The following is a 115343-nucleotide window of genomic DNA, read 5'->3' as shown; positions in this document are numbered from 1 at the left end:
ACGCCGACCCGGCAGCCATCACCGGGCCGGCCAGCACCGGTACGACGGCCAGCGCGAGCACCGCGACGAGCCCGGCACGGGCACGGTCCCGGTGGGCGGGGGAGGAGGAGGGGGAGGCGGAAGGGGCGTGTCCCGTAGTGGGGAACGGGGCGTGTCCCGTAGTGGGGGACGGGGTGTGCTTCGGGGTCACGGTCGGCTGCTCCACGTTCATGCGTCGAAGGGCGGCGCCGATTGGCGCCCTCACCCCTCACGACGCCCGGCGGACCCTGGGGTTGCCGCACCCACCCGGATTTCTTCCGCGCACCGCTTTCCGCCCCGGCTCCCGTAACGCCTCACGCCCGCCCCGCCGGCCCCCCCGCCGCCGGCTGGCCGGCTTGCCAGCCGTCCTCAGATCGTCGAAGCGTCGATCACGAACCGGTACCGCACATCGCTCGCCAGCACCCGCTCGTACGCCTCGTTGATCTGCTCCGCGCCGATCACCTCGATGTCCGCGCCCAGCCCGTGCTCACCACAGAAGTCGAGCATCTCCTGGGTCTCCGGGATGCCGCCGATCATCGACCCCGCGAGCGACTTCCGCCCCGGGATCAGCGCGAACGCCGCGACCGGCAGCGAGCGCTCCGGGGCACCGACCTGCACCAGCGTGCCGTCGGTGCGCAGCAGCCCGAGGTACGCGTTCAGGTCCAGGTTCGCCGAGACGGTGTTGACGATCAGGTCGAAGGTGCCCGCGAGCTGCTCGAACGTGGCCGGGTCGGAGGTCGCGTAGTAGTGGTCCGCGCCCAGCCGCAGGCCGTCGTCCTTCTTGCGCAGCGACTGGCTCAGCACGGTGACCTCCGCGCCCATCGCGTGCGCGATCTTCACGCCCATGTGCCCGAGACCGCCCAGACCGACCACGGCCACCTTCTTGCCGGGACCGGCCTTCCAGTGGGCGAGCGGGGAGTAGAGCGTGATGCCGGCGCAGAGCAGCGGGGCCGCGGCATCCAGCGGGAGGGCGTCGGGGATGCGCAGCGCGTAGTTCTCGTCCACCACCAGGTGCGTCGAGTAACCGCCGTACGTGGGCTCGCCGTCCCGGCCGGTCGCGTTGTACGTGCCGACGTTGCCGAGCTCGCCGGTGCAGTACTGCTGCAGGCCCGCCCGGCAGTTGTCGCACTCGCGGCAGGAGTCGACGAAACAGCCGACACCGACCCGGTCACCGGTCCGGTAACGGGTGACCTCGGCGCCGACCTCGGCCACCACACCGGCTATCTCATGGCCGGGAACGATCGGGAAGGTCCCGCCGTCGCCCCACTCGGCGCGCACGGTGTGGATGTCGGAATGGCAGATGCCGGCGTACTTGATCTCGATCAGGATGTCGTGGGCCCCCAGCTCGCGGCGCGGAATCGTGATCCGCTCCAGCGGTGCTTTCGGGGCGGGGGCGGCGTACGCGGAGACAGAGGTGTGGGTCATGCCACCGAGAATGCGTGGTTCCGCTTTCCGTAACCAGTGCACCGTTCAACATATGCACAGCAGGCCTAGTACTGGCGGAACCACCTTCGGGCGACGGGCCCACGACGCTACGGCCCGGACGGGCGCGGGCATGCGAGGGCCGTGGGCACCGGCATGTGCATGGTCGCGGGCACCGTCGTGGGCACGGTCGTCGGCATGGTCGTGGGCATGCCGTCAGGAGAAGACGACCGACCGGACCTTCAGACGCTCGGAGGCATGGCCGCCGTTCGGCCGAAGATTGAAGTAGTCGCCCGTGCAGTCGGCGCCGGCGAAGACCGTCGCCGTGGAGGCGGTGTAGTTCCTGGGCGTGTGCGCGGGCGGAACGGCCGGGTCGGCGACCTCCGGCAGCGTGATGCACTCCAAGCTGGGCGGATCGGCCAGCAGCCCCATGCGCGGACCGGTCCCGTCGTCGTAGACGTAGCTGAACGGGCCGGTGGCCGCCCCGGCCGAGGACGCCGGCAACGCCACGGCAAGCGCGAGTGCCCCGAGCACGGTGGCGACCGCGGTGACGGAACGACGCAAAGGCGCGGCCCGACCCACGGCTCCGCGCCCCGGCTCACGCACGGGCTCCTCACCGGGCTCACGCACGGCCGCCCCATCGCCGGGCTCACGTACGGGCCCATTACCGGGCCCAGGCACGGGCCCATAACCGGGCTCACGTGCGGGCACGCCCCCGGACAGGGCTACGGAGGGGCTGTGGGACCCGCTCTGGGGTCTTCTCTGGGGCGCGCTCTGGGACCCGCTCCGGGACGCCCTCTGGGACGCGTTCTCGGACAGACGCATGGGCAGCTTCCTTTCCTGCTTCTCCCGCGGGGGCTCGGCGCCCCGCGCGAAAAGCGAGCTGCCCATGCGCATGCCCGACGATGTGCCCGTCACACGAAGGAGTACTGCCGAATCGATCCGGCGGGCATCGTCGGGAGGCCATTCGCCGGCGGCTACACCCGCTCGACCTGCTCCACGGTGATCGCGGCCGCCGGGCAGATCGCCGCGGCCTCCCGCACCGCGTCATGCAGCTCGGCCGGCGGCGCAGCATCGAGCAGGACAACGATGCCGTCCTCCTCCCGCTGGTCGAACACCTCGGGCGCGGACAGCACACAGCTCCCGGCCCCACAGCACTTCTCCTGGTCGATCTGGACGCGCATGACTCTCTCCTCAGTGATGGCGAAAACGGTGGGGCCCGCACCTGGTACCGGCGGGGCCGAGGGCGGGGGCCCGCTGAGCGGGGGCCGAAGGCCCCAGGCGTCTGGGCCCCGGCCGACTGGGCCGTGGTCTCTAGGCGTGGTCCTAAGCTGTGGTCTCTAGGCCGTGGTCCCTGAGCTGTGGTCCCCAGGCCGTCGTCCGGGTCACCACGCGACCGGCAGCGCGTACACCCCGTAAACCCCCATGTCATGCCGGAAACGGATCTCCTCGAAGGGAACGTCGAGCCGCAGGTCCGGCAGCCGGCGGAGCAGCGTCTCCAGGGCGATCTGCAGCTCCACCCTGGCCAGCGGCTGCCCCAGGCACTGGTGGACGCCGAAGCCGAACGCGACATGACGGCGCGCGTCCCGGCCCACGTCGAGGACATCGCCGTCGGGAAAGACCTCGTCGTCGCGGTTGGCGCTGTTGAGCGTGCACAGCACCCCCTCGCCGGCACGGATGGTGACACCACCAAGGGTGACGTCCTCGGTGGCGAGCCGCGGCAGACCGTTGTGCACGATCGTCAGATAGCGCAGCAGCTCCTCCACGGCACCCTTGATCAGCGACGGATCGTTGCGCAGCCGGTCCAATTGGCCGGGGTTACGGAGCAGCGCGAGCGTGGAGAGGGCCGTCATATTGGCGGTCGTCTCATGCCCGGCGACCAGCAACAGCCGCCCCATCGACGCGATCTCGTGGTCATCGAGCTCGCCCCGGGCGACCAGCCGGCTGACGATGGCGTCGTCCGGCCGCTCACGCTTGGACCGGGCGAGCCGGACCAGATACTCGTGCAGTTCCTGCTGCGCGGTACGGATGTCCTCCGGCTCGGACCGGAGGCTGAGCAGAATGCCGCTGCGCCGCTGGAAGAACTCATGGTCCTCGTACGGCACACCGAGCAACAGACAAATCACCAACGAGGGCAGCGGCAACGCGAATTCGGCCACCAGATCCGCCGCACTCCGCCCGTCGGTCATCCGGTCGAGCAACTCGTCGGCGATGCGCTGCACCTCCGGACGCATCGCCTCCACCTTCTTGACCATGAAGTCGGCGGTGAGCATCCGGCGCAGCCGGGCGTGCTCGGGGTCGTCCTTGCGGATGAAGGTGGGGTTGTTGGCGACGATTTCCCGCCCACCGGCCGTGAGGAACGGAAACCCGGGCCGGGTCGCATCCGCACTGAACCTGGGGTCCCCGAGCACCGCTCGCACGTCCTGATGCCGCGTCACCAGCCAACACGACGACCCGTCCCACAGCGTCGCCCGCACCACCGGCTGCTCCCGCCGCACCCGCTCCACCCCCGCCGGCGGATCAAACGGACACCCGCTCTCCCGCCCCACCGGCACCATCAGCCCACTCTCATGGGCGAGAGGGGCGCTGCCGGGGTCGCTGAGGGCGTGGGCGGTTCCGGTTCCTGCGGTGCCGACGGCATCAACGCTGTCGGCGCCATCCTTCACGTCGATGGGCTCTACGGTCGTCATTCGGCTGGTCCTTCCACGATCGGGACACGGCTCTGCCGTGGCCAACGGTGCGGGGTGGCGCCACTCCTCGACGGGATGTTGCAAGCGCACGACACGACGTCACGGCGTCCGAATTCCGGTCCGACGCGCGCACAACTACTTACCTAAGTTAAGCAACTAACCGTTCACACGTTAACTCAGCGCCGGCAAGCGACGGAAGGAAAGATCCGAGCCTCCCCAAGGTTGGCTCAAAACCGAGGCCCCACCCGCCTCCCAGACCCCGCCCCGCGCGGCAGGCCCCGGTGAGGGAACCGGCACGGAGGGGATGCGGGCACCGCTCCGGCTGCGGTGCGAGAACCGTTCCGGCGCGGGTGGGGGAACCGTTTCGGCGCGGGTGCGGGAAGCGCTCCGGCTCGGGTACGGGAACCAGCGTGCAAACAGGTACTGAGCAGCGCTGATCCTGGTATGCGCTGGGGGTTCCGGAATCCCAACGGCCGCTAAAGTGCCTGCATGCCGGACCCCGGAAGAGACCAGGACCCCACCGCCGCGCTGCAAAGGGTGCTGGCCACGCTGTCCTATCTGCTCACCCGCTCACGGGCTCACGAGCGCCAGGCGACTCAGGCGGGCGTGACGGCGGCCCGCTCCGACCTCTGGTTGTTGATGGCCCTGGAGGACAGCGGCGGCATCTGCCGGGTGGGCGATCTCGCCGAGCTGCTGATGGTCGAGCCGCCCCATGTCACCCGGCAGATCGGTCAGTTGGAGGCGCAGGACCTGGTCGAACGTACCCAGGACTCGCTGGACCGGCGCGCCCGGAAGGTGGCCATCACTCCGCACGGCAAGGCCGTCCTCCAGCGCCTGCAGCAGACCAGTCAGGCCGGCCTGCGCGATGCACTCGCCGACTTCGACGACGCGGACATCGCCGCCACCGTCGCCGTCCTCAACCACCTGGTCGGCTACGCCCGGCACAAGCACGCCGAGCACGCTGAGGAGGAACGCCAGCGGCGCCGAGGAGCTTGAGGCCGTTCCCTGAGCCCCGGGCCCTGGTGAGTTCGGGCCCGGGGCTGGTCCCGGGGTTGGTCTCGGGGTGGGTCCCGAGACGGCGGCTATTCGATTTCCACGCGGCCGGACGGCGTGGGGTTCGAGGGGGAGTTGGAGGTGGAGGGGGAGGAGGGGGACTTGGTGGGGGATTGGTTGTCGGGGGTACCGAGGTTGCGGCGGACCGAGTCGAGGATGGTCAGGCCCTGGCCGACGAGGCCGGCGGCGATTTCGCCGAGGCCGTCGGTGCCGTTGAGGACGTTGACATTGGCGTTGGACAGGCCCGCGGAGGCTTCCTTGACGATCTGGGGAAGCTGGTCGATGAGCATCCGGTCCAGGGCCACGCGGTCGTACGAGGCGGCGGCCTCGGCCTGGATCTTCATCCGCTCGGCCTCGGCCGTGGCCAGCAGCTTGATGCGTTCCGCCTCGGCCTCGGCGGGCTTGACGACCTCGGCGACCAGTTCCTGCTGGCGCAGCTGGGCGCGGCGTCCGGCGAGCTCGGTCTGGGCGGCGAGGACCTCTTGCTGCGCGTGGGCCTGGGCGAGCGGACCGGCCTGGGCGGCACGGGCCTGGGCGCGGTCCACCTCGGCGGAGTACTCGGCCTGGACGACCGCGGTCTGCCGGTTGTACTCGGCCTGATTACGGGCGGCCTCCTGCTGCGCCTCGACCGCAGCCTGGGTGGCCTGGGCCTGGGCGATCTGGGCCTGGCGCTGGATGGCGGCCTTGTGCGGGGCGGACATCGCCTCGATGTAGCCGGTGTCGCCGTCGTCGATCGACTGGATCTGCAGCGAGTCCACGATCAGGCCGATCTTGGCCATCTCGGTCTTGGACGTCTCCAGCACCTCGGTGGCCAGCTTCTGGCGCTCGGTGACGATCTCCTCGACCGTCATCGAACCGATGATGGAGCGCAGGTGGCCGGCGAAGATCCGGCCGGTCAGGACCGACATCTGGTCCTGGTCGGACAGGAACCGCTGGCCGGCGTTGACCACGCTCTCGGTGTCGTTGCCCACCTTGAACGCGATCACGGCACGGACGGTGAGCGAGATGCCCTGCCGGGTCACACAGGTCTCGGCGACCTCTGCCTCGCACATCGCCAGGGTCAGGAAGCGCACCTTGCGGAACACCGGCAGCACGAACTTTCCGTGACCGGTCACCACCCGGAATGGCGCGCCGCCCTGTCCACGCCTGCCGCCCGAGATCAGCATGGCTTGATCTGGGGCGGGAACGCGGTAACCGAACATTTCGTCTCCTCAGCCGGCGTTGCCGGCGTCGCCGGTCAACGCGTCCAACGGATCGGTCCACTCCATGACGTCGACCTGGCGATTGCCACGGGACTCGATCACGAGCACGGTTGCCCCTACTGGAAGGGGCTCGGCGGACCAGGCGAGAAAGGCCTCGGAGCCACCCCTGACCCGCACCAGAACCTCACCGGGACCGGCAGCCCCACGAGTGCCGATCAGGAGCACTCCCGTGCAGCCGATCACCGCGTCGTCCTGCACCATCGGCGGCTGCCCTCCCCCGTTACGTTCCTGGAAATCCGACATTAGCGCCCTCGAACGCGGGGGGCCTATGGGGGGATGCCGGTGAGTTGGAACGTCGGCTCCGAGGGCCTTTCGGATCTTCCCCATCGGCGTCGGCAGGGGGCAGGGGCAGGGGGCCGGACGGCGGCAGGTCGGAAGGGTGGCAGGGCGGCAGGGCGGCAGAGTGATGGGGAGGGGATGGAGGGCTGACGGGGGTGGACGGCGCTGACGGGGGGGGGACGGCGCTGGGGCTTTCGGCCGGGGGTGCCCCTCAGTGTGGGTGCTCGGGGGTCGGAGGCGGGGGCGAGGCTGAGGATGTCGGAGGGCTTGGCGCGGGCGGTCGAGGTCCTCGACGGTCACCCCTTGGCCGCCCCCGTCCGTGACTCAGGATTCCAGTGGGATTCCAAAGTGCGGGATGGGCCGGTCGCCAGTGCCGGGTGGGCTGGTCGCCAGTGCCGGACGGCCGGTCGTCGTGTTTCCCGTCGAGGCCTGGGGAAGCTCGTGACGGCGGTGAAGACCGGGGCTGCGGTCAAGGCTGGGGCTGCGGTCAAGACCGGGGCTTGAGGGCCGTTGCCTTGAAGAAGGTGTAGTGGAAGGTGCCGTTGGGGTCGGTGGTGCGGTGGAGGTCGGTGATTCCGCGGTTCCAGGCGGCCGTGGTGGTGAGCCCGGCCGACAGCGCCTCATCGCGTACAGATTCGATCATGGCGATGAAGGTCTTGCGGGTGAAGCCGTCCACCAGGGCTGGGCGGGTGGCGTCGGCGTAGACCGTGCGGGGGCGCACCGTGATCGCGGCGAACTGGGCTTGTGCGAGCAGGGGGTGCAGTTCGCGGCCGATGAGGGCGTTGCCGCCGGCCGCGGACTGGAGGCGTACCTGGTGGTCGATCACGGCCTGTGCGTGGCGGCTGGCCGGGTGGAAGAGCGCCGAGCCGTGGTCGCCCTCGATGACGGTGAGGGTGCCGCCGGGGCGTAGGACGCGGCGCAGTTCGGCCAGCGCCTGTGCCGGGTCCTGGAGGTGTTCCAGGACGAAGCAGGTGAAGGCGTGGTCGAAGGAGGCGTCGGAGTAGGGGAGTTGGCGCAGGTCGGCGTGGTGCCAGGTGACGGGGGCGGCGGGGGCCTGAGCCGCCATGTGGGCGCGGGCCTGGGCGAGTGACTCCTCCGAGCGGTCGACGGCGACGATCTGCGCGCCGGGGCTGCTGCGTACGAGGTGAACGGTCTGCGCGCCCACCCCGCAGCCGGCCTCCAGTACGCGGCTGCCGGGCTCGTAGGCCGTACCGGCGTGCAGCAGTGCGGCCAGGGTCTCGGCCTGGTCACCGAGGCGGCGGGCCTCCCGGGGCGAATAGCCGTGGACATAGGGGGAGTTGGTGGAGCGGGCGTGGTTCTTGGTGGGCATGGGGACAGCGTGGCGCGGACAATGGATCGGTGAACAGGTCCAAAGGCGGGGCGGCTGAGGGGTCCATAAAGGCGGCGGGGACCTCTGACTTTCTTCAACTGGACATCCGGGAGGCAGCGGCCGGGGGACGGGCCGACTGGCTGGCGCGGCGACTGCGGGAGGCCATCGCAGACGGCCGGCTGCCGGTCGGGAGCAGATTGCCGGCGACCCGGGTGCTCGCCGCTGACCTGGGGGTTTCGCGGGGTGTGGTGACCGAGGCCTACCGACGGCTGGGGGAGGACGGGCAGCTCGCGGGGCGGGGGAGGGGCGGGACGGTGGTCGTGGCGGCGCCGGCGGTCATGGCGGAGCCGGCGGTCATGGCGGAGCCGGCGGTCATGGCGGCGCCGGTGACCGCGGCTGGGGTGTTCGGTTTTTCGGGTGAGCCGGTGACCGGGTCTGGAGTGGTCGGTTCTCCGGGGGTGTCCGGGACCGCGCCTATGGGTGTTCCTTCGGGCGGCTCGATGAACATCCCTGCGGATTGCCCTTCAGACAGCCGGGTGGCCAACCGCAACCGCCAACGGGGGGTGGCCGGTCCTTCGGTCGGCCCGCTGGCCACTTCTTCGGCCGACCCGATGGCTGCCCCAGTGGTCGACGCAATGGTCGATGCCGTGGCCGGACCAGTGGCCGATCTGGTGGGGGAGGCGGCGGGCGAGGCGGCGGGCGAGGCGGGCCCGCCGGAGCCGTTCGCTTCCCGGGCCGGGGCGGGCATCGGGGCAGGGATGAGGTCGGGCGGAGGGTCGGCGGGCGCGGGGATCGGGCCGGGCGCCGGGGCGTCGGGCGCGGGGCCGGGTGTTGTGGGGCTGGGCGCCGGAGCGGATAGGGGGCCCGACGCGGATATCGGGCCCGACGTTTTCGATGTGCTGCGGGCGGCGCCGGCGCGGATCGATCTGTCGCCGGGCGTACCGGATCTCGCTGCGTTTCCGCGGGCGGCCTGGCTGCGGGCCGAGCGGGAGGTGCTCGCCGGGTTGCCGGCCGCCGGGTTCGGCTACGGGGATCCGCGGGGTGCGCCCGCGCTGCGGCGGGCGGTCGCCGGCTGGCTGGCGCGTTATCGGGGGATCGCGGTGGATCCGGAGGAGGTGATCATCACCGCCGGTACGGCGCAGGCGCTCGGGCTGGTCGCGCAGGTGCTGCGGGGCGCGGGGATCCGCGAGATCGCGGTGGAGGAGCCGGGGTCGCTGGGGGCGCGGCAGCATCTGCGGTACTGGGGCGTGGCGACGCCGCCGGTGGGGGTGGACGACGAGGGGGTGCGGGTCGAGGAACTGCGGGCGAGCGGGGCGCGGGCGGTACTGCTCACGCCGGCGCACCAGTTCCCCACCGGCGTGGTGCTGGGCGGCGCGCGGCGGCGGGAGCTGATGCGCTGGGCGGCGGAGGACGGCGGGCTGATCATCGAGGACGACTACGACGCCGAGCACCGCTACGACCGCCCGCCGGTGGCCGCGTTGCGCTCGCTCCTCCCCGAGCAGGTCTGTTACGCGGGCAGCGTTTCCAAGCTGCTCGCGCCCGCGCTGCGGGTGGGCTGGCTGCTGGCACCGCCGGCGTACCGGGAGGCACTGGTCGACGCCCGGCGGTTCGCGGACCTCGGCAACGCCGTGCTGCCGCAGTTGGTACTGGCGCGGCTGATGGAGACGGGTGAACTGGAGCGCCGGCTGCGGTGGATGCGGCGGCGCCACCGTCAGCGCCGGGACGCCATGATCGCCGTGGTCCGACGCCACCTGCCCGGCGCGACCGTGCACGGCGCGGCGGCGGGGCTCCACCTGACGCTCACGTTCGGGGACGCGGCCGACGTGACCGAGGCGGCCGACTTGACCGATGTGGACGACGTGACCGACGCGGCCGGCTTGGTCGACGTGGCCGGCTTGGCTGGGGCCGCTGACTCGGCTGGTGTGACCGACGTGGGGTGGGCGGCGGCTGCGCTTGAACGGGGCGTCAAGGTGCAGCCGTTGGCCTGGCACCGGCAGCGGGCGGGTGCGCCGGGCCTGGTGCTCGGCTATGCGGCGCGTACGGCGGGGGAGATCGCGGAGGGGGTGGCTGTGCTGGGGGAGGTGGTGGCTCACGCCGCCGGTGGCCCACGCCCCACCCGGGCAGGGCCGCCCGGGTGGGGCGGGAACGGTGGTCCGGGGCGGCGCAGGGAGCGCGGGGCGGACGCGTAGCAGGGCGAACGCCATGACCGGGAGGGCGGAGCATCAAGAGGATGCACCGCACCGTGCTGCACCGCGTTGCGCCGTGACTTGTCGTGCCTGGCCTGCCTCCCTGCCTCGCCTCCTCTTATCCGGCAACGATTACGGAGCGTGATTAGTTCCGTCCTGAGGGTAGCAGAGAGTTAGGGGTGGGGGAGTTGGCTGGGGAAGGGGCGTGCGAGGGGGGCTGCGTTAGAGGGGCGGGGGCGGGGGCGGGGCGGGGGCGAGGTCAGGCGAAGGGGAGCTGGGTGCCTTTTTCGTGGTCTGGGCGGGGGCCGAAGATGCGGCGGGCGGAGGGCTGGATGGGGACGTCGTGGATGCCGGCCTCGCGGCGGCGCATCAGGCCGTGCTCGTCGAACTCCCACAGCTCGTTGCCGTAGCTGCGCCACCACTGGCCGTCGGTGTCGTGGCTCTCGTACTGGAAGCGGACCGCGATGCGGTTGCCGTGGAACGACCAGAGTTCCTTGCGTAGCGAGTAGTCCAGCTCGCGGGCCCACTTCTGGCGGAGGAAGGCGATGATCTCGTCGCGGCCGTGGAGGAAGGTGTCGCGGTTCCGCCAGATCGAGTCCTCGGTGTAGGCGAGGGCCACCCGCTCGGGGTCGCGGGTGTTCCAGGCGTCCTCGGCGGCCTGGACCTTCTGTAGGGCGCTCTGCTCGTCGAACGGGGGGAAGGGTGGGCGTGGTGATGTCATGGCGCACCTCTCTTGGGGGAGGGGGGAAGAGGGAGGGGGGTGGAGGAGAACGGGCGTTCTCTGGGTGAGTGTCGGTTAGTGTAGAGAACGATCGTTCTCTTCGCTACGGGACTCCCCGTACCGGAGTCTCCGCTACCGGATTTCTCGATCGGCCCCTAGCCGCCACGACCAGCCTGGACACCCATGCAGCCCATGCAGCCCATGCAACGGAAAGAAGCCCGTACGACTCACGGCGAAGCCCGTGCGGATCGGAAAGGCGTCCGTGCGGATCGGGAAGGTGGCCGTGCGGCTCGCGAGGGTGGCCGTACGGCTCAGGATGAAGCTCGGGAGCGGATACTCGATGCCGCGGAGGAGCTGTTCTACGGGCGCGGTGTCCAGGCCGTCGGAATGGATGAGCTGCGGGCCGCCGCGGGGGTTTCGCTCAAGCGGCTCTACCAGTGTTTTCCGGCCAAGCAGGATCTCGTCGAGGCGTATCTGCGGCGGCGGGATGTGCGGTGGCGGGCGGCGCTCGCGGAGTACGTGGACGCGCACGGTGAAGGGCCGGAGGGGCGGGTGCTGGCGGTCTTCGACCGGCTGGCGGAGTGGTTCGCGGAGCCGGGCTTCCGGGGGTGTGCCTTCCTCAACTCGTTCGGGGAGTTGGGGGCCACGTCGGAGGAGGTCGCGCGGGCCGCGCGGGAGCACAAGCAGGCGCTGGTGAGCTATCTCGGCGGTCTCGTGAGTGACCTGTCGAGTGATCCGTCGAGTGGGCTTCGGAGCGACCTGCCGGGTGGGCTTCCGGTGCAGCAACGCTCGCTGCTCGCCAATCAGTTGGCGCTGCTCGTCGACGGGGCGATCAGCGCGGCCGCCGTCGTGGGGGAGGCGGGGGCGGCACGACAGGCGCGGGCCGCCGCCGAAATTCTGCTGGCGGCGGCCCGATCGGATGGTTTGGTCGGATAGCCGGTTCGGATAGCCCGTTCGGAAAGCCCGTTCGGACAGCGGGGAGGCGGCTGCCCCGTAACGACGGCCGACGGTCCCGCAGTGACTGCCCCGTAGTGACTGCACCGTTAGTGCCGACCCCGCAGGCCGGCTCCCGAACGGGCGCTGAGCCGGCCCCCGCCCCAGCCTCGCTCCTAGCTCAACGCCCGTCCCAGCCCGGCCAGCGCCGATGCCAGCTCCCCCGCAGGCCGGCCCCCGACCAGGCGCCGAGCCGGCCCCGCCCCTAACCCAACGCCCGTCCCAGCCCCGCCAGCGCCGATGCCAGCTCCTCCTCGGTGATGGTCAACGGCGGGGCGAGGCGGATGGTGGAGCCGTGGGTGTCCTTGACCAGGATGCCTTCGGCCAGGAGGCGTTCGCTGATCTCGCGGCCGGTGCCGAGGGCCGGGTCGATGTCGACGCCGGCCCACAGGCCGCGGGCGCGGAAGCCGGTGACGCCCTTGCCGGTGAGGGCGGCCAGGCCGGTGCGCAGTTGTGCGCCGAGTTCGGCGGCGCGGCGCTGGAACTCGCCGGTGGCGAGCAGTTCGATGACGGCAGAGCCGACCGCGGCGGCGAGCGGGTTGCCGCCGAAGGTTGAGCCGTGCTGGCCGGGGCCGAGGACGCCGAGGACCTCGCGGCGGGCGACGACGGCGGAGACCGGGACGATGCCGCCGCCGAGTGCCTTGCCGAGCAGGAGGACGTCGGGGAGGACGGATTCGTGGTCGACGGCGAGGGTGGTGCCGGTGCGGCCGAGGCCGGACTGGATCTCGTCGGCGATGAAGAGGCAGCCGGTCCGCCGGGTCAGTTCGCGTACTCCGGTCAGATAGCCCTCGTCGGGGATGATGACGCCGGCCTCGCCCTGGATGGGCTCGATGAGGACGGCGGCCGTGGTGTCGTCGACGGCGGATTCGAGGGCGGCGAGGTCGTTGTAGGGGACGGTGCGGAAGCCCGGGGCGTAGGGGCCGAAGCCGGTGCGGGCGGTGGCGTCGTCGGAGAAGCCGACGATGGTGGTGGTCCGGCCGTGGAAGTTGCCGTCGGCCACGACGATGGTCGCGCGGTCGGCCGGGACGCCCTTGACGTCGTAGGCCCATTTGCGGGCGACCTTGATGCCGCTCTCCACCGCCTCGGCGCCGGTGTTCATCGGCAGGACCATGTCCAGGCCGGTCAGTTCGGCGAGGGCCTCGGCGAAGCCGGCGAGCCGGTCGTTGTGGAAGGCGCGGGAGGTGAGGGTGAGCTGGTCGAGCTGGCGGTGTGCGGCTTCGATGAGGGCCGGGTGCCGGTGGCCGAAGTTGAGGGCGGAGTAGCCGGCGAGCATGTCGAGGTAGCGGCGGCCCTCGACGTCCTCGACCCAACAGCCCTCGGCGCGCGCCACCACTACGGGCAGCGGGTGGTAGTTGTGGGCCAGGACCGGGCCCTCGGCGCGGATCAGCTCGGCGGACGAACGGGGCGCACGGGCCGGGGCCGTGGGGGTCGGGACGGTGCGGACGGGTGCGGTCATGAGCGGATCTCCTGGGTGCAGCACTTGATGCCGCCGCCGGCCTTGTGGAACTCGGAGAGGTCGACGGGGACGGGGACGTAGCCGCGGGCGGCGAGCTGGTCGATCAGGGCGGTGGCCGGCGGTGCGACGAAGACGTGCCGGCCGTCGGAGACGGAGTTGAGGCCGAACGTCATGGCGTCGTCCCGGGTGGCGAGCACGGCGCCGGGGAACAGTCGGCGCAGTACCTCGCGGCTGCCGGAGGAGAAGGCGCCGGGGTAGTAGGCGATCTCCGCGTCGCCCGTGGCGGGGTCCTCGGAGAGGACGAAGAGCGCGGTGTCGAGGTGGTAGAAGTACGGGTCGACCAGCTGCAGGCCGATGGTCGGGACGCCGAAGAACTCCTGCACCTCGTCGTGGGCGGCGCGGGCGGTGCGGAAGCCGGTGCCGGCGAGGACGTAGCGGCCGGCCGGGACGAGGTCGCCCTCGCCCTCACAGAGGGCCACGGGCCGGTAGACGTCGTAGCCGGCGGCCTTGAACCAGGTCTCGTACTCGGTGGCCTCGGGGCGGCGCTGCGGGGCGTGGAACTGCGAGCCGAAGACCCGGCCGTTCACGACGAGCGCGGAGTTCGCGGCGAAGACCATGTCGGGCAGGCCGGGTACCGGCGGCACGGTCTCGACGGTGTGGCCGTGCGCGCGGTAGGCGTCGACCAGCGCCGCCCACTGGCGGGCGGCGAGGGCGGTGTCGACCTGTGCGCCCTCGTGCATCCAGGGGTTGATGGCGTAGCGCACGTCGAAGTGGCGGGGCTCGCACATCAGGTAGCGGCGGGGGCGCGCCGTGCGGGCCGCGGCCGGCGGGATCGGGGTGCTGGCGCTGCTGGTGGCAGTACTCGTCGGCACAGAAGTATCCCTTCCTCTCCGGTGAGGCAGGTGGGTGGGCGGGATCGGTGAGGTGTGACAGAGGGTCACTGATCACCCACCCGGGGATTACCACGGTAAGGAGAGGTCGATTCCGGCCACAAGCGACGAATGCTGCGTGTGCGAGCAGGAATCCTGCGTGGTTTCGCTCAGGCGCGCTCGTTTGCTGCTTGGGCTCCGGCCTCCGGGGCGTCCGGGAGGAGGTGGGAGAGGACCATGTAGCTGATCGTCTTCCGGATGAACGGTTCGGTGCGGATCCGTTCCAGGACCTCCTCGAAGTGCTCGACGTCCGTGGCGCGCACGTGCAGCAGGGCGTCGGCGCCGCCGGTGACGGTCATGGCCGCGGCGATCTCCGGGTGGTTGCGGACGACCTCGGCCAGTCGGCGGGGCGGCGCGGCGCTGTCGCAGTAGACCTCGACGTACGCCTCGGTGAGCCAGCCCAGGGCAGCGGGGCGGACGGTGGCGGAGAAGCCGGTGATCACGTTGTGTTCGCGCAGCCGGTCCACCCGGCGTTTGACCGCGGTGGAGGACAGCCCGATGGCCGTCCCGATCTCCGCGAAGCTCGCCCGGCCGTTGTCGAGCAGCGCCGCGATGATCTTCCGGTCGAGGTCGTCGAAGGGCACGGCCTTGTGGGTCACTGCTGGACCTCCCTGTCCGTCCGGGGCCTGTGTGAGCACGTGCGCTGAGCTCGTGAGCACGCAGCACGTGAGCACGTGAGTGGGTGATCGCCGGACGCCGTGCGCGCGGGGGTGCCGGGCGGCCCGGCGCGCGTGCTCGCCGGGCGGTACGCACGGTGTGCGTGATCGCCTCACGGTAGCGGTCCGCGGGCGGCGGGCGGTGGCGCAGCCCCGGGCCCGTCGCGCAAACCGGCAGTTCAGGAATCTGTGCAGGTCAGGTGGGGCGGCGTAACCTCGCGGCAACACCGGTCGCCTAGCGTCGCGGGCGGCGGGAGGAGGGCTGCGGATGGCGGCGGAACAGGGCCGGCGGGCGGATCAGGCGCGCCGGGTGGCGCATGTGCTGCGGGGCCAGGTGCTGCGCGGGGCGTTCCCGGGCGGGGTGCTGCCGGACGAGCGGGCGCTGGTGGCCGAGTTCGGTACGTCCCGGAACACCGTGCGGGAGGCGCTGGGGCTGCTGCGGGACGAGGGTCTGGTGGAGCGGCGCCGGGGGGTCGGCACCGTGGTGGCCGGGCGGACGTACCAGCATCCTCTGGGGGAGCTGTCCGGGCTGGCGGAGGTGCTGCAGCGGCACGGTGCGGTCGTCAACGAGGTGCGGGAGGCGGGCAGTGTGCGGCCGCCGTTGGCGGTGGCGCGGCGGCTGGGGCTGGCGGAGGGGGCGGCGGCGGTCTATCTGGAGCGGTTGCGGCGGGTGGACGGGGCGCCGTTGTCGCTGGACTGCACGTATCTGATTCCGGAGGTCGGGGAGCCGCTGCTGGCGCGGGGGCGGGCGACGCTGGAGCGGCACGACGTCTTCGATCTGATCGAGCGGGTGGCGGGGGCGCCGCTGGGCCGGGCGGAGGTGTCGGTGCGGGCGGTGGTCGCGGATCCGGCGACGTGCGAGGTGCTGGCGATGCCGGAGGGCGGGGCGGTGCTCGCGGTGGAGCGGCTGACCCGGCTGGCCGACGGGCGGCCGGCCGACCTGGAGTTCATCCATCTGCGGGGGGACCGGCTGACGCTGCAGGCCACGCTGGACCGGGCGCGGGACGTCAACTCCGTTGTGGAGTGAGCGGGTGGCGGCCGCGCCGGGGCGGCGCGGGGCGCTGACCGCCGCGATGTGCCTGTGCGTCAGCCTGGTCGTGGGCATGGTGTCCGCGGTCAATCTGGCGCTGCCGGACCTGTCGGCGAGTGCGCTGCACCCGTCGGCGCAGGCGGTGGTCCGGGTCGTGGACGGCCATGTCGTGGTCTTCGCCGGTCTGCTGGTGCCTGCGGGCGCGCTCGCCGACCGGTGGGGGCGCAAGGGGACGCTGCTGTGCGGGCCGGTGGCCCCGGCCGCGGGCACCGCGCGGGGGAGTCCCGCGCCCGGGCCGGTCCTATGACTCGTACACCGGCTCCACCCGTTGGATCTTTGCGCGTTCGACGACCTGGGGGCCGAGTTCCGCGGCGCGGGTGACCAGGGCGTGGGCGTCCCAGTCGGTGGGCCGGCCGTGCCACAGGCGGAGGCGGCCGGCCACGACGACGGCGGCGATCTGGTCGCGGTTCGCGAGCCGGACGAGTTCCCAGCGCAGGTCGTAGGAGGGGGTGAGTTCGGGGACGTCGAGGTTCACGACGAGGTAGTCGGCGGCCTTGCCGGTGGCGATCTCGCCGGTGACCTTGCCGAGGCCGACGGCGTCGGCGCTGTGGGTGGTGGCGTGGTCCAGCCACATCCGGCCGGCGCCGCAGACCGAGTCGCCCGAGCCCAGGCCGTACGCGAGCCGCTGGGCGGTCTCGCCGGCGTCCACCAGGCGGAAGCCGTCGCCGCGGGTGCCGTCGGTGCCCATGCCGAAGCGGACGCCCAGGGCGGCCAGCATGGTGGCGTGGGTGACGCCGTTGCCCTTCCAGGCGCTGGCCACCGGGTTGTAGCTGATCGCCGCGCCGGAGTCGGCCAGCAGCCGCATCTCGGTGGGGGTGAGGAGGGTGGCGTGGGCGCCGAGGGTGTGCGGGCCCAGCGCGCCGATGTGGTGGAGGTGTTCGACCGGGCGCCGGCCGACGCTCTTCAACGAGCGTTCCACGGAGGCGAGGTGCTCGTTGACGTGGATCTGGAGGACCGCGCCGGCCTCGGCGCACAGCGCGGCGGTCTTCTTGAGGGTCTCGGCGGTGGCGTCCTCGGGTACGGCGATGGCCAGGGAGGGGTGGACGAGGGGGTGGCCGTCCCACCGTTCGAGGTGGGCGGGGCCGCCGGTGCCGTCGGAGACGATCTTGCCCAGTACGCAGCGGATGCCGGCTTCCTCGGTGCCCCGGGCGATCGCCCGGACGTCGACGGGGGCGCGGGTGCCGGCGTCGGCGACGGTGGTGAAGCCGCCGCGCAGCGCCTCCAGGGCGGCGAGTTTGGCGGAGACGTAGGCGCTCTCCTCGTCGAGGGCGTGTTCCAGCGGCTCCCAGACGGTTTTGAAGATCTCCGAGGGCTGGCCGAAGGACTGGGCCTTGCCGAAGCTCTGGGTCAGGTGGTGGTGCGCGTCCACGAAGCCGGGCATCAGCAAGTGGCCGTCCAGGCGGACGGGTTGGAGGTCGGGGTGGGCTTTGATGAGTTGTTCGGCCGGTCCGACGGCGCGGAAGGTGCCGCCGGAGACGAGGACCGCCCGGCCGCGCACCGGGCCCTCGGGCAGGAGCAGCAGCTCGGGGACGAGCAGTTGCCGGTGGCCGTGGAAGTCCTCGGGGCGCGGCCCGTGGTGGGGTGCGGCGGCCGCGGCCGGGCTCGCACCGCCGAGGCCCGATGTGCCGATGATGCCGCCCATGCCGGCCAGGAATCCCCGCCGGCCGAATCCGCTGTGCTGTTCGTTCGCCAAGCCGCTCGCCTGCTTCCCGTACTGCGGTACGTGGTGCGTACCGTCCGTCGATCCGTCCCCGGGGTGGCCCGACCCTAGGACCGCACCAGAAGCGGAACAAGGGTTCCGGCATGCGGGATTTGCGAGGTGGGGTGGGGGGTGGCGCTGGGCCCGGCGGGGCCGGTGGCGCGCCTGGTCAGGGCAGGGGTGCCGGGCGCCGAGGGTGGCGTAACCTCGCCGAAACATGGGGCGGGCGGGGATCCGTAGCGGCGCACGGGCCCTCACCGTCCCTGCCGGGCCCCGCGTGGGATCCTGATGCGTCATGGATCTGCCGGGCGGACGGTGGACGGACGCGCGGCGATGACGAGGATGCCCCGATGAGACTCTGCTTCCTGGTGGAGGAGCAGTACCGCTACGACGGCATGCCCAGGGACGTGATCCGCCAACTCGGCGCCTGGGGCCACCAGGTGGACGTCCTGTGGCCGGGCCGTTCGCTGATCCCGATATCCGAGTCGGTCCGCGCGGGCAGCCATGACGCCTGGGTCCTCAAGACCGTCTCGGGCGGGCCGGGGCTGACCCTGCTGGAGGCCGCCGCCGCGGTCGGGCTGACCACGGTCAACGACGCCCGGGCGATCCGCGGCGTCCGGGACAAGGCACTGGCCGCGGTGATCGCCCGCACCCACGGCCTGCCGGTGCCGGTGACGTACGCGGCGGCCCGGGCCGAGGAGTTCGCCCAGCTGCCCGAGAGCGCGTTCCCGCTCGTGGTGAAGCCCGCGGACGGCAGCTCGGGCCGCGCGGTGCGGCTGGTCGAGAGCCCCGGCCGGCTGACCGGGCCGGGTGCGCCGGAGAACCCGGGCGGGCTGCTGATCGCCCAGCCGTACGTCCCCAACTCCGGTACCGATCTGAAGGTCTACTGCGTCGCCGGTGAGCTGTACGCCACCGAGCGGTGCTCGCCGCTGCACCCCGGGGCCGAGGTACCGGAACGTCAGGTGCCGCTCACCGCCGAGGTCGCCGGGATCGCGGCGGAGATCGGGGCGGTCTTCGGGCTCGACCTCTACGGCGTGGACGTGCTGCTCGGCCCGGACGGGCCGGTGGTCGTCGACATCAACGACTTCCCGAGCTTCCGTCAGGTCCCGGACGCGGTGGCCCGGGTCTCGGCGGCGGTGCTGCGGCTCGCCGCCGGGGGCGGCGGGAACGGCGGGAACGGCAGGAACGGCGGGAACGGCACCGGCCGCGACCGGCGGATGCCGGCCGCCGCGGCGCCACCCGCCGCGGCGCCACCGGCCGCGGCGCCGCCCGCCGCGCCACCGGCCGCGGCGCCGCCCGCCGCGGCGCCGCCCGCACCCGAGACCGTCCCGCTGGCGGCGATCGGCGGCGACCGGTGAGGATCGGCCTGATCACGGCGGACCCGGCGCACCCGCTGCTGGCCGCGGCCACCCGTCTGCTGACCGGGGACGGCCACCGGGTCGCCCCCCTGCACCCGGACGGTGCGGCGCCCGGCCCGGACCGCGGTGCGCTCGCCGACGTGTACCTCCTCAAGGCACGGACCCCGCGGGCGCTGGCGCTGGCCGCCCGCCTGGAGTCGTACGGCGTCCCGGTCGTCAACTCGGCTGCGGCCACGGCGCGTTGTCAGGATCGGGTGGTGATGGCGGAGCTGGCGCGGACGGCGGGGCTGCCGTTCGCCGCGACCCGGCCGGTGGACACGGTCGGGGAACTGGCGGCGGCCGGGGAGCCGGCCGGGCCGCTGGTGGTCAAGAGCCGGTACAGCCGGCGCGGCGACCTGGTGGCCCGCGCCGACACCGCCGCACAGCTGCGGGAGCTGGCGGCCGCCTGGCCCGAAGAGCCGGTGGTCGTCCAGGACTTCACCGCGAACAGCGGCTGGGACCACAAGCTGTGGGTGGTCGACGGGCGGCTCTTCGCCGGGCTGCGCCGCTCGGAGCTGGCACCGGACGGGCGCGGGCCGACCCGGCCGCTGCCGCCCGGCGAACTGCCCGCCGGCTGGGCGGAGCTCGCGCTGCGCACCGGCGGGGTCTTCGGCCTGGACGTCTACGGCGTGGACGTGCTGCTCGGCCCGGACGGGCCGGTGGTCGTCGACGTCAACGCCTTCCCCGGCATACGGGGCCAGGCGGGCGCCCCGGAAGCCCTGGCGGAGCTCGCCCTGCGCACCGCCCGCACCGCCCTTACCACCCGTACCGTCTGTGCCGCCCCTACGGCCGGGGAAACGAAAGGGCGGCGTCGGAAGAGCGCCTGAAGTGGTCACCGATGTGGAGGCGAACGAGCAGAAAGCGGCGGACGCGGAAGCTCGAACTCCGCAACGTCTGAAGCGCCGGGCCTCGGGGTAGCGCTGGCCCCGTCAGGGGGCGTGGTCCGCCGCGCCCTCCTTCCGCACGTATGGGGAGAGGCCAGCCACGGTGACCCAGCCATTCGAATTGCCCCGCTTCTACACGCCCTACCCGGCGCGGCTGAACCCGCACCTGGAGGCGGCGCGCACACACTGCCGCCGATGGGCCCGCGCCATGGGGATGCTGGAGGGCTCGGGCATCTGGGAGCAGTCGGACCTCGACGCCCACGACTACGCCCTGCTGTGCGCGTACACCCACCCGGACTGCGACGCGGACGCGCTGTCGCTGGTGACGGACTGGTACGTCTGGGTCTTCTTCTTCGACGACCACTTCCTGGAGGAGTTCAAGCGCACCCTGGACCGGGAGGGCGGCAAGCAGTACCTCGACCGGCTGCCCGCCTTCATGCCGATGGACGACCACACGCCCGTACCGGAGCCGACCAACCCGGTCGAGGCGGGCCTCGCCGACCTGTGGGCCCGCACCGTGCCGCACATGTCGATGGACTGGCGCCGGCGGTTCGCCGAGAGCACCGAGCACCTGCTGAACGAGTCCCTCTGGGAACTGTCCAACATCAACATCAACCGGGTGCCCAACCCCGTCGAGTACATCGAGATGCGCCGCAAGGTCGGCGGCGCACCCTGGTCCGCGGGCCTGGTCGAGTACGCGGCCGGCGCCGAGGTCCCGGCCGCGGTCGCCGGCTCCCGGCCGCTGCGGGTGCTGCGCGACACCTTCTCCGACGGCGTCCACCTGCGCAACGACCTCTTCTCCTACCAGCGGGAGACCGAGGAGGAGGGCGAGCTGAGCAACGGCGTCCTGGTGCTGGAGACCTTCCTGGACTGCACCACCCAGGAGGCCGCGGACGCGGTCAACGACCTGATCACCTCCCGGCTCCAGCAGTTCGAGAACACCGTGGTCACCGAACTCCCCGCGCTGTTCCTGGAGACCGGCCTGGACGCGCGGTCCTGCGCGGACGTGCTGGCGTACGCCAAGGGGCTGCAGGACTGGCAGTCCGGCGGCCACGAGTGGCACATGCGCTCCAGCCGCTACATGAACGGCGGCGGGGCGGCGGCCGGATCCGCCCGGCCCTGGTCGCCGTTGTCCCTCACCGGCCCAGGCACCTCGGCGGCGGACCTGAGGGCCGCGCCGGCCACCGCCGGCGCCCACCGCTTCCGCAGCCACACCCACGTCCCCCACCAGAAGGTCGGCCCGGCGCGGATCCCCGAGATCACCATGCCGTTCCCGCTCACCCTGAGCCCCCACCTGGACGGCGCCCGCCGCCGGACCCTCGACTGGGCGCACCGGATGGGCATGCTGCGGCCGCAGCCCGGGGTGCCGCTCTCCGACGTCTGGGACGAGCCGGCGATGGTCCGCCACGACCTGGCGCTGTGCGCGGCCGGCATCCATCCGGACGCCACCCCGGACGAACTGGACCTCGACTCCCAGTGGCTGGCCTGGGGCACCTACGCCGACGACTACTACCCGCAGGTCTTCGGCCGGACCCGGGACCTCGCCTCGGCCAAGGCCTGCACCGCACGGCTGTCGGCGTTCATGCCGCTCGACGCCACCGCGCCCGTCCCGGAGCCGGTCAACGCCCTCGAACGCGGCCTCGCGGACCTGTGGCCCCGCACGGTGGTGTCGCTGACGCCGGAGGCGCGCCGCGACTTCCGGCAGGCCGTCGACGTCATGACGGCAAGCTGGCTGTGGGAGATCGACAACCAGATCCAGCACCGCATCCCCGACCCGGTCGACTACATCGAGATGCGGCGGGCGACGTTCGGGTCCGACCTCACCATGTCCCTGTGCCGGATCGGCCACGGCCGGCGGGTGCCGCCCGAGGTGTACCGCACCGGCACCCTGCGTGCGCTGGAGAACTCCGCCGCCGACTTCGCCTGCCTGGTGAACGACGTCTTCTCGTACCAGAAGGAGATCGAGTACGAGGGCGAGGTGCACAACGGGATCCTCGTCGTCCAGACCTTCTTCCAGTGCGACTACCCGAGCGCGCTGGCCATCATCAATGACCTCATGACCTCGCGCATCGAGGAGTTCCGTCACCTCGCCGCCAAGGAACTCCCGGTCGTCCAGGACGACTTCCATCTGTCCGCGGAGGCCCGTGCGGTGCTCGACGGCTACGTCCGCGAGCTGGAGAACTGGATGGCCGGCATCCTCCACTGGCACCGCAACTGCCGCCGTTACGTCGCGTCCGAACTCCGGCACCCGATGGGCGCGCCCGGCTGGCAGGGCGTCCCGGGCGGCCTCGGCACCTCGGCGTTCCGGCCCGCCCGGCGGCCGGTGCGAAGCGGCGGATAGCCGTGCGCGCGGCGGGCCCGTGGACCGCGGACCACGGGCCCGCACCGTGCCCCCGTGCCCCTCCTGTGCGCACTACCGCGTCATGTGCCACGGACCTATGGTTCATGGCCCCGTGGGACGCGGGGCGAGGTGAGGGGGCGCGGGATGACGTCAGGCGGGTCGGCGGCGGGAAGCGCGGCGGGCGGATCGGCGGCACGGCGGGCCCAGGAGGCCCGGCGCCAGGAGCGGCTGTTACGGGAACAGTGGCGGGCCGCCCGTCGGCGGGCGGAACGCTGGGAGGCGGCGGGCGAGGGGGAGCGGCGGATCGCCGCCCAGCTGCTGATGCTGACCGAGCGGGGCTGGCGGCTGCTGGTGGACCGGCGCTGGCCGGGCACCCGGGCGGCCAACGTGGACATGCTGCTGATCGGGCCCGGCGGGGTCTTCGTCATCGACGTCAAGAACTGGCGGGCCGCCCCGGAACCGTCCGGCGGGCGGCTGCGGGCCGGTGGGTTCTCCCGCGACGAGCACCGGCGCAAACTCCTCGCGGTCACCAAGGCCGCCGAGGGCGCGGTGGCCGCGCTGGGCATGTCACCGGTGGCGGTCCGCCCGCTGATGGCCTTCGCCGGCCACCGCGTCGACACCGAACTGGGCCGGCTGCGGCTGCTGGGCGAGCACGAGATCGGCCCGGCGCTGCTCTCGGAGCGCACCCGGCTGTCCGCCGGCTCGGTACGGGCGCTCGCCGAGCACCTGGGCCGGGTCTTCCCCGAGTACGAGGACCCGGCGGCGGCCGACCGGACCGACGCCCGGGCCGCGCAGACCCGGCCCCCCGCCACGCCGACCGTACCGTCGGCGCCCTCCCTGGAGGACGACGGCCTCTTCGACCTCGACGGGCTGCGCCGGGCCGCCCTGGACGAGGCCCGGCGGGCCCCCATCGAGCGGTGGATGACCTTCCTCGACCCCGACCAGCTCGCGCTGGTCCGGCGCAACTGGGCCGGCCCGGCCCGGATCAGCGGCCCGGCCGGCACCGGCAAGACGGTCGTCGCGCTGCACCGGGCCGCCTACCTCGCCCAGCGCACGGGCGGCCGCGTCCTGTACGTCACGTTCGCCAACAACCTGCCGCGGGTGCAGGCGACGTTCCTGGCCACCATGGCCCCCGCGGTGGCCGACCGGATCGAATGCAGCAGCCTGCACCACTGGGCGCAGAAGTACCTCCAGTCCCGCGACGTACCGGTGCGCCTGCACCGGGAGAAGGCGGAGACGGCCTTCAGCCTCGCCTGGAAGCACCTCGGCCGGGACAGCTGCCTGGCCGAGATCGATCCGCTGCCCCGTTACTGGAAGGAGGAGATCGACCACGTCATCAAGGGCCGCGGGATCACCTCCTTCGACGAGTACGCCGTGCTGCCCCGCCGGCGCCGCCGCACCAGCCTGCGCCATCCGCACCGGCAGGCCGTCTGGGCGCTCTACGAGGCGTACGAGGCACAGCGCACGGAACGCGCGGTGCACGACTTCAACGACGTGCTCTCCCTCGCGCTCGCCGAGACGGCCGGCCGCAGCGGCCACCCGTACGCGGCCGTGGTCGTGGACGAGGTCCAGGACCTCACCCTGGTCGGGGTGCGGCTGCTGCACTCCCTGGTGGGGGACAGCCCCAACGGGCTGCTGCTGGTGGGCGACGGGCAGCAGGCCGTCCATCCGGGCGGGTTCCGGCTCTCGGACGCCGGTATCGACATCCGCGGCGACCGCGGACAGGTGCTGCGCGCCAACTACCGCAACGGCAAGGAGATCGTGGACACCGCGCTGTCCGTCGTCGCCGAGGACGCCTTCGAGGACATCGACGGCTCGCGGACCCCGGGCCGGCGGGACGTCGACCTCACGTACCACCACGGCCAGGTGGTCCGCGCGGTGCTGCCCTCGCCCGCGGCGCACGACGCGGCGCTGGTGGCCGTGCTGCGCGGCCTGAGCCCGCAGGAACTGGCGGACTCCGCGGTGCTGTGCCCCGCCACCCGCGCCATCGAACGCTACCGGCGGCTGCTGACCCGGGCGGGCGTACGGGTGTGCCTGCTGGAGAGTTACGACGGGCGGCCGGTCGCGGCGGTGAAACTGGGCAGCTACCGGCGGGCCAAGGGGCTGGAGTTCAAACGGGTCTATCTGCCCCGTTACGAGGCGAACCTGACGGCGGCGAAGGACGGCCGGGGCGACGCGGGGACCGCCGGTGAGCAGGGCGAACTGATGCGGAGCCAGCTCTTCGTGGCGATGACCCGGGCGCGGGACGTGCTGTGGCTGGGCAGCGTCCGGCCGAGCGGCACGGCGGGTGAATCTGCGGATCAGGAGGAATAGGACAAAACGACCTCGGGAACCTTGGGTCCATGCGACGCAAGACCGCTCTTCTCGGCGCCGTGGCCCTCACCGGAGCGCTCACCGCGGCGCTCGCCGTGTCCGTACCGCCCACGGCGCAGGCCACGACCGGCACCATCATCTTCCACATGCGGCCGGGCAACCGGCAGTACCAGATCGTCGACCCCGGCGACGACCACTGCTACGGCCTCGGGCCCGGGGGCGGCGAGGTGGTGAACGACACCCCGCTCGACCTGGTGCTGTGGTCCTCGCGCGACTGCACCGGCAACCCCATGGCCACCGTCCGGGCCGGCACGGAGGCGGTGTTCGCCCGCTACGGCAGCCTGCAGCTGGTCCCGTCGGACGACCCCGACGACGACCCGCCCAGATACGACGAGGATCCTCCGCGTGACCAGGACCCGCCACGCGATCAGGACCCGCCGCGTGACGAGGGCCCGCCGCGTGACCAGGATCCTCCGCGTGACCAGGACCCGCCGCGTGACCAGGACCCGCCGTCCGCCGATCACCCGCCGGCGGCCAAGCCCTCGTCACAGCACGCGTCACCGCACGCGGCGCGGCACCCGTCGGCCCACTCGTCAGCCCACCCGTCAACGCACTCGGCACCGCATTCGGCAGCCCACTCGGTACGGCACCCGTCGCCCCACACGGCACGGCACCCGGCACGGCACACGTCGTCACACTCGGCACGGCACGCCTAGCGGGGCCGACGACCGGATGGGCGGTGGGCCGGATGCCCGAGTTGCCGGACGTCGAGGGGTTCCGGCGGACGCTCGTCGCGTGCGCGCGGGGCCGGGTCATCCGGCGGATCGAGGTGTACGACGAGGGCGTGCTGCACGGGGTGAGCCCGCAGCGGCTGCGCGGCGAGCTGGAGGGCCGGCGGTTCACCGAACCGGAGCGGCACGGGAAATGGCTGCTCGCCCACACCGGCGGCCCCACCCTGATGCTGCACTTCGGGATGACCGGACGGCTGGTCTGCAGCTCCCCGGACGAACCGGTCCACCCCCACGACCGGGTGGTGTTCACGCTCGGCCGGGAGCGCCAGCTCCGCTACCGCGACCAGCGCAAACTCCAGGGCCTGTGGCTCATGGACCCGGCCGGTACCGAGCGGATCCTGAGCCGTCAGGGCCCGGACGCGGGGAAGGTGGGCCGGGCGGACTTCCGGGCCGCGCTCGCCGGGCGGCGCGGCAGCCTCAAGGCCGTCCTGATGGACCAGTCGGTCGTCGCCGGGCTGGGCAATCTGCTCGTCGACGAGATCCTCTGGCGCACCGGCTTTCCCCCCGGCCGCCCGGCCGGTGACCTCTCCGCCGACGACTGCGACCGGCTGCACACCGAGCTGCGCCGCACCCTGCGGGCGGCGGTCCGGGCGGGCTGCGTGCCGCCGCGCGACTCCTGGCTCACCGGCCGGCGCGACGACCCCGGCCCGGCCTGCCCGCGCTGCGGTACACCACTGCGCCGGACGCGGGTCGCCGGGCGGGGCACGGTGTGGTGCCCCCGCTGCCAGCCGTAGACCGACTCGGTGCCGGCGCCGCCGCCCGAGGTGATCCCCCGAGGAGAAGCCCGATGAAGTCTCCCGTCATCGCCCCGTGCCTGGGCGTCCCCGACACCCAGGCGGCCTGCGACTACTACGAGAAGCTCGGCTTCACCGCCCTGCCGGGCACCGACGACTCGGACGACGACCTGCGCATCCTGCTCTTCGACGGCGAGTTCGCGTTCATGGTCTACCGGGACCAGCACCTGCGTGGCTGGCTCCCGGTCCTCAAGGACACCCCCGTGGGCGCGTTCGGCATGTTCTACCTGTCCGTCGAGGACTTCGAGGGCTACGTCGAACGGATCCGCCCGCTGGTCAGCGTCACCAAGGACGTACTGACCCACCACGGCCAGAAGCTCTTCTACTTCACCGACCTCAACGGTTACGTGGTGGGCGTCACCCAGCGCCAGTCGTGGTGAGGCGGCGCTTCCGCCGCGACCGATGGAACGTCAACTGGGCCTGGCAGAGGGCGGGATGAGGGAACCCGCCGCCTTGACGGTGCGGAGGACCGGTGCGGTTTCCAGGGCGTGGATCGCGCGCTGACCGCCGAGGCGGTGGGTGAGGTAGTGGTGCAGGGCCGCGGGGTCGGGGCAGAGGGCGTGCGCGACCACGTTCGTCCGTCCGGTGGTGGCGGCGACGAAGGCGAGTTCCTCGTGCCGGGCCAGGGCGGTGGCGACCTGCTCCAGGCGGGCGGGGGCCACCGTCATCCACAGCAGCGCCTGTGTGGTGGCGCCGAACAGCGTGTCATCGCATTCGACGTCGAAGAACAGCGCAGCCGAGGCCCGCAGGGCGGCCAGCCGGCGGGCGACGGTGGCCGGTGACCAGCCGGTGGCCGCGGCCAGTTCGGCCTGGCCGGCCCGGCCGTCCCGCTGCAGCGTGGACAGCAGCGCCCGGTCGTCGTCGGTCGGCGTGGCGCCCGTGGCGGGGGAGGGGGTGGTGTTCTCCCTTGCCGGTGGCGTGAGTTGGCGGCGCTGTCGTGGATCGAGGACGTTCGCGCGAACGCGCCAGGCGGTGGGGCCGCCGAGATAGGTGTGCAGCAGGTAGTGCGCGGAGAGCGCGGTGATGCCGGCGGTGCGCGGAATGTCGTGCAGCAGGAGGGACCGGCCGTCGGCGCCGCCGGCCGGGGTGTGCACCACGGCGATGATCTCCGTGCCGCCGGAGGCGAGCTTCACCCACGAGGTGTCCGAGCGCCGGGCCAGCGCACGGGCGAGGTCCGGGGCGCTGTGCGGGGTCGCGGTGAGCCGCACCAGCCACTGGGCCCGGCCCGCGCGGTGCGGATCGGCCAGCCCGACGACCCGCAGGCCGGCCTCGGCGGACAGTCGCCGGTAGCGGCGGGCCACGGTCTGCGTGGAGACGCCGAGCACCTCGGCGATCCGGCTGAACGGCGCCCGGCCGTCGATGTGCAGGGCGTGGATCAGCCCGCGGTCGATCTCGTCGAGCGGCATGCCCGGGCCTCCTGGCCGAGAACGGATGACTGGCGGATGGACGAATTCTTCGCCAGGTGCGCCCTGGATGGAAAGAAGCTGCGAGCTGAACGCCCTGGCTGGAACGTCCACGGTACGCGCCCGCAGGCTCGGCCGTATGACAGCCGTCACGGCCGAAGGGACAGTCCATGCCGAACCACCCCCTGCCGCACAGCCCGTTGTCGAAGGGCCCCGGGCCGGCCCGCCCGCTGCCGGCCGCCGGCCCGGCCGGGCCGGCGGCCGCGCCGTACCCCCGGCGGTGGGCCGCACTCGCGGCGCTGCTGCTCGCCGAGGCGATGAACCTGCTCGACTCCACGATCATGACGGTCGCCGCACCGGTGATCCACGCCGATCTCGGCGGACCGGCGTCCGGCATCCCCTGGTACAGCGCCGCGTACACACTGCCCTTCGCGGTGCTGCTGATCACCGGCGGCCGGCTCGGTGACATCGCCGGCCCCCGGCGACTGCTCCGCCTCGGGGTCGCCGGCTTCGTCCTGGCCTCCACGGTCTGCGCACTGGCCGCCTCCCCGGCGATGCTGATCGGCGCGCGGGCCGTCCAGGGCGCCGCGGCCGCCCTGGTCATCCCGCAGACGATCGGGCTGATCCGGGCCATGTTCCAGGGCGACGCGCTGGCCCGGGCCATGGGCAGCATCGGCCCGGTGATGGGCCTGGCCGCGGTCTGCGGGCCGGTGCTCGGCGGGCTGCTCACCCACGCCGACCTGCTCGGTTCGTCCTGGCGGGCGGTCTTCCTCGTCAACCTCCCGCTCGGTCTCGCCGTCCTCGCCGCGACCCCGCTGCTGCCCGAGGACCGCTCGGAGCGGCGGCCGCGGCTGGACCTCACCGGCACCGTGCTGGCCGTCCTCGGCACCGGACTGCTCGTCCAGCCGCTCCTCGACGGCGGGCTGACCCGGTTCGCGCTGCGGCCCTGGGCCACCCTGGCCACCGGGCTCGCCGTGCTGGCCGTCTTCGGGCTCCAGCAGCGCCGCCGCTCCCGGGAGGGCCGTAGCGCGCTGGTCGAGGCGGGCCTGTTCCGCGGCCGCGGCTTCCCCGCCGCGCTGGCCGCCTCGCTGCTGTTCTTCGCGGTGGTGAGCGGCCTGATGATGGTCGTCGTGCTGCAGCTCCAGCTCGGCCTGCACACCGACGCCCGGTCGTCCGGGCTCACCCTGCTGCCCTGGTCGGCCGCGATGGCGGTGGCGTCCTGGTGCGCCGGCACCCGGCTGGTGCCCCGCTACGGCTCCCGGGTGATGTTCGCGGGGCTCGCCGCACTGCTCGCCGGCACGCTGGGCGCGGTCGCCGTCTACGCCACCGCCCCCGCCGCCTCCTACCCGTGGCCGCTGCCGGTGGCGCTGGCGGTCTGCGGACTGGGGCAGGGGCTGTTCGCCGTCCCGTTCTTCACCACCGCGCTGCACCGGGTCCGGCCGCACGAGACGGGCTCGGCGGCCGGGCTGCTCAACGCCGCCCAGCAGCTCGGCGGCACGCTCGGCACCGCACTGCTCGGCGCGGTCTTCTTCCACGCGTTCAGCGCCCCCGGGCTCCCCGCGGTCCACGCCGTCCACGCCGTCCACACGACCTCGTCGGCCGGCGGCCCCGGCGCGCTCGCGGCGCTGCACGGCGTACGCGATGCCTTCGGGGTCGCGGTCGCCCTGATCGCCTGCACCGTCGTCGCCGCGGCCCGTATGCGGCCAAGTCCCGTGGTGGCTACGGCGGGTGATCGGTGAACGGGCGGTCCGGCGCCGGCGGGAGGCGTCTGCGGAGCGTGATGAATTGTCCACTCTGCGCAGAAATATTAAGAATTTCAGCTTTCGTCTGAAATTTCACGTATTTTCCTTGTTGTCAGTAGGTCGGCGACGTAGCTTGGGAGTTGACGCCACCGGTAACGGGGCGTCGGAAGGAATCAATCAAGGAGGCAGCATGAGCTTCCGGAAAGTCTTCCCGCGCAGGCACAGGCGCGACTGGGACCACGACCGGGACCGCTACAGGAGGCGTCGTCGCAGGTATGGTCGCCGGCACAACAGGCGCCGTTTCTTCGACTACGACGACTGACTGACCCGAAGCACTGAGTTCGAGGCTGGCTCGCGTGGCGCGCGGGTCCGCCTCGTGCGTTTGCGAGCGGGTGTGCGTGAGGGCCCCTCAGCGGCCCTTCCGCCCGGTCCGACCAGCTGACTGATACGGCGTAGCCATCATGCATCTGCGCAGCTCGCGACGGCGGCCGGTGCGCACCGAGACGCCACCGGCCCCGGCGCCGACCGAAGCCTTCGCACCGCCGACAGCGTCAACACAGACGACACAGTCGACACAGCCCACGCAACCCACGCAGGCAACGCAACCAACACCGCCGATGCGGCCCGGGGTTCCGGAGGCGCAGCCCGCGTCCGAAGGATTCGGCCGTGGCCTGTGGGGCCCGCTGGCCGACCCCACCATCCGCACCCGGCGCGTCGGGCTCAAGGAGTCCGTCCGCCGCTTCTGGCCGCTGACCAAGGGCGACCGGCGCTGGCTGATCCTGGTCTGTCTGTGCGCCGTCGCCGCCGCGCTCGCCGAGACCGCGGCCATCCTGCTCTTCGCCCAACTCACCGACAACGCCCTGCAGAAGGGCTCGGTCAGCGCCTTCTGGCAGCCGGCCGGGCTGTGGCTGACCGTGGCCGTCATCGGCGCGGTGGTGGGCTACCTCGGCAACTCGCTCGCCGCCTGGACCGCCGAGCGCTTCGTGATGCGCCTACGGGCCCGGGTCTTCTCCCATCTCCAGACGCTGCCGCCGCACTTCTTCCAGCGCAACCGGCGCGGTGACCTGGTCGAGCGGCTGACCGGTGACGTCGACGCCATCGAGCAGATGGTGGTCTCCGGTCTCGTCCAGGCGGTCGCCGCCCTGTTCGGCATCCTCTTCTACGCCGGTGCGGCCCTCTGGCTGCGCTGGGACCTCGCGCTGGCCACGTTCGTACTGGCACCGGTGTTCTGGAGCGCGACCCGCCGCTTCACCGGCCGGGTCAAGGAGGTGTCCCGCCGGGAGCGCGCGGCGGACGGCGCGATCACCTCGGTCGTCGAGGAGGGCCTGGTCAACGTCGTGCTCACCCAGGCGTACAACCGCCGGCACGCGGAGGAGCAGCGCCTGGAGCGGCAGGCCCGCGCCTGGTTCCGGGCGTCGGTGACCAGCGCCCGCCTCAACGAGCTGTACGAGCAGGTCGTCGAGCTGCTCGAAACGCTCTGCGTGCTGGCGATCATCGGCCTCGGCGCGTGGGAGATCTCCGCCGACCGGATGACCCTGGGCCAGCTGCTCGCCTTCGCCGCCTTCATCGGCTACCTCTACCCGCCCATCCGCTCCCTGGGACAGCTGGGCCTCACCGCCACCGAGGCCACCGCCGGCTCCGAGCGCCTGTTGGAGATCCTCGACGCCCGCCCCGCGGTCACCGACCCGCCGCCGTCCCTCGTCGCCCCGCCGCGCTTCACCCGCGCCCTCGGTGAGGTCGAGGTCCGGCACGTCGGCTTCCACTACCCCGACAGCCCCGACGAGGTCCTGCACGACCTGTCCTTCACCGCGGTCCCCGGCGAGCTGCTGGTCCTCACCGGCCCCAGCGGCGCCGGGAAGTCCACCCTGGCCGCCCTGCTGCTGCGGTTCTACGACCCGGACACCGGCACCGTCCGCCTCGACGACATCCCCGTCAACCAGATGCCGCTCGCCCAGCTGCGCCGCAACATCACCCTGCTCCCCCAGGACACCCTCGTCCTGCACGACACCATCGAGGAGAACATCGGCTGCGGCCGCCCGCACGCCACCCACCAGGACGTGGTCCGCGCCGCCCGCGCCGCCGACGCCGACACCTTCATCGCGGCCCTCCCCGACGGCTACCGCACGGTCATCGCCCCGGGCACCGCCCGCCTCTCGGGCGGCCAGCTGCAGCGCATCGCCATCGCCCGCGCCATGCTGCGCGACGCCCCCGTCCTCGTCCTCGACGAGCCCACGACGGGCCTGGACATCCTGGCCACCCAGCGCATCCTCGGCCCCCTGCGGCGCCTCGCCGAGGGCCGCACCACCCTCGTGATCTCCCACGACCTGGACCTCGCCGCCGACGCCGACCGCATCCTCGTCCTCGACCAGGGTCGCCTCGTCGAATCCGGTACCCACCCCGAACTCCTCGCCCACGACGGCCTGTACTCCACCCTCTTCCACGCCCATCCGCCGGGCCACAACGGCCAGCCGGCCCCGCCGCACAGCCTGGCGGGCCAGCCGGGCGCGCCGTCCTGGCACGGCTGAGGCACGGGAACGGGAGCAGCACGCGGGGCCGGGAGCGGGGCGTGGAGCCGGGAGCGGGGCGTGGGGCGGGGGCCGGCGCGCGGGGACGGGACCGGCACGTGGGGCCGGGACCGGCACGTGGGACCGGGGCCGGCACGTGGGATCGGGACCGGCGCGTGAGGCGGGGACCAGTCCTACGCCGTCACCGAGCGCCGGCCGCCGCGGCAGCTGCAGCGCTGGTGGCCGGGTGCAGCGCGGGCGGCCGGGTGCGGCGCGGCGTACTCCAGCGGAGCCGACGGATCGACCGAGACATCCAGTGGGGCAGGCGCCGCGCCCGCCCGGACCAGCAGGCCCCCGACGGCGGCGATCATCGCTCCGTGGTCCGTACACAGCTTCGGCGACGGCACACGCAGGGTGATCCCGGCCGCCGCGCACCGCTCCTCCGCCAACGCCCGGACCCGAGAATTGGCGGCACCCCGCCGACCACGACGAGGGTGCCGACACCAAGGTCGGTACAGGCCGCCACCGCCTTACGGGTCAGCACATCGGCGACCGCCTCCTGGAGCGAGGCGGCACCGTCCGCCACCGCCTTACGGGTCAGCACGTCGGCGACCGCCTCCTGGAGCGAGGCGGCACCGTCCGCCACCGGCAGCACCCGCCCCTGGTGTCGCTCGGCCCACCGCGCGGCGGCGGTCTTCGGCCCCGAGAAGGGCTCGAAGTGAGCGTGCGGCCGGTGGGCGTGGAGGCCGGGAGCGGCGCACCCTCAGCTGTCACCCCGTGATCACGTCAGCCGTCACCCCGTGATCACGACCCCGAACTCCGGCCACTGGCTCGTCGGCAGCCCGGCCGCTCCCGCGCCGAAGCTCACCGCACCGGTCGTGGTCAGCCCGGAAGCACGTCCCTTGAGGGACCACACAGCGCCGTCCATGTTGTTCTCCCCGGAGGCGCCGACGGCGAGGTCCGCCTTCCCGTCACCGTTGGTGTCCGTCAGTGCCACGGCCTCCCCGAAATGGTCACCACCCTCCGCCGCGCCCGGGACCCCGGCGGATCCCTGGTCGTACGCGTGTGCCGAGGTCGTGGCGAGACCACTGGCGGAGCCCGGGATCACCGTGACGGAGCCCGTGGACTCCGCCGCGCCGATCGACTCGTAGGGAGTGCCCACCACGAGGTCTGCCCTGCCGTCACCGTTGATGTCGTTGAGGGCCACCGCGTGTCCGAAGTTGTCGTTCGTTTCCGAGGCGCCGGGGATCCCCTCGGTGTTCTGGGTGATGGTCACGGTGGGGCGCGAGGTGTCACGGCCGCCGGCCGAGCCGTAGGTGAGGGAAACGTTGCCCCCAAGGGTCGTGCCCGCCATCGAGGACCGCTGGTCCCACGGGTGCCCGGTGACGATGTCGGCGTACCCGTCGCCGTCCACGTCTCCGACTGCGGCTGTCTGGCCGTGTCCCGCGTCGCCCGCGTACTCGGGCCGCGACGAGGCACGTCCGAGATACAGGGACTGCTTGTAGAGCTCCCGGCTGTCGCTGTCGTGGCCGCCGACCACGAGGTCGTCGACACCGTCGGCGTCGACGTCACCCGCGGCCAGCGAGATGACCTCGGTCAGGGACGTGGCGGGGAAGCCCGTTCGTCCCCCGAGGGTGCCGCTCTTGGCGGTTCCGCCCCGGTAGAAAAAGACCGAGTTGTCCCCGGACAGGCCGACCGCGACGTCGTCGTGGAGGCCGTCCCCATCGAAGTCACCGCTGGCGAGAACTTGGCCGTAGCCTGCGGGATGGGTCAGCGGGGGAGTCTCCAGAGCGGTTCCACCGGACAGTCCGGTGCGACTGCCCCAAAGCACGGTGACCGCTCCGACGTTCTCACCGGTGCCCGACCCCGCGGTGGTGTCCTCGCCGGGAGCACCGACGGCGAGGTCCGCGTAACCGTCGTTGTTGAAATCGCCGGCCGCGGTGGCCGCGCCGAAACGGTCTCCTTCCTCGGACGCGCCGGGCACCCCGCCGGAGCTCTGCGAGACGACCTGCGTCCTGCCGCTCTGCATGCCGCTGGACGAGCCATAGGTGATGACCACCGCTCCCGCCTGGTCGTGCCCCCCGACGACTGTGCCCGGCGCGGAAACCGCGAAATCGCGATAGCCGTCGCCGTTGAAGTCGTCCGCGAACTTGGCCGAGGCCGCCGTCGACGGCCCGGCGGTGACCACCAGCAGCCCGCCGGTCAGCGCGGCGACCGTCGCCGCGGCCAGGGCGGTACGGAGGTTCTTGTGCATCGACGCTCTCCTGCAACATGCGGGATGCCGGGCAAGCACCCCTCGTACGGGCGGACCGGATCTCCCGCATTCGCCCGGACTTGCCCATGGGCCCACGGGATGATCAGCGCCCCCAAGACCCACAAGGCAGCCCAAGGGTTGTACGCGGATCCCCAAAGACCCGGCGCCTCGCTCCACGCCACCGGAGCAGCCCTCTCCCAGAAGCTGGAAGAACGCCGAAGACCCCGACCGGTGAGCCGGTCAGGGCCTTCCATCAGGCGGAGGATACGAGATTCGAACTCGTGAGGGGTTGCCCCCAACACGCTTGCTGCGTCTGTTGTCGGGGCCAGCGGGCCTTCCGTCAGCACGTTCACCTACGTCCACGGGGTGGGCGGCCGACGAATCGGAGTTCGCTTGAGGCCCCGCCTGAAGGGCAATAACGGCGCTGAATGAGACGGAAGCTGAGACGGGGACTTGCCCCGCTGACCTGCACCGGATCTCGTCGGGCTGCAGACCACGAACCGCTTCGTGGAGATCCCTGTGGGCGCTCCAGCAGTCGACACTGTCCTCGTCGGTCAGACTGCCCATGTGCCAGCCCTCGTCGTTGACCGGCTTCACCGGACACAGGCCATGGAACCCCAAAATGCTTTCGCGATGGATCCGTTCGTGGCCTTCCGGTCCAGCCACCCACATGGATGGCTGGGGCTCTGGGCGACGTACGTCGCGTAGCGATCAGCCGCGGTCACCGCTCAGAGCCAACGAATCCTCTCGGGTGTGAGGGAGGCGACGACGAGGGACCTCGGCTTTCGGCTAGCAATGTCGCATCGATCGGTAGGGGGCGTCCCACGCTCTTGGGCCGCCCCCTACCGATCGCTTTGGAGCCTCGGCAGCTGGGTTCACCGCGCGGTCAACTCAAGGACACTGTCGGGTCGCCGCCTTCTTTGATCAACCTCTCCCACTCGTCCATAACGGCTTGACCGTCAACGACTCGCTGCACAGAGTTGACCAGCGTCCTCATGAGGGGCCGCATGCTCCTGCTGTATTTGGCAGTGTCTTCCGCGCTGGACGCGAAACCTGTGAGAATCGGCACGTTTTCGCGCGAGGCTGCAACTGTTCCTACGACGATGCGGAAAAAGTCCTCGACCGCGGCGCGATCCTCATCGGGAAGGTTGGGGTCTTTTGCCATCCTGATGAACGTCAACACGCCGGGGTCAACGATTGCCAATGTAGAGGCGTACTGATCCCCTAGTTCGGCAAGCTTCTTCACCGGCACCTGCAGCCGGTCAGCGAGCTGATCGCTTACTCGCAACCTGCCGGCGAATCCGCCATTACCCTTGTCGGATTCACCAATCTCGCCAGTAGCCCACTGCATGTGGGAGCCGATTTCTCCCGTTACCTGACCGAAGCCAGTCAAGCATTCAGCCAGCAGCGGCAGGGCTTTTTCCATGTCGGCGAGCTGGTCAACGATTCCCACTTGGTCATCAACGATCAGCGCTTCTTGCGCCGTTGGCTCCATTTCGCTGGAACGGTCCAGAATTTCGGCCAGACGCTGGGCGAGTTCGTGGACGGCTCGACGGTACTCAGGAGATCCTTCGTCTTCTAGGCGGAGATGCGTCCAGTTGACATAGTTGCGCCTCTTGATCAAGGCGGCTACTTCGTCTTCGTGATCTCCGTCCAGCAGGTCAGGGGGGCCGCTATAGAGAATGGGGAGCAGCAGATCATCAAGGCCGCGACTCGATGCATGGCTAGAGAAGGTGATCACCTCTCGGCGACACTCCTGGCTCCTCAAGAAGCGGGGAGTGACGATAGCAATCATGAAGGTCGTACCTATGATTGCTGAGTCGATTCGCGAGCGCCATTCCTCGCCCCAGGAAATGTCTTCCTTGTCGAAGAAGATGTGCAGCTCGCGACCGGTCATGATCTCGAACTCGTCCGAGATGAGATCGACCAACCTTTTGATTTTGCCACGTTCGATCTCGTCGTCTCGGCGCGTGTAGCTCCAGAAGCCAACGGGCTCATCCTGATGCATGTCCGTACCGTATGACTCAGAGGCGAACCTGTCTCGGAGATGTAATTATTAATACTAATCGGCACGGCTGGCTGTTTAAGGTCGGCGAAGCGGGTTTGGCCAGGGGCATGCCCGGTTCGGGGTCGAGCCTGATCAGGGATCCGTCTTGCTCGATGCGGCACCCGGACCGGGGAGGGGGAGGGCCACTCCAGTGCGTCCAGGAACCGGGTCGCGTAGACCTCGGACCTGGACTTGAGGCGGAAGACCAGGGCGACCGATGCCTCGCATAGCGTTCTTGTAGAACTCGCTGAGCTCCAGACCTCGCGCTGTACGCCAGCCTCTCGGGACTCTTCTGCTGAGGCTGGCTGCCAAGCTCCGCAACAGCGCGCGGTCGCTCTGGCGCTCGGACCTGGGGCCGATGCTCCGGAAGGTAGCGCGGCAGATCCGGGACGCGCTCTGGGCATCCCCGAGCCTGGCCCCGACTGAGACGGAAGAACGACGAAGGCCCCGGCCGGCGAACCGGTCGGGGCCTTCCATCAGGCGGAGGATACGAGATTCGAACTCGTGAGGGGTTGCCCCCAACACGCTTTCCAAATGTTCGTCTGGGTGTCCGAGGGGGGCCGGAGAGGCCCTGACCTGCGATGGAGCGGGTGAGGGTGGGGCCTCTGAACGGTGCCGTACGTGTGTGAATGAGACCAGAACTGAGACCATGGTTCATTCGGGAGGCCAAGCGTGGCTGGTCGAATCAGCCCTGGTAGCGCCGAATGCCTCGGCCTTGCAACGGCGGCGAATCTGTCTTGGCCAGCAGCCGCTATTCGGCCTCGGCGTCCAGGTCGAGCGCCTCTTCCTCGACCGCGAGGTAGGTGTCTGCGGTCGCCGCCTCCAGAAATCCCTCCTCCTCTGGGAGTGCGAGGCGCGGAGCCAGATCGATGAGGTGCATCCAGGAGCTGCTGTCCCCCATCGTGAAACCTTCTCGTACGGACCGGAGCTGGTCGGCCCGCTGTTCCTCGCGGACTTCTCGCACGTACTCCTGGCCCTCGGCGATCCTTTCCTCGTACGCGCGATCGCTCACCTGTCGTTCGGGCGGCCGCGCGACTGTGCCGTCCACGGGCTGAACTTCGCGGGGAAGCTCAGCCAGATATTTGGGCCGCTCTTCCCGGATCCGGGCGACGACGCGACGTTCCTCGTAGGCCAGCGCACGGCACGCGCCGTACAGGCGCCGTGACATTCCGAGCATGAGATCCGTCCCCGGCAGCCGTCCCGCCAGCATGTCCAGGCCGTTCTGTTGCCTAACTGCCTCGTCGCCGGCATCAGGAGGGACGTGGCGGCGCAGCTCGGTCGTCGCGCGGTCGCTTTCCAGTAGTCGGATCAGATCTCCTCGCGCTGCCGATCCTTCCTCGCGCCTGCCAACAGCCGTGATGCGCAACCCGTCCCGGGGGAGCGATGTCAGCGCCAGATATGTCAGCATGCGCGACCGAGCGAGCTCCAGGAGCGCCTCGTCGTCCTGCTCTACGGCTTCTTCGTCAGCGTTGTCCACAGAGACGTCACCGGAGTTTCCGGTCTTCGGGCCGCCCTCACCGGAGTTTCCGGTCCCCGGGACGTCCTCGACATCGATCATCATGAACAGACGCCGTTCCAAGCTGGTGCCGCACAGCACCTTCTGGTGCGTAACGGGCACAAGGGCGCCGACGTCCAGTTGCTTCGCTCCCTTGATCCGGGGACGCAGGCCGAGCCGACGGCTCCCTTTCGCCTCGACCAGCCAGAGCTCGGACGTGGCCGGGTGCGTGCCGAACAGGTCCGGCAGGCTGGACGTCTTGGCCCAGCCGGGTGCCGCACCCTGTGGTACCGCGCTCTCGGCGTGCGTGGTGGGACCCAGCCCCATCCGCCGGCAGGCCCACTCGGCCATCGTCATGCCGACGTGGTAGCCGAAGGCGCTACGAGTCGAACTCTCAGTTCCGTGGGAGTAGACGACGCTGGGCACGACCTCGCGCCCGGCGCGGACGAGGTAGGCCGAGAGGGGGTACCGGCGAGCCATGATCTCGCGGCGTGCGAGACGGGGGGTGGCAGCGATCCAAGGGCCGATGTCCCGTCCGACGGTGGTCGTGGCGTCGAGGAGGGCACGCCACGTCGTCCCGACCAGATACGCGCCGTCTACAGGGATGCCAGCGCCCTTGGGCCAGGGCTGGTGGGCCGAAGCCACCTGTGCGGGGGAGGGGCGTGGCGCCGGGGTCAGCGGAGAACTGCGGTGGAGGAACAGGGGGACGTCGAAGGCGTCGGGTGCGGATAACGGGTTATCTGCGGTCCCCGCCCAGGCAGGCGGCTGCATGAGCCCACTGTGCCACTGGCCCGCGCCGCCGGGTGAATAAAACGAGAATTGAGACCACGGACGGGCAGCGGACTCCCTGTGGAGACGCGGGGGCGCAGAGGGCGTAATGCGGTGCTCCCGGTCGGTGTGTGGGAGCCACGTCTGACCCACAGCTAACACGCTCACCGGCGAGAGCAGCCCTGCCCTGGGGGCAGTTCTATGGACCGGAGCAGCGGCACTCGGGCATCGGTCCCCACTGGTCGTGTTGTTGACCTACGAGTTCAGCCGGTTGATGAGGTTCTTGATCGTGTCGAGCGGTCTCTACAGGTGAGGCTGGACTCGGACACGGTGGTGCGCAAGCGTCGATCCGTAGGGGCCCGGACTGACCGTGATACCTGGGTGCGTATCGAGCGGCGAGGCTTCGGCAACATCGGGGAACAGGGTTGGAACGGAACAGAGTGCGCGGCTCTTCTCGACGGAGTCAGACGTCCTGTGTCGGACGACGTGAGATGTCAGTGGTCGGCGACATGAGGTGTGTCAGTAGGCGGTGACGGCTCGGAGAGCATCCGCAGGCTGTACGCGACGTGGTCGGGGAGGACGTCGATGAGGTCGCCGCGGGTGACCATGTCGGCGGCGGCGAGGTCTTCGAGGGCCTGGCGCTGGGCGGCGTCGCCGGTGTTGATACCGCCGTCGACCAACACGGCCAGCCGTGCGCGGTGCAGCGCCGCGATGTTGCCCTGGTAGAAGGCGAACGCCTCGCGGTCGGTCTCGCTCAGCAGGTAGTGGTCCCGCGGCTGTCCTCGCGGGCCTGGCGGCCGGCGGGGACAGCCACCGCCACACCGTCCGCTCGTTCACCCCGGCACTGCGGGGCGACCGTCCGTACGTGCGCGGCCGTCAGCACGCCGTCGGCGCGCAGCTCCTCAAGCCGCGCGACCGCCGCCGCCTTCACCTCCACCGCGATCTTGGCCACGGGCCGAAGTGTCAGTGGGATGTCGCCGCTCCGGGGAGTCCTGTGGCACCACCTCCGCTCGAATAGGTGAACCCCGCCCGAACCGGTTGCACCGGGACCCGGTTCACCGCTAGTCCGGGGCGGGCGCAGCACCGTCCCGGAAACGACCGATTCCGGGACGGTCTCCCGAATGGACCGGGCCACCGGCGGGGGCCGTCCCGAAAGGCGCCCCGAAACCGGCGACCGCCCAGAGGAACCGGGACGCATATTCGGGACGTGGTCGTCGTAGCGTCGATGCAGTCGCCCGGGAGGACACCGGGCGGGTGCGGGGAAGTCGAACGGAAGGATCAGGTTGTGGCTGAGCTCTGGATTGGGCATCGCCGGTACCGGACGAAGGGGGAAGCGCGGGAGGCGGTCCGCGAGGTGCTGTACCGGTACACGGTGGGCAGCCTCGTGGACGAGGAGGAGGATCACCTGCTTCTGCTGGATCTCCTCGACATGCATCACGAGGCGGAAGACAAGATCGGTCTGGGAGTCGAAGCCTTCGCGATCGCGCCGCCGCAGCGCGGCCCGTACCCCGGCTTCGAGGTGATCCGCATGGACGGGAGCCGCATCGACTTCTCGTACCAGACGTGTCTGAAGCCTCCGACCTACCGCCAGCAGGTCCTGAATGTCATGCGGGACGAGGTCAAGTCGGCCACCAACGCCTACTTCGAATCCCGGAAGGCGGCGGACTCCCTAGTCTCGGACCAGTCCGGTGTGCCGCTGGAGAGCACGAACACCGCCGTGAGCTACTTCCGCGGGCCCTCGTTCGTGGACATTGCCGAGGAGTTCGCCGCGACCGTCGGCGGGTGGGAGTCGATCGAGATGACTCCATCGACCGAGCCCGGACTCGGACGGTTCAAGGACCGTGACCTGGCCGATCGGTGGTTCAGCCACCACCAGGAGCGCGCCGTGCTCGGGCTTCTTTCCACGCAGGAGAACCAGCGCCGTCCGCGCAGGTGAGATTGCCTACGGTCATCGGAAGGAATGCATAAACGGTGATCTGGACGAGATCGCTCGCGCCGAGCTGATCGAGCGCGAGCCGTGCCCGCGGTGCGGGGCGCCGCCCGGGTCGGTGTGCCGGACGAACTCCGGCGTCGTCGCCGAGGACTACCACACTGGCCGCTACTCGAAGATTCCCTTGCTCAAGTCGGGGCCGGCGATCCGCATCCCCGCCGCACGCGGGCCGGCCGCGCCTGGGAGCCCGGCCCCGAACCTGACCTCGCCGTCGGCGCCGCGCTCGCGCGGGCCGGCGACCGCATCGGCTTCGCCCGCGTCTCAAGCAAGGGCCAGGACCTCGCCGGACAGGTCCGCTTCCTCAAGAAGGCCAACTGCGTCCGGATCTTCGTCGAGAAGATCGGCATCCGGGAGAAGATCCGGCCCGAGTACAACGAAGCACTCGCTGACCTGCGCCCGGCCGACACCCTGACCGCCACCATGCTCGACCGGCTGGGCCGCAACATGGTCGAGCTCATCACCTGCGCGCAGGACCTCGCCGAGCGCGACCACCGCATGGAGATCCTCGGCGGCCCGCTCGCCGGGATGTACGACCCGCAGGGCGCGGGCAAGGTCGTCTTCGCGGTGTTCGCCGCGAAGACGGAGGTCGAGCGGGAGTTTATCCACGAGCGGACCCTGATCGGCCTGGACACCGCGGCCGCCGACGGCAACCACGGCGGACGCCCGCCGGCCGTCGACGGCGACATGCTCGCCGTCGCCCTGCGGCGCCGCGACGCCAACGAGCCGGTCACCACCATCGCCCGGCACCTCGGCGTCGGCCGCTCCACCCTCTACCGGACGCTGGCCGCGTACGGCGAAGCCGCAGCCACTCTGACCTACAGGAGCTCGCCGCCGGACAGGCAGCCCGCCGGATCCGCTGCTGTGTCAGACCCAGCCCCTACCCTCCGGCCATGACGGGTATCCAGATCATCCCTCAGCCGCCCATGTCTAACGGGAGCACCAAGACCTGCGTGGCCTTCCCACCAGGAACCTCCCTGTACCCGCCGTGTGAACGGCCGATGCGGTCCAACAGGTTGTGCGACGCCCACAACCAGCAGCGCGCGGCCGGCAAAGAGCTGCGCCCCATCCGACAGCGGCGGCGGACCATGCCGGAGTTCTGTTCCGGGCCTGGCACTGAGGAGCCCGCTCCGTGCGGCTTGCCCACCGTCGGCAAGGGGTTGTGCAACGCCCACTATCAGCAGGACCAGCGGGGTGGCGTCCTGGTGCCCTTGTTCACGCTGCGGATCAGCCAGGATGAGGCAAGCTCGCTGCTGGAAGCTGGCTTGAAGCGGTGTCCCGCCTGCAAGGACGTCAAACCCCTCTCAGAGTTCGGCCGGTCGTCGGCTCAACTCAGCGGCCGGTCGACCTACTGCGTGGCCTGCCAACCGGACTACGTACTCATGAAGCGGTTCAAATTCTCGTCGATGGAGGCAGTCCGGCAGTTCAGGGAGTCCCGCGACCACCGATGCGACATCTGTAAACGGCAGTGGCAAGAAGGGGAAAACGCCTTCCACATCGACCATGACGGCGCCTGCTGCCCGTCCCGCAGCCCCTCATGCGGCAGGTGCGTGCGCGGCTACCTGTGCCACCTGTGCAACACGCAGGGTCTGTCCTGGTACGAACTTGTCGGCCGCAGCATCACCACCGTCCCGGTCTTCGAGGAGTACCTCCGGCGATACGAGCACCGCCGGAAATCCGTGCTTCCGGATGCATAGCTCGCCAAGGACGGATTCGGAAAACCACCTTCCTCTGCCGAGCCGATGACGCGCGCTGACACGAGTCGCTCGCTGACATTCTCGATGTCGCCGACCACTGACGCTTTCACGTCGCCCGACATCCTGTCTGGTACTCGGGTTTGGTCTGGCGTGACGCGAACGAGCCGGTGATGTGGAGGGCGGACGAGACGGAACTCCTGCCGGGAGCACCGATTGGTACCAACGTGCTGGCCGTTGATCCGCAGCTGTCGGACGAGTGATGGCAGGCCCTGAACTCCTCGTTGGATGCGCTCGCTGAACAGCGCACCATCCGCATCGCCACGCCGGACACCGTCACCATTACCCAGGCCGGCATTACCGAGGCCATCAGCAGCGCCTTCACCGGATCCTTCGACACGGTCGTGGAGCGATGGGCCCGGCCCATGCGGATCTGAACTGGGCCAACATGACCGGGCCGACGTTCTGTCTCTTCGACTGGGAAGACTGGGGCAACGCTCCCCGAGGGCTGGATGCCGCATCACTGTGGGGCGACTCCCTCGCCGTCCCGGGGCTGGCCGACCGAGTACGGCATGAGCGGCGTAGCGACTTCGAGAGCCAGGACGGCAAGCTGATGACGCTGTTCGTGTGCGCGAAAGTCCTCGGACCGGATGCACACCCGGAGGACCCTCGGTTGGAGCCCGCCCGCCAGATGGCGGAGCAGGTCATCGCAGAGCTTCAGGTGGTCTGACCTCGTAGCTGGTCCCGGAGAAGGGTCCGCCCTTGGACTGCTGGGACGGTTGCCACCGTGAGCACCGTTCGGCCAACTGGGACGGAGCGGCGATCCTGGCTGGGGAACATCAGAGGGCGCTGATCTCCATCCCCTGATCTTTTGGCAATGGCTAGGCGATGGGAGGAACAGACCTGGCTGAATAGGCACATGGAGATTGGTGAGCACTGGGCCTACCGCGCCAGGCCGAAGGGACTGGGCACCGCGGTTCGCCGGGTTGAGATCGTTCGGGTGGGTGGGAGCGGCAGGTCTGGATGGCTCCATGTGCGGTTCCTCGAAGGTGATGACGCGGGACTGCAGGAGTGGGTCAACCCGAGTTCTCTCGTGGCGCGCTGGGAAGACGTCGAGGCATTCCGCGCGGACGACGCGCGCGAGCTCGCGCTGGCCGAAGCGTCGCGGGGTGCCCGAGGCAGCGCCGACTTCGAGGCGGCGCGGTTCGTACTTGGATTCGTCCGCCCGAAGAGCAAGCTGCGTCTGCGGCGCGGCGCTGCTGACGCTGGGATCTTGGAGATGAGCTGTCTCGACGAAGGCGCCAGGCTTGTCGGGATGGAACCCGCGGAGCTTCGGGGTGATCCGGTGGTCCACGAGAATCGCGAGGGGCAGGGTCTGGCTGGGTGGCCGGTCACTGAGCGGATCGCGCGTCACGTGGCCGGCCGTCTTGCCGACGACATCCTCCCCGAGCTGGACCGCAGACAGCAGGCTGTCGATCAGGAGCGCACCCAATCCTCCTGGTACTCCTGCAGCCGCAGGGACGACCGTAAGCTGGACGAGGAAGCGGCCGTCCTGCGGACGGTTCGGGAGTGGTGCGGCCAGGACAAGGCGGATCGCTACGACGAGCTGGTCGCCCTGCGCGAAGAGGTCGTCCGGCTCGGGAAGCTCGTGGAGAAGTCGGTGAAGGCCCTGCGCGACCGCGGGCACGGTGTCATCGCCTCCACCATTGAGCGCGACCTCGGGACCCATATCTCCAGCCTTGATCCAGACGTTCGTCGGTGAAGCTGCGCCACCGCTCCGGCTCCGGCTTGGGTGGCTCAGCTTCCGCCTTGGGTTCCTCCTTCTTCGGAGGTTTCTCTTTCTCCGGCCGTTGGGGGTGCCATCCATCGAGGAAGGGCCGTAGCTGGTCGCACGTGGGCTTCGCGTGGAGGCTGTGGCCGGTCAGGCCCCTGCCGGCCACGGTCGGGTCGAGCCGGTCGGCTTCAGCGTTCCCCCACGCTGACCACTCTCTTAGCCGCCCGGCTTCGTGAGCGTCATCCGAGACGGAGGCGGCCTCATCGAGCGCAGCGCAGAAGGCCCGCATCTCCCCGGCGGCCCGCCACTGCGCCAGGGCGGTGCCGAACCGATCGACCCGCACGGCGTCCACTGCCTTGATCGTCGCGACGCTGACCGCCGCTTCCCACTCCCGCCGCGTGCGCTCTTCCGCCTCAGTCTCCCGCCGACGGCGCTCCTCCTGCTCCTTGGCCTCTCGCAGGCGACGTTCCTCTGCCAGGCGCTCCCGCTCCTCACGCAGACGCTGCTGCTCCGCCTCCCGCGCCAGCCGAGCCCGCTCCTCTTCCTCCGCTCGGGCCTTCAGCGCCCGGAAGATCGAGCTGATCTGGTTCTCCAACGGTTTCTTGGCTGTGTCGCCCCACTCCTTCTTCCAGCCGTAGTGGTAGCCGCTGCTGTAGGCCGAGCCCTGGCTCACGACCAGTTCCAGTTCGCCGGACGGTTCGAACCGGTGCGCCGGGGTGACCCGCTGCCAGTCATACGTTCGTCTTCCCGGCTGCTTGGGCACGTACCTGACCTGCTTCTGTCGCTCACTGAAACTGATCTCGTACGTTCTGCCATGGACCGTGAGCAGTGGCCTCGGCTGCCTGCGCTTCTTGGACACCGCGATCTCGCCATGCCGGGCGAGGGCCTGCTCGGCGAGGAGCCGAAGAAGGGAGACCACCCGTGGGAGTACCTCGTCCGAGATCTCGAAGGCGCTGTGGTCCGCGGTGACCGCCGCGATGACATCCTCGACGTCGGTGATCACTCGGCTGCGTGCCAGGCGGATCCGGTTCCATTCGGTGTCGTCCTCGCCTGTCACCCGGAGGAGGCCGAGGAAGAAGTCCCCCTTCGCCCGCCCGCTGTACTTCAGGTGGTAGCCCTCCGGCGCACACTGCCGCGCTGCGTCGAACGCCCGTCGATAGCGGGCCCGTTCCTCAGTGCTCGGGTCGGGGATTCGAAGGAACCGACCGGCCTTCTGCACCTCCGCGATTAAGGCCGCGCCGACCTCCGCTGGCGACTGCCGGGGAGGCTTCGCGGCACGCGTTGGTGTCGGCTTCGGCGCAGGTGGGGGCACCACTCGCTGGGGGCGGGGTGCCGCAGCCTTCGGCTTGGGCTCGGCGGCTACCGGTCGTTGCTTGCGCGGGGCCGGCTCGGGCCGGTCCGGGTGATGGCCATGTTCCAGGTAGAAGTGACCGTCATCGGTGATCTCCGCCTGCCACCTCCCAGCATGCTTGGGCATGGTGATGAGGCCCCGGCTCTTGAGGGCACGGGCGGTGACGGCGAGCTCCGGGCTCTCAGAGGTAACAGGATCCGTTCCCTCTCTGATGCGGGTGAGCAAGACCAGCTGTCGATCGTTGAGCGGCGACCATCGGTACATGGTGACCGTCGTACCGGTCCCGTCGAGCTCCTACAACCAGAATGGTGATGTTCCCGCATACTGCTGCCCGAGTGTCGCCACGACCGGACGGGCAGGCCCCCGGGTACCCGTGCTCGCTAAACGTTGCAGGGGCGTGCCCCGCTGCCTCCCAGGTCAGCTCAGTCGGTAGAGCACATCGAAGCGGTTTTGGACGAGGATGCTGGCTGTCGGGCGTGCTCCATACGATGCCGTCCCGGGTGGAGGGGGAGGGAGCGCCACTAATCCAAGTGCAGGATCGGGTTCCAGGCGAACCAGTTGAGGACCTCGGCGCCGAGTTCCCAAGGCGCGTTCAGCAGCACCTTCTCCGTCGCCTCAAGGTCGGAGGTGACCGTATCCGGCGCCGGCCCGACGCGCTGCATCAGATCACCCCACTCGTGGAAGAACTCCTCGTCCTCGCCGCGGAGACGGTGCACTGCCGCGTTCACGCATGGAGGCCACTTCGGCATGCCGAAGTGGTCGACACGGGTTCCGATCTGTGGGGCACCCGCGAATACCAGGAAGTCGTCCGGAGAGAGCTGACCTTCAAAATGCAGCAGTGTGTTGATGCGCTGCTTGACGTGCTTCTTGATCTCGCCGAGGAAGCCCCAGCCGAAGTCCGTCAGCGTCCCGTCGGTCCCCGGCCAGACCGTGTCACGATCCAAGATCACACGTTCGAGGCGTAGCAGGCGGTAGCTCTTGCTGCTCCCCAGGACGTCAAACACCTGTTGTGTCAGCCACGTGTTGCGGGCAAACATCACGCCGTCGTGCAGGCGCTTGCGCCGTTTGGTTGGTGGAGCGGCATGGGCGTCTTCAATAGGGCCATTGCGCCACACAGAAAGCACAACCCCGTGGGCGGCTGCCCAGCGGAGGCCATCTGGGCGCTCAAACACCCCCACCTTGTCGAGGGCCTTGCGCGCCCAATCCAGGGCTCGCCGAATCTCCTCGTCCGTCATGATCTCCCCGCCCACTCTCAGGTCACGCCCACTGCCGAGGAGGCTACAGAAAGGAGTTGGCAGTGCTCAGGAAATTGCTGCGAGGTCGATCCGTGCCAGCGAAGGCAATCGGCCGCCATCGCTATGCCCTGGAGCAGAAGAGTGCTGCCCTTGTCCGTCACGCCAGCGACCGCCGTACTGCGTCCACCAGCAACGACGCACGGATATCGTCAGGGCCCCCGATGATGTGGTTCATTGCGTAGCCGAACGCGATGCCGTGTTCTGGGTCGGCGAAGCCGAGTGAGCCTCCTCGGCCTGTGTGGCCGAAGGAGTGCGGGCCGATCATGGGGTTGGTCTCGGTGGGCAGCATGTAACCGGAGCTGAACCGGCTCGGCGCCACCAGCACCTGGTCCATGCCGCTGGCCTGCTCCTCGGTTGCCGACGCCAGTGTCTCCGGGCTGAGCAAGCGCACGCCGTCTACCTCGCCGATCACCGTGGCGTACATCCGAGCCAGTCCGCGGGCGGTGCTGATGCCGTTGGAGGCCGGGAGTTCCGCGGCCTGCACCTCAGGGGAGTTGAAGTCGATCGCGGCCGGGTCGGTGACCTGGTACGCCCTGTTGCTGAATGAGTTCGGGTCGCGCCAAGCCGCGACCTGTTCGCGGAGCTCCTCGGGGATCGACTCCGTGGGCAGGGTGGTGAGGTCGATCTCGGGCTGCTGGTACACCATCCGACTGACACGGTCGCGTTCACTCGCCGGCAACCCGATGAAGAAGTCGAGGCCCAGGGGGGTGGCGACCTCCTCGGCGAAGAAACGGCCCGGCGTACGGCCGGATACGCGGCGCATGACCTCGCCGACCAACCAGCCCCAGGTCCGGCCGTGGTACCCGTGTGCCGTGCCTGGGGTCCACAGAGGACGCTGAGCGGCTAGTGCGTCTGCCATTGGCTGCCAGGCCAGCGCATCGGCCAGCGGCACCGGTTGGTCCAGTGCGACCAAGCCGGCCTGGTGGGACAACAGCCACCGCACCGGTATCTCCGCCTTGCCGTTCACAGCGAATTCCGGCCAATACTTGGCCACGGGGGCATCCAGGTCGAGCGCGCCTCGCTGGACTAGCAAATGCGCTGCGGTGGCCGTGGCGCCCTTGGTTGCCGAGTAGACCAGTTGCAGGGTGTCCCGCTCCCACGGACGACCGGTGACGGGGTCGGCCATCCCACCCCACAGGTCCACTACCGGCCGGCCATCCTTGTACACGCACACTGCCGCACCGATGTCCCCGTATTGATCGAAGTTCGCCGCGAAGGCTTCGCGTACTGGCTCGAACCCGGCTGCGACCTCACCGTTGATCGTCGTCATGCAGTCCATCCTGACATTGCAGCCGCCTGCTCCAAGTGGCTCCTTGGGAGCGAGCAACCCGTACCAATCAGGCGGCATCGGGCAGCGCCTGGAGGCGCTCGCGGAATTCGCGGACGGCCGGGGCGGACTTGTGGGGTTGGAGCTGCTCGGAGAACTCCTTCAGGCGGTCCGTGGCACGCACGGAGCTGACCTTGTCTTCGAGGAGCTCGGCACCGTAGTTGGCGGCGTCGAGGGCCCCCTCCAGGTCGTGGCCGGCGAGGCGGGCCTCGGCCAGACGGGCGGACCGTACAGCCTTGTCGCGAGGGGCGGCCTTCTTTACGGAAGCCTCCAGGGAGGCTGTCGCGCGGTCCAACTGGCCAGAACGCAAAAGCACTTTGCCCTCGGTCGACTTCAGTTGTGCCTCGCCGAACCAGTCGAGCCAGTCCGGATTCTCCTCCACCGTGTGGCGCTCCCAGAGGAAAGCGGCACGGTTGAGCGCCGTACCTGCCCTCTGGTGATCGCCGTCGCGGGAAAGCGCCTCAGCTTTGTGCAGGTAGAGGAAGGATTGAGCGTAAGGCGACAGCGTTTTAGGCGCGTTGTCGATGGCGGTCGAAATGAGATCGACTCGCTCGGCGGTCCGTCCGGCCTCGGAGACGTGGACACCCATCTCTGCCAGGACGAAGGCCCCGAAGGCGTCGTCGCCGGCGGTTCGGGCGCTGCGCATGGCCCCGATGTAGTACCGCTGTCCCGCGGAGCGCAGCCCTGCGTCGTAGGCCATCCAGCCCGTCAGATGTGACACTCGGGCCGCCAACGAGTACAGACGGAGACGGATCTTGTCGGTGTATCGGCCGGTGCTCAGGAGGCTGGTGATCAGGGCGAGATCGCCTCGTGCCTGTTCCAGGAGTCGGGCGCCTCCGAGTTGGTCGTCGAGCGTGCGGAGCGTGCTGATGCGCTGCTCGATCGTCGAGACCATCGTGTCGGTGACCCGGTCTCCGTTGAGGGCGGAGGCGAAGGCGGAGGGCGCCTCGGCCCAGCTCGCTGCAAGCCCCGTCAGGGCGGCGCCGGTGATGGTGAGGAACCCCCGACGGTCCATGCGGCCACTCCCCACCAGGTCAGCCAGCGCCTCGACGGTACCGGCCTCTGTCCAGGGGGCAGTAAGCCCGGTGACCTCCCACACGGGCAGCCACCGCGGCCATCCTTCCTCCTGGGCCCGTTCGTACGGAACGCACAGCAGGTCGGCGAGGACGAGCTGAGCGTCGGCGTCCGGTTCCTGGCCCTGCTCCCACTTCCACACGGTGGTGCGGTTGGTCGCCAGAGAGATGCCCAGCTCCTTCCCCCGCGCCTGCATGAGTCGGGCGAGCTCAGCCTTCCCCCATCCGCTCGACTGGCGGACGAAGGTCAGTGGGTGCATTGCTAACGACTCACCAGTCACGACATGCCTCCCGTCAACCGCGTGCAGTGATGGGCAGGTTACCCACGCTGACGTGCGCATGAGAGCCCTCGACGCCGAGAGAAACCCCCTAGAAACGTTCCCGCCCGATCGCCAGACGGCTTCACTCATCATCAGCCGCTCAGCCGTTGACCTTGAGATGGGAGCACGTTCATGCCCCGCACGAGCACGACCTTCGGCAACAGCCATCTGGTGATCGAAACCGGTGCAGTCCGGCCCGACGCGACCACGATCGTGGAGCGCAAGGGTCTCGGTCACCCCGACACCCTCGCCGACCACCTGGCCGAGAGGCTGTCCCGGGCCTACAGCCGCTACACCGTTCGCCACTTCGGCGCCGTCCTCCACCACAACTTCGACAAGCTCGCCCTGCTCGGCGGGGCCAGCGAGGTCCGGTACGGCGGTGGGGGTATGACTGCGCCCGTCCGGGTTCTGGTCAACGGCAGGGCGGCGTCCATGTGCGGCGGCGAGCGCATCCCGACCACCGAGATCGTTGAGGCCGAGATCCGGGCGTTTTTCGCCGAGCGGCTCCCAGAGGTCTCCGATCATCTCGACATCGTCTTCAACATCACCAGCAACTCCAGCCCCGGAGCCGTGCTCACCGGTGACGCAGTCCCCGACCGCACGCGGTGGTTCAACCCGCGCTCGATCGATGACCTGCGCGAGCGGCGGGTACGGCTGTCGAACGACACGTCGCTGGGGACGGGATGGGCGCCGGAGAACGCCTTCGAGTCGTTCGTGCGGGAGCTCGTGAACCACTTCTCCGGCGACAGCGACTTCACCCGCGCTCACTCCTGGTGTGGCTCCGACGTCAAGCTCATGGGCTATTGGGACGGAGAGCAGGCCGACGTCGTACTGTGCGTGCCCCAGAAGTCCCGCCATGTCCCTAGCCGGGCGGAGTACATCCGTAACACCGAGACCGTGCTCGACGAGTGCCGCCGCATGGCCGCACTCAGGCTTTCCGGCGCCACGGTCGGCTTCCGGCTCAATGCCCGTGACGTCCCCGAGAAGGACGAGCTGTATCTCACCTACACCGGCAGTTCGATCGAGTCCGGGGACGAGGGGGTCGTCGGTCGGGGGAACCGGGTCAACGGTCTGATCACCCCCCTGCGACCCATGAACCTGGAGGGTGCCAACGGCAAGAACCCCGTCTACCACGTCGGCAAGCTGTACAACATCGCGGCGCAACGGCTGGCGCACTGTCTGCACGAAGCCACGGGCGAGCATGCCGAGGTCCACCTCGTCAGCACAACCGGCCAGCGGCTCGATCAGCCATGGCGCATTCTGGTGCGACTCTCGTCTCCCGATGTGGAGGTCGACAAAGTGCAGGCCCTCGTCAACGAGGCCATGGACGAGTTCCCTGCCCTGACCGACGAGCTCGTCTCATACGGGCTGGTGCTGAGCTGATGCCGGCAGGATCGCTCGGCAGCGTGCTCCCGGGAGCACGGGACCGCCTTCTGGCTCACTACGGACCCGCTGCCGGCAAGTGGCTCGACACCGCCCCGCAGCTCCTGGAGAAGGCCGCCGAGCGGTGGAAGCTGAGGCTGCGGGGCTACTACGACGCGGGGCACTCCTCGGTCGTCGCCGTGGCCAGAGACATTCATGATGTCCCCGTCCTGCTCAAAGCCTGGTACGAATCCGCCCGCTATCGCGACGAGGTCGCTGCGCTACGGCTGTGGGGCAGTGGCCCGACGGCGGACGTCATCGAGACCGCGGACGACCTGTCGGTGGCCTCGATGGAACTGGTGGGCGGCCGGCCGGGCGGCACGGCCAGACCCGAGCGGGAAGTCCAGATGGTGGCCGCGGTGATCCAGGGGCTGCATGCGGTTGGCGCGAAGCAGGGCCGTCCGGTGCTCCCCCGGCTGGGAGATCATCTCCAGCACACGGTGCTGCCACGCGTGGCCCGACGGGCGGCGGCCCTGGATCTCGGACGGCGTGAGTGGCTCGTACGGGAGTCAATGCCCGAGCTTCACGCGCTCAGGGAGTCGCCCGCCCGTACGACGGTCCTCCATGCCGATCTCTACCGGGAGAACGTGATCTTCGATGCCCGGCGGAACGCCAGGCTCATTGATCCCCATCCGATGGTCGGTGACGCGGTATACGACTGGGCGTTCTGGAGCGTCTATTACGGCCTCGGTCAGGCGACTTTCCAGCGTATGGCTATCGCCTCACGGATATCCCGGATCCCGGTTCCGGAGATCTCCGCATGGTGTCGGGCTGTCGCCCTGGACGGGCTCCTCTATTACACGGAGATCGGCGATCAGGCTCAGGAACTGGCCGCAGACGTCCTGGCCGCGCTGATGGCATCAGGCTTGGAGGGGTGAGGCAGGAATGACGACGCACATCCTGCGCCACGCTGAGACCCACTACAGCCGTCAGTACCTCGTGAATGGTGATCCGACACGACCGGTCCCGCTCAGCAAGGACGGCGTCCTGTCCTGCGGCCTGGTCTGGCACACGCTGCCCTTGCGGCAGGTGTCCACGTGGCTCTCCAGCGAGTTTCCGCGGGCGCGTCAGACGGCTTCGAGGCTGATGGGCGTCCCGGAGCCGGGCCCGGTCGTCGACCCGCAGCTCAACGAGCTGGACTACGGCGACTTCGAAGGAGGCCCGTTTTTGAAGTACGCCTCCTGGCTGGAGCAGCACGGAGGACGGCGTCGGCCACCGGGAGCACGCGAATCCCAGCGGGAGGGCATCAAGCGCATGCTCAAGGGGCTTCAGGCAGCCGTGGAGCACCCCAGCCCACGCGTGATCGTCTGCCATGGGCTACTCGTCTCGGTCCTCCACTGGTACCGGGAGCGGTCCACCGGCGACTCCATGCCGTTGTTCTTCCCTGAGGCGCCCTACGCACAGCCGATCTCGTTCGAGGACGAGGATCTGTTGCGCTGCGTGAAGAGTCTTCTATCCGAGATTGCCGCAGAGCCTGACAGCATTTCGGAACCGCAGCGTGATGCGGAGAAAACCGGAGCGGAGCCAGAACCGGATGTTGCTACCTTCGATCGGGTAAACCATCCGCACGCACAGAGGGATCTTCCCGATGCATGATGCTCGCGTTCTGATCGACATGGGCGAGGACGCCGTCCGTCGCCTGGCCCGCCGCGGCTACACGCTGGACCTCTCCTCTCTGGAGAGCCTCCAGTCCCGTCGGAACAAGAGCATTCAGTCCGGTGACGAGCTGCGCTCCGAGTCCAAGCGCATCGCGCAGGAGGTCCAGCAGACGGCGAAGGCGGGTGGCGACATCTCCGCCCTCAAGGAGACCGCGCGCAAGCTCAAGGAGCAGATCCGGGAGACCGAGGCCGAGCAGGAGCGCATCCAGCAGGAGCTGACCGAGCTGCTGCTCACCATCCCCAACCTGCCCGCCGACGAGGCGCCCGACGGCGACTCGGAGGAGTTCGCGGTCGAACAGCGCCGCGTCGGCACCCCGCCGGCCTTCTCCTTCGAGCCCCAGGACCACGTCGACCTCGGCGAGGCCATGGGCATCCTGGACTTCGGCCGGGCGACCAAGCTGTCCGGGCCACGCTTCAGCGTCCTGCGTGGTGTCGGCGCGGCCCTGGAGCGCGCGCTGGCGACGCTGTTCCTGGACCTGCACACCCGCCGCCACGGCTACGTCGAGCACTCGGTGCCGTTCCTGGTCAGCCGCAAGACGATGACCGGGACGGGCCAGCTGCCGAAGTTCGAGGAGGATCTGTTCAAGACGGGCCTCGCGGACCGGGACCTGTTCCTGATCCCCACGGCCGAGGTCCCACTCACGAACCTGTACGCGGACGAGATCATCCCGCCGACTGAGCTTCCGGTCGCGCTGACCGCGCACACCCCGTGCTTCCGCTCGGAGGCCGGCTCGTACGGCCGCGACACTCGCGGCCTGATCCGCCAGCACCAGTTCGCCAAGGTCGAGATGGTGCGTATCGCCGCACCGGACCAGGCCCGCGCCGAGATGGAGAAGATGGTCGGCCACGCCGAGGCGTGCCTGAAGGAACTGGACCTCGCCTACCGAGTGGTCACGCTCGCCGCCGGCGACACCGGCTTCTCCGCCCAGCTCACGTACGACCTCGAAGTCTGGCTGCCCAGCCAGGCCACCTACCGCGAGATCTCCTCGGTCTCCGACTTCTGCACCTTCCAGGGCCGCCGCGCGGGCATCCGCACCCGCGACGCGAACGGCAAGCCCACCCCGGTAGCCACGGTCAACGGCTCCGGACTGCCGATCGGCCGCACCCTCGCGGCCGTCCTTGAGCAACACCAGCAGGCCGATGGCTCGGTCCTGCTGCCCGAATCCCTCGTGAAGTACCTCGGCTTCCGCCGGATCAAGGCGGACGGAACCCCCTCGGAGGAATAAGTGCTGGTCGGCGTCTGCGACTTCCCCGGTAGTTACGCATTCCCCCCGGCCGGATACGGCGGGATCGAACGATGGCTCTGGGCAGTCGCCGTAGGAGCCCGCACCGCAGGCGCCGACGTGCATCTCCTCGGGCCGGGCTGGCTTGCGGACCTCGAAGACCAATGGGTCCGCAAGCCGGTCCGCCTTGAGGACATCACCGCAGGCTCCCTCGCCGAGCGCGACCTGAAGTCCGCCGACTACGACCTCCTCGTCGTCGGCCACGAATACCCATCCCGGCCGTCATGGGTCAGAACCTGGCGCGAGCTGGACTGCGACGTCGCCACCTTCCAGCACTCGCCGACGTTCCAGCACACCCCCACTGCCTTCGACGGCGATCGCTCACGGCTCTACTGCTACTCGCCCGAGATGGTCGAGCGGTACGCCACCCACAACCCGACCGCCGAGCTCGCCGTCCACCTGGGGCTCGACGAAGAGGAGCCTCCAGCCGTGAAGGGCCGCGACCTCGTGTGGCTCGGTCGTATAGACGAGGACAAAGCGCCCCACCTCGCCGTACGGGCGGCACAGATTCTCGGCCGCCGGATACGCATCGTCGGCCCCGTCTTCGATGAGGACTACGTCCGCCGCTTCGAGAGGACTTTCGCTGCGGACCACGTGGAATGGGTCGGTGAACTGGGAGGGGCGGCCAAAACTGCCGCCATTGCCGAGGGCTCAGTCTTCGTTTACACCTACGCGCGGCATTACGTGGAGGCCGGCGCTGCCGTCTTCGGCGAGTCCTTGCGTGCCGGAACCCCCATCGCCGCCTTGACCTGGCGTGACGGCACCTGCGCCCAAGCGGCGATCTGCGACCGCACAGGCGCCACGGTCGTCGCAGACCCCGCAGACGACGACGAGAGCGCAGCCCAAGCGCTCGCCGAGGCCATCGAGTGTGCCTCCGCACTCGACCACTTCGACGTACAAGCAACAGGATTGGCGCGCTTCGACCCCGCGAGCCACTTCAAGGCTCTGGCGGCGCTCTGATGGAGAGCCACTCGCGTGCTCACCAGGTAGTTTCAGCCTTACGCCACGTTCTCGGCCCTCAATGGGAGTTCTCCCTTACCGCCCCTGCCAACCGCACCTTCGAGATTCGTCACCGTGACCGCGGCACTCCGTACATCCCGCCGCGCTCGTCTCCTTCATGGGATCAGCTGCTGTCCACCCTGACCACGGCCTTTGCGGCCCGAGGTGTCACACGGGACGACTGCCTGCCCCTGCGCTGGGGCCGCGAGACAGAACTGACGATCTCCGCGGTGCAGGCGCTCGATCCCGTGCTCAAGGACGGCCGTGTCAACACCTATCGCAAGGGCTTCCTTCCGCAGCCCGTGGTCCGCTTCACCGGAGACCGTGATGAACACGGAGACCTGCTCGACGGCTTCCTGACCGCCTTCGTCAACGTCTCCCAGGTTCAGCCCATCGCCGGCCTAGACGACTACGCCGAGGCGCTGGACGACTGGCTCTTCGTCCTCTCCCAACTCGGCTTCCACGCACGGCACATAGAGGCCCACGGGCGTGTCGAGGTGTGGCAGCGCAGGCAGGTCGCCGGAGTGACCCTCATGTTCAACCACCTGGACCTCACCGTCGGCGACCTCGTGTTTCTGTGGAACACGGAGAATCCCGACCGCATGGCTTTGGATCTAGGCACAGGGCTCGAACGCCTCGCTTGGGCGCGGACGCGTCGGGACTGGAAGAAGCTGGTTTTCGGCCCGTTCGTTGACGCTGCGCCGGTCTCTGTCCTAGACGCGATCCGGACGGCGACTCTGCTCCTGGGCAGTGGCATCATGCCCTCGGCGAGAGGCGCTGGCGGCGTTGCCCGGCGAGTGATCGCGAATATCCCGCCAAGCCTTATACGGCTTGGGGCCAGCGCCATTGTTCGATCATTCCACCAGCATTGGGCGGCCAGCACAAACCTTCCGGTGCCGTGGCCCGCGATCTGCAGTGCCATGGAGGAGGAGGTTGCCAGCCGATCCGTTCATCGTGGCCTCCGAGCGGCAGGTCCACACCGCGCTGCGTGATTCGCGGTGGGTCACCGCGCCCGAAACCCCGTCGGCACGGGAGGAAATCAAGGCGTTCACCGCGACCCGTGTCGCCGCCCTGCTCAGGCGCCCGGCTTCAGCCGCCCTTGTAGCCACGGCAAGCTGCCGAGCACAAAGGGAAGCGCCTCCGCTGGACACATGCCCTTGCGGAGGCGCTCGATCTCATCCTCTGGACCAAGGCATGGGCTCGGGTCGGCGGTACCACCACCATGCCTTCTGCGTCGAACCAGCAGTCGGCTCATCCCGGTCCTCAATGACAACGTGCTCTTCGTCGTCGACTGTCAGCTCCTGGTAGAGGCTGTCGACCTTGGCGAGGTAGCGCTTGTACAGCGTGGCCACGTCCTCCGGGAGTTGGCGCAGATACCCCTCGATGTCATCGCGGTATCCGAGCACCTCCCGGTAGAACTCCACGGGGTACCAACCAGACGGCTCCCAGTTGTTCTCTGCCCGTCGAGATAGCTTTTCCCACGCCCCCAGGTAGGACTTGGCGACACGCGCCACCTCGGCAACCTCAGCCGTGAGGGACGAACCATCCGCTCCGCCGCCGTCTCCCTTCAACGACTGGAGGGACTCCGCAAAAGAATCGGCCAGAGGTGTAGCAACCTTGTGCTCACGCACCACTTCCGGCAGGTGCATTACGGGAACGTCCGGCAAACGATCGACGAATGCCTCCACCGCTGTGACTGTGAACGTCGGTTCGTCGTCATCCGACTCGCTCAGCCGGGCCCGTGTTGTCAGCCCTTCTGGAGTAACCAACCAGTGGGCGCTCATGGCGCTCTCCTGTGGCGGGTACAGGACGGGCGTGCCAAGCCGCCGCGCGAGCGCTGCGGAGAATTCAGCTTCCGGAGGTTGCTGTGCCACCGAGTCCTGAGCGTAAATGTCCAGGGACAGTGACACGTTTCCGGGGACGTGCGAGTACTCGCAGGAAGCCAGCGCATCCCAGTTGCGGTCTTCTTGGTCACCGTCAGCGTCGGCAACGTCCACTTCGCTCTCTGGAACCCGGAAGATCGCCGCAAGAGCTTCAGTCATGACGCCCGGGTCACAGCTGTCGACGAGGAAAAGGTTGTACGTCATGGTGTGTAAGTCCCGTTGTAAATGGCCAGGGCCTTTTCGACGACTTCTGGGTTGTTGACGAAGCGGGGGTTCTTGGTCAGTTGCGGAGCCGCCGAGAGATCTCCCTTAGCCTTTACGATCTGCGACAGCGCCGCGTACTCATTGCGGTCCATTTCCACAAATCCTGGACCCTTGGCAGGGTATACGGTCCCGTTCTCATGGACACCGTACGTGCGGCCATTGATTTCATAGCGCTCACCGTCCGGGAGCCAGGCCGCCTTCCCTTCTGCGATGCCAGCGATATCCTTCTCGACCTCCTGGGAATATCCCGGAAGGATGATGGTGTTCTCCTCCTTGATGTTCTTCCCTGCTCGACCTGCGCCCCCAATGGTATGCCGCTCGTTCGGCCGCTTGAGCGTTTTTCCAGCCGCTGGCCCCTTCAAATTGCTAGAGGCTTCCCAGCCACTGACCCTGGGAGCCCCGGAGGCCCCGCCGCTCCCCTCCGCATTGCGCATCAAGGGCCGCCAGGTCGGGCCGACAGGACCGACAGGTCCCTCGCCGGCCATCGCAAAGCGCGGGCCACCCAAGTTGGGCAGCGATATCTCGAAGTCGCGCAGTGGGTTCTTGAAGGTACCCAAGCCATCCAGCTTCATCTTGCCGAAGACGTTCTTGAAGCCACCGGCTTCGCCTACAGCCTTCGCCGTGCGGCCCGCGCCGCCCAGGGCGCCTCCCAGCAAGACCCCGCTGACTCCGGCGTCTTTGACCTCAGCCAGGTTGATGCCCTTCTGGTCGCCCAGGAGGTTGCGGCCCCCCTGAGCGACGACCACGTCCACGGTGATGGCTTCAATGCCGCCGATGGCGGCGGTCGCCAGGACGGTTCCGGCGATCTCGGCGACGGTGGCGGAAACGGCGACGCCCGCCGTACTCGCTGCGGCGACGATCGCCTCGGTGGCGCCGGCTGCTGCGACCTCGCTGATGCCGCCGGTGAAGACGGCCAGGGCTGTACCGGCGACGAGGACCGCGCCGGCGATCTCCAGCTCGTGCTCGATCTTCTTCTTGGCCTCGGCGACCTGGTCGGCGTACTTGTCCAGGGCCTTGGCCATGTCGCGGGCGGCGGTGGCCACGTCGTCGAGGTAGCCCTTGCCGCCGCCGTGGTACCTGCGCCAGAACCCCCCGAACGCATCGATCGACTTGCCCTTGTTGTTGTCGATGACGTCCTGGGCCTTTTTGTGGCAGGCGGCCGTGCAGTCCTCGACGTCGTCGGCAAAGGTGCGCCAAGCGCGGGCGGCTTCCCGGAGTTCGTCCTCGTCGCCCTCCGGCCACCACATGCCGGTGAGATCCTGGACGATCTCTTTGGCCTTGTCGGCAGCGCCCATCACTTACCACCTTCGAAGCCGGACTTGGCCGAGTGGTCAGCGTCTTCGTGGTTGGCGGCCATGTCGTTCATGGCCTTGGTGATGCTGGACAGGCCCTTGACCAGGGCCGCGGCTGCCTTCTCGATCTGCGCTTGGTGCGGGGCGTAAGCGTGTTCGAACTTCTTGCCCTGTTCGTCCCCGCCCCAGGGCTGCCCCAAGCCGCTCAGTGTGTGACGAAGCTTGGTCGTCGCCCGTTCCAGGGCGGCAGACTCCCGGTGGAATGTCGGTGCGGCGGACTTGAGTTGGTCGGTATCTACGTCGAAGCCGTCACCAGCCATGCTGTGCCTCCCCCTTGGCCGTGTACGCGTAACCCGTCGCGAGCCGTCGACGATGCTGTCGGCTCACAGGTGGTGACCCTCGCATACAGCACTGACAATCGCCCTGGTGAGAGCGCATTTCAGCCACGGCATGACTTACCCGGCCCGTGGGGCCACGGCAAGAGCACGGCCCCCTGCCGCGGGATTCCAGCAGGGGGCGATTCGCCGAGCGCACGGCCAACTGCTCGCTGCACGACCGGAGCGGAGTCACGGTCATGCAGCGAGGTGTTGAGCGGCTAACGGCGCGGGCGAGGCTGCTGCCCGACGGGTGCCGTAGTTGCCGCGGCCGGCTGGGCGAAGTCAGGCCCGAGGGACGGGTGCGGAGCGGCGGTGGCGGTGCGGAGGCGGGCTGCTGTGGCGCGGCGGTTGGGAATGGGGTTGCGTCCGGTGTGCTGGATGCGGGTGATCAGGACGCGGGCGGGGTGGCGGGCTGTGTTCAGTTCGCGTTGGGCGGCTGCTTCCTTGAGGAGTTGGTGGGGTTTGTGGCCGCGGGCTTCGGCGTCGGCAAGGACGGTGGCGAGGGCCGGCCAGTCGGTGTCGGTGAGGACCCGCTCGGTGTGCTCAGGGATGGCGGCGCGTACGTCGCTGGCCAGGGTGCGGCGAGTCTCCTCCTTCGGCTGGCGTTGCGCGAGGTCTGTGAGTGTCGGGGCCAGGGCGTGATCTGCGGCGGTCTGAAGGTGCTGGAGGGCTTGGCGGGCGGCGTCAGCCTGGTGGGCGTGGCCTTTGGCCTCGTGCCAGCGTCCAGCGATGATCGCGGCCCATACGAGCCCCGCAACCAGGGCAGCGAGGGCACTCCCGTCGGGGCCGGCGGCGGCGTGGGCGATGTCGCGGGCCGCATTGCGCAGAGTGTGGGCGGCTCGGTCTTCTGACCGGATCTGGGACCGCTGGGCACGCGAGAACGCCTTCGCGGCGGCTCGGAGTTCGGGGCACAGGTCGGCGGGTGCTTTCTGGGCGGTGGCTTCGATCAGTTCACCGAGGGCGGTGATGTGGGCCTGGGCTCGTGCGTCGTCGGCGAGGTCGGTGTGGAGAGCGTCGAGGGCGTCAGTTGCGCGGTGCCAGGGGGCGCTGGGCTGGGTGCGGCGGGCAGTGGGGTGCTCTTCGGGCTGGCCGGATTCGAGGCGGGCCTGGATCTTGGGAAGGGAGAGGTCGGGGGCGATTTTTCCGCCGGGGTGGAAGATCTGCTCGTCGTCCTTGTTGAGATCGCCGGGGCGTCCGACGGCGTAGCCGAGGAGGTCGCCGGACGGTCCCCGCCTGGCCTTGACTCGGATGCCCTCGGCTCCGAGGTAGGCGAGGAGTTCCTCGGCGCTTGTTGCGTGGGGGATCGCGGCGCGGATGCGGTCCTGGAGCCAGTGCTTGCTGGTCTGTTCCCAGCCGAGGCGCCGGGCCTTGTGCATCTCGGCCTGGGTGGGGCGTCGGGTGCCGGTGCGGTCGCCCTTCTTCAAATGGCGTAGACCGTAGTCCTTCTCGATCTCGCGGCATGCGTCGCCGACACGGAGGCCGCTGTCGTGGAGTTTGGGGCGGCGGCCGTCTTCGCGGACGGTGGTGGCGAGGATGTGGATGTGGTCGTCGGCGTGGCGTACGGCGATCCAACGACAGGCCAAGTCGTCACCGACAGGGGCGATGCCGGCTGCGGCGACGATGCGCTGGGCGATCTCGCCCCATTCGGCATCGGAGAGGTAGCGGTCTTCGGGTGCGGCGCGGACGGGGCAGTGCCAGACGTGGTCGGTGACGGGCTTGCCGAACTCGCTGTTGCGCAGGCGTACGGGCTCGTCGAGGTGGCGGGCGAGTTCGGTGAGGGTGGCCATCTCGTCGCGGCCGGGGTCGGGCATGCCGAGCATCGCGAAGCCGGCGACGATGTGCGGGTCGAAGTGTTCGTCGTGGGTTCCCCGGCCGTAGAGATAGGCCAGCAGGCCACGGGTGTTGGCGCCGGGCGCCTTGATGGCGGCGATCATGCGGCGAGGTCCTCCCGCGGGTCGGCAGGCTGGTGCAGGGCCTCGGCGATCAGTTCCAGCAGGTGGTGGAGGTCGTGGAGGCGCTCGCGTATGTCGGGTGGGGTGAGGTCGCTGTTGAGGGCGCGGGCGATCTGGTTGATGTTGACGCCGATGCGGTTGAGCTGGCGCAGGACCTGGGCGCGGAACATGTGTGTGCGGCGACGGTCCTCGGACAGGGGCAGGTTGGCGGTGAACCGGCCGGCGATGAAGGCCAGGACGATGTCGGCGGCGAAGCCGGATTCCCCCTTGTAGCCGTGCTCGGCAGCAGCCTCCCGAAGGCCGGTGTGCTCGTCGTCCGTGAACCGCAGTGGGCCGACGCGGGCGGTGCGCTTGTTGCCGCTGAAGCGACGGATCGTGGGCTGGGCGCTCTTCACGACGGGCTCGCCGGTGACGGTCTCGGCGGCACGGGCGGGGCGAAGGATCTCGCGCTGGGCAGCGTGGAGCTTGTCCGAGTCGGGGCCGCCCTCGGCCCCGACCCCTCGGCCCGGCGCCCCCTGGCGCTGGGCCGTCTCCGCCACCCCTGGGGCGGAGATCCCCGAAGTCCGGCCTTGAGTCGGACTCGGGGTACTACTGGCTCCGCCAGGGGCAATCCATCCGAACGCGCGCCGCAGACGGCCCATCAGCTTAGGGGAGTTCGCCAGAGGGAGGGGCTCGTCGGGGGCACCTTTGGGGTGGTGCGGGTCCTGTGTCACGGGTGGTTCTCCGAAAGGGGCGGGGAGGGCAGGCGGGTCAGGTGGAACGTCTGACGGAGTGCGGGCAGTCGCTGGCCCGTTCACAGGTGTGAGTAGGGGGACTCCGAGTGGGGCGGTGACCGCCTCACCGGCTGACCGGAAAGGGTTCCGGTCGCCCGAAGGGGCGGGCGGTCAGCCGTTGGCCGAAGCGGTGCCCGCGTCGGCTTCAACTTCGGGCTTGAGGATCTTCATCACGTCGGTCATCCGCTCGCTGCCGATCGTCAATCCCTTGTCCTTAACTGCTTTTCGGAGGAGGTCCCGTGTGAGCTTGCCGTGCTCAGTGGCGGCGATCCGACCGATCTCCACGAGCTCCTCGACAGAGGCGCCCGCCGGACGACCACCGCGCGGCTTGCTCTCCGAAGCCAGGGGAGGTGGTTCCGGCGGCTGCAGGGCCAGGGAGGCAGGTGGATCGGAGGGGCGGGCGGAAGCGGCTGCCGGTGGCGGGGCGGAGGATGGTTCCGGCGCCTGGACGGAAGTGGGGGCCGGATGGTCGACAGGACGGTCGACGAGCCGGTGGATCTGGCGCATCAGGACGCCGAAGGCCAGTAGGGCGGCGGTCGGTGGAACGGCGGCGACCACATAGTCGAGCAGAGGCACGGGGCTGGCATTGCCCGCGCCGCTGACCCCGGCCACGTTGAGCGCGATGGAGCCGATCGATCCGGTGGCGGTCAGCGCGATGGCCCATCCGTCGGTGTCCTGGCGCAGGCCCGCGCGGAGCATCAGCAGCTCGCCCGCGACGATGAACGCGTCCAGTGTTGCGGGCCAGGCCCAGCGGCGAGTGGGCGAGCCGCCCAACCCATGCGCTCCGGCGACCTCGGCGAGGTGCGCGTACGAGAGCCAAAACCCGCCGATTGTGAGGGCGACGATGACCGTGCCCGCCGCGATGAGCGCATACCGCTCGGTGGTGTGCTTGGTCATCACTGCCCACCCTTCGCCGTGATGTGCACGCGCGCGGTCGGCACGAGACGGGGATCTAGAAGCGCGACGCGGCGCCAGTCGGTGTCGGCCCCAGCGAGGGCGAGTGGGGCGATGGCGGCGCGGATGGCCCGGCTGCTGTGTATGGCGGCCAGGAGCCTGGGGGCAGGGGCATGCAAGTTGGGTCTCTCCAGGGGAGTGTGGTGCGGCTTGTGGGGAGAAGCGGAGGGGCGTTCACGGCGGGGGCGTACACGCGAGCCCCCCTTTAAGGGGGGTCTCGCGCGTGAACGCTTGGGACCGTGTACGGCGTGGACGGTCGCGTGACCGTCTGACCAGGGGTTTCGTCATGGCCGTGGACGCTGCGGCCCCTATTCGGGGCCGTGTACGCGCAGGGGGCGTGTGTACGGGGGCGTGTACGGTCCGGGCCCTGGTTCAGGTGGTCAGGACACGACGCCGATGTGGCGTGTGGAGGCGTGGTAGCGGGCCTGCTGGCCGCCACCGTTGCCGCCTGCGGCGCCTTCGGCCTTGGTGGCCAGGCCGGCCCTGACGAGCCGCTCCAGGTGGCGCCGTGCCTTCTCGACATCAGCACGGCCTGGCTCAGGCTCGCCGGAGAGCACCTCGGCCAGCTCCCGGACGGTCAACCCGCTGCTCGTGGCGCGAAGGAGCGTGACGGGGTCGAGCGTGGGGTCGACGGTGCTGGTGCCGTGCTCGTGGTCATGGATGACCTGGAGCGGGCCGATCTCTCCGGTCGCCAGCTTGAGGTGGTGGATTGTGACGGCCAGGTCGCCGGGTTTGCCGTTGATGAACAGCACGCTGCCGGCGCCGGAGGTCAGCCAGGTGGAGCCGTAGACCTGGTCCAGGGCGGGGCGTTGGGCCTTGGGGCTCTCGGCACCGGACTTGCGCTGGTGGTGGAGCTCCAGGACCTCGACGCCGTTTTGGAGGGCGCGTCCGCGGGCGTTGTTGTATGCGACCGCGAGGGCGTCGTCGACCATGGTGCTGACGGCGTCCTTGAGGCTGTCGATCACCAGGGTGTCGGCCTGGTGGGCGGCGGCCAGATCGGCGAGGAGGTCGGGCTCCTTGTCGAGGGTGGCGGGCAGCGGGCCCTGCCAGACGGCGAGCCGGTTGCGCAGCGCGGCCTCGTGCTCGTCGCTGACCCCGCGGGCGAGGGCCCGCGCGATCTGGGTGGGCCGGTCGATGGCTAGGTACAGGACCCGCTGACCCGGGACGACTGGCATGCCGAGGACCGAGTCGTTGAGGCCGATACGGGCGAGGACGACCTGGTGGGCGAGGGTCGTCTTGCCGACACCGGGCGGGCCGACGAGCATCAGGCTTTCGCCGGACGCCCAGGCGGTCTGCTCCCGGGTACCCCAGACCGGCTGGGTGTCGGCGGCCTTGGTGACGAAGTCCCAGCCGTTGGTCAGGTATCGGGACAGCCGACCGGTGCCGGAAGCGAGGGCTCGCTCGCGCTCGGTGCGCAGGTCGGCCTCGGCGGCGCTGCGTATCTCGTCTGGGTCGGCGCCCGGCTCGCCGGTGCGCTGGTACTGGCGCAGGGCGGTTTCGCGCAGGCGCCGCAGGTCCGCTTTGCGCCGGACGATGTCGGCGTAATAGGCGGCGCTACCGGTCGTGGTGGCGGCGCCGACGAGCTGGTGCAGGTAGACGGCGCCGCCGATCCTGCTGAGCTCCCCGGCCCCTGCGAGGTACTCGGCCAGGGCGATCGGGTCCGTGGGGGCGTCGTCGGTGTGCAGTGCGACGAGGGCACGCCACACCGTCTCGTGCGCGGGCCGGTAGAAGTCGGCACCCTCCAGGAGACCACGGACCTCGTCCACCGCGTCGCGGTGGAACATGCACGCGCCCAGGACAGCGCGCTCGGCGTCCACGGAGTTCGGAGGCTCACCGTTGAGACCGGCGTACGCGCTGGCCTCATCGGTGCCGTGATCGGATGGATTCTTCTGATGCGGGGCCCTACTCTGGGCCATGGAGCTCCTTACCCGGCAGGCCATATGAGGCGGCAACCTCGGTCAGCCGGTTGAATCGTTCAGGGATGGGCGGTTATGTCGAGGACTTCGCTTTGGCCCCTGGTGTTCGCAGCACCGGGGGCTTTCTGCGTCTTGGCGTCCGCCTCCGTCCGGGGGTGGACGACCACCATACCCACGAATTTCGGCAACGCAATGATTTGCATTTCGCTCTGCAATCCGGTTCACTCTTGACCCTGGCCACAGTGGCCCCAGCCGTTGCCCGAGGGGAGGTGTGAGTGAGCAGCAAGGAAGGCGCGACGCGTGCCGGCCCCGACCGCCCGGAGCCGGAGGACAACGTTGCTACGCGCATCAAGCTGGAGCGCGAAGCCCGTGGCTGGAGCACCGTCACCCTGGCCGAGAAGATGGCCGAGGCCGGGCACCCGATCAATCAGTCAGCCATCTGGCGCATCGAGAGCGGCAAGCCGCGACGCCGGGTCAACCTCGACGAGGCGCTCGGCTTCTGCAAGGTGTTCGGTATCTCCATGTCCGACCTCAGCGGCCCCCCGCTCAAGATCAGCGTGGCTGCCCGGCAGCTCATCCACCTCTTCACGGAGAAGTCGAAGGAGTACCTCGCCCAGAAGGACGCGCTGGACCAGCTATACCAGGAGGTACGCGAAGCCCGACTAGCGCTCTTTGCATACGCGGAGGACCACCCGGAGCAGAAGGACGAGATCGAGGAACTGCTCAGGGCTCACGAAGCCGCAGAGGGCAAAGCCTGGGCCAAGCGCACCCACCCTGCCTTCTCCGAGCTCAGAAAACAGGGCAAGTTGCCCCCTCCGTTGTCCTAAGCCTCCATTACGGCCCTCCTCGGTGCTGCGAACGCCGAGGAATGCCGTGACGGTGCCAGAACCCAACACCGCCCATCCCTGACATCACCACCGGCCTGGTCAACGGGGGTTGCCGCCCCCGCGACCGTGCGCGCCGGGGAGGAGCACGTCTTGTCGCAGTCCCCCCTGCCCGTTTCCCAGATCGCCCACGTCCTCGGAGTCCCCGAGGACGCCCTCCGCGCACTCATGGCCCAGCGCGGCGACTCCGCGGGCGACCCCACCCTCGTCGGCCTCACCGTCGCCGAAGCCGCCCGTCGCATCGGTATCGGCCGCACCAAGCTGTACGAGTACGTCTCCTCCGGCGAAATACCTTCCGTCAAGATCGGAAGCCTTCGCCGCATACCCGCCGAGGCGGTGAACGAGTTCCTTGCCAGGCGCGTGAGCGCCGCCGACTTCGCGGCTGCGGCCTGAAGGCGGCAGGCATGGCAAAGAACCGTCAGCCCAATGGATCGTCGTCCATCTACCTCGGCAAGGACGGCCGCTGGCACGGCCGCGTCACCGTCGGCACCAAGGACGACGGCACCCCGGACCGCCGCCACGTCAGTCGCAAGACCCGCCCCGAGGTCACCAAGGCCGTCCGCGAGCTGGAGCACCAGCGCGACAAGGGCACCGTCCGCAAGGCCGGCCAAACCTGGACCGTGAAAACGTGGCTCACCCACTGGGTCGAGAACATCGCCGCTGCGCACGTCTCGGAGAACACCCTCGACGGCTACCGCGTCGCGGTGAACCACCACCTCATCCCCGGCCTCGGCGCCCACCGCCTGGAGAAGCTCGAACCCGAGCACCTGGAGCGCTTCTACAAGAAGATGCAGGACAACGGCAGCGCCGCCGGCACCGCCCACCAGGCTCACCGCACGATCCGAACGGCCCTCAACGAGGCCGTGCGCCGCCGGCACCTCACCGCGAACCCGGCCTCCATCGCCAAGGCCCCCAAGGTCGAAGAGGAGGAGGTCGAGCCTTACACGGTCGAGGAGGTCCAGCGCCTTCTCGCTGAGGCGGGCAAGCACCGCAACACCGCCCGTTGGGTCATCGCGCTCGCCCTCGGCCTGCGCCAGGGCGAAGTGCTCGGCATGCAGTGGGACGACGTCGACTTCGAGCTCGGGGTCATCCGCGTACGGCGAGGACGGCTGCGGCCCCGCTACAAGCATGGGTGCGGCGACCGCTGCGGACGCAAGCCTGGCTTCTGTCCCCAGAAGATCAACACCCGTCGCGAGACGAAGAACGCCAAGTCCCGCGCCGGCCAGCGCCCTATCGGCGCCCCCGACGAGCTGCTCCAGCTCCTCCGTCAGCACCGCGAGGAGCAGGCCCGCGAGCGGGCCCGGGCTCGTGACCTGTGGACGGAGAAGGGGTACGTGTTCACCTCGCCCACCGGCGAGCCCTTGAACCCGAACACTGACTACCACAAGTGGAAGCAGCTGCTGAAGGCCGCCGGCGTCCGCGACGCCCGCCTCCACGACGCCCGCCACACCGCGGCGACGGTCCTGCTCATCCTTGGCGTCCCCGACGCGGTCGTCGACGCCATCATGGGCTGGGAGCCCGGCAAGTCCGCCCGGATGCGCCGCCGCTATCAGCACCTGACCAGCCGCGTCCTCAAGGACACGGCTGCCAAGGTCGGCGGCCTCCTGTGGGGCACGGACCAGGCGGCGGGAAGCGCCGCGCCGGACGTCGGCCAGAGCCCCGTCCCCGCCGAGCTGGTGGTGCACGTCGCCCGTCTCGGCGAGCGGTGCGTTCCCTTCCTCCACCGCGAGCATGCCGACGAGGTCGTCGCACGCTGGAGTGAGGACTGGCCCGACCACCCTGCCGAGGTCGAGGAATGGGACCGCTGGCGCTGGGAACACCAGGGCCCCGACGGCGCGAGTGCCATCCGCGACCGTGTACCGGAGCGGGCCGTGGTCTTCCACGCCCGAGCTCTGTTCCTCCCCGGCGGGGAACGCGCGACGACCGGGGTTCCGGAGCAGTGGTCGGTACCGGCCTGGGAGTTCGAGACCGACCGCTACACCGGCCGCGTCTCCGCGTGGCGCACGGCCCGGCGCCCGGGCTCGGGCCAGGAGGTCGAGGCCCAGGTGCGGGGCACGGACAAGGCCGCCGTCGAGGCTGCCTTCGTCGAGGCTTGCACACAGGCTGTGGACCGTGCTCGTAACCCGGGGAAGTACGGCGACACCGACGAGTGGTAGCGAGAAAGCGAGCAGACGAGCCCTGACCAGTCTTGGACAGGGCTCGTCTCCGCGGCCGTCACTCCGGTGGCGACAGCTCCACGTCCAAGTCTGCCGCGAGCTGCTCAAGTTCGAGCAACGCACCGCGTAGGTCAGCGGACAGCGCGAGGGTCAGCTCCGTCAGGGACTTCGCCTCCGCGGCGTCCTTATCGTCCGGTTCGATCAGGCCGATGTCGAGATTGACGTCCTTCGTGGCGGCGAGCTCGGCACCGTCGAAGACCTGCAGGCGGCCCTCGGGCTTCCGGCGGGCGATCGCCTCGGCGGTCTCCTCGCATTCGCTGACTCCGAAGACCCGCTTTTCGAAGTCCTCAAGATGTCCGGGGAGCAGCGGGTTCTGCTTCAGTGTGAAGCGGTTGCCGGTCCTCAGGTCGTACACCCACAGCTGCTGCGTGTGCGGGGGCTCGTCATCGCTGCGACGGGGCGGGGCGGCGTCGAAGAAGAGGACGTTGGCCTTGACGCCGCCCGCGTAGAAGATGCCAGCGGGTAGACGCAGCATGGTGTGCAGGTTGAACCGCTTGAGCAGCTCACGGCGGATAGTCGCGCCTCGGCCGCCCTCGAAGAGGACGTTGTCGGGGAGGATCACCGCGGCGGTGCCGTTGTCGGTGAGCAGGCTCGCGATGTGCTGGAGGAAGTTGAACTGCTTGTTGGTCGTGGTCTCCCAGAAGTCCTGGCGGTGGTACGACATGTCTTCGCGGCTCACCGTGCCGTCGACATGGGTGATCACGATCGAGGACTTCTTGCCGAAGGGCGGATTGGCCAGCACCTTCGAAGCCTTCTTGGCTGGTGGTTTGGCCAGCGCGTCCTCCACATGGATCAAGGGCTTGCCATCGGGCCTGCCGATGCCGTGAAGGAGCAGGTTCATCGCGGCGAGGCGTGCGGTCGCCGGCACCAGCTCCGTGCCCCAGATCGCGCCCTCGTCGAATCGGGCGGACTCATCGACGGACATCTCATCGCCGTACGTGTTCACGATGTAGTCGTGCGCGGCAAGCAGGAAGCCACCGGTTCCGCAGGCCGGGTCGGTGATGGTGTCCTCCGGGGTGGGTCGCATGCACCGCACGATGGACTCGATGAGCACCCGTGGGGTGAAGTACTGCCCCGCGCCAGCCTTCGTGTCTTCCGCACTACGGGCGATCAACGCCTCATAAGCGTCGCCCTTGACGTCCTTGCTGGACCCCAGCCAGGGCTCCTTGTCGATCAGGTCGACGATGAGGCGGCGGAGGTTGGTCGCGTTCTGGATTCGGTTACGGGCGCGGTGGAAGATCAGGCCAAGAGCGCTATTCCGCCCCTCGTCCTGCTTGCCGAGGTCTGTGAGGAGCTGGGTGTACGTCTCCTCCAGTTGTTCGCCGGAGAGATCGAGCAGCTGCGTCCAGCCGCGCCCCTCCCACTCGTCGGTGTCGGGGAGCACATGGCGGCGCTGTGATGCGGGGAGGCCCTTGTTGGCCTCCTCCTTCTCGGCGGCCATCTTGAGGAACACCAGGAAGCTGAGTTGCTCCAGGTATTCGAGGCTCGATACGCCGTCGTCGCGCAGGACATTGCAGTAGTTCCAGAGGCGATCGACGAGACGGCGTGCTTCCGGCTTCACTCGGTGAACTCCAGGGGGAGGGTGGACTGTTCGCCCTCGGGGAGGGGGGGCTTGGAGGTGGGGGCCGGTGGCGGCGCGACTGTGGACGCGGGCTGTTTGGCTGAGCTCCGGCTCTTCCGCCTGGCCTGCGCGGCGGCCCGCCGGGCCGCCTTCCGCTCTGCCTCTGCGGCCTCGCGCTCGGCCCGGATGCGCTTGAGGAGGTCTTCGGCGGGCTCGTCGTCGGGGTCCTGGGGGACGAGCCTGCCGGCGAAGGCTTCGGCGAGGAGGATGCGGCGGAGGGCGGCGGTGTGGGCGAGGCCCTCCTCGCAGGCGGCCGTGAGGCGGTGGAAACGTGTGAGTATCCGCTCCCCAAGAGCCACGAAATCCGCCTGCTCCTGTGGGTCCGCCGGCGGAACGGGAACAGGGAGCAACTTGACCGTGGAGATGCTGATAGAGGCCAGGTTCACGCTCTGCTTGCCATTGGATTCGAACCACGAGCGCGCTGCTGAGTTCACGTACCAGCCGAGCAGCTTGGGGTGCGTGACGTGGTCCTGGATCCGGGCCCGGAAGAGGTGGTTCTGGTGGATGCAGTCTTCGATTTGCTCTTCCCAGATCCATCCTCGGCCGAGCTTGTCCCGGTCGCCTCCTTCGGTCATCAGTAGATCACCGTCCTGAAGGCGGAGCTTCTCCAGTGCCTTGGGGGCGACGCGGATCTTCGTTACTCGAGACAGGTCCAGTCGGGCACGCTGGGCGTTGGCAACACGCAGGTACGGCACCTCGGGCAGGCCGGAATCGTCCTGCTTTTTGGAGTCCTTGGTCACCCCGCCGACCACTTCGGCGATGTTCTGGAGGCGGGCCCAGCACCATCCCGTCGCGAGCGCGGGCAGCTCGCCGTCTACCACTCCCGGCGATGCCTCGATGGAGACGTGCTGTGGGTCGGCGTCGTGGGCCAGGACGCCGGTCGCGGCGGCAGCCATGACTCTGTCGCCCAGGCGTTCCAGATGCTGCTGGGTTGCTGCGAGGCGTGCTTCGATCTTGTCGAGCCGCGTAAGTCGCACGTCAAGGGCGTCGGCGATGCGACTCTGCTCCGCCCTGGGAGGGAACGGGAGCCTGACTCCCTGAACAGCCCCTTGGCTCACCTTGTTGATGCCCGTTCCGGTTCTCGCCGCTCTCTCGATTTGCTGGCGAACGGCAGGCGAGCTTCCATAGGTACGCCAGGAACCGGGGCTCGACGTGGTCCGGGTTGGTCGGGACACGGATCATCGTGTCCGGGTACGCCACAGGCACCGGGATAGACGTGACCAGGGCTCCACGGCCTACCAAGCTCAGTGATCCGCTTGCCCGGCTCACGAGGAAGTCGCCCGACCGGACCAGGTAGGGCGTGGCCTCCTCCGCTGTCCAGTCGCCCAGCTTGTACTCGGCGCAGTCGACCCCGTTGTCCTTGAGCGCGGTGAGCCTGAGCACAGGAAAGCCGTTGTCATCCGAACGTACCGAGCGGCCGTTGGCCGCAGGTGCGCTGAGAATGTCTGAGAGCGTTACCCAGGCCCACGCCTCCGGCAACTCTGCCTCTTCCACTCCGCCCGGCGCCCCCGCGCCCCCCTCACCGCTCTCCACACTCACGCACCCAGTTCCCGATCCAGTTCATTGATCAGTTCGTCCGGTGTTCGCGTTCCTTCCGCGAACACCGCTCTGAACCTGCTCCAGCCGCCTGCAGCCCGGCACAGCGCATGCTGCTCCAGCGCGCCCACGGAGACGGTCGCCGAGGTGGCGACCACGTTCGCGACGCGCTTCAGCCAGCCGCGCTGCTCCTCCGTGAACGTCACTCCCGCCGTCTCCTGACGCGCGAGCCACTCCTGGAAGCGAAGGTCCACGGTATCCCGGTACGGCCGGAAGTCGTGCCCGTCGAGTCCCAGCTCGTACCGGAGCACCGAGAGCAGCTCGGGCAGCCCGGCGTTCCGCCGCCGTTTCCCCCGCGCGATGCCGAGGTCGACGTACGCCTTCCAAAGCTGTTGTCCGGTCCATCGCTGGTGCGGCGGACTGACCCTGCTGAGAAGGTCGTCGACCCGCGCCTCGACCTCGCTCAGCGACCGCCGCTCCTTGAAGGCGATGCGCAGGGCGGCGAACCGGTCCTGCTGGTCTGCCATGTACTGGCGCCAGTCCTTCACGGTCCGCTCGGCTCGCATGACGTCCGTCACACCTTCGGCGATCACGCCGCCGTCCTGGCTGAGGTGGTCGATCTTGATCCAGCGGCGTCGTGCCGCTTCGATGAGCGCCTCACGCAGCGCCTCACGCTCGACGAACGGCCGTAGAGCCTGGGCCAGCAAAGCGTCGACGACCGCTTCGTCGGCGGCCGTGGGGGCGGCCCCTTTCGCTGACGGCGCCTCGTTCTCCACCGTCTCCTTCTCGCCAGCAGCCCTGGCCCGCTCCTTCGCCAGCCGGTCCGGATCGGTGGCGTGGACCAGGTCTGTCACCAGCTCGGTCAGCCTGCGGCCGCCCGCACAGCCCTCGATCCGGGCCAGCTGCTGTTCGTCGAGCCGCTGCCCGAGCCGACTCAGGCGGCCGGCCAGGGTAGAGGCATCGGCGACGGTCAGCGGAACCCCTTGCGCACACGCCTGGAGCAGACGCTCCAGGCTGGGCAGGTCCTGCAGGTCGTCACGTACAAGTGGTCGTGCGTCGACCATGGCGTGCTCGGTCACGCCCACGGTGTCGACGATCACGAACCGGTCCTTGCACAGCGCATCCTCGGTGACTCTGCGCAGGTCCTCCGGCTTGATGATCCGGGCGCCACGGCCCTTCATCTGCTCGAAGTACGACCAGGTCCGCACGTCCCGCATGAAGACCAAGCACTCCAGGGCGGGGATGTCGGTGCCGGTGGCGATCATGTCGACGGTGACGGCGATTCGGGTCTCCGGCGCGTTGCGGAATTCCTTGATCGCCTTGGCGGGCTGCGTGGTCTCGCTGTTGATCTTCAAGCAGAACTTGTCACCTGCGTTCCACGCCCTGCGGATCTCCGCGACGATGGTGTCTGCGTGCCGGTTCGTCGCCGCGAAGACCAGGGTCTTCGGGACGATGCTCCGCTGGTGCACGATCTCACCAGTCTCGGCATCGATGTCGGGCGGGAAGATCTCCGTGAACAGCCGGTCCCTGAAGGTCTCGACGACGGTCCGGATCTGGCTCGTGGCCTCGACCCGGGCGTTGAGCTCGGCAGCCGTGTATTCATCGTCCTCGTCCTGCTGGTGCCAGTGCTGCTCGCGCGTGACACGGTCTACATGGGCCAGGACGGTGTTGATCTTCTCGATGGTGCCGTCAGGGGCCTGGGCCTCGGTCACGGCCGGGATCTTCGAGCCGTCCCGCGTGATCCGGGTCGAGATCCGGTAGACGTCGTAGTCGACGTTGACCTCGTCGGCGACCGCTTCCTCGTACGTGTATTGGCTGACCAGGTTGTTCTCGAAGAAGGCGAACGTTGGTCCGATCGGTGTCGCGGTCAGGCCCACGATGTGTGCGTCGAAGTACTCGAGTACGGGCCGCCAGGAGCCGTAGATCGAGCGGTGGCACTCGTCGATGACGATGAAGTCGAAGTGGTCGGGCGGAAGGGCAGCTGAGTAGCGAACCTTGGGCGGTCGCTTGCCGAGCCCCGCTGTCCCGCCGCCCTCGAAGCTTCGCGCCTCCTCGCTGTCGGGTGCCGGTGGCGTCCGCCCAGTCAGCATGCACCACAGCCGCTGGACCGTAGTGATCACGATCTTGTCGGAGTCCGCCAGGCCCGATGCCCCGCCCGACAGGTGCTTGAGGGGAAAGTCCTCGTGCAGCGGCTTCTTCGATTCCGCCGGCTGGAACCCGCGGTACTCCAGGAACGCCTGCTCGCCCAGGTTGTAGCGGTCCACGAGGAACAACACGCGATGCGCGCCCGCGTGCTTGAGCAGCCGATGGCTCGCCTGGACGACGGTGTACGTCTTGCCGGCCCCGGTCGCCATCTGGATGAGGGCTCGCGGACGGTCGGCGGCGAGGGACTTCTCCAAGCCCTCGATGGCCCGGCGCTGAGCGTCGTACAGCTGCCGCTGCGGATCCAGGTGGACGCCGGGCAGCCTGCGCAGCCGGGCCCGCAGGGAGGGCGTCTCAGGGTGGTGCACGGCATTGCGCTTCCAGCGGGCGAGGGTGGCCGACTGGGCCGGGGCGAAGACGTAGCGGCTGCGGGCCCCGCCCTGGGGGGCGTCGGCGGCGGGTGTGCCGTCGAGGTGTTCGGCATCGAGGGCGTTGAGGAAGGTCCAGGCATGGCCGTTAGTTCCGTAGCGGAACGGGAGGGGGCGCTCCTGCCAGGTGCGCTGCTGGTGCTGCGCGGCGATCGGGGCGGCGAGCCGGTCGGCCTCCGCGAGCATCTCGTGGGGGTCGTCCGCGTCGATCCCCGCCACGACGAGGCCGCTGAGGTCCCGGTCGACATGCAGGAGGTAGATCCGCAGACCTTCGAGCTCCGGGTGTGCCGTCCGGACTGCCGTCGGATCAGAGGTCAGGTCGCGCTCGTGCGGGGCGCACACCCTCCATCCGGCGTCGCGCAGAGCCTGCTCGACCTTGTCACTGTTTCCCTGCGCGCTAGAAGCGCTCACGGTCCCTCCCCGTACCTCGCGGCCCTCACGTGCTTTGTGCTTGCCCCGCGCCCTGAAACAGCCCGTCAGCCCCACCCATTACACCAGTTGACGTACGCACGTCCGGGGCTTTCGCCAGCGCGCGGATGATGATCGCGCGGATCTGGCCATGGGCTCCGGCGAGTCACTGTCAGTGCACGTCCGTACAGTGGGCGGTAAGTTGCGTCGGGCCAAGTGGCCCGGCCCGTAGGGGAAGGGCCAGCGAAGACCAGGAAGGACGCTCGGGTGTATGTGACGAGGCTCCGGCTTGACGGCGTGCGTGGTTTCCACGGCGCTCGGGCCTGCGACCTCGATTTCACGCGTCCGGACGGAAGCTTTGCCGGCTGGACCGTCCTCGCCGGGCGCAACGGCTCGGGAAAGACGACCTTGCTGCGGTCGATCGCCCTCGCCCTGGCCGGCCCGGAGCGGGCCAGCAGGCTGGACGGCGAGGTCGAGGACTACCTCACCTATGGGCAGTTTCTGGGAAGGCTGGAGCTGTCCCTGCGCCCGGACCGGGACGCCGACCTCGGGGCCCCCTCTCCGCCCGATCCGCGTACGGTCACGATGGTGTGGGAGCCGGGCCGTGAGCCGCTCAGCGCGAAGGACGCGCCCCCGACCCGAGTCCGGTTCCTCGCCGACCCAGGCGCCAAGATGGCCAACCATCTGTGGGACTTCTCCCCGCCACCGGGCTGGTTCCACGCCGCCTACGGCCCCTTCCGCCGCCTCAGCGGCACCGGCCTCTTCGAGCGCGACCGGCAGAATCCCGACCGTGCCGAGGCCCTGCGCACCCTCTTCGAGGAGCAGTCGGCCCTCACTGAGTCGGTGGTCTGGCTCGTCTCCGTCCACACGCGCCGACTGGAAGGTGAAGCCGGCGCCGAGGAGCTGCTGGAATCGGTGCTCGCGCTCCTCAACGACGATCTGCTACCGGGCGACTTCCGCGTCGAGGAGGTCACCTCGCGCGGCCTATGGCTGCGGCGGGCCGACGGCATGGGGCCACTCATCGCCCAGTGGCGGATGAGCGACGGCCTGCGCACCGTCACGGCGCTGGTCCTCGACGTCGTACGGCAGATGCACGCCGCCTACGGAGGGCTGGCACTGCACAGGGACGACGGCGGCCGACCGTACCTGCCGTACCCGGGCGTCGTCCTCATCGACGAGGTGGACGCGCACCTCCACGTCTCCTGGCAGCAGCGCATCGGCGAGTGGTTCAAGGCCCACTTCCCTGCAGTCCAGTTCATCGTCACCACCCACAGCCCCTACATCTGCCAGGCCGCGGACCCTGGCGGCCTCGTCCGACTGCCGGGCCCGGACGAGCAGGCTCCGCCAGAGGTCGTGGACGAGAAGGAATACGGCACGATCGTCTACGGCACCGGCGACGACGCGGTGCTCTCGGACTTCTTCGGCCTCCGGTCCCCGTTCTCCCGTCGCGCCGAGGAGCTGCGCGAAGAGCTCGCCGACCTGGAGTATGAGGTCGCGGCGGGCGACGCCGATCCGGAGACGGTGCGACGGTTCCGCACTCTGCGCCGGACCCTGGCCAGCTCCCAGGCGACCTACGTCGAGGACTCCAGCCTGCGAGCCAGGAGGCGGGAGACCGGCGGCTCGTGATCAGGATCGTACGACCGCGGCTCCCTACCGGACTGGAATCCTCCCTGCTGGCCCTGACCCAGGAGATAGCTGGCACCCCGGTGCCCGAGCGTGGTGAGCACGCCGAGCGGATGTGGGAGCGCAAGACCGTGCGCCGGGACGTGTACCGGCCGGTGCGCGAGGCATTGGAGGACATGGCGGCCGGTGTGGACTGCTGCATGTACTGCGGCAATCACCTGGCCGACACGGTGGACCACTTCGTCCCCAAATCCCGATGCGCCCTGCGGACCTTCTACTGGCCGAACCTCCTGCTGGCCTGCTCCACCTGCAACACACGCTTCAAGGGCAACAAGCACCGCGGCGACGGCCTCGTCGGTTCCCTCCTCATCGACCCGACCCGCGAGGACCCCTTCGAGCACCTGGACCTCGGGCTCGCCAGCGGCGTCTACCGGCCGGTCGAGGGCTCGCCGAAGGGCGAGTGGACCATCAAGGTCTGCGGCCTGAACGAGGGGAAGCGTCCACGGGTCCGTGCCGAAGCCTGGCTGAACCTGGCCGACGACCTGTGGGGCTGGGCCCAGGCCCGGGCCGTCGGCGATGTCAGGAACATGCGCCGCAAGATCTACCGCATGCGCACCCAGCCGTTTGCCGATGTCTGTTACGCGGCGCTGCGCAAGGCCGTGTCCGAGGATGCGTCCCGGGTCTTCGCGGCCGAGGAGCCGGGCGTCCTGGACCTCCTGAGGGACGACGAGCTGCGGGCCGCCTTCCAGACGTGAGCGGTCGGGCTGAAGCGCCGCCGCGACGGGCACTCGCACCAACTGAGACCAAAACTGAGACCACGCAACAACGAAGGTCCCGACCGCTGGGCGGTCGGGACCTTCGTTTGCCCTGGTGGGCAGGTGCGGAGGATACGAGATTCGAACTCGTGAGGGGTTGCCCCCAACACGCTTTCCAAGCGTGCGCCCTAGGCCACTAGGCGAATCCTCCGCCGCAAACAATACAAGACGTTGGGGAGTGCTCGCGAACATGATCCGGGGGCGGGGTCCGGGAGGGGGATGGAAGCGGGGCGGGGTGGGGGACGGGTTCGTGGGTTGGGGGTGGGATCCGCTAGGGTGGGTCGCAGCCCCTCACGTGGCGCTATCTGACTGAACTCCCCCAGGGCCGGAAGGCAGCAAGGGTAGGTCGGCTCTGGCGGGTGCGTGAGGGGCGCTTGCGTTTGCGGGGCCGGTCGATTGTCGGTGGGGCCCGATATCGTCGTAAGCGTGTCGTCCCTTGCGCTGTACCGCCGCTACCGCCCCGAGACCTTCGCCGAGGTCATCGGGCAAGAGCACGTGACCGATCCGCTGCAGCAGGCGCTGCGGAACAACCGCGTCAACCACGCGTATCTGTTCAGCGGTCCGCGCGGCTGCGGCAAGACCACCAGTGCGCGGATCCTGGCCCGCTGCCTCAACTGTGAGGAAGGTCCCACTCCCACGCCCTGCGGGACGTGCCAGTCGTGCGTGGACCTGGCCAGGAACGGGCGGGGCTCGATCGATGTGATCGAGATCGACGCGGCGTCCCACGGTGGTGTCGACGATGCGCGTGAGCTGAGGGAGAAGGCGTTCTTCGGGCCGGCCGGCAGCCGCTACAAGATCTACATCATCGACGAGGCCCACATGGTCACGTCGGCGGGCTTCAACGCGCTGCTGAAGGTCGTCGAGGAGCCGCCGGAGCATCTGAAGTTCATCTTCGCCACGACCGAGCCCGAGAAGGTCATCGGGACGATCCGGTCGCGGACCCATCACTATCCCTTCCGGCTGGTGCCGCCGGGGACGCTGCGCGAGTACCTGGGACAGGTCTGCGGGCAGGAGGACATTCCGGTCGAGGACGGGGTGCTGCCGCTGGTCGTACGGGCCGGTGCCGGGTCCGTGCGTGACTCGATGTCGGTGATGGACCAGCTGCTCGCCGGGGCGGGCGCCGACGGTGTGACGTATGCCATGGCCACGGCCCTGCTCGGGTACACCGACGGTTCGCTGCTGGACTCCATCGTGGAGGCGTTCGCCGCGGGGGACGGGGCGGCGGCGTTCGAGGTCGTGGACCGGGTGATCGAGGGCGGGAACGATCCGCGCCGGTTCGTGGCGGACCTGCTGGAGCGGTTGCGGGACCTGGTGATCCTCGCGGCGGTGCCGGACGCGGGGGAGAAGGGGCTGATCGACGCCCCGGTGGACGTCGTGGAGCGGATGACGGCGCAGGCCTCGGTGTTCGGAGCGGCGGAGCTGAGCCGCGCCGCCGACCTGGTCAACACCGGGCTGACGGAGATGCGCGGCGCGACCTCGCCGCGGCTCCAGCTGGAGCTGATCTGTGCGCGGGTGCTGCTGCCCGCGGCGTACGACGACGAGCGGTCGGTGCAGGCGCGGCTGGACCGTCTGGAGCGCGGCGCGGGCGCGGCGCTGCTGGGCGGCGCGGGCGGCCTCGGTGGCATGTCCGGCGGCCCCGGGGCGGGCCCCGGGGGCGAGCCGGCGCCCGTCGTGGCGTCCGGTGGCGGGCCCGCGGCCGGATACGTACCGGGTCCGGAGGCGCATCCGCCGATGCCGGCACCCGGCGGCCCGTCGGGGCCGGCTGCCGCGCGGGCCGCGGTACGGGGCACGGGGGCGGGTACTGCCCCCTCGGCTCCTCCGACTCCTGCTGCTCCCTCGGTGCCGGACGCCCCGGCTGCGGGGGGCGTGCAGGGCGGCGAGGGCGTGGCCCCGCAGGCCGGTGGGCCGGCCGACGGCCGTGAGGGTGGTCCGGCGCGGCCCGGTGCGTGGCCCGGAGGGACGGGCCGGGGCGGTGCGGGCACGGGTGCCGGCGCCGGTCCTGGTGGTGCCGCCTCCGGTGGCGCGGCCCCCGGTGGCGCGGCCCCCGGTGGCGCGAGCAACGGCAGCGGCGGCGGAGCCGGTGGCGGTGGTGCGGCGCGGCAGCCCGGGGGCTGGCCCACGGCCGTGGCGCCGGGTCAGGGCGGCGGTCAGGTGCCGGCGCCGCAGGGCGGCCGGACGCCCGCCGGGCCGCCGGCCGCGAGCGGCCCGGCCGGTGGTGTGCCCGGTGGCGCGCCCGGTGGAGTGTCGGGGCCCGGTCCGCAGGCCGCGGGAGCGGCTCCGGGGGCGGCGCAGGGTGCCGCCCAGGTGCGCCAGATGTGGCCGGACATCCTGGATGCGGTGAAGGCCCGCCGGCGCTTCACCTGGATCCTGCTGAGCCAGAACGCCCAGGTCTCCGGCTTCGACGGCACGACCCTGCAGATCGGCTTCCCCAATGCCGGCGCCCGCGACAGCTTCGCCAACGGCGGCAGCGAGGACGTGCTGAAGGACGTCCTGGCCGAGCGCTTCCAGGTGCAGTGGCGGGTCGAGGCGATCGTCGACCCGTCGGGCGGCGCGAATCCGCCGGCCGGTGGCGCGCCCCGGAGCGGGGGTGGCGGCTTCGGCGGTGCGCCGGCGCAGCCGTCCGCACCCCAGGCACCGTCCTCGCAGGGCGGCCCGGCGGCGCCGGCAGCGTCCGGCGGGGCGTACGGCCAGGGCGGCGGGCCGGCCGGTGGTTCCGGTGGCGGTGCCGGTGGTGGTGCCGGCGGAGGCGGTCAGGGCGCCCGGATGGCGCGGGAGGCCGTGGCCCCGTCCGCGTCCGCGGGCGGCGCCCCGGGCGCACCCGCCGTGGAGCCCTCGTACACCCCCGAGCCCCCGCCGATGTCGATCGAGTACGACATGCCGGCCGAGGACGACCCCGACCTCGTCGACTCCGCGCTCAGCGGGCACGACCTCATCGTCCGCGAGCTGGGCGCGACGGTGATCGAGGAGTTCAACAACGAGTAGGACGACGCCGCGTGGGCCGGAGAACGGCGGGAGGAACAGCAGGACGTACGGCAGGACGTACGGCAGGACATAGCGCAGGTCATCGGGCACGTCATAGGCCTGATGCACGGCAGGAGATGCGGTGCGTCAGCGGCGGTGACGGTGTGTGGCCGGGGAGCAGTACGTACACCGGACGTACACCTGTGCTCCTCCCTGCGGCGTAGGGCGCCGGGGCGTCGAAACACGTAGGCTCGGGCTACCGCACAATCGTTGTCGTATGGCAGGAGTCACGTCGTGATCCCCGGTGGTCAGCCCAATATGCAGCAGCTGCTCCAGCAGGCCCAGAAGATGCAGCAGGACCTTGCGGCCGCCCAGCAGGAGCTGGCGGAGACGCCCGTGGAGGGTTCCGCGGGCGGCGGCCTGGTCAAGGCGACGGTGACCGGCTCCGGTGAGCTCAAGGGCCTGGTCATCGACCCCAAGGCGGTCGACACCGACTCCGCGGAGGAGACGGCCGAGACCATCGCCGACCTCGTGCTCGCGGCGGTCCGGGACGCCAACGCCAAGGCCCAGCAGCTCCAGCAGCAGAAGCTCGGTCCGCTCGCCCAGGGTCTGGGTGGCGGCGGCATCCCCGGCCTCACGTTCTGAGGAATCCCCGGTCTCCCTTTCTGAGGAGTAGCCAACTAGCGTACGCAGCACGGCAGAAGAGAGAGAAGACGTTCCGTGTATGAAGGCGTGGTCCAGGACCTGATCGACGAGTTGGGCAGACTGCCCGGCGTCGGTCCCAAGAGCGCGCAGCGGATCGCCTTCCACATCCTTCAGGCCGAGCCGACCGATGTCCGCCGGCTCGCGAACGCGCTGATGGAGGTCAAGGCGAAGGTCCGGTTCTGCAGCGTCTGCGGCAACGTGGCGCAGGAGGAGCAGTGCCGGGTCTGCCTGGACCCGCGGCGTGACCCGGCGGTCATCTGTGTCGTGGAGGAGCCCAAGGACGTCGTGGCGATCGAGCGGACCCGCGAGTTCCGCGGCCGCTACCACGTCCTCGGTGGCGCGATCAGCCCCATCGAGGGCGTCGGCCCCGACGACCTGCGGATCCGGGAACTGCTGGCCAGGCTCGCGGACGGCACCGTCACGGAGCTGATCCTGGCCACCGACCCGAATCTGGAGGGCGAGGCCACGGCCACGTATCTGGCCCGCATGATCAAACCCATGGGTTTGAGGGTGACACGACTGGCGAGCGGTCTGCCGGTCGGAGGCGATCTGGAGTATGCCGACGAGGTCACGCTCGGGCGGGCCTTCGAAGGGAGGAGACTTCTCGATGTCTGATGCCACGCTGCACAACGCGCGACAGAACCCGGACGACTTCGCCGTTTCGATCTCCGACTCGATCGAGAGCTTCATCGTCGCGGTCACGGAGGTCGCCAAGGGGGACGAGCCGGACAGCGCGGTGCCCTTCCTCCTCCTGGAGGTCTCCCAGCTGCTGCTCACCGGCGGCCGGCTGGGCGCGCACGAGGACATCGTCCCCGAGGAGCGCTACGAGCCGGACACCGGGCCGGAGCCCGATGTGGACGAGCTGCGGGAGCGTTTCGCCGTCCTGCTCGACCCGGTGGACGTGTACTCCGAGGTCTTCGACCCGTACGTGCCGCGCAGCGAGCCGGTGGCCTGCCGGATCTCGGACGACCTGGCGGACATCATCACCGACCTGCGGCACGGGCTGGCGCACTACCGCGCCGGGCGGATCGTCGAGGCGCTGTGGTGGTGGCAGTTCTCCTACCTGACCAACTGGGGCCCGACCGCCTCGGCCGCCCTGCGGGCGCTGCAGTCGCTGGTCGCCCACGTACGCCTGGACCAGCCGCTGGACGAGCTGGACGGGCTGGACACCGACAGCGGCGTCAACGGCGACGGTGACGAGGAGCGGCTCGCGGAGGAGGCCGGCAAGGTCATGGCGGCGGAGATCGCCGGGCCGCTGGGGCTGCGGGAGCTGCGGGGCACCTGAGCCCGGGAGCTGCGGGGCAGCTGGTGAGCCCGGGAGCTGCGGGGCGCACCTGAGCCCGCGGGGGCCGGGCTGCCGGGCCGGTGGCTGTGACCTGGGTTACCTTTCCGTGTGTACCGGCCCGTAGCGGGCATGTGCTCGCCGAGCGGGCGCGACGGTGCGCCACGCGGAACCGACCGGCGGGAGATCATCACGCGGTGGGCCGGGCGTCTCCCGACGTACGGCGCGGACGGTCCGTCTCACGGACGCGTCTCACCATGTGATAACAGCAGGGCGGACTCCGCTTGCTCGTTAGACTGAGCCGACCGCAGTACCCCCATGTCCGGGGGTCCGGGAGGAAACTCCCGAAGAGACAGTTGCGAGGAGCGCACGTGGGCCTTGTCGTGCAGAAGTACGGCGGCTCATCCGTTGCGGATGCCGAGGGCATCAAGCGCGTTGCCAAGCGAATCGTCGAGGCCAAGAAGAACGGCAACCAGGTTGTCGTGGTGGTTTCGGCGATGGGCGACACGACGGACGAGCTGATCGATCTCGCGCAGGAAGTGTCCCCGATCCCGTCGGGGCGCGAGTTCGACATGCTGCTGACCGCCGGAGAGCGGATCTCCATGGCCCTGCTGGCGATGGCGATCAAAAACCTCGGTCACGAGGCGCAGTCCTTCACCGGTAGCCAGGCCGGTGTCATCACCGACTCCGTGCACAACAAGGCACGGATCATCGATGTCACCCCGGGCCGTATCCAGGCCTCCATCGACGAGGGCAACATCGCCATCGTCGCCGGTTTCCAGGGCGTGTCCCAGGACAAGAAGGACATCACCACGCTGGGGCGCGGTGGCTCGGACACCACCGCGGTGGCGCTGGCCGCCGCGCTGAATGCCGACGTCTGTGAGATCTACACCGATGTGGACGGCGTCTTCACCGCCGACCCCAGGGTCGTCAAGAAGGCCCGGAAGATCGACTGGATCTCCTTCGAGGACATGCTGGAGCTCGCCAGCTCCGGCTCCAAGGTGCTGCTGCACCGCTGCGTCGAGTACGCACGCCGTTACAACATCCCGATCCACGTCCGCTCGTCCTTCTCCGGGCTGCAGGGCACGTGGGTCAGCAACGAACCGCAAGGGGACCAGCCGATGGAGCAGGCAATCATCTCGGGCGTCGCACACGACACCTCCGAGGCGAAGGTCACGGTCGTCGGAGTCCCGGACAAGCCGGGCGAGGCCGCGCGCATCTTCCGTGCGATCGCGGACTCCGAGGTCAACATCGACATGGTCGTGCAGAACGTGTCCGCCGCGTCGACCGGCCTGACCGACATCTCCTTCACCCTCCCCAAGGCCGAGGGCCGCAAGGCCGTGGCGGCCCTGGAGAAGACCCGCGCCACGGTGGGCTTCGACTCGCTGCGCTACGACGACCAGATCGCCAAGATCTCGCTGGTCGGCGCGGGCATGAAGACCAACCCGGGCGTCACCGCGACGTTCTTCGAGGCGCTGTCGAACGCCGACGTGAACATCGAGCTCATCTCGACCTCCGAGATCCGCATCTCGGTCGTCACCCGCGCCGATGACGTCAACGAGGCCGTGCGCGCCGTGCACACCGCGTTCGGTCTGGACTCGGAGAGCGACGAGGCCGTGGTCTATGGCGGCACCGGTCGATGATTCCGGCCGAAGCGGGCCGTCCGTCCCTCGCTGATACGGCGGGGGCACAGGCCCGCACGGCCCGGGAGCCGGCCGGCAAGCCGGATCTCGCCGTCGTCGGTGCCACCGGCGCCGTCGGCTCGGTCCTGCTCGGCATCCTGTCCGAGCGGGCCGACATCTGGGGCGAGATCCGGCTGATCGCTCCCCCGAGCTCTCAACTGCGTTCGGGCAGGGGGGACCTCCATCCGAGCTCTCCCCTGCGTTCGGGCAGGGGGGAGCCGGACCCGTGCCCGGGCGCCCGCAAGCTGACCGTGCGGGGCGCGGAGGTCGAGGTCGTCCCGCTGAGCGAGGACGCCCTCGACGGCATCGACGTGGCGATGTTCGCCGTCCCGGACGAGGTCGCCGCGCAGTGGGCGCCGGTCGCGGTGTCCAAGGGCGCGGTGGTCATCGACTCCTCGCGCGCGTTCCGGCAGGACCCGGACGTGCCGCTGGTCGTCCCCGAGATCAACGCGCACACGGCCCGGGTGCGCCCGCGCGGCATCCTCGCCGGCCCCGGCTGCACCACCCTCGCGATGATCGTCGCGCTCGGTGCGCTGCACGCCGAGTACGGACTGAGCGAGCTGATCGTCTCCTCGTACCACGCCGCCTCCGCGGCCGGCCGGGCCGGCGCCGAGACGCTGCGGGCCCAGCTGTCCGCGGTGTCCGGTACGGACCTGGGAGCCACGCCCGGTGACGTACGGCGGGCCGTCGGCGACACCCTGGGGCCGTTCCCGGCGCCGCTCGCGCTCAACGTCGTGCCCTGGGCCGGCACGCTCCAGGAGGACGGCTGGTCCTCGGAGGAGCTCGACGTCCGGCACGAGTCCCGCAAGGTCCTCGGACTGCCGGACCTGCCGGTCGCCGCGACCTGCGTGCGGGTGCCGGTGCTCACGACCCACTCGCTGACCGTCCACGCCCGTTTCGAGAACGAGGTCACGGTCGGCGGCGCCCACGAGATCCTGGCGGCGGCCCCCGGCGTCGTGCTGTGCGACGTCCCCGAGGAGGACGAGTACCCCACCCCGTCCGACGTCGTCGGCACGGACCCCACCTGGGTCGGCCGCGTACGGCGGTCCCTGGACGATCCGCGGGCGCTGGAACTGTTCGTGTGCGGCGACAACCTCCGCAAGGGCGCGGCCCTCAACACGGCCCAGATCGGGGAGTTGGTGGCGGGGGAGCTGCGGGAGATGCGGGGAATGTCGGGGATGTCTGGGATGCGGGGGGCTCGGGCGGAGCGGGGCGCGCGGCTGGAGTGAGGCCCGTGGGGCTTGTGGGGTCGTCGGGTTCGGGGCTCGGCCCGGTGGGGTTGTTGGTCAGCCTGGTCGGTCCGGTGGGGGTTGTTGGTCAGCCCGGTCAGCGTTCTTGCTCGGCTCTCTGAAGGGGTGACTTGGCGGGATTGGCCGTGGCGGGCCGACCGTCTGGGGGATACTTTGATGGACGTGTGAAGATCCTGTGAGCGAATCGCTGGTCCGTACCTCTTGATCTGGGCTGACGATCTGTTCGACCATTCGCTCCCCGCCACACTGCAACCGGCAGTTCGGCGGGGAGCGTCTTTGTGGCCATCCCGGAGGGGTGGTCCGGGACGCCTGCGGGTCTGCACATGTGAGCCCTCGGGTGTCGAGGCGAACTCAATTGGATAAATGGGGCATTCGGGAAGAGCTGGTACGCATGAGGGCATTTGATGCATCGTCAAAAGCGGTGCCTTGCGCGTACAACCCTTATGGGGGGAAGCGTGTCCAACAGGCGTGGCAGAGGTACTCGGATTCACCATCGCCCCGGCGGGCGCGGCAGGCGCGGCAGTGCGTCCGCAGCGGCCCCGCGCAGTCGGGGGCATGCCAGTGATCGCGCCCTGGCCCACCACGCGTCCCGCGCAGATTCCTTCTCAGCGTGGGGACACTGACGACGCGATGGCCGTGGGCACCACAGTCGACCACCTCACCGAGACCTACCGGGCGCACTACCGCTCTCTGCTCGGTCTCGCCGCGCTGCTCCTCGACGACACCGCCTCCTGCGAGGACGTCGTACAGGAAGCCTTCATCCGGGTGCACTCCGCGCGCGGCCGGGTGCGCGATCCCGAGAAGACCCTCGCCTACCTCCGGCAGACGGTCGTCAACCTCTCGCGCTCCGCGCTGCGCCGCCGCATCCTCGGCCTCAAGCTGCTCTCCAAGCCGATGCCCGACATGGCCAGCGCGGAAGAGGGCGCGTACGACCTGCTGGAGCGGGACCAGCTGATCAAGGCGATGCGCGGGCTGCAGCGCCGCCAGCGCGAGGTGCTGGTGCTGCGCTATTTCGCCGATATGACCGAGGCGCAGGTGGCGCAGACGCTGGGCATATCGCTCGGCTCGGTCAAGGCGTACGGGTCGCGGGGCATCGCGGCGCTCCGCGTCGCGATGGAGGCTCCGGCATGAGTGGCAACAGGTACGGCCGGTACGGGCCGTTCGGCGCGGGTTCTCCGGGGGGCGGGGCTGGGACGTGGGGTGCGGCTGGGCCGGTTGGTTCGATCGGTCCGGTTGGTTCAGGCGGGGCTGAGGGTGGTCCGGGTGGCGTGACCGGCGGGCGCGCGGTTCCGGGCTGGGCGTCGGGGTTTGCCGGGATGGACGACGCCTCGTACCGCACGCGTGGCGCGTCGGGCCATGGGCCGCAGGGGTTGTACCTCGTACGCGAGGCGCAGGACGGCGGTCCGGGCGGCGGTCAGGCCGGCGGTCGGAGCGGCTACGCGAGGCGCGAGAGCCACGAGAACGATGCGAACGACGAGAACCAGAGGCTTCGCGAGGGCTATGGGGCCCGCGACACCGGCGGGAGCCGTGAAGCCCGCGAGAGCCATGAGTACGACCGTGGGGTGCGGGACCGTGAGACGCGGGCCCGTGAGACTGAGGCGTCCGAGGAGGCCCGGTCCAGTGGTGGCGAGGCCGGTGGGACCCGCTCCCGTAGTGGGGAGCCCGGTGGGACACGTTCCCGTGGGGGCGAGGCCGGCGATGCCCGCTCCCGTGGGGGCGTCCGCGACAACGATGCCCATGCCGGCGGGGCGTTCGACGGGTCGGTCTCCGCGGTTCCGGCCGCTGACGGTTCTGCCTCCGCGGGCAGTGGTGACGACGGTGACGGGGACGACCACGGGCGCAGCCACCCCACCGGCGGCGGATTCGGTGGCGGCTTCGGCGACGAGGACGACCTGAGGCGCCTCCTGCAGTCCAGCGTCGACGGCCTCGAACCGTCCCCGGACGCCCTCGATCACCTGCGCCGCGCCGTACCTGCCCGCCGTCAGCGCCGTCGGCACGCCGTCGTCGGCGCGGCCGCCGCACTGCTGCTCGGCGGTACGTCGATCCCCGCCATGCTGCACGTCGCGAACCTCGCCGACGGCTCCCCCGACCGGCCCGCCAACGCCGCGAACAGCCAGCGCGCCCACGACGCCGACGGGGGTACGCACGGCGAGGGCACCGAGCAGGCCGGGCCGCGCCCGACCGACCAGGGCGGCGCCAGGCCGGGCGGCGGGCAACCCGCGGGCAAGGGCAAGACGAGGGAGAAGAACGGCACCGGCCACGGCCCGGGTGCCGGAACCCCCGCGCCCGACGAGACCATGGACGTCACCTCGCCGGTCTGCGGACGCGATCAGCTCGGCCAGGGAACGAGCAAGGTCGGCCCGGCGGACGCCGACGGCCGCGTCTACGGTGCGTTCCGGGTGGTCAACACGTCCGCCACGCCCTGTTCCGTCCAGGGCGGCGGCACCGTCGTCGTGGCTTCCGCGCAGGGCTCCACGAATCCCGACCACATCCACGTGGTCGACCACACCTCAGGCGACGAGGCCACCGGCCTGCCCGATCCGGCCACCACCCCCGACCAGCTGGTGCTCAAGCCGGGCGAGGCGTACGAGGTGAAGTTCGCCTGGATCCCGCAGGCCGGCGGCGGCCCGACCGGGTGCGTCAACCCGGGGCCCTCGCCCACTCCCGACCCCTCCAAGGACCCGGGGCAGTCCCCGGACGCGGGGGCCACGACGGGCACGGACACGGGCGGTCAGGCGGGTGGCGACGACGGCGGTGCCGGCGGTGGCGGAGCCGCGTCCGGAGGGATCGTTCTCAGCCACACGCCGGAGGCCGGCGAGCCCGCCGCAACCGACGCCAAGATCGCCGACGCCTGCGCCGGAACGGTTTACCGCACGGAGGCGGTGGCGGCCGAGTAGTGGCCGGGGGGCCGTGGTGGCTGGGGCGGCGGTGGAGCCGTGGTAGCGGCCTGGGGCGTAGGTGTGGGGTGCGGCGCTCCGGCGGCCCGTTGAACGGGCGGCAAGGGGGCGGTGAGGGGGCGGTGAGGCCTCGCGGGGCGGGCCCCGTACCGTTGATGGGGTGTACCGGTTCCTGCTGACCCCGCGGTGGTGGGGAATCAACGTCTTCGCCGTACTGGCGATTCCCTTCTGCATCTTCATGGGCAGCTGGCAGCTGAGCCGCTTCGAGGACCGCGTCGACACCCACCGGCAGCAGGAGGACCGCTCGGCCGAGGCGAAGGCCGCGGCCGCCCGGCCCCTCGACAGCCTGCTGCCCGTCGACAAGGTGACCTCCGGACGCCAGGCCAGCGCCCGCGGGCACTACGACACCGAGCACCAACTGTTCGTACCGGACCGCACGCTGAAGGACAAGCACGGCGAGCGGCAGGGCTTCTACGTCCTCACCCTCCTGCGCACGGACCACGGCAAGGCGCTCCCGGTCGTACGCGGCTGGCTGCCCGGTGACGCCGATGCGAAGGCCGACACGGCGAAGGTGCCCGCACCGCCCAAGGGCGAGGTCACGGTCACCGGCGCGCTGCAGGCCTCCGAGAACCAGGGCACCGACGGCGTCCAGGCGGGCGGCGGACTGCCGCGCGGCCAGCTCGGCATGATCAGCGCGGCGTCGCTGGTCAACATCGCGCCGTACGACGTCTACGACGCCTGGATCACTCTGACCGACCCGCAGGCCCCGCTGCAGCCCGTCCCCCCGGCCGCCGCCGAGGGCAGCGGCCTGGACCTCAAGGCCTTCCAGAACCTCGGCTACACCGGCGAGTGGTTCGTCTTCGCCGGCTTCGTGGTCTTCATGTGGTTCCGCCTCTTCCGCCGCGATTCCGAAGCCGCCAAGGACGCAGCCCTGGGCCTCCTCCCGGAGACGGACGGGCGTGAGGTGGCGAACGGGCCGGCGGGGGCGACGGACGAGCCGGTTGGGGCTCCGGATGTGCCGGTTGGGGCGGCGGACGGGCCAGTTAGAGCGGCGGATGTGCCGGTTGGGGCTTCGGATGTGGCGGCAGGAACTCCGGATGTGGCGGCTGGGGTGGCGGACGGGTCGGTTGGGGCTTCGGAAGCGGCAGACGGGTCGGCTGCGGCTCCGGATGTGGCGGCTGGGGTGGCGGACGGGCTGACTGGCCAGGAGCGGGGCGGGGCTGCGGGGGTGGGGCGGGGCTGAGGGGCTCGGCGGCTGCTCTTCCCCCGGGGGGCCGCCCCCCGCCCCCACCCCTCCCCCTCCCCGTTGCGGGCCCGAGCTCCAGCCTGCAATCGGTACCTGCAATGCCATTGCACCTGGTCAGAGGGCGTACGACCGTTGTAGCCGCAATGGAATCGGTGTGCCACGGTAGCCCCATGGCAGGCAACCGCACCCCCTCGCAACGACCTGGCCACACCCACCCGCACAGCCATGACCACGCTCACCCCGCGCGTGCCGGTGACGGCCATGGCGAGGGTCCCGCCCCCCCGGCGGACGGGCACGGCGACAGCACCCACGGCCACGCCCACACCCATAGCCACGCCCCCAGCCACTCCCACCCCCACCTGACGTCCCCTCCCGGGCGCTGGGGGCGGGTGCGGCATCAGCTTGGACACCTGCTCACCCCGCACAGCCATGCGGCGGCGGACAAGGTGGATGCCGCGATGGAGACCTCCCGGGAGGGCATGCGCACGCTGTGGCTCTCGCTCGGGATCCTCGGGGGGACCGGGCTGGTTCAGGCGGTCATCGTCGCGCTGTCGGGCTCGGTGGCGCTGCTCGGTGACACCCTGCACAACGCCGCGGACGCCCTGACCGCGGTGCCCCTCGGTATCGCCTTCGTGCTCGGCCGCCGTGCGGCGAACCGCCGTTACACCTACGGCTACGGCCGTGCCGAGGACCTCGCCGGTATCGCCATCGTTCTGACCATCGCCGCCTCCTCCCTTCTGGCCGCTTACGAGGCCGTTGACCGCTTGCTGCACCCCCGTGACGTGACCCATCTCGGGGCGGTGGCCGTGGCCGCCGTCGTCGGGTTCCTCGGTAACGAATGGGTGGCCCGCTACCGCATCCGCACCGGCCGCAAGATCGGCTCCGCGGCCCTGGTCGCCGACGGGCTGCACGCCCGCACCGACGGTTTCACCTCCCTCGCCGTCCTCCTCGGTGCCGGAGGCGCAGCTCTCGGCTGGCGCCTTGCCGACCCCCTCATCGGTCTGTTGATCACCGCCGCCATCCTGGTCGTCCTGCGCGACGCGGCCCGCGAGGTCTACCGGCGGCTGATGGACTCCGTCGATCCCGAGCTCCTCGACACCGCGGAGACCGCCCTGCGCACGGTGGCCGGGGTCCGTGGCGTGGGCCAGGTCCGCATGCGCTGGATCGGTCACACGCTGCGTGCCGAGGCCGATATCGTCGTCGACTCCCAGCTGACCGTGGTGCAGGCCCACGGCCTCGCCGTCGCCGCCGAGCACGCACTCATCCACGCCGTCCCCCGGCTCACCGCCGCGACCGTCCACACCGATCACACGACCGAGGGCACCGGGATCACCGACCCGCATGCCGCCCTCGCCCATCACGCGGTGGCCTGAGCCGTGCTCTGCTGTTCTCCTTTCGGGTAGATAACCCCTCTTTCTGCCGTCTTGCTTTCTCCCTTGATTCCTTTGCCCCCTTCCGTCCTGGCGTCCTTGCTTTCCTGCCTCGTTGCCTTCGGGTGTCTGCTGGTCAGGCGGTCAGGCGGTCTGGCGCCGGGCGGTCAGGTAGCGCTGGGTGAAGTCGAGTTCCAGGCGGACCTGCTTGATGCGTTCCTCGACGACGAGGGAGCCGTGGCCCGCGTCGTAGCGGTAGACCTCGTGCGGGTGGCTGCGCTGTTCCAGGCGCTGGACGTAGTTCTCCACCTGCCGGATCGGGCAGCGCGGGTCGTTGACGCCGGCGGAGATGTAGACCGGGGCCCGCACGGCGTCCACGTACGTCAGGGGGGACGAGGCCTCGAAGCGCTCCGGGACCTCCTCGGGGGTGCCGCCCAGGAGGGTGCGGTCCATGGCCTTGAGGGCTTCCATCTCGTCGTTGTAGGCCGTGACGTAGTCCGCCACCGGTACTGCCGCGAGGCCCAACGCCCAGGCCTCCGGCTGGGTGCCGAGCCCGAGCAGGGTGAGGTAGCCGCCCCAGGAGCCGCCGGCCAGGACCAGCCGCTCCGGGTCCGCCAGGCCGGAGCCGACCGCCCACTCGCGCACCGCGGAGATGTCCTCGAGCTCGATCAGCCCGACGCGGTGCTTGAGCGCGTCCGTCCAGGCGCGGCCGTAGCCCGTCGAGCCGCGGTAGTTGACGCGGACGACCGCGAAGCCGTGGTCGACCCACGCCGCCGGGGACGAGGCGAAGGCATCACTGTCGTGCCAGGTCGGGCCGCCGTGGATGTCGAACACCGTCGGGAAGGGGCCGTCGCCCGGAGGCTGCTGCACCAGGGCGTGGATACGGCCGCCGGGGCCTTCCACCCAGACGTCCCGCACCGGCACCGACCCGGGCGCCTTCATGCCGGGCGGGTCCAGCACGACCGCACCGCTCGTCGAGCGCACCTCCGGGGGCTGCGCGGCCGACGACCACAGGAACTCGACCGTTCCGTCCGGCCGTGCCGTCGAGCCCGAGACCGTGCCGGCCGGGGTCTCGACGCGGGCCAGTATCGCGCCCGTCGGCTCGTCTCCGAGGTCGTACCGCCACAGCTCGCTCCGGGCCTGGTATTCGTGCTCCACGAGGAGTGCCGAGCCGTCCGGGTACCAGTCGGCGCCGACGTCTCCCGGGAGGTCGATCTCCAGGGCCGTCTCCTTGCCGGTCAGCGGGTCCCAGATCATCGGCTCCCAGCGGCCCCGGCGCTGGTGCCCGACCAGCAGCCGGGAGTCACCGTCCACCGGTGCGAAGCCCAGCACCGACAGGCCCAGCTCCTCGGTGCCACCGTTGGTGTCGTCCAGCTCGGCGACGGTGGAGCCGTCGGGCCGGACGACGCGGATCGCGGAGTGCATCGCGTCGCCGTGCTCGGTGTGCTCGATGGCGATCAGTGAGCCGTCGTGCGCGAGGTCGCCGACGCCCGCCGACTCGCGGTGGCGGTAGATCTCCACCGGGGGCTCTCCCGGGCGTACGACGTGGATCGTCGAGCCGTCGTCGTCCGTGGAGCGGCCGACGATCGCGGTGCCGTCGCGGCCGATGGCCAGCCCGCCCGGATAGGAGGGGGCGAGCCCGGGGGTGGCCGGCTCGTCCGGGCCGCCGGCGAACGGCTGCCGCATCCAGACGCCGAACTCGTCCCCGTCGGTGTCCGAGAACCACCAGATCCATTCGCCGTCCGGCGAGAGCGTCCCGTCCGTCGTGCCGTTCGGCCGGTCCGTGGCCTGCCGCTGGGCGCCGGTCGCCCGGTCCCAGGCGTACAGCTCGAAGGTGCCGGTGGCGTTCGAGACGAACAGCGAGCGGTCCGGGGCGTCCTCGGCCCAGTCCGGCAGGCCGATCCGCGGGGCGCGGAAGCGCTTCTCCCAGTGGGGCATGTCCGCGGTGTCCGTGGGGGGCAGGTCCGCGGTGTCCGTCTTCGGCGAGCCGGCCGGGTCAGGTGTCGACGCTCCCGGGCCCGTTATGGGGTCGGCCGAGTCCGTCAGCGTCCCGGAGGAGCGGTCGGAGCGGTCGGGGTCGGCCGAGGAAGGGGTCGGGGCGGGGGAGCGGTCGGGGCCTGCGGTCGTCTCGTCAGTCATGGGCCCATTCTGCGCCCGGCGCTCGAAATGCGTTGGTGAGGGCCACAACCCTGTGGATAACTTCGCGATATGCGAAGACGCACCGGCCCCGACGACTGGCGGGAGACCCATCGCGTGAGGTGGGACGGGCGGGTGGCCGTCCACAGCGCGAGCGATTTTTATGACCAGGAGTGCTTCGCGACGAGCGAGGCGGCGGTGTCGGCCCAGCGCGCCAGGCCCGGGAGCCGGTTCGGGGCCCCGATACCGGTCTGGACGATGGCGTACGACGTGTCGGGGGCGGCTTCGGCGGCGTCGTAGACGTCGGCGGCGATGCAGGCCGCCCGGTCCCGGCCGTAGCCGAGTTCGGCGGCGTGCTCGCGGGCGGCCTCCATGGCCAGTTCGGAGAAGTCCGGGCCGGCGACGCGGGCGGCGCCGCGATGCGCCCGGGAAAGCGTGCCCCGGGCCCGGTGATTCAGCCGTGCCGCCTCGGTCGACGAAGTACCCGGTCCGTACAGGGACTTCGAGGCGCCGACAGTCAACAACCGCAGTGTCGAATGGCGGCATCCGCTCGGTGACGTCGTCTCCGCCGTGGCCGGCGCCGGTCCGCGCATCGACTTCCTGCACGAGCACGACACGACCATGGTCCAGCGGTTCGCCGCACGTCGGCGGGGCGACGACGGGTACGACCGCTTTCCCGGGGACCGCCCCCGCGTGCCCCTCAGGTACTCGCTTCGGGCCAGTCGTCCTCGTCGAGGTGCGTTCCTTCCGGCCTGTCGGAACGGGCCCCGGGGGCGGTGCCGTTCGTCCGTACCGCCCCGACTAGTGTGTCGGACCGGTCCCGGCCGGTCAGGCGACAACGACGGGCACCGACGCACCACTTCACAGGAAACACAGAACACCGCAGAAACCCCGCAGAGCATTGCGGGACGATGCGGAACACCGCAGAACAACGGGGGATTTGCCGTGCGGAAGCCGATACGTATCGCGGGTGCCGCGGGTCTCAGCGCGCTCATGCTGCTGGCCGTGGGATGTGGCGGGCCCGGTAACGGCAAGGCGGCGCCGGGGCCGTCGGAGGCCGTGACGCCCGCCAAGCCGCTGCCGATGAAGGCCACGCCCCGTCAGGCCACCTGGACCGACTCCGACGATAAGGCGCACCCGCTGCGGATCACCCCGACGCGGCTGGCCCGCGGCTCGGACTCCGACCTCTCGCACATCCGGCTGGACGACGACCTGAAGGGGAAGGTGCCGTACTACCTCACCTTCTCCTACACGAACACCGGCAAGAAGACGGTGAAGAACCTGTCCCCGGAGCGGAACTTCTCCGTCAACGGGGCCGACGGCCAGCCCGCCCAGCCGGTCTCGCTGTTCCAGTCCAACCCGTTGGCGACCAGCTCCGGCTTGCCGCCGGAGTGCCGCGAGGGCGGCACGTCCCAGCTGGCGGCCGGCGCCTCGGCCGCGATCTGCCAGATCTACATGCTCCCCAAGGGACAGCCGCCGACGACCGTCTCCTACAAGGACGACGGGGGTGACACCCTCATCTGGAAGGTGGGTGAGGGCGGCGCCGCGGGCGGTTCGTCCGACGGGATCCTGCCGGCGGGCAAGCCGGCCGACGGTGTCACGGAAGACAGCGACAAGCGGCCCGTCTCGCTGCGGATCACCCCGAAGGGCGTGCGCGTCGGCTCCCTCGCCGACCTGAGCCGCTTCGACCTGGACGCGGACCAGAAGAAGATGGTCCCGTACTACGTGACCATGCAGTACCGGAACAGCGGCAAGTACGACCTGCTGCCCAGCATGAGCGACGGGGTGACGCTGCAGACCGCGGCCGGCCAGACCGTGCAGAAGCTGACGCTGATCGACATCGGCGGCCCCGGCGTCAGCCAGTGCCCGGAGGCCGTCCCCCACAAGATGGTGAAGCCGAACGGCATGGTCACCGAGTGCTCCATCCACCTGCTGCCGAAGGGCGACGCGCCGAGAGCAGTGATCTTCAGCGGTGAGGGAGCGGGCTCGCACCAGGTCACCTGGCGGGTCTCGGTGGCCGGCAAGTAGCGCTGCGAAGCGAAACGCGAACCGGGATACCGACCGACGTACGAGCCGGGAGAGGTGGCGGGGCGGCCGCCCCGCCCCGCCACCTCCGGGGTGCGGTTCCGCCCCCCCCGCCCCGGTTCGTCCGCGAATCTCAGGTCAACCGCAGCGGCAAGGACACCAGCCGCCAAGTGCCCGGGACCTGCGCACGTTCCAGGCGTTCCGGTTCGACGGCCAAGGAGACGTCGGGGAAGCGTGCGAGCAGCTTCCCGAGGGCGACCTCGCCCTCCTGTTTGGCCAGCGTGGCGCCGAGGCAGTAATGCGGTCCGTGGCCGAACCCCACGTGGTTCTCGGCGTGGCCCGCGGGATGGCGGGTCAGATCGAGGCGTTCCGGGTCGGTGTAGTGGCGGGGATCGTGGTTCGCCGACACCAGGATGAGCTGCACGGCGTCGCCCCTGCGGATCCGGGTGCCGGCGAGTTCGACGTCCTCGGTGGCGAACCGCAGTTGCGTCAGGTGCACCGGTCCGCACCACCGCATCAGCTCGTGGACGGCCCGCGGGAGCAGGGCCGGGTCGTCCTTGAGGAGGCGCAGTTGGCCGGGATGGGTGAGCAGCGCCACCGTGCCGTTGCCTATCAGGTGGGCGGTGGTCTCGTGACCGGCCAGGACGAGGGTGAGGACCATGGTCACCATCTCGACGTCACTCAGCCGGCTGCCGTCGTCGTCATGGGTGCGGATCAGCTCGCTGAGCAGGTCGTCGGTGAGCGCGCCGCGCCGCTCCCGGATCAGCTCGTGGATGTGGTCGATCATCGCGGGGAACGAGACGCTGAGCCGGTCCGGGTGGAGGGAGACGAGGTCGGCACCCCATTGACGCCATTGCGGACGGTCGACTTCCGGTATGCCGACCAGTTCACAGATGACCGTGATGGGCAGCGGGTACGCGAAGTGCTGGATCAGGTCGACGACGCCGTCCTCGGCGTGCTCGGGGAGCCGGTCCAGCAGGGCGTCCGTGATCTCCTCGACGCGCGGCCGCAGGTTGGTGATCTTGCGCGCGGTGAACGCCCGGGTGACGAGGCGGCGCAGCCGGGTGTGGTCCGGGGCGTCGTTGTTGAGGATCGAGCCGAGCAGGTAGACCCGAAGGTGCTCGGGGAAGCCGAGCATGTCCAACAGCCGCACCGTGGGCGAGTCCTCGGGCCCGGCGCGCAGGGAGGAGGCGACCGGATTGTTCGCGAACCGCGGGTCGCGCAGGACCTGCCGGACCTCCTCGAAACGGGTCACGAACCATGCGGGCGAGTCGTCCATGAACCGGCCGCGGACCACCGGCCCCTGCTCGCGCAGCGCCCCGTATCCGCCGTAGGGGTCGCTGATCAGCGCGGGGTCCATCAGCTGTGGCTCGCCCGGGTGTTTCCCGACGTGCGCGGTGAGCGGGGAGCGGGGTAATGCCGACATCTTTCGTTCTCCTCCGGTCGGGAGTGGGTGAGGCGGCTGAGGTGGGTCACCGGCCGCCGTCTCCGGCCACCGCCGCGCCCGCGGCGGCGACGTGTCTGCCGCTGGGTCTCAGCGGCGTACCTGTTCTCAGCGGCGTACCTGGCGGTTGATCTCGCGCGCAGAGAGGTCCGCCAACTGCTCGTAAAGGGGGATGACTTCGGTGGCGGCCGCGGTGGCGGCGCGGTGTGCGTGGTCGGGGGCGGTTTCGAGCGTGCTCCGGACCGTTCGGGCCAGGATCTCCGCGCGTGTCTCCGGGGTGTCCGGGGCCCGCTCGTCGAGCAGTGTTTCGGCGGTGAAGAACCCGGTGGCGATCGCCAGCAGCGCGTACTGCTGGTGGCGGACCTCCGTGTCGGTGCGCACCAGACCGTGTGCGCGCAGCACCTCAAGATGGCGCCGCAGGGTCCGGTCGGCCTCGGCGATCAGCTCCGCGCACTCCTTCTTGGCGTGGTCGTTGAGCCGGCCGAGGATGTCGGAGTCGTCGGTGTACAGGGCGCGCAGCACGGGCTCGTCCAGGAAGTCCTGGAAGCGCTCCCGCATCATCCGGCTCGGCAGGACCTCCAGCGGATCGGCGCGGAGCCGCGCCACGTGCCGTTGCTGGCTGCGGGCCTGCGCCTTCAGCATGACGGCCAGAAGCAGCGCGTCCTTGGTCTTCCAGTGCAGGTAGACCGTTCCCTTGCCCACCTTGGCGCGCCGGGCGATCTCCTCGATCGTCACCCGCGCGTACCCCCAGGCGAGCAGCAACTCCCCGGCCGCCTCCAGGATCCGCTCGCCGCGCTCCGCCCGCTCCACGGCTTCTTCCCCCTCCCCCGCACCCCGATCGGCTCTGTGCCCGACCCCCGGCTTCTGGCCGTGACCTCGTGACCAGATCTGAAATCCGGTCACGAAGGCCAGGCTAGGTACGGCGGTGCGGCGCCCGTAAGGCACTTTCCGGACAGGGGAGGAGGGCTGGGCGATGAGGGTTGGGGGATGTGGGGCGGGGGATGAGGCGGGGCCGGTGGGCGCGAAGAGCCGAGCGCGTCGCCAGGCCGGCACCCCGGGAGTCGAGCAGAGTCGAGTCGCTACAGGAACAGGCCCAAAGCCCCGTCGAGCGACCAGCTCTGCCAGCTCATCGCCGGAAGGCCGGCGACCGAGATCAGCGCCATCATCAGGTTCTGGCCCTGTTCCGCCCAGTCGTGGATCATCAGCGTCAGGTAGATCAGATTGAGCACGGCGCCCGCGACCAGGGCTATCGGTGTGAGGAAGCCCGTGATCAGGCCGAGGCCGAGGGCGAGTTCGGCGTAGGCGACGAGGTACGCCATCAGGCGGGGACGCGGCTTCACGAAGCGGTCGAAGCCCGTGCGGACGACGGGCCACCGGTGTTCGGCCGCGATGCCGGCCGCCCAGTCGATGCCGCCGCCGGCGAACCAGGTCTTCTTGTCCTTGTGCCGTCAGCTCTCCAGCCACCACAGCCCGAGGCCGATCCGGAGGACCGCGAACCACTCGGCGCCGCTGAGCCAGAACGTGTGCATGGCCATGTCCCTGTCGCCTCTCGATTCGTCCGCAACGGAAAGCCCGAACTGATGGAGCGTCAGATCAGTTCGGTGCCAGTTCACCGGGCGACGGCTCATCCCGCAAGGGGTGTGGCGCGGGCCGTGAGGGTCGGCCGTACCCGCGCGGGGGTTGCCGGGCGGGAGTTGTCGGGCGTGCCTTGTCGTCGCGAGGGGGAGGTCATAGCCTCAGAACTGATGGGTCGTCAGATTCGGGCCCGTAGTGACTCACCGGCGGGCAGTTGGGGGTACAGCGTGATCAGCAACCAGAGCGGCACGGCGGAGCTTCCCAAGGTCATCAGCGTGGACGATCACGTGATCGAGCCGGCGCACCTCTTCGAGGCCTGGCTCCCGAAGAAGTACCAGGAGAGGGGGCCGAAGCCGTTCACCGCGGGCATCGGTGAGCTGGCGTACGTGGGCGGGAAGTACCGGTTCACCACGGACCCGGACGGTCAGATCACGGACTGGTGGGAGTACGACGGGCAGATCTTCCCGTACAAGCGCATCATCGCGGCCGTGGGGTTCTCCCGGGACGAGATGACCCTGGACGGGATCACCCGGGAGCAGATGCGGCGCGGCTGCTGGGACCCCAAGGCGCGGCTCGCGGACATGGACCTCAACCACGTGGAGGCGTCGCTCTGCTTCCCGACGTTCCCGCGCTTCTGCGGCCAGACCTTCGCCGAGGCGCAGGACAAGGAGGTCGGGCTCGCCTGCGTCCGGGCGTACAACGACTGGATGGTGGAGGAGTGGTGCGGGGACAGCGGCGGCCGGCTGATTCCGCTGTGCCTCATCCCGTTGTGGGACATCGACCTGGCGGTCGCGGAGATCCGGCGCAATGCCGCCCGCGGGGTGCGGGCGGTGACCTTCAGCGAGATCCCCACCTACCTGGGGCTGCCGTCGATCCACTCCGGGTACTGGGACCCGTTCTTCGCGGCGTGCGAGGAGACCGGGACGGTGGTGAACATGCACATCGGGTCGTCGTCGCAGATGCCGGCGGCCTCACCGGACGCCCCGCCCGCGGTCCAGGCCGCCCTCTCCTTCAACAACGCGATGGCGTCGATGATGGACTTCCTGTTCAGCGGCGTACTGGTGAAGTTCCCCCGGCTGAAACTCGCGTACAGCGAGGGCCAGATGGGCTGGATCCCGTACGCCCTGGAGCGCGCCGACGACGTCTGGGAGGAGCACCGGGCGTGGGGCGGGGTGAAGGACCTGATCCCCGAGCCGCCCTCGTCGTACTACTACCGGCAGGTCTTCTGCTGCTTCTTCCGGGACAAGCACGGGGTCGAGGCGATCGAGAGGGTGGGGGTCGACAACGCGACGTTCGAGACCGATTACCCCCACGTCGACTCGACCTGGCCGCACACGAAGCAGGTGGCGGCCGAACACATGGCGGGGCTGCCGGACGAGGTGACTTACAAGCTCTTGCGCGGGAACGCGATCCGGATGCTGGAGCTTCCCTTCGACAAGGCATGAGGCTGTTCCGGGGCGTTCCAGGGTGTTACGGGGTGTTCCGGGGCGGCCCGGGGTGTTACGGAGGGGCGCGGTCCGGCACCGCCTTGCGGCCCGGATCGGGTCCTTGCGGTGCCGGATTCCTCGGGGTGCCGGACGGCTGCGGTGGGGTGAGGGCCTACGTCCAGCCGGCGGCCGTGGCGGCGGCGACGGCGTCGGCCTCGGCCGCCTCCGCTTCGGCGTTCAGCGGGTCACTGGCACCCAGACCGTCCCGCCCGGCGGCCCTTCCCGCCGCCAGGGAGGCCTTGACGGCGGCGTCGTACGCGGCGTCGCAGAGCTGGTTGACGCCGTGGGAGCGGGCTATCTGCGCGGCGAGGACGGCGGCCGCGGCCGCGTTGCGTGCGTGCCGTGCGTCCGCGGCGGGGTCCGGGCTGCCCGCGGTCAGCGCGGCGACGGCGTCGGCGGACAAACGGAGGGCATTGGCGGCCTTCGCGGAGGCCGCCGCCGGCACGGCCACCACGGAGCCGGGGTCGGCCGCGAAACCGGCGAAGCGGCAGGCGCCGGCCGTACGGGCGGAAGCGCTTCGGGCGCGGGCGGTGTGCCGCTCCCTGAGGGTGTCCTGCGAGGTGTTCCTCCGGCGTTGCTCGTCTCCACGGAGCTCGGTCATGGCGGTCTCCTTGCCTGCATCGGCTGTCGTCGCCGGCCGCGGTAGGGCGTCCGCCGGGGCCGGCCAACGGGTGCCGCGCAGGGTGGCACGCCGGGCATCAACAGGCCAGAGACGCGACTGCGGAACCGCTGCTCGATCGCCTCAACTCGCCGTCCTCGCCCCTCAGCCGTCGTCCCCGGCGAACGGGGCTCTCCGTCAGCGCCTCAGCCGTCGCCCCTCAGCCATCGGCCCCAGTCGTCGACCCTCAGCCATCGGCCCTGGGATAGCGCCAGTTGACGTGCGCGAGGGCGCGTGCGGACGGCCGTGACGATGATGATGCGCCGGCGCACGGCACTCACCACCTTTCCAGGGGAGTGGTGAACAGCATTTCCGTGCGGTCGCCGGGCAGGACGACGTGCGAGACGTCAACGACCCGGTCCTGGATGTCGATCGACGTCTTGCGGAGTACGAGGACCGAGGTGCCGGGCGGGAGTTCCAGCTCCGCCGCTTCCTCGGGCGTCGGCGGGCGGGCGGTGACCCGCTCCTCGATGCGGTCGACCTCGATGCCGACGGTGGAGAGCTGGGCCTGCGAGCCGCCCGGCCACGGTTCGTTGGCCGGGTCGAGCAGGTCCGGGTTCGCCGCGATCAGGTCGTGGACGAGGTAGGACGTCACCAGGCTGAAGGGGGCGCTCTCGGCCGCGCAACGCGTCCGGTAGGAGCGGGCGAGGAGCGGGGTGCCCTCGGGGAGGCCGAATGCCGCCGCGAGGTCCTGGTCCGCCGTGGTCTCCCGGTACGCGGCATGGAAGATCAGGTCGTCGACCTGCAGGCCGGTCTCGTGCTCGGTCGCGCCGGTCCGGGCCCGCTCCTCCAGAGGGCGGCGGGCGCGGTTCTTCTCCCACTGGTGGCGAAGATTGGTGCGTACGGTCGTGGTGCGGGCGCGCCGGACGAAATTGCCGCGCCCGTGCTGCTTCTCGATCAGGCCCTCGTCGCGCAGCACCCGGAGCGCGTCCCGGACGGTCGGCACGCTGCGTCTGAACTCCTCGGCGAGCTTCGACTCGGCGGGCAGACGGTCCCCGGGCCTCAGCCGGCCTGCGCGGATGGACCGCCGAAGCTGGTCGGCGATCTGCTCGTACGCCACTGCCATCGCTTCTCACCGTCCCGTCGTTCGGTGCTCTGTTGCTCTGTTGCTCAGGTGCTCAGGTGCTCAGGTGCCTCGGGCGGCGGGCCGGCCGCGGGCGGTCGGCCGGACGACACCAGGTTACGACTCCTAAAGAGGTGTTGACGAGTTGAGGAAGTGGGAGGAGCCGGGAAATCAGGATGAACAGGAATGAATCGGTGACAGCGGGCATGAAAGCGCCCGATCGCTGGCGACGGGGGATGCACCAGCGATCGGGCTGCCGCCAAGAGTAGCAAGGCTGTCAGCACGACGGGAGTCAACTGCTGAACCGGGACCCGCAGTTGTGATCGGAGTCACGTAAGCCCAGGTCGTCGTCATGCGCCGCACGGTGGCTCGTACGAGAGATGGGGCAGGTACTCGCGCCATTTCTCCGGTGTCAGGACGCCCCGCGTGGTCGAGCAGATGCGGCGGATCGCCGGGTCGGGGTCCAGGCTCCACAGCCGTACGGTGCCGGCGCCGCTCGACACCGCGAGCAGGTGGCTCTTGGGGCCGAACGCCAGGAAATTGCCGGTCTTGGCGTTGGGGCTGGTCGCCTGACCGATGGGCAGGGCCCGGGAGGGGAACGAGACGTTCCAGAACCGGATCGAGTTGTCGTCGCCGCCGCTCGCCAGGGTCCGGCCGTCCGGGTTGAAGGTCAGCGACACGACCGCTTCGGTGTGGCCGGTGAGCGGCGGGCCCAGCGGTGTCGTCCTGCGGGGGTCCGTGACGTTCCACAGCCGGACGGTGTCGTCGTCGCCGCCGCTGGCCAGCGTATGGCCGTCCGGACTGTAGGCGAGCACGTTGACGGGGCCGAGGTGCCCCCGGAGAGGGGCGCCGGAGCGGGCGGGGCGACCCGGGTCGGACACGTCCCACAGCCGGATGGTGCCGTCCGCGCTGCCGCTGGCGAGCGTATGGCCGTCCGGGCTGAAGACGAGGGAGTTGATGAAGCCCTTGTGGCCGGTGAGCGGGGGGCCGAGCGGAACCACGTGGGAGGGGTCGCTGACGTTCCACAACTGGACGGTGCGGTCGTCGTAGGCGGTGGCCATGGTGCGGCCGTCGGGACTGTAGGCCAGTGAGTCGGGGCCCGCGAAGCGGGTGTGCAGGGTGAGGGGCGGCCCGGCCGGGACCGGGCGGGCCGGATCGGTGACGTTCCACAGGTACACCGTCCGGTGCCCGGTCCGTACGACGAGGGTGCGGCCGTCGGGGGAGAACGCCATCGAACGGTGGTAGCCGTCCGCCTGCATGAACGGTTTGCTCAGGGGCACCGGCCGGCCGCGGGTGTGCACGTTCCACAGCCGGACCCGGCCGTCCCGCGCGGCCGTGGCGAGCACCCGCCCGTCCGGCCGGAAGGTCCCGTTCCGGCCGATCATGTCCGAGGCCGGTATCGACCACAGGCGGGCCTTGCTGTCACCGCTGCCGGTGGCGAGGGTCCGGCCGTCGGGGCTGAAGCCGAGGGCGTACATCTCGCCGCTGCTGCCCGCGAGCGGCTCGCCGACCTGCGACGGGTACGCCGGATCACTGACGTTCCACAGGCTCGCCGTGCTGTCCGCGCTGGCCGCGGCGAGCATCCCGCCGCCGGGGCTGAAGGCGACGGACCAGATGGGACCGGTGTGGCCGGTGAGCGGGGAGCCGATCGGCTCGGCGTGCTCCGGGTCGGACACGTCCCACAGCCGGATGGTGTCGTCCGCGCTGCCGCTCGCGAGGGTGCGGCCGTCCGGGCTGAAGGCCACGGAGTGGACCAGGTCCGTGTGGCCGGTGAGCACCCGGTCGATCGGCTTGGGGTGCCGCGGATCGGACACCCGCCACAGCCGGATGGTTTCGTCGTCGCTGCCCGCCGCGAGCGTCCGCCCGTCGGGGCTGAACGCGACGGAGCGTACGGCGGAGGTGTGGCCGGTCAGCGTGGCGAGCGCCTTCGGACGGCGCGGGTCGGCCACGTCCCACAGGCGGACGGTGTGGTCGTCGCCGACGGAGGCCAGGGTGTGGCCGTCCGGACTGAAGGCGACCAGGTAGATCGTGCCCTGGTGGCCGGCCAGCGGCGGGCCGAGCCGGGACGGGTGACGGGGGTCGGTCACGTCCCACAGCCGGATCGTGCCGTCGTCGCCGGCGCTGGCGAGGGTGTGCCCGTCCGGGCCGAAGACCGCGCTGCTCACCCAACTCGTGTGGCCGGTCAGGGGCTTGCCGAGCGGCTCGGGGCGGCCCCGGTCGCGCACGTCCCACAGCCGGACGGTCCGGTCGTAGCCGGCGGTGGCCAGGGTCCGCCCGTCGGGGCTGAACGAGGTGAGGTAGACGGCGCCGGTGTGGCCCCGGAGCGGGGTGGCCAGCGGGGCGTTCACGATGGAGAGCAGCCGGTTGTTCGCGCCCTCGTCGTGGGGCCGCAGGTGGTGCGCCACCAGGTCGAGTTGGGCCGAGAGGGACGGGTCCGTGTACTGGGCGCGATCGGCTTCGGTGAGCACCTGCTGGAACACCGAGTCGTCCCGCTGCTGCCACGCCACGACCGCCGAACCGAGGGCCAGCATCGCCATGGCGACCAGGGCCGCCACCGCACCACGGCTGAGCCACACCGTGCGCCGGCGCAGCCGCACCGCGGCGGCCAGGAACTCCACCGCGCTGCGGGTCAGGAACGTGTCCCCGGCGGACGCCGCCCAGCTGCGGGCCTGTTCCAGCCGGGAACCCCGGTAGAGGAGCGACGTGTCGCGGTTCGAGCCCTCCCAGGCCCGGCCGTCCTCCTCCAGGCGCTGGCGCAGCAGATTGCCGTTCCGGTCCTCGTCGATCCAGTCGCGCAGCCGGGGCCAGGCGTGGAGCAGCGCCTCATGGGTGATCTCCACGGCCTCCGCGTCGAGCGTCACCAGCCGGGCGTGCACCAGCGCTTCGAGCGATTCCTCCGTTTTGTGCGGATCGGTCGACTCGTCCGCCAGTTGACGCCGCGTTCCCCGCCTACGGGTGGCCTGGGTGTCCTCGCCCAGCCGGACCAGCCTGAGGAGGAGCAGTCGTGCGGCCGTGCGTGCCGTCGGGTCGAGACCGGACCAGGCCCGCTCGGCGGTCGCCGCCACCGCTCCCTGGATGCCGCCCGCCGCGCGGTAGCCGGCCAGCGTCAGCCGTCCCGCCTTCCGCCGCTGCCAGGTGGCGAGCAGGGCGTGCGAGAGCAGCGGCAGCACCCCCGCGTCGTGCGCACCGTCGGTGCCGTCGGCGCTCACCTCCCGGACGATCAGTTCCGCCAGCCCCGGTTCGAGTTCCAGCCCCACCGCCTTGGCGGGGCCGGTCACCGCCTCTCGCAGCTCCGCGCTGGTCAGCGGGCCGAGCACCATGTGCCGGTGCTGCAACGCATCGGCCAGTTCGGGATATCCAAGACATTTCTCGTAGAAGTCGGCGCGTATGCCGATGATGACGAGCGCGGGGGCCGGGTCGCCGGAGCGTGGCGGTCCCCCCTGTTCGGGCGAAGTCGAGAACGCGGGGGAGGGCGTGCATGCGGCGTGGAGGAGCTGGATGAACGTCCGCCTCGCCGCCTCGTCGGAACAGAGGGTGAACGCCTCCTCGAACTGGTCCACGATCACCACCGGCCGACCAGCGACCGCCGCCCCGCGCCCCGCCCAGCCCGAGACGGCCTCCCGCACGGCGTGCGCGAAGTGGGGGGTGCCGGGAGTGGGTGGGGGGTTGGGGGGCGTGGGGGTTCGGGGGGTTGCCGGGGTGTGGGGATCCGTTGGTGTGCTGCCGGCCTTGGTTTGGGCGCGGGGGTTTGTCGGGGTGGCGGACTTGGCCTGAGTGAGGAAATTTGTCCCGGGGTTTGGCTCCGTCGCCACGGGCTCGGGGGACGCGGGCTCGGTGGCTGCGGGTTCGGTGGTCGCGGGCTCGGGCGCGATGGGGACGACTGTGGGGACGGCGGTGGTGGTGCCGTTGGTGGTGACGTTGGCGGTGGTGGTGGCGGTGGGGACCACGTCGGCGAGCTCGGGAATCCGGCGGATCAGCTCGCCGATCGGATCACTCCCCGGCACGAGCTGCAGCACCTCCCGCGCACCACCGCCCGTGTTGTCGTCCCGCCCGCCGCCCCGCAACGCAGGCACCAGCCCGGCGTTGAGCAACGACGACTTTCCGGCCCCCGAGGCGCCCACGAGCATCACCAGGCCACCCGTCCGCTCCGCCGCACGGAGCTGGGCGACGAGGGCCTCCGTGCTCCGCTCCCGGCCGAAGAACCACCGGGTGTCCTGCGGGCGGTACGACGCCAGCCCGCGGTACGGGCACACACCGGGTACGGGCGCGGCCTCGTCCGGAGGCCGTTCCTCCTCCTGCGCGGACGCCACGGCACGGTCGCCGACCGCCCGCTCCCACAGACGCTGCCACTGGGCCAGGTCGTACAGGCCCGCGGACACCGGCACCGGCCGCAAGCGCCGGGCCTGAGGGATCAACACCTGCAGCACCGCGGCGAGGGCGGCGAACTGCGCGGGCACGTTCTTGGCCCGCCGCCAGTCGCTGATCCGCTGTACGGACACCCGCACCGGCCGCCCTCGCTCGTCGACCCGCTGCAGCCGGACGACCGCCTCGGCCACCTTCTTGAGGGGAGGGTTGCCGGCCTCCTTGTACAGCAGCGCGAGACGCTCGGCGAAGGCTGAGCGTGCCCCTGAGTCGGAACTCAAGGTCTCCACTCCTTACTTCCCCCGCGGCTGGACATCCGGACCGGAAAACTCACCTTAGCGGGCTGACCTGTGGTTAAGCCCCCGGCCCGCCTCCGGAATCTCCTCGCCGGGACTCACGACTGGCAGTATCACCAGCCAGCGGCGCAGCACCCGGGCTTTGCCCGGCCAGGCAAGCCCGGCCCTCCGGAGCAACAACTCCTGACGCCTGTTCCCGGCCACCGCCCGCCGGAATCACCAACCGGTGGTGACGGCCGATGGAGCCAGCGGGACTCCTCAGCCCGAGGACCCAGGGCCCCAAGGACGCGAGGAGCCGGCCCGGCCCGGACTGCCGCCGCGTCGACCACGGTCCGGCCCGCCGGATCCGCGCCGGTACGGGGGGCGCGGATCGCCGCCGCCCGCGCTGTTCGGCACCGGTCCCCACGAGGGGAGGGACCGGCGCCGAATGGCGCGGCGTTGTTTTTGTGGGGGTGGGGCGTTGCCTTCCAGTGGCGCATCCGTCCCATCAGCCTGCCACCGGCAGCCACCAGGGCCGTAGCCATACCGGCGGCGAGGCCGACGGGGATATCCGATCCGGTGTGAGCGAGATCACCGCCCGAGTTGTTCGTCGGAGGCTGGCTTGACCCGTCGTCACCGGCGGGCGGGATGCTCCTGCCTGGGGCCGGTGCGGGGTGGTCGGAGGAGTCATGGTCTGCACGGACGTCTTCGTGGTGCGCGGCGTTGATGCATACAGCGCGCCATCGTGAACTCACCGTCCAGGCCCACGTGTCAGTGGTGGCGCAGCGGGATTTGCCGCTCACAATTCGTCGCGGACACAGGAGTTCGCGGAAGCGTTCGGGGCGGCCGACAAGGCCCTTGATGAGGTGTCGTCGGCATCGGCTGCGGAACCGATGGCTCTGGCGACACGGAAGGACCTGGATTCCCGGCACACCGAGCCCGCCACAGCCCTGACGGAAGAGATCTGGCTCCCTGATGCATAAGGGGCCGCAGGTTACGGCTGGAGGTCACAAGGCCCCGCCCCACGGGCCCCTATGGTGTCCACTCCGTCCACTGCGTCCGCTCCGCCCACTCCGCCGTCCGTCACCTTCGTGCCGGAGAAGATCCTCGGCAGTCCTCAGAGGTGAATTGGGAGCCGGATGCGCGAACACGCAACCACGGGCCGCCCCGTGAGACGCTCGCCACACCTTGCTGGCGACCGCCTGCTGAGCCACCCACGCGAAGATCCACTCCGGCTCGCCTCCCGAGCGATCCCAGAAATGGATCAAGGGCCCGATCCGCGATGCGAATCAGGCCCCTGACCTGGTGTTCCTTCAGTCGGGGTGGCGGGATTTGAACCCACGACCTCTTCGTCCCGAAGCAATTCGATCAACCGTCCAGGCTTTGGCTGGCGGGTTACTGACCTGCGTGGGAAGTCCGCAGACGTTCGGGGTTGTTCGCTGGTGTACGCACCCGTTGTCACACAGTTAGACACTCAGCTGTCACGCAGAACTGAGCGGAAGCCGCCTTCGGCGTCTGCGACCTACCAGTGTCGGCTTCGCCGAGGGCTGCAACACCCCGGGGTGTTACAGCCGTCTGTGACCGGACAGCCCGGACAGCTCCTGTTTCTACTGTCCGGGGCGTTTTTCCTGGTCAGGGCTCTAACCGGACACTCGGACAGTCGGGACACCACCTGGTCATGCCGATGGAGGATTTCTGGCGCTCAGGGCTCACGGTCGGATATCGATCAGCCATTCCTTGATGGCGAAGGCTGGTGGCTGTGTCGCCACGTGGGGGCGGATGGCTGATGAGATGGCCCCAGCGGGTTCGTCCAGCGGTGCCGGTGAGCAAATCAGTGTCAATGCAGGTCAGCGGGCCAGCTCGGTTCCTTCCCCAGGCATGCGTGCGAAGCTGGATACGGTGAGCTGCCGACGGTGGCCGCCTATGGGACGGATGAAGGGGAGAGCACGTGCCGCAGGCCAGTCCGCGAGGTACGTACTTGCAGATCTCGGAGTCTCTCCGCCGGAAGATCGAGGAGGGCGAGATCAGTGAAGGTCTGCCGTCCGAGGCGGAGCTGATGAGCATGTACGGGGTCGGCCGCAGCACCATCGGGCGAGCACTAAAGGCGCTCAAGGCTGACGGCACCATCGAGCCCGTTCAGGGAGCTGGGTGGTACGTCACAGGCACAGGCGACCGTCGGCCGCTGGTCGAGCGAGTGACGGACCTCCTGCGGGCCGACGGCACACAGGTTGGCGACACTTTCCCCTCGGAGAAGGAGCTCTGCGAGCGGTTCGGGGTGTCCCGTACGGCAGTGCGTTCTGCGATCGCGCAGATGGAGGGGCAGGGACTCATCGCGATGGGCACGAGCCGCCGGCGTGAAGTGCGCGCCCTCCCGACCGCAGCATCCGGCTCGTAGGCTTGGTCACCATGGATCTCACCGATAGGGCTTACGGCCTCGCTGAATCGCTGCTCTCTGAACCACTGCCGCGACGATGGTCGCACTCCCTCGGTGTCGCCGAGCGCGCCCGCTCTCTCCAGCCGATCCTGGGAGAGGACGCCCGCCTCATGGAAGCAGCCGCCGTCCTGCACGACATCGGATATTCGCCGCGTATTGCGTCCTCGGGCTTCCATCCTCTTGATGGGGCCCGGTTCCTTCGTGACCAGGAAGGCGTGGACGAGCGGGTTGTTCGCCTCGTCGCGCATCACTCTTGCGCTCTGTTGGAAGCTGAAGAACGCGGACTCCGTGACGAGTTGGCGGGTGAGTTCGAATTGGAGCGGCCGGAGTTGGTTGATGCGCTGATCTTTTGCGACATGACGACAACCCCAGACGGCGGTCACACGACGTCTGAAGCCCGTGTCGCTGAGATCGTCAGCCGGTATGGCCCGGACACGATAGTGGGCCGCTTTATCCAGCGTGCCGCCCCCGAGATTCACGCCTCTGTGCAGCGCATCGAGAGCCGCCTCGCTGCTGACGCGGATTCGAACTAACCGATGTAGGGCGCCGTTCGCGTTCGGTCAAGGCCGTGCGTAATTCGGAGCCGCATCGACGGATGGATGTCCAGCTCATCGAGGTCCGTTGGGGGCACCCAGCGGACCTCTTTGGACTCAGAACTCGTGCGCAGTGTGCCGCCAACGGGGCGCGCGTGAAAGCAGATGGAGAACTGCTGACGTACTTCGCCGTCGTCGTATGCCATGACGTGCTGAGGGTCGGTATAGATACCCACAATGTCCTCCACCACGACAGAGATCCCGGTCTCTTCCTCAACCTCACGCACGACCGTCTGCGCAATGTCCTCACCGGCATCATGCCCGCCACCGGGCAGTGCCCACCGGTCGTTGTCCGTCTTGTGGATGAGCAGCAGGCGCCCGCTGTCGTCGCAGACCACCGCTGTCACTGAGGGAACCACCGAGTTGGCCTCAGGGGCATCGGGATCGCGGTAGTAGTCGATTCGGGTCATGCCTGGTGCCTCAGCAATCGGTAGGTGAAGAGATGGGGCGGGCTGATTGCCAGACCCGTTCGACGCTCTCAGCATACGAGTCGAAAAGCTCGCCGCCTGGGACTCGTTGCAGGTGTAGCACAGGGGCCAAGTACGCGCCGACGCCGTACAGATGGCCGTTCGCCAGCATCTCGTTGTCGGCTCGATAGATGGAGTTGTAGAGGGTCGTTCCGTGAAGGCGAAATTCAACTCCGGGTAGGCCGAACAGACTGCTGTAGTTGACGAGCGCATTGCGGATCTTTCCAGCCATCGCCGCGCCGATTCCCTCGTCCCTGCCTCGTACTGCGACTGCTTCGCTCTCAGGCTCGCCGAGCATGAAGCGGATCGGGACGCCGGCCGCGGACTTCTCCTTTACCACTCGCAGGAAGGCGGGATCCTCGGTCAGCCAAAAGCCGGAGTAGACCAGCACGTCAAAATGCCGTGTTGCCTGCGCGTAGAGGGTGGGCCACATGCTCTGCATCACAACGGAACGATGTGGATACAGCTTGACCACCTCGGCGTTGCCCGATGCGGTGATTTGCGCGGACGTGCGCTCATCTGGCCACAGGTACGAGACTTCAACTTTGAGCAGTGAGGCGACTGCGTACTGGAATCGCCGATAGCGCTTGCGTTCCGGCTCGTTGATCCAGCGTTCCACCGTCTTGGAAGCGACACCTAGACGCTCTGCCACTTCGTCTAAGGACAGGCCGAGATCCACGATCGCACCGCGCAACCGCTCGTTCGCCACACCAACCCCCCGTGGCTCGGGACGACTTGGGACGACTTCACCGTATCGAGTCGTACCTGACTCGTACAGAGACGGAGTCGAGCGTCTGGCGCAAGCGGAGCAATCTCTAAGTAGCGCCGGTCGGAGCAGTCGTCACCGAGCAGCACCCCGAAGGGCTTGACGGGTGCACCTTCGACCGGCATGGTGAGAGGCATGTAATACATGCATCGCTTCGCGTGGTGCAGTGCTTCCACCGTTCAACGACAACTCCACAGCGTGATCCACCGCATCGGGACAGCCGTGACTGCACCGGCTGAGGCGGGTGGAGACCCGTCGGCAGTAGTAGTCACCACGTGGCTATATCGGACGCCGTGCCACGATCTGTGGGGATTGCCCCACAGGGAGCGCTAGTCGCAGGACTGGACCGACGCGAAAGAACGACGCGGCACCACCACACCTTTTCGTCGCCACGACGTCCGGGAGGGGACTCCCCGGACCGAGCGCGGCCCGCGTCCATTCGAGACCCGTGGCCCTTGGTAGGGGCCATCTGCACCGCTTCCACCACTCCGCAGCGCCTTCTACGCACTGCGGCCGGTTACCTCCCCCTCCCGTCGCGTACGACCGGGCCGAGGAGAGCTGGAAGAACGTGCTTCGCCCGGGGCGATCGCCTCTCGCCAAAGACCGCGACTGCCCCGGCTTCTTCGTCCCTTCGATGACAAGGAGTCGCACATGAATGCCGCGACCTTCGCCGCTGTCTTCATCGCCCTGTACGTCGCTCACAGCGTGGGCGACCACTGGGTTCAGACCTCCCACCAGTCGGCCGCGAAGGGTCGCCCCGGCTGGATCGGCCGTCTCGCCGACGCTCGCCACGTCGCCACCCTGACCATTACCAAGCTCGCCTTACTCCTCCCCGTAGCCGCGCTGATGGGACTGCATCTGTCGGCACTCGGACTCGTGATCGGCCTGGGCGTGGACGCGGTAGCCCACTGGTGGGCCGACCGCCGGAGCACGCTGGCGTGGCTGGCCAAGGTCACCGGCAAGACCGAGTTCTACAGCCTCGGCACCGCCGCTCATCCCGCGCACCCTGTCACCGCCGAAGGCAAGCCGGCCGCTCATCTCGGCACCGGCGCCTACGCGCTGGACCAGTCCTTCCACCACCTGTGGCTGCTCATCGCGGCCGTTCTGATCGCCACCGTCTGACCGCGCCACACACCAGGAGACACACCATGACCAAGCGCCCCTTCACCTCCCAGTCCACTGGCCCGGTCGTTCTCGGCCTGGACCTGCCGATGGGCAGCATCCATGTCCAGGTCATCGACAGCATCACGAACGCCAGCGTGGTCCTGCGCACGGACGACGAGTCCGGTCCGGCCGCCGACGCGATCAACCGGGCCCGTAGCAGCGAGAGCGGCCAGACCATGGCTGTGGAGGTTCCCGAGATCCCCGGCGACGTGATGATGCAGAGCATCCGGGGCAACCACGTCGTCCAGAGCATGGGCACGGTCTACGGTTCGGTCACGGGCATGACCATCGTCAATGGTCGCGTCATGGCGGGTGGTGGCACTGCGACGATGACCAGGGTCAGCCCGATCCAGGCCATCGTGAGCCTTCCCGCTGGTTCCTCTCTCGCGGTGGTCTCCCAGTCGTCCGATGCCCGCGTTCACGGTGACCTGGAACGGATGGAGTTCCGCTCCATCTCCGGCGATCTGACCATTGATGGGGCGCGCCAGCTCAAGGCATCCAGCACCTCCGGTGATCTGATCGTGGGCCGCGTCTACGACCGCCTCTCCGCCCGGTCGGTGTCCGGTGACATCTCGGTGGACACCTACAGCGGCTCCGACGCCGAACTGACCTCCACCTCTGGCGACATCGCCGTACTGGCCACCAGCCGCGCATCCGGGGTCATGAGCGCCAACACCGTCTCCGGTGACATCCACTTCAGCGGCAACCGGGCGGTCCGCGTCAGCGCTCACAGCGTCTCCGGCCGCGTTCGGACCCGCTGAACCTACTCCGCACCATCAGCCCCGCCGGGGTGGCCGCCTCTCGCCAAAGACCGCGACCGCCCCGGCATCCCTTCGACTCAAGGAGAGCCCCACATGCGTACGTACATCGGCGACCAACAGGTCGTGTCCACCGGCGAGTTCGAGGAGCTGGCCTTCGGATTCGACGAGTTCCCGCTCGGCCTTGACCGTGAGCTGTTCCTCAGCCCGTTCGAGCCGGAGACGGCCGACGAGCGTGCGGCCCGCCTGGATGCGGCCGCCGACATCCTGGTGGACCTGCGGCAGCAGGGCGAGCACGGCGACGAGATCGCCGCGTGGGACGCCCTCTACGCCGATGCCCTGACCGCCGTTGCGCCGCTCCGGCGCGTGCGCCGCACCCGTCGTTCGGTCGGAACGGGGGAGGCGGCATGAGCCAGACGCTGACGTTGCTGGCGGCTGCGGCGCCTCTGGCGGCCGGATGGTCCCTGCACTCCCGGCGGCTTCACCGCCGCATCGAGGCGGCCCGCAGGGATCCGCTGACCGGTCTGCTGACCCGTGACCCGTTCCAGGCCCGTGCTCGGAAGATCGCGGCGGCTGGTGCGTTCGCTGTGGTGGTCATTGACCTGGACGGCTTCAAGCAGATCAACGACACCTACGGCCACGCTGCCGGAGACACTGTGATCGCTGCGAGCGGCCAGCGTCTGGGGGAGTGGAGCCGCCGCCACAGCGGGGTGGCCGGCCGCCTCGGTGGCGACGAGTTCGCCGCCGTCATCCGCGTCTCCCGGACACGGGAGCTGCGCGCCGCCATGAATGCGCTGATCGCATTGCTCGGCGAGCCGGTGGAGTTCGAGGACCACCTGATGCGGGTGGGGGCCTCGGCCGGAGTCGTCCAGCAGCACACCGGTAACGGCTTCGCGGACCTGTCGCGGTTGATGCGGCGCGCGGACGAGGTCATGTACGGGGTCAAGCAGACCGGAGGCGGCTGGATGGCCGCCTCCCACGCCACCCCCGCCTACCGGACGGTCAACGGCCGCCGCGACGGCCGCCCCGGCACGGACAGCGAAGCGGGGGCAGTCGAGTGAAGTTCGCGACCATGAGCCCGTCGCAGATCCGCGCGGCTGAGCGGACGCTGTCCATCGGCACGTGGGCGATCACCTTCGGCGCCGTGGTCTTCTCGGTCCTGACCGTCACCCCGCTCGTGCAGCGGGTCACCCCCGACGGCTGGGGCTGGACGGCGCCGATCCTGCCCATCGTGGTGGACGCCGCCGTTGTCATCGTCGTCCGGCTGGATTCGACGGTGGCTCGCCTGGGTGGGGACAGCGGACGGTGGCCGGCCGTCCTGCGCTGGATGACGGGTCTGATGACCATCGGCCTGAACATCGGCGACTCCGCCCTGAACGCCGATCTCGTTGGCGTCGCCGTTCACTGCGTCGCCCCGCTCCTGCTCATCGTGACCGCCGAGGCGGGGCTCGCCTACCGCCGGGCGATCACACGGGCCCTGGCCCGGATCGACCGTGAACAGCAAGAGCAGGCAGAGCGTGAACGCCAGGATCGCCAGGCCCGTGAACAGCGTCAGCGCGAGGAGCGTGAACAGCAGCGCGCCGCCCGTGAACGCTCCGAAAACGCTGCCCGTGAACAGGCTGAGCGGTTGGAGCGTGAACGCCTCGACCGTGAGGCGGAGGAGCGGCGGGAAGTCCGTGAGCACGCCGAACGCATGGAGCGTGAGCGCCTGGACCGTGAGGAGCGCCAGCGTCGGGAGGAGCGCGAGGAGCGCGAGCGTATCCGCAGGGAGAGGCAGGAGCGGGCCGACCGCGAACAGGCGAAGCAGGAGGCTGCCGAGCGGGCTGAACGTCTGGCCCGTGAACAGCAGGCCCGTGCCGCTCGTGAACACGGCGAGGCGACTGTTCGTGAACGGCGTCCACGTCCGCAGCGGACAGGCCGTGAACAGTCCTCGCCGCAGCCGGTGAACACCAAGCCTGAGGCCGAGAAGATCCCGGAGGACGCTGCCCGAGAGGCTGTGCGTGTCGGGTTCGCGGCGGGCAGGTCGGTGCGTGAGACCGCCGAGTTGACCGGCTGGTCGGTGGGTTGGGTCTCTACCCGCTACCAGGAACTCAAGCCCGCCGAGCACGGCGGGGATGAGGCAGCGGCCGCCTGATGGCCGCCCGCTTCTACGACCCCGACGGCACGCGCTACGGCATCCCCACCTACCCGTTCCGGCTGGCCCCGGACGGACTGGCGACCCGTCGCCAACTCCGCGCCAAGGGGCTCCGGCCGGGCGGCCAGGACATCGCCGCCCAGATCCTGTGGCGCTCACGCCGCTATGGCCGACGCGTCCGCGTCGCCTACCTCTACCGCCTCGACCTGGCCCGACCGGTCAGGCCGATGACCCCCGCGAAGTGGGCGGCCCTCGCGAAGGCGAACGCCGCCCGCCGTACCTGCCCCGACTGCCAGTTGGACGCTGGGTACTGCATTCCGACCTCGCTCGGCATGTGTGTGACCTGCTTCTACTCCGAGGAACAGCGCGCCGCCTAAGTCCACTTCGAAGGAGCATCACCATGCGTCCCGTCACCTTCCACTCTCTGGTCCGCTACACCGACAGCAACAGCACGGCGCACTGGCGTCCGGAGCGGATGACGGTCGACACCGCCCGCCGGCACATCCGCCGGGGTCGCCACTGTGCCGCAACCGTCCACGTCTACGAGACGACCGACCGGGGCGGAAGCAGCTTCCACGTCGCCTACGTCCACTTCGGCCCCGGCCGCTGGGACAACGCCGACTTCGTGACCGACATCTACGAGATCCCCACCGAGGCCCTGACCGAGCTCTGAGAGCTGGGGCCCGGACGTCTGCCGGCCAAAGCGCCGTCCGGGCCCCTTCGCCTCCCGTTTCCGGAAGGAAGCAGCAGTGAATCACGACGACGAAAACGAACTGTTCAACCGCCTCGAAGCTGACATGGCCACCGGGTCGGGGGCCGATGTCGTCGACCTCGACAAGGCACGCTCGGCCCGCAACGAGACGGCCGACGCCCCGAAGCCCGATGCGGACCAGCCCGGCCCAGACGAGTCGGGTGACCCGTCGGCCCCGGTGAGGGTGGACGGACCCGATGTCAAGGGCCCCGGCTACCTCGGTCGTCTGATGGGTGCCACGCGTCGGGCGATCGTCCCGGAGTGGCTGAAGTCCACGGCCGAGCTGAAGACCGTCGCGACCTGGGTGGCCAGCCACTACGGCCACATGGCCGGGTACCACGCGCTCCGCTCCCCGGTCTACGCTGCCCGGCTGGCGCTCCAGGCGCCGCGCGGGGCAGCGAAGTTCCTGGGCAGCACGATGCGCTGGGTCTCCGATGCGGAAGGCGACCCGGTGCGCCGCGCCATGGTGGCCAAGGAGGATGCGGCCACCTACCTCAAGCTGTCCCGCCAGCGTGACGGCCGGGTGCGGCTGCGGACCCTGGTGGCCATCCTGGCGATGTTCGTTGGCCTCGGTGCTGCGCTGGCCCTGTACGTGCTCGCCCCGGCCTGGCTCATGACCGTCTCTGTCAGCGCGGTGGTGCTGGCGCTGGGGTGGGCGGGGGAGTCGGCCGACGCCCCGGTCATCAACCGCGCGGTGGAGCTGCCCAAGGCCCAGAAGCTCACCTCTGACATCGTCCTGCGGGCGCTGGGTGCGTTGGGGATCCCGGCGATCAGCCAGGCTCAGTCCAAGGGCCGCGAGGGGTTCACGTTCACCGCCCCTATCACCCGCGACGGTCCGGGCTGGCGGGCTGAGGGTGACCTGCCGTATGGCGTGACGGTCACCGATGTCATCGAGCGGCGCGACAAGCTGGCTTCGGGGCTGCGCCGGCCGTTGGGCTGCGTGTGGCCCGAGGCGGTGCCGGACGAGCACACCGGCCGCCTGGTGCTGTGGGTGGGCGACCAGGACATGTCCAAGGCCAAGAAGCCCGCCTGGCCGCTGGCCAAGTCCGGCACGGTGGACCTGTTCAAGCCCGTGCCGTTCGGCACCGACCAGCGCGGACGCTGGGTCAGCGTCACGCTGATGTACATCGCGGGCATCATCGGCGCCATCCCCCGCATGGGCAAGACCTTCCTTCTGCGCCTGCTGCTGCTCATCGCGGCCCTGGACCCGCGGGCCGAGCTGCACACCTACGACATGAAGGGCACCGGCGACCTGGACCCTGTCGGTGACCGCGTATCCCACCGGCATGCCGCCGGGGATGACGATGAGGCGATCGAGTACGCCATTCGCGACTTCCGCGACCTGCGCAACGAGCTGCGGCGCCGCACCAAGATGATCCGCTCCCTGCCGCGCGACATCTGCCCGGAGTCGAAGGTGACTTCGGAGCTGGCCAGCAAGAAGGAACTGGGTCTGCACCCGATCGTGATCGGGGTGGATGAGTGCCAGGTCCTGTTCGAGCACCCGAAGTACAAGGACGAGTTCGAGGAGATCGCGACCGACCTGGTCAAGCGCGGTCCGGCCACGGGGATCGTGCTGCTGTTGGCCACGCAGCGGCCGGATGCCAAGGCGCTGCCCACCGGCATCTCGGCGAATGCCTCGGCCCGCTGGTGTTTGAAGGTCATGGGCCAGCTGGAGAACGACATGGTCCTGGGCACCAGCGCCTACAAGCGGGGCGTGCGCGCCACGATGTTCTCCTGGGCCGACAAGGGCATCCATTACTTCGTCGGCGAGGGTGCTGACGCCCGGATCGTCGGCTCCGTCTACGTCGATGGCGTTGGCGCCGACGCCATCTCGCTGCGGGCGCGCAAGGCCCGCGAGGACGCCGGCACCCTCTCCGGCCACGCGCTGGGGGAGGAGCTGGAAGCCAACACCGCAGCCTCGTACGACCTGCTGCGCGATCTCCTGGGCGTCGTCCCGGTCGAAGAGGCCAAGGTCTGGAACGAGACCGTGGTGGCCCGCCTGGCGGAGCTGCGGCCCGAGGTCTACGGCGAATGGGCCGCCGAACAGCTCACCGCCGCCCTCAAGCCGTATGGC

General features: G+C 70.1%; 92 protein-coding genes, 1 tRNA gene, 1 other RNA gene and 8 pseudogenes (2 of these 102 cut by a window edge). 56 read left to right on the top strand and 46 right to left on the bottom strand.

What is annotated here, in order from left to right; genetic code table 11:
* From AB0E02_RS09145 to AB0E02_RS09125, 5 genes are all read right to left on the bottom strand, one after another.
* On the bottom strand, window positions 1-211 hold the 5' end (the start) of the coding sequence (locus AB0E02_RS09145) for an LPXTG cell wall anchor domain-containing protein (RefSeq protein ID WP_362137343.1). 401 nt of this gene lie to the left of the window's left edge; only the first 211 of its 612 coding nucleotides appear in the window; its start codon is at window positions 209-211; its stop codon lies beyond the left edge, outside the window.
* 176 nt (window positions 212-387) lie between these two features.
* Window positions 388-1443: an NAD(P)-dependent alcohol dehydrogenase gene (locus AB0E02_RS09140; protein WP_362137342.1), complete on the bottom strand. Its 1056-nt coding sequence runs from the start codon at window positions 1441-1443 to the stop codon at window positions 388-390.
* Window positions 1444-1656: 213 nt separating this feature from the next.
* Window positions 1657-2004, bottom strand: a complete 348-nt coding sequence (locus tag AB0E02_RS09135; protein WP_362137341.1) for a hypothetical protein — start codon at window positions 2002-2004, stop codon at window positions 1657-1659.
* 413 nt (window positions 2005-2417) lie between these two features.
* Window positions 2418-2624, bottom strand: coding sequence for a ferredoxin (locus AB0E02_RS09130; RefSeq protein ID WP_362137340.1), 207 nt, complete (start codon window positions 2622-2624; stop codon window positions 2418-2420).
* 201 nt (window positions 2625-2825) lie between these two features.
* Window positions 2826-3998, bottom strand: a complete 1173-nt coding sequence (locus tag AB0E02_RS09125) for a cytochrome P450 (RefSeq protein WP_362137394.1) — start codon at window positions 3996-3998, stop codon at window positions 2826-2828.
* A 621-nt stretch (window positions 3999-4619) separates the two neighbouring features.
* On the opposite strand from AB0E02_RS09125, the gene AB0E02_RS09120 reads away from it, so the two are divergent.
* On the top strand, window positions 4620-5126 hold the full coding sequence (locus tag AB0E02_RS09120) for a MarR family transcriptional regulator (protein WP_362137339.1): 507 nt from the start codon (window positions 4620-4622) through the stop codon (window positions 5124-5126).
* An 86-nt stretch (window positions 5127-5212) separates the two neighbouring features.
* On the opposite strand, the gene AB0E02_RS09115 is transcribed toward AB0E02_RS09120, so the two are convergent.
* The 3 genes from AB0E02_RS09115 to AB0E02_RS09105 all read right to left on the bottom strand — a co-directional run bounded on the left by AB0E02_RS09115 (window position 5213) and on the right by AB0E02_RS09105 (window position 8054).
* Window positions 5213-6385 (bottom strand): SPFH domain-containing protein, encoded by a 1173-nt coding sequence (locus AB0E02_RS09115; protein WP_362137338.1) that lies wholly within the window; start codon window positions 6383-6385, stop codon window positions 5213-5215.
* A gap of 9 nt (window positions 6386-6394) precedes the next feature.
* Window positions 6395-6646, bottom strand: coding sequence for a hypothetical protein (locus AB0E02_RS09110; RefSeq protein ID WP_030417332.1), 252 nt, complete (start codon window positions 6644-6646; stop codon window positions 6395-6397).
* A gap of 565 nt (window positions 6647-7211) precedes the next feature.
* Window positions 7212-8054 (bottom strand): methyltransferase domain-containing protein, encoded by an 843-nt coding sequence (locus AB0E02_RS09105; RefSeq protein WP_362137337.1) that lies wholly within the window; start codon window positions 8052-8054, stop codon window positions 7212-7214.
* Between the two features lie 29 nt (window positions 8055-8083).
* Between AB0E02_RS09105 and AB0E02_RS09100 the strand changes: the two are divergent.
* Window positions 8084-8386 (top strand): annotated as a pseudogene (locus tag AB0E02_RS09100) (winged helix-turn-helix domain-containing protein); the annotation flags it as partial.
* On the opposite strand, the gene AB0E02_RS09095 reads toward AB0E02_RS09100, so the two are convergent.
* On the bottom strand, window positions 8314-8562 hold the full coding sequence (locus AB0E02_RS09095; protein ID WP_362137400.1) for a hypothetical protein: 249 nt from the start codon (window positions 8560-8562) through the stop codon (window positions 8314-8316). The pseudogene AB0E02_RS09100 and the gene AB0E02_RS09095 sit on opposite strands and share 73 nt — an antisense overlap.
* Before the next feature lie 139 nt (window positions 8563-8701).
* Between AB0E02_RS09095 and AB0E02_RS09090 the strand changes: the two genes are divergently transcribed.
* Window positions 8702-10243 carry a PLP-dependent aminotransferase family protein gene (locus tag AB0E02_RS09090; protein WP_362137393.1) on the top strand — a complete coding sequence of 514 codons (1542 nt, stop codon included), beginning with the start codon at window positions 8702-8704 and terminating at the stop codon, window positions 10241-10243.
* A 256-nt stretch (window positions 10244-10499) separates the two neighbouring features.
* On the opposite strand, the gene AB0E02_RS09085 is transcribed toward AB0E02_RS09090, so the two are convergent.
* Window positions 10500-10961, bottom strand: coding sequence for a nuclear transport factor 2 family protein (locus AB0E02_RS09085; protein WP_362137336.1), 462 nt, complete (start codon window positions 10959-10961; stop codon window positions 10500-10502).
* A gap of 333 nt (window positions 10962-11294) precedes the next feature.
* Between AB0E02_RS09085 and AB0E02_RS09080 the strand changes: the two genes are divergently transcribed.
* Window positions 11295-11897: a TetR/AcrR family transcriptional regulator gene (locus AB0E02_RS09080; protein WP_362137391.1), complete on the top strand. Its 603-nt coding sequence runs from the start codon at window positions 11295-11297 to the stop codon at window positions 11895-11897.
* Window positions 11898-12159: 262 nt separating this feature from the next.
* On the opposite strand, the gene rocD is transcribed toward AB0E02_RS09080, so the two are convergent.
* From rocD to AB0E02_RS09065, 3 genes are all read right to left on the bottom strand, one after another.
* Complete coding sequence (gene rocD, locus AB0E02_RS09075) at window positions 12160-13410, bottom strand: ornithine--oxo-acid transaminase (protein ID WP_362137335.1); 1251 nt, start codon at window positions 13408-13410, stop codon at window positions 12160-12162.
* Window positions 13407-14282 (bottom strand): dimethylargininase, encoded by an 876-nt coding sequence (gene ddaH, locus AB0E02_RS09070; RefSeq protein WP_362137333.1) that lies wholly within the window; start codon window positions 14280-14282, stop codon window positions 13407-13409. Before ddaH ends, rocD begins: the two co-directional genes overlap by 4 nt.
* Before the next feature lie 167 nt (window positions 14283-14449).
* Window positions 14450-14938, bottom strand: a complete 489-nt coding sequence (locus AB0E02_RS09065; protein WP_030813449.1) for an Lrp/AsnC family transcriptional regulator — start codon at window positions 14936-14938, stop codon at window positions 14450-14452.
* A 325-nt stretch (window positions 14939-15263) separates the two neighbouring features.
* On the opposite strand from AB0E02_RS09065, the gene AB0E02_RS09060 reads away from it, so the two are divergent.
* Window positions 15264-16022, top strand: coding sequence for a GntR family transcriptional regulator (locus tag AB0E02_RS09060; protein ID WP_362137332.1), 759 nt, complete (start codon window positions 15264-15266; stop codon window positions 16020-16022).
* Window positions 16023-16026: 4 nt separating this feature from the next.
* Window positions 16027-16332 (top strand): hypothetical protein, encoded by a 306-nt coding sequence (locus AB0E02_RS09055; RefSeq protein ID WP_362137330.1) that lies wholly within the window; start codon window positions 16027-16029, stop codon window positions 16330-16332.
* On the opposite strand, the gene AB0E02_RS09050 is transcribed toward AB0E02_RS09055, so the two are convergent.
* The gene (locus tag AB0E02_RS09050; protein ID WP_362137390.1) at window positions 16327-17727 is read right to left on the bottom strand and encodes an amidohydrolase family protein; all 1401 of its coding nucleotides are present in this window, start codon (window positions 17725-17727) and stop codon (window positions 16327-16329) included. The genes AB0E02_RS09055 and AB0E02_RS09050 overlap by 6 nt on opposite strands.
* A gap of 407 nt (window positions 17728-18134) precedes the next feature.
* Between AB0E02_RS09050 and AB0E02_RS09045 the strand changes: the two genes are divergently transcribed.
* The 7 genes from AB0E02_RS09045 to AB0E02_RS09015 all read left to right on the top strand — a co-directional run bounded on the left by AB0E02_RS09045 (window position 18135) and on the right by AB0E02_RS09015 (window position 26684).
* Window positions 18135-19142 carry an ATP-grasp domain-containing protein gene (locus tag AB0E02_RS09045; protein WP_362137329.1) on the top strand — a complete coding sequence of 336 codons (1008 nt, stop codon included), beginning with the start codon at window positions 18135-18137 and terminating at the stop codon, window positions 19140-19142.
* Window positions 19139-20008, top strand: coding sequence for an alpha-L-glutamate ligase (locus AB0E02_RS09040; RefSeq protein WP_362137328.1), 870 nt, complete (start codon window positions 19139-19141; stop codon window positions 20006-20008). The genes AB0E02_RS09045 and AB0E02_RS09040 overlap by 4 nt, the downstream gene beginning before the upstream one ends.
* Before the next feature lie 160 nt (window positions 20009-20168).
* A complete protein-coding gene (locus tag AB0E02_RS09035) occupies window positions 20169-22406 on the top strand; it encodes a family 2 encapsulin nanocompartment cargo protein terpene cyclase (RefSeq protein ID WP_362137327.1) in 2238 nt (745 codons plus the stop codon).
* Between the two features lie 144 nt (window positions 22407-22550).
* The gene (locus tag AB0E02_RS09030) at window positions 22551-24719 is read left to right on the top strand and encodes a UvrD-helicase domain-containing protein (RefSeq protein ID WP_362137326.1); all 2169 of its coding nucleotides are present in this window, start codon (window positions 22551-22553) and stop codon (window positions 24717-24719) included.
* A 29-nt stretch (window positions 24720-24748) separates the two neighbouring features.
* A complete protein-coding gene (locus tag AB0E02_RS09025; RefSeq protein WP_362137325.1) occupies window positions 24749-25435 on the top strand; it encodes a chitin-binding protein in 687 nt (228 codons plus the stop codon).
* 32 nt (window positions 25436-25467) lie between these two features.
* A complete protein-coding gene (locus AB0E02_RS09020) occupies window positions 25468-26244 on the top strand; it encodes a DNA-formamidopyrimidine glycosylase family protein (RefSeq protein WP_362137324.1) in 777 nt (258 codons plus the stop codon).
* Window positions 26245-26297: 53 nt separating this feature from the next.
* Window positions 26298-26684 (top strand): VOC family protein, encoded by a 387-nt coding sequence (locus AB0E02_RS09015; RefSeq protein ID WP_362137323.1) that lies wholly within the window; start codon window positions 26298-26300, stop codon window positions 26682-26684.
* Between the two features lie 30 nt (window positions 26685-26714).
* Here the strand turns inward: AB0E02_RS09015 and AB0E02_RS09010 are convergent, their stop codons facing one another.
* Window positions 26715-27710, bottom strand: a complete 996-nt coding sequence (locus AB0E02_RS09010; RefSeq protein ID WP_362137322.1) for an Lrp/AsnC family transcriptional regulator — start codon at window positions 27708-27710, stop codon at window positions 26715-26717.
* A 167-nt stretch (window positions 27711-27877) separates the two neighbouring features.
* Between AB0E02_RS09010 and AB0E02_RS09005 the strand changes: the two genes are divergently transcribed.
* Both AB0E02_RS09005 and AB0E02_RS09000 read left to right on the top strand, forming a co-directional pair.
* Window positions 27878-29446 (top strand): MFS transporter, encoded by a 1569-nt coding sequence (locus AB0E02_RS09005; protein ID WP_362137321.1) that lies wholly within the window; start codon window positions 27878-27880, stop codon window positions 29444-29446.
* A 620-nt stretch (window positions 29447-30066) separates the two neighbouring features.
* Complete coding sequence (locus tag AB0E02_RS09000) at window positions 30067-31974, top strand: ABC transporter ATP-binding protein (RefSeq protein WP_362137320.1); 1908 nt, start codon at window positions 30067-30069, stop codon at window positions 31972-31974.
* 173 nt (window positions 31975-32147) lie between these two features.
* Here AB0E02_RS09000 and AB0E02_RS08995 read toward each other — a convergent pair.
* The 4 genes and pseudogenes from AB0E02_RS08995 to AB0E02_RS08980 form a co-directional block, all read right to left on the bottom strand.
* A pseudogene (locus tag AB0E02_RS08995) lies at window positions 32148-32662 on the bottom strand (hypothetical protein); the annotation flags it as partial.
* A gap of 84 nt (window positions 32663-32746) precedes the next feature.
* Window positions 32747-34207, bottom strand: coding sequence for an FG-GAP-like repeat-containing protein (locus AB0E02_RS08990; protein ID WP_362137319.1), 1461 nt, complete (start codon window positions 34205-34207; stop codon window positions 32747-32749).
* A gap of 886 nt (window positions 34208-35093) precedes the next feature.
* Complete coding sequence (locus AB0E02_RS08985; RefSeq protein ID WP_362137318.1) at window positions 35094-36215, bottom strand: toll/interleukin-1 receptor domain-containing protein; 1122 nt, start codon at window positions 36213-36215, stop codon at window positions 35094-35096.
* A 790-nt stretch (window positions 36216-37005) separates the two neighbouring features.
* Entirely contained in the window at window positions 37006-38106 is a 1101-nt protein-coding gene (locus AB0E02_RS08980; RefSeq protein WP_362137317.1) for a hypothetical protein, read from the bottom strand.
* 612 nt (window positions 38107-38718) lie between these two features.
* On the opposite strand from AB0E02_RS08980, the pseudogene AB0E02_RS08975 reads away from it, so the two are divergent.
* Window positions 38719-38991, top strand: a pseudogene (locus tag AB0E02_RS08975) (hypothetical protein); the annotation flags it as partial.
* Between the two features lie 20 nt (window positions 38992-39011).
* Here the strand turns inward: AB0E02_RS08975 and AB0E02_RS08970 are convergent.
* Both AB0E02_RS08970 and AB0E02_RS08965 read right to left on the bottom strand, forming a co-directional pair.
* On the bottom strand, window positions 39012-39197 hold the full coding sequence (locus tag AB0E02_RS08970; protein WP_362137315.1) for a hypothetical protein: 186 nt from the start codon (window positions 39195-39197) through the stop codon (window positions 39012-39014).
* A gap of 74 nt (window positions 39198-39271) precedes the next feature.
* Window positions 39272-39469: a hypothetical protein gene (locus AB0E02_RS08965; protein WP_362137314.1), complete on the bottom strand. Its 198-nt coding sequence runs from the start codon at window positions 39467-39469 to the stop codon at window positions 39272-39274.
* Between the two features lie 255 nt (window positions 39470-39724).
* Between AB0E02_RS08965 and AB0E02_RS08960 the strand changes: the two genes are divergently transcribed.
* The 5 genes and pseudogenes from AB0E02_RS08960 to AB0E02_RS08940 all read left to right on the top strand — a co-directional run bounded on the left by AB0E02_RS08960 (window position 39725) and on the right by AB0E02_RS08940 (window position 43960).
* Complete coding sequence (locus AB0E02_RS08960; RefSeq protein ID WP_362137313.1) at window positions 39725-40453, top strand: DUF3223 domain-containing protein; 729 nt, start codon at window positions 39725-39727, stop codon at window positions 40451-40453.
* A gap of 81 nt (window positions 40454-40534) precedes the next feature.
* A complete protein-coding gene (locus AB0E02_RS08955; RefSeq protein ID WP_362137312.1) occupies window positions 40535-41401 on the top strand; it encodes a recombinase family protein in 867 nt (288 codons plus the stop codon).
* Window positions 41398-42201 (top strand): endonuclease domain-containing protein, encoded by an 804-nt coding sequence (locus AB0E02_RS08950; protein ID WP_362137311.1) that lies wholly within the window; start codon window positions 41398-41400, stop codon window positions 42199-42201. Before AB0E02_RS08955 ends, AB0E02_RS08950 begins: the two co-directional genes overlap by 4 nt.
* A gap of 122 nt (window positions 42202-42323) precedes the next feature.
* Window positions 42324-42928, top strand: a pseudogene (locus tag AB0E02_RS08945) (hypothetical protein); the annotation flags it as partial.
* A 189-nt stretch (window positions 42929-43117) separates the two neighbouring features.
* Entirely contained in the window at window positions 43118-43960 is an 843-nt protein-coding gene (locus AB0E02_RS08940) for a PE-PGRS family protein (protein WP_362137310.1), read from the top strand.
* On the opposite strand, the gene AB0E02_RS08935 is transcribed toward AB0E02_RS08940, so the two are convergent.
* The 4 genes from AB0E02_RS08935 to AB0E02_RS08920 all read right to left on the bottom strand — a co-directional run bounded on the left by AB0E02_RS08935 (window position 43890) and on the right by AB0E02_RS08920 (window position 49278).
* The gene (locus AB0E02_RS08935; RefSeq protein ID WP_362137309.1) at window positions 43890-45587 is read right to left on the bottom strand and encodes a PE-PGRS family protein; all 1698 of its coding nucleotides are present in this window, start codon (window positions 45585-45587) and stop codon (window positions 43890-43892) included. The genes AB0E02_RS08940 and AB0E02_RS08935 overlap by 71 nt on opposite strands.
* Window positions 45588-45844: 257 nt before the next feature.
* Entirely contained in the window at window positions 45845-46558 is a 714-nt protein-coding gene (locus AB0E02_RS08930; RefSeq protein ID WP_362137308.1) for a hypothetical protein, read from the bottom strand.
* Window positions 46559-46715: 157 nt separating this feature from the next.
* Window positions 46716-47888, bottom strand: coding sequence for a serine hydrolase domain-containing protein (locus AB0E02_RS08925; protein ID WP_362137307.1), 1173 nt, complete (start codon window positions 47886-47888; stop codon window positions 46716-46718).
* 67 nt (window positions 47889-47955) lie between these two features.
* The gene (locus tag AB0E02_RS08920) at window positions 47956-49278 is read right to left on the bottom strand and encodes a transcriptional regulator (RefSeq protein WP_362137306.1); all 1323 of its coding nucleotides are present in this window, start codon (window positions 49276-49278) and stop codon (window positions 47956-47958) included.
* Between the two features lie 192 nt (window positions 49279-49470).
* Between AB0E02_RS08920 and AB0E02_RS08915 the strand changes: the two genes are divergently transcribed.
* The 6 genes from AB0E02_RS08915 to AB0E02_RS08890 are packed head-to-tail and all read left to right on the top strand — an operon-like array spanning window position 49471 to window position 55692.
* Window positions 49471-50721 (top strand): methionine adenosyltransferase, encoded by a 1251-nt coding sequence (locus AB0E02_RS08915; protein WP_362137305.1) that lies wholly within the window; start codon window positions 49471-49473, stop codon window positions 50719-50721.
* Window positions 50721-51638: an aminoglycoside phosphotransferase family protein gene (locus AB0E02_RS08910; protein ID WP_362137304.1), complete on the top strand. Its 918-nt coding sequence runs from the start codon at window positions 50721-50723 to the stop codon at window positions 51636-51638. The genes AB0E02_RS08915 and AB0E02_RS08910 overlap by 1 nt, the downstream gene beginning before the upstream one ends.
* Before the next feature lie 7 nt (window positions 51639-51645).
* A complete protein-coding gene (locus AB0E02_RS08905; protein ID WP_362137303.1) occupies window positions 51646-52356 on the top strand; it encodes a phosphoglycerate mutase family protein in 711 nt (236 codons plus the stop codon).
* Window positions 52349-53644 (top strand): serine--tRNA ligase, encoded by a 1296-nt coding sequence (serS, locus tag AB0E02_RS08900; RefSeq protein WP_362137302.1) that lies wholly within the window; start codon window positions 52349-52351, stop codon window positions 53642-53644. Before AB0E02_RS08905 ends, serS begins: the two co-directional genes overlap by 8 nt.
* Window positions 53645-54661 (top strand): glycosyltransferase, encoded by a 1017-nt coding sequence (locus tag AB0E02_RS08895; RefSeq protein WP_362137301.1) that lies wholly within the window; start codon window positions 53645-53647, stop codon window positions 54659-54661. It abuts the gene before it with no gap.
* The gene (locus AB0E02_RS08890; protein ID WP_362137300.1) at window positions 54661-55692 is read left to right on the top strand and encodes a hypothetical protein; all 1032 of its coding nucleotides are present in this window, start codon (window positions 54661-54663) and stop codon (window positions 55690-55692) included. Before AB0E02_RS08895 ends, AB0E02_RS08890 begins: the two co-directional genes overlap by 1 nt.
* Window positions 55693-55875: 183 nt before the next feature.
* Here the strand turns inward: AB0E02_RS08890 and AB0E02_RS08885 are convergent, their stop codons facing one another.
* From AB0E02_RS08885 to AB0E02_RS08855, 7 genes are all read right to left on the bottom strand, one after another.
* Window positions 55876-56787: a hypothetical protein gene (locus tag AB0E02_RS08885; protein ID WP_362137299.1), complete on the bottom strand. Its 912-nt coding sequence runs from the start codon at window positions 56785-56787 to the stop codon at window positions 55876-55878.
* Entirely contained in the window at window positions 56784-58142 is a 1359-nt protein-coding gene (locus AB0E02_RS08880) for a WXG100 family type VII secretion target (RefSeq protein ID WP_362137298.1), read from the bottom strand. Before AB0E02_RS08880 ends, AB0E02_RS08885 begins: the two co-directional genes overlap by 4 nt.
* On the bottom strand, window positions 58142-58459 hold the full coding sequence (locus tag AB0E02_RS08875) for a WXG100 family type VII secretion target (protein ID WP_362137297.1): 318 nt from the start codon (window positions 58457-58459) through the stop codon (window positions 58142-58144). Before AB0E02_RS08875 ends, AB0E02_RS08880 begins: the two co-directional genes overlap by 1 nt.
* A gap of 275 nt (window positions 58460-58734) precedes the next feature.
* Window positions 58735-60450, bottom strand: coding sequence for a mobilization protein (locus AB0E02_RS08870; RefSeq protein ID WP_362137296.1), 1716 nt, complete (start codon window positions 60448-60450; stop codon window positions 58735-58737).
* On the bottom strand, window positions 60447-61007 hold the full coding sequence (locus AB0E02_RS08865) for a MobC family plasmid mobilization relaxosome protein (protein WP_362137295.1): 561 nt from the start codon (window positions 61005-61007) through the stop codon (window positions 60447-60449). The genes AB0E02_RS08870 and AB0E02_RS08865 overlap by 4 nt, the downstream gene beginning before the upstream one ends.
* Window positions 61008-61352: 345 nt before the next feature.
* Complete coding sequence (locus AB0E02_RS08860) at window positions 61353-62138, bottom strand: DUF2637 domain-containing protein (RefSeq protein ID WP_362137294.1); 786 nt, start codon at window positions 62136-62138, stop codon at window positions 61353-61355.
* Between the two features lie 437 nt (window positions 62139-62575).
* Window positions 62576-64111 carry a DnaB-like helicase N-terminal domain-containing protein gene (locus AB0E02_RS08855; RefSeq protein WP_362137293.1) on the bottom strand — a complete coding sequence of 512 codons (1536 nt, stop codon included), beginning with the start codon at window positions 64109-64111 and terminating at the stop codon, window positions 62576-62578.
* Window positions 64112-64386: 275 nt separating this feature from the next.
* On the opposite strand from AB0E02_RS08855, the gene AB0E02_RS08850 reads away from it, so the two are divergent.
* From AB0E02_RS08850 to AB0E02_RS08840, 3 genes are all read left to right on the top strand, one after another.
* A complete protein-coding gene (locus tag AB0E02_RS08850; RefSeq protein WP_362137292.1) occupies window positions 64387-64938 on the top strand; it encodes an XRE family transcriptional regulator in 552 nt (183 codons plus the stop codon).
* Window positions 64939-65088: 150 nt separating this feature from the next.
* Entirely contained in the window at window positions 65089-65388 is a 300-nt protein-coding gene (locus AB0E02_RS08845) for a helix-turn-helix domain-containing protein (RefSeq protein WP_362137291.1), read from the top strand.
* Window positions 65389-65399: 11 nt separating this feature from the next.
* Window positions 65400-67151: a tyrosine-type recombinase/integrase gene (locus AB0E02_RS08840; protein ID WP_362137290.1), complete on the top strand. Its 1752-nt coding sequence runs from the start codon at window positions 65400-65402 to the stop codon at window positions 67149-67151.
* Window positions 67152-67209: 58 nt separating this feature from the next.
* Here the strand turns inward: AB0E02_RS08840 and AB0E02_RS08835 are convergent, their stop codons facing one another.
* From AB0E02_RS08835 to AB0E02_RS08825, 3 genes are all read right to left on the bottom strand, one after another.
* Window positions 67210-68772: a class I SAM-dependent DNA methyltransferase gene (locus AB0E02_RS08835; protein WP_362137289.1), complete on the bottom strand. Its 1563-nt coding sequence runs from the start codon at window positions 68770-68772 to the stop codon at window positions 67210-67212.
* Complete coding sequence (locus tag AB0E02_RS08830) at window positions 68769-70007, bottom strand: hypothetical protein (protein WP_362137288.1); 1239 nt, start codon at window positions 70005-70007, stop codon at window positions 68769-68771. The genes AB0E02_RS08835 and AB0E02_RS08830 overlap by 4 nt, the downstream gene beginning before the upstream one ends.
* 360 nt (window positions 70008-70367) lie before the next feature.
* Window positions 70368-73349, bottom strand: a complete 2982-nt coding sequence (locus tag AB0E02_RS08825; RefSeq protein ID WP_362137287.1) for a DEAD/DEAH box helicase family protein — start codon at window positions 73347-73349, stop codon at window positions 70368-70370.
* 213 nt (window positions 73350-73562) lie between these two features.
* On the opposite strand from AB0E02_RS08825, the gene AB0E02_RS08820 reads away from it, so the two are divergent.
* Both AB0E02_RS08820 and AB0E02_RS08815 read left to right on the top strand, forming a co-directional pair.
* The gene (locus tag AB0E02_RS08820; RefSeq protein ID WP_362137286.1) at window positions 73563-74972 is read left to right on the top strand and encodes an AAA family ATPase; all 1410 of its coding nucleotides are present in this window, start codon (window positions 73563-73565) and stop codon (window positions 74970-74972) included.
* Window positions 74969-75724: an HNH endonuclease gene (locus AB0E02_RS08815; RefSeq protein WP_362137285.1), complete on the top strand. Its 756-nt coding sequence runs from the start codon at window positions 74969-74971 to the stop codon at window positions 75722-75724. The genes AB0E02_RS08820 and AB0E02_RS08815 overlap by 4 nt, the downstream gene beginning before the upstream one ends.
* A 126-nt stretch (window positions 75725-75850) precedes the next feature.
* Here the strand turns inward: AB0E02_RS08815 and AB0E02_RS08810 are convergent.
* A tRNA-Ser gene (locus AB0E02_RS08810) sits at window positions 75851-75935 on the bottom strand.
* A 131-nt stretch (window positions 75936-76066) separates the two neighbouring features.
* Between AB0E02_RS08810 and ffs the strand changes: the two genes are divergently transcribed.
* The 11 genes and pseudogenes from ffs to AB0E02_RS08755 all read left to right on the top strand — a co-directional run bounded on the left by ffs (window position 76067) and on the right by AB0E02_RS08755 (window position 89180).
* Window positions 76067-76165: signal recognition particle sRNA small type (gene ffs / locus AB0E02_RS08805), an RNA gene on the top strand.
* Between the two features lie 45 nt (window positions 76166-76210).
* Window positions 76211-78766, top strand: coding sequence for a DNA polymerase III subunit gamma and tau (locus AB0E02_RS08800; RefSeq protein WP_362137284.1), 2556 nt, complete (start codon window positions 76211-76213; stop codon window positions 78764-78766).
* A 273-nt stretch (window positions 78767-79039) separates the two neighbouring features.
* Window positions 79040-79390 (top strand): YbaB/EbfC family nucleoid-associated protein, encoded by a 351-nt coding sequence (locus AB0E02_RS08795; protein ID WP_078866577.1) that lies wholly within the window; start codon window positions 79040-79042, stop codon window positions 79388-79390.
* A gap of 75 nt (window positions 79391-79465) precedes the next feature.
* Window positions 79466-80065 (top strand): recombination mediator RecR, encoded by a 600-nt coding sequence (recR, locus tag AB0E02_RS08790; protein ID WP_006604196.1) that lies wholly within the window; start codon window positions 79466-79468, stop codon window positions 80063-80065.
* Window positions 80058-80735 (top strand): DUF5063 domain-containing protein, encoded by a 678-nt coding sequence (locus AB0E02_RS08785; RefSeq protein ID WP_362137283.1) that lies wholly within the window; start codon window positions 80058-80060, stop codon window positions 80733-80735. Before recR ends, AB0E02_RS08785 begins: the two co-directional genes overlap by 8 nt.
* Window positions 80736-81103: 368 nt before the next feature.
* Window positions 81104-82375 carry an aspartate kinase gene (locus AB0E02_RS08780; protein ID WP_030417013.1) on the top strand — a complete coding sequence of 424 codons (1272 nt, stop codon included), beginning with the start codon at window positions 81104-81106 and terminating at the stop codon, window positions 82373-82375.
* Window positions 82372-83643 (top strand): aspartate-semialdehyde dehydrogenase, encoded by a 1272-nt coding sequence (locus tag AB0E02_RS08775; RefSeq protein ID WP_362137282.1) that lies wholly within the window; start codon window positions 82372-82374, stop codon window positions 83641-83643. The genes AB0E02_RS08780 and AB0E02_RS08775 overlap by 4 nt, the downstream gene beginning before the upstream one ends.
* A gap of 576 nt (window positions 83644-84219) precedes the next feature.
* Window positions 84220-84795: a SigE family RNA polymerase sigma factor gene (locus tag AB0E02_RS08770; RefSeq protein ID WP_030813359.1), complete on the top strand. Its 576-nt coding sequence runs from the start codon at window positions 84220-84222 to the stop codon at window positions 84793-84795.
* A gap of 185 nt (window positions 84796-84980) precedes the next feature.
* A complete protein-coding gene (locus tag AB0E02_RS08765; protein WP_362137281.1) occupies window positions 84981-86561 on the top strand; it encodes a hypothetical protein in 1581 nt (526 codons plus the stop codon).
* Between the two features lie 160 nt (window positions 86562-86721).
* Window positions 86722-87510 (top strand): annotated as a pseudogene (locus AB0E02_RS08760) (SURF1 family protein); the annotation flags it as partial.
* A gap of 395 nt (window positions 87511-87905) precedes the next feature.
* The gene (locus AB0E02_RS08755; protein WP_362137280.1) at window positions 87906-89180 is read left to right on the top strand and encodes a cation diffusion facilitator family transporter; all 1275 of its coding nucleotides are present in this window, start codon (window positions 87906-87908) and stop codon (window positions 89178-89180) included.
* 141 nt (window positions 89181-89321) lie between these two features.
* Here AB0E02_RS08755 and AB0E02_RS08750 read toward each other — a convergent pair whose 3' ends face one another.
* Window positions 89322-91115, bottom strand: coding sequence for a prolyl oligopeptidase family serine peptidase (locus AB0E02_RS08750; RefSeq protein WP_362137389.1), 1794 nt, complete (start codon window positions 91113-91115; stop codon window positions 89322-89324).
* A gap of 377 nt (window positions 91116-91492) precedes the next feature.
* Window positions 91493-91750: pseudogene (locus AB0E02_RS08745) on the bottom strand (SAM-dependent methyltransferase); the annotation flags it as partial.
* Window positions 91751-91766: 16 nt separating this feature from the next.
* On the opposite strand from AB0E02_RS08745, the pseudogene AB0E02_RS08740 reads away from it, so the two are divergent.
* Both AB0E02_RS08740 and AB0E02_RS08735 read left to right on the top strand, forming a co-directional pair.
* A pseudogene (locus AB0E02_RS08740) lies at window positions 91767-92042 on the top strand (SAM-dependent methyltransferase); the annotation flags it as partial.
* A gap of 216 nt (window positions 92043-92258) precedes the next feature.
* Window positions 92259-93341 carry a hypothetical protein gene (locus AB0E02_RS08735; RefSeq protein ID WP_362137279.1) on the top strand — a complete coding sequence of 361 codons (1083 nt, stop codon included), beginning with the start codon at window positions 92259-92261 and terminating at the stop codon, window positions 93339-93341.
* Window positions 93342-93471: 130 nt separating this feature from the next.
* Here the strand turns inward: AB0E02_RS08735 and AB0E02_RS08730 are convergent, their stop codons facing one another.
* From AB0E02_RS08730 to AB0E02_RS08720, 3 genes and pseudogenes are all read right to left on the bottom strand, one after another.
* On the bottom strand, window positions 93472-94764 hold the full coding sequence (locus AB0E02_RS08730) for a cytochrome P450 (RefSeq protein ID WP_362137278.1): 1293 nt from the start codon (window positions 94762-94764) through the stop codon (window positions 93472-93474).
* Window positions 94765-94890: 126 nt separating this feature from the next.
* The gene (locus tag AB0E02_RS08725; protein WP_362137277.1) at window positions 94891-95592 is read right to left on the bottom strand and encodes a helix-turn-helix domain-containing protein; all 702 of its coding nucleotides are present in this window, start codon (window positions 95590-95592) and stop codon (window positions 94891-94893) included.
* Between the two features lie 269 nt (window positions 95593-95861).
* A pseudogene (locus tag AB0E02_RS08720) lies at window positions 95862-96311 on the bottom strand (DoxX family membrane protein).
* Between the two features lie 273 nt (window positions 96312-96584).
* Between AB0E02_RS08720 and AB0E02_RS08715 the strand changes: the two are divergent.
* The gene (locus tag AB0E02_RS08715; protein WP_362137388.1) at window positions 96585-97802 is read left to right on the top strand and encodes an amidohydrolase family protein; all 1218 of its coding nucleotides are present in this window, start codon (window positions 96585-96587) and stop codon (window positions 97800-97802) included.
* Window positions 97803-97956: 154 nt separating this feature from the next.
* Here the strand turns inward: AB0E02_RS08715 and AB0E02_RS08710 are convergent, their stop codons facing one another.
* The 3 genes from AB0E02_RS08710 to AB0E02_RS08700 all read right to left on the bottom strand — a co-directional run bounded on the left by AB0E02_RS08710 (window position 97957) and on the right by AB0E02_RS08700 (window position 104217).
* The gene (locus AB0E02_RS08710) at window positions 97957-98445 is read right to left on the bottom strand and encodes a hypothetical protein (RefSeq protein ID WP_362137276.1); all 489 of its coding nucleotides are present in this window, start codon (window positions 98443-98445) and stop codon (window positions 97957-97959) included.
* Between the two features lie 334 nt (window positions 98446-98779).
* Window positions 98780-99568, bottom strand: coding sequence for a GntR family transcriptional regulator (locus tag AB0E02_RS08705; protein ID WP_362137275.1), 789 nt, complete (start codon window positions 99566-99568; stop codon window positions 98780-98782).
* A gap of 347 nt (window positions 99569-99915) precedes the next feature.
* The gene (locus AB0E02_RS08700; RefSeq protein ID WP_362137274.1) at window positions 99916-104217 is read right to left on the bottom strand and encodes a hypothetical protein; all 4302 of its coding nucleotides are present in this window, start codon (window positions 104215-104217) and stop codon (window positions 99916-99918) included.
* Window positions 104218-106150: 1933 nt separating this feature from the next.
* Between AB0E02_RS08700 and AB0E02_RS08695 the strand changes: the two genes are divergently transcribed.
* A complete protein-coding gene (locus AB0E02_RS08695) occupies window positions 106151-106597 on the top strand; it encodes a GntR family transcriptional regulator (protein ID WP_362137273.1) in 447 nt (148 codons plus the stop codon).
* 11 nt (window positions 106598-106608) lie between these two features.
* Entirely contained in the window at window positions 106609-107169 is a 561-nt protein-coding gene (locus AB0E02_RS08690) for an HD domain-containing protein (RefSeq protein WP_362137272.1), read from the top strand.
* Here AB0E02_RS08690 and AB0E02_RS08685 read toward each other — a convergent pair.
* Together AB0E02_RS08685 and AB0E02_RS08680 are read right to left on the bottom strand one after the other, a co-directional pair.
* Window positions 107166-107639, bottom strand: coding sequence for an NUDIX domain-containing protein (locus AB0E02_RS08685; protein WP_362137271.1), 474 nt, complete (start codon window positions 107637-107639; stop codon window positions 107166-107168). The genes AB0E02_RS08690 and AB0E02_RS08685 overlap by 4 nt on opposite strands.
* A 10-nt stretch (window positions 107640-107649) precedes the next feature.
* Window positions 107650-108405 (bottom strand): helix-turn-helix transcriptional regulator, encoded by a 756-nt coding sequence (locus tag AB0E02_RS08680; protein WP_362137270.1) that lies wholly within the window; start codon window positions 108403-108405, stop codon window positions 107650-107652.
* A 708-nt stretch (window positions 108406-109113) separates the two neighbouring features.
* Here AB0E02_RS08680 and AB0E02_RS08675 point away from each other — a divergent pair.
* The 8 genes from AB0E02_RS08675 to AB0E02_RS08640 form a co-directional block, all read left to right on the top strand.
* The gene (locus AB0E02_RS08675; protein WP_362137269.1) at window positions 109114-109584 is read left to right on the top strand and encodes a transcriptional regulator; all 471 of its coding nucleotides are present in this window, start codon (window positions 109114-109116) and stop codon (window positions 109582-109584) included.
* Between the two features lie 26 nt (window positions 109585-109610).
* Entirely contained in the window at window positions 109611-110387 is a 777-nt protein-coding gene (locus AB0E02_RS08670; RefSeq protein ID WP_362137268.1) for a DUF4097 family beta strand repeat-containing protein, read from the top strand.
* 93 nt (window positions 110388-110480) lie between these two features.
* On the top strand, window positions 110481-110795 hold the full coding sequence (locus tag AB0E02_RS08665; protein ID WP_362137267.1) for a hypothetical protein: 315 nt from the start codon (window positions 110481-110483) through the stop codon (window positions 110793-110795).
* Entirely contained in the window at window positions 110792-111445 is a 654-nt protein-coding gene (locus tag AB0E02_RS08660; RefSeq protein WP_362137266.1) for a GGDEF domain-containing protein, read from the top strand. Before AB0E02_RS08665 ends, AB0E02_RS08660 begins: the two co-directional genes overlap by 4 nt.
* Window positions 111442-112518: a DUF2637 domain-containing protein gene (locus AB0E02_RS08655; protein ID WP_362137265.1), complete on the top strand. Its 1077-nt coding sequence runs from the start codon at window positions 111442-111444 to the stop codon at window positions 112516-112518. Before AB0E02_RS08660 ends, AB0E02_RS08655 begins: the two co-directional genes overlap by 4 nt.
* On the top strand, window positions 112518-112895 hold the full coding sequence (locus AB0E02_RS08650; protein WP_362137264.1) for an RRQRL motif-containing zinc-binding protein: 378 nt from the start codon (window positions 112518-112520) through the stop codon (window positions 112893-112895). The genes AB0E02_RS08655 and AB0E02_RS08650 overlap by 1 nt, the downstream gene beginning before the upstream one ends.
* A gap of 23 nt (window positions 112896-112918) precedes the next feature.
* Window positions 112919-113191: a hypothetical protein gene (locus tag AB0E02_RS08645; RefSeq protein ID WP_362137263.1), complete on the top strand. Its 273-nt coding sequence runs from the start codon at window positions 112919-112921 to the stop codon at window positions 113189-113191.
* A gap of 76 nt (window positions 113192-113267) precedes the next feature.
* Window positions 113268-115343, top strand: the 5' portion of a protein-coding gene (locus AB0E02_RS08640) for a cell division protein FtsK (protein ID WP_362137262.1). Its footprint extends 120 nt past the window's final position; the window shows 2076 of its 2196 coding nt (coding positions 1-2076); it begins with the start codon at window positions 113268-113270; its stop codon lies beyond the right edge, outside the window.

This window comes from Streptomyces sp. NPDC048196, assembly GCF_040652715.1.
GTDB lineage: Bacteria > Actinomycetota > Actinomycetes > Streptomycetales > Streptomycetaceae > Streptomyces > Streptomyces siderophoricus.
This window is presented reverse-complemented; position numbering and strand designations above follow the sequence as displayed.

What these genes read in the sequence shown, in the direction of transcription:
- AB0E02_RS09140 (WP_362137342.1), bottom strand. Translation starts at nt 1,443, where the DNA reads ATGACCCACACCTCTGTCTCCGCGTACGCCGCCCCCGCCCCGAAAGCA.
- AB0E02_RS09130 (WP_362137340.1), bottom strand. Translation starts at nt 2,624, where the DNA reads ATGCGCGTCCAGATCGACCAGGAGAAGTGCTGTGGGGCCGGGAGCTGT.
- AB0E02_RS09125 (WP_362137394.1), bottom strand. Translation starts at nt 3,998, where the DNA reads ATGGTGCCGGTGGGGCGGGAGAGCGGGTGTCCGTTTGATCCGCCGGCG.
- AB0E02_RS09120 (WP_362137339.1), top strand. Translation starts at nt 4,620, where the DNA reads ATGCCGGACCCCGGAAGAGACCAGGACCCCACCGCCGCGCTGCAAAGG.
- AB0E02_RS09115 (WP_362137338.1), bottom strand. Translation starts at nt 6,385, where the DNA reads ATGTTCGGTTACCGCGTTCCCGCCCCAGATCAAGCCATGCTGATCTCG.
- AB0E02_RS09110 (WP_030417332.1), bottom strand. Translation starts at nt 6,646, where the DNA reads ATGGTGCAGGACGACGCGGTGATCGGCTGCACGGGAGTGCTCCTGATC.
- AB0E02_RS09105 (WP_362137337.1), bottom strand. Translation starts at nt 8,054, where the DNA reads ATGCCCACCAAGAACCACGCCCGCTCCACCAACTCCCCCTATGTCCAC.
- AB0E02_RS09095 (WP_362137400.1), bottom strand. Translation starts at nt 8,562, where the DNA reads ATGTTCATCGAGCCGCCCGAAGGAACACCCATAGGCGCGGTCCCGGAC.
- AB0E02_RS09085 (WP_362137336.1), bottom strand. Translation starts at nt 10,961, where the DNA reads ATGACATCACCACGCCCACCCTTCCCCCCGTTCGACGAGCAGAGCGCC.
- rocD (WP_362137335.1), bottom strand. Translation starts at nt 13,410, where the DNA reads ATGACCGCACCCGTCCGCACCGTCCCGACCCCCACGGCCCCGGCCCGT.
- AB0E02_RS09060 (WP_362137332.1), top strand. Translation starts at nt 15,264, where the DNA reads ATGGCGGCGGAACAGGGCCGGCGGGCGGATCAGGCGCGCCGGGTGGCG.
- AB0E02_RS09050 (WP_362137390.1), bottom strand. Translation starts at nt 17,727, where the DNA reads ATGGGCGGCATCATCGGCACATCGGGCCTCGGCGGTGCGAGCCCGGCC.
- AB0E02_RS09045 (WP_362137329.1), top strand. Translation starts at nt 18,135, where the DNA reads ATGAGACTCTGCTTCCTGGTGGAGGAGCAGTACCGCTACGACGGCATG.
- AB0E02_RS09030 (WP_362137326.1), top strand. Translation starts at nt 22,551, where the DNA reads ATGACGTCAGGCGGGTCGGCGGCGGGAAGCGCGGCGGGCGGATCGGCG.
- AB0E02_RS09025 (WP_362137325.1), top strand. Translation starts at nt 24,749, where the DNA reads ATGCGACGCAAGACCGCTCTTCTCGGCGCCGTGGCCCTCACCGGAGCG.
- AB0E02_RS09020 (WP_362137324.1), top strand. Translation starts at nt 25,468, where the DNA reads ATGCCCGAGTTGCCGGACGTCGAGGGGTTCCGGCGGACGCTCGTCGCG.
- AB0E02_RS09015 (WP_362137323.1), top strand. Translation starts at nt 26,298, where the DNA reads ATGAAGTCTCCCGTCATCGCCCCGTGCCTGGGCGTCCCCGACACCCAG.
- AB0E02_RS09010 (WP_362137322.1), bottom strand. Translation starts at nt 27,710, where the DNA reads ATGCCGCTCGACGAGATCGACCGCGGGCTGATCCACGCCCTGCACATC.
- AB0E02_RS09005 (WP_362137321.1), top strand. Translation starts at nt 27,878, where the DNA reads ATGCCGAACCACCCCCTGCCGCACAGCCCGTTGTCGAAGGGCCCCGGG.
- AB0E02_RS09000 (WP_362137320.1), top strand. Translation starts at nt 30,067, where the DNA reads ATGCGGCCCGGGGTTCCGGAGGCGCAGCCCGCGTCCGAAGGATTCGGC.
- AB0E02_RS08990 (WP_362137319.1), bottom strand. Translation starts at nt 34,207, where the DNA reads ATGCACAAGAACCTCCGTACCGCCCTGGCCGCGGCGACGGTCGCCGCG.
- AB0E02_RS08985 (WP_362137318.1), bottom strand. Translation starts at nt 36,215, where the DNA reads ATGCATCAGGATGAGCCCGTTGGCTTCTGGAGCTACACGCGCCGAGAC.
- AB0E02_RS08980 (WP_362137317.1), bottom strand. Translation starts at nt 38,106, where the DNA reads ATGACGATGGCCGAGTGGGCCTGCCGGCGGATGGGGCTGGGTCCCACC.
- AB0E02_RS08950 (WP_362137311.1), top strand. Translation starts at nt 41,398, where the DNA reads ATGACGGGTATCCAGATCATCCCTCAGCCGCCCATGTCTAACGGGAGC.
- AB0E02_RS08940 (WP_362137310.1), top strand. Translation starts at nt 43,118, where the DNA reads ATGGAGATTGGTGAGCACTGGGCCTACCGCGCCAGGCCGAAGGGACTG.
- AB0E02_RS08935 (WP_362137309.1), bottom strand. Translation starts at nt 45,587, where the DNA reads ATGTACCGATGGTCGCCGCTCAACGATCGACAGCTGGTCTTGCTCACC.
- AB0E02_RS08930 (WP_362137308.1), bottom strand. Translation starts at nt 46,558, where the DNA reads ATGACGGACGAGGAGATTCGGCGAGCCCTGGATTGGGCGCGCAAGGCC.
- AB0E02_RS08925 (WP_362137307.1), bottom strand. Translation starts at nt 47,888, where the DNA reads ATGACGACGATCAACGGTGAGGTCGCAGCCGGGTTCGAGCCAGTACGC.
- AB0E02_RS08920 (WP_362137306.1), bottom strand. Translation starts at nt 49,278, where the DNA reads ATGCACCCACTGACCTTCGTCCGCCAGTCGAGCGGATGGGGGAAGGCT.
- AB0E02_RS08915 (WP_362137305.1), top strand. Translation starts at nt 49,471, where the DNA reads ATGCCCCGCACGAGCACGACCTTCGGCAACAGCCATCTGGTGATCGAA.
- AB0E02_RS08910 (WP_362137304.1), top strand. Translation starts at nt 50,721, where the DNA reads ATGCCGGCAGGATCGCTCGGCAGCGTGCTCCCGGGAGCACGGGACCGC.
- AB0E02_RS08905 (WP_362137303.1), top strand. Translation starts at nt 51,646, where the DNA reads ATGACGACGCACATCCTGCGCCACGCTGAGACCCACTACAGCCGTCAG.
- serS (WP_362137302.1), top strand. Translation starts at nt 52,349, where the DNA reads ATGCATGATGCTCGCGTTCTGATCGACATGGGCGAGGACGCCGTCCGT.
- AB0E02_RS08890 (WP_362137300.1), top strand. Translation starts at nt 54,661, where the DNA reads ATGGAGAGCCACTCGCGTGCTCACCAGGTAGTTTCAGCCTTACGCCAC.
- AB0E02_RS08885 (WP_362137299.1), bottom strand. Translation starts at nt 56,787, where the DNA reads ATGACGTACAACCTTTTCCTCGTCGACAGCTGTGACCCGGGCGTCATG.
- AB0E02_RS08880 (WP_362137298.1), bottom strand. Translation starts at nt 58,142, where the DNA reads ATGGGCGCTGCCGACAAGGCCAAAGAGATCGTCCAGGATCTCACCGGC.
- AB0E02_RS08875 (WP_362137297.1), bottom strand. Translation starts at nt 58,459, where the DNA reads ATGGCTGGTGACGGCTTCGACGTAGATACCGACCAACTCAAGTCCGCC.
- AB0E02_RS08870 (WP_362137296.1), bottom strand. Translation starts at nt 60,450, where the DNA reads ATGATCGCCGCCATCAAGGCGCCCGGCGCCAACACCCGTGGCCTGCTG.
- AB0E02_RS08860 (WP_362137294.1), bottom strand. Translation starts at nt 62,138, where the DNA reads ATGACCAAGCACACCACCGAGCGGTATGCGCTCATCGCGGCGGGCACG.
- AB0E02_RS08855 (WP_362137293.1), bottom strand. Translation starts at nt 64,111, where the DNA reads ATGGCCCAGAGTAGGGCCCCGCATCAGAAGAATCCATCCGATCACGGC.
- AB0E02_RS08840 (WP_362137290.1), top strand. Translation starts at nt 65,400, where the DNA reads ATGGCAAAGAACCGTCAGCCCAATGGATCGTCGTCCATCTACCTCGGC.
- AB0E02_RS08785 (WP_362137283.1), top strand. Translation starts at nt 80,058, where the DNA reads ATGTCTGATGCCACGCTGCACAACGCGCGACAGAACCCGGACGACTTC.
- AB0E02_RS08775 (WP_362137282.1), top strand. Translation starts at nt 82,372, where the DNA reads ATGATTCCGGCCGAAGCGGGCCGTCCGTCCCTCGCTGATACGGCGGGG.
- AB0E02_RS08770 (WP_030813359.1), top strand. Translation starts at nt 84,220, where the DNA reads ATGCCAGTGATCGCGCCCTGGCCCACCACGCGTCCCGCGCAGATTCCT.
- AB0E02_RS08765 (WP_362137281.1), top strand. Translation starts at nt 84,981, where the DNA reads ATGGACGACGCCTCGTACCGCACGCGTGGCGCGTCGGGCCATGGGCCG.
- AB0E02_RS08755 (WP_362137280.1), top strand. Translation starts at nt 87,906, where the DNA reads ATGCCATTGCACCTGGTCAGAGGGCGTACGACCGTTGTAGCCGCAATG.
- AB0E02_RS08750 (WP_362137389.1), bottom strand. Translation starts at nt 91,115, where the DNA reads ATGCCCCACTGGGAGAAGCGCTTCCGCGCCCCGCGGATCGGCCTGCCG.
- AB0E02_RS08730 (WP_362137278.1), bottom strand. Translation starts at nt 94,764, where the DNA reads ATGTCGGCATTACCCCGCTCCCCGCTCACCGCGCACGTCGGGAAACAC.
- AB0E02_RS08710 (WP_362137276.1), bottom strand. Translation starts at nt 98,445, where the DNA reads ATGACCGAGCTCCGTGGAGACGAGCAACGCCGGAGGAACACCTCGCAG.
- AB0E02_RS08705 (WP_362137275.1), bottom strand. Translation starts at nt 99,568, where the DNA reads ATGGCAGTGGCGTACGAGCAGATCGCCGACCAGCTTCGGCGGTCCATC.
- AB0E02_RS08690 (WP_362137272.1), top strand. Translation starts at nt 106,609, where the DNA reads ATGGATCTCACCGATAGGGCTTACGGCCTCGCTGAATCGCTGCTCTCT.
- AB0E02_RS08685 (WP_362137271.1), bottom strand. Translation starts at nt 107,639, where the DNA reads ATGACCCGAATCGACTACTACCGCGATCCCGATGCCCCTGAGGCCAAC.
- AB0E02_RS08675 (WP_362137269.1), top strand. Translation starts at nt 109,114, where the DNA reads ATGAATGCCGCGACCTTCGCCGCTGTCTTCATCGCCCTGTACGTCGCT.
- AB0E02_RS08670 (WP_362137268.1), top strand. Translation starts at nt 109,611, where the DNA reads ATGACCAAGCGCCCCTTCACCTCCCAGTCCACTGGCCCGGTCGTTCTC.
- AB0E02_RS08665 (WP_362137267.1), top strand. Translation starts at nt 110,481, where the DNA reads ATGCGTACGTACATCGGCGACCAACAGGTCGTGTCCACCGGCGAGTTC.
- AB0E02_RS08660 (WP_362137266.1), top strand. Translation starts at nt 110,792, where the DNA reads ATGAGCCAGACGCTGACGTTGCTGGCGGCTGCGGCGCCTCTGGCGGCC.
- AB0E02_RS08650 (WP_362137264.1), top strand. Translation starts at nt 112,518, where the DNA reads ATGGCCGCCCGCTTCTACGACCCCGACGGCACGCGCTACGGCATCCCC.
- AB0E02_RS08645 (WP_362137263.1), top strand. Translation starts at nt 112,919, where the DNA reads ATGCGTCCCGTCACCTTCCACTCTCTGGTCCGCTACACCGACAGCAAC.